The sequence below is a fragment of the Pedobacter namyangjuensis genome (assembly GCF_003313325.1).
GTDB lineage: Bacteria > Bacteroidota > Bacteroidia > Sphingobacteriales > Sphingobacteriaceae > Pedobacter > Pedobacter namyangjuensis.
Genome location: NZ_QMHQ01000001.1, coordinates 1,384,118 through 1,499,460, shown reverse-complemented (window position 1 = coordinate 1,499,460; position 115,343 = coordinate 1,384,118). Strand labels below are relative to the sequence as shown.

The 115,343-nt window shown below is 36.5% G+C and carries 107 protein-coding genes and 5 tRNA genes (2 of these 112 running past the window's edge); 65 read left to right on the top strand and 47 right to left on the bottom strand.

Annotated features, from left to right (window positions below; translation table 11 throughout):
* Together porT and ubiE are read right to left on the bottom strand one after the other, a co-directional pair.
* A protein-coding gene (gene porT / locus DUT69_RS06840) for a type IX secretion/gliding motility protein PorT/SprT (RefSeq protein ID WP_113652340.1) crosses the window boundary here: on the bottom strand, nucleotides 1–379 show its 5' portion. The gene continues 377 nt to the left of window position 1, outside the view; only the first 379 of its 756 coding nucleotides appear in the window; it begins with the start codon at nucleotides 377–379; its stop codon lies off the left edge, out of view.
* Entirely contained in the window at nucleotides 376–1,104 is a 729-nt protein-coding gene (gene ubiE / locus DUT69_RS06835; RefSeq protein ID WP_113652339.1) for a bifunctional demethylmenaquinone methyltransferase/2-methoxy-6-polyprenyl-1,4-benzoquinol methylase UbiE, read from the bottom strand. Before ubiE ends, porT begins: the two co-directional genes overlap by 4 nt.
* A gap of 152 nt (nucleotides 1,105–1,256) precedes the next feature.
* Between ubiE and yihA the strand changes: the two genes are divergently transcribed.
* The 10 genes from yihA to DUT69_RS06785 all read left to right on the top strand — a co-directional run bounded on the left by yihA (nucleotide 1,257) and on the right by DUT69_RS06785 (nucleotide 12,531).
* The gene (yihA, locus tag DUT69_RS06830; protein WP_113652338.1) at nucleotides 1,257–1,907 is read left to right on the top strand and encodes a ribosome biogenesis GTP-binding protein YihA/YsxC; all 651 of its coding nucleotides are present in this window, start codon (nucleotides 1,257–1,259) and stop codon (nucleotides 1,905–1,907) included.
* 106 nt (nucleotides 1,908–2,013) lie between these two features.
* Nucleotides 2,014–2,883 (top strand): UbiA-like polyprenyltransferase, encoded by an 870-nt coding sequence (locus DUT69_RS06825; RefSeq protein ID WP_113652337.1) that lies wholly within the window; start codon nucleotides 2,014–2,016, stop codon nucleotides 2,881–2,883.
* Between the two features lie 57 nt (nucleotides 2,884–2,940).
* Nucleotides 2,941–4,656: a M3 family oligoendopeptidase gene (locus tag DUT69_RS06820; protein WP_113652336.1), complete on the top strand. Its 1,716-nt coding sequence runs from the start codon at nucleotides 2,941–2,943 to the stop codon at nucleotides 4,654–4,656.
* A 223-nt stretch (nucleotides 4,657–4,879) separates the two neighbouring features.
* Entirely contained in the window at nucleotides 4,880–6,829 is a 1,950-nt protein-coding gene (locus tag DUT69_RS06815) for an amino acid permease (RefSeq protein ID WP_113652335.1), read from the top strand.
* 17 nt (nucleotides 6,830–6,846) lie between these two features.
* On the top strand, nucleotides 6,847–7,878 hold the full coding sequence (locus DUT69_RS06810) for an acyltransferase (protein WP_113652334.1): 1,032 nt from the start codon (nucleotides 6,847–6,849) through the stop codon (nucleotides 7,876–7,878).
* A 165-nt stretch (nucleotides 7,879–8,043) separates the two neighbouring features.
* Nucleotides 8,044–8,562: an RNA polymerase sigma factor gene (locus DUT69_RS06805; RefSeq protein ID WP_162796207.1), complete on the top strand. Its 519-nt coding sequence runs from the start codon at nucleotides 8,044–8,046 to the stop codon at nucleotides 8,560–8,562.
* Nucleotides 8,555–9,349, top strand: coding sequence for a HEAT repeat domain-containing protein (locus DUT69_RS06800; RefSeq protein ID WP_113652332.1), 795 nt, complete (start codon nucleotides 8,555–8,557; stop codon nucleotides 9,347–9,349). Before DUT69_RS06805 ends, DUT69_RS06800 begins: the two co-directional genes overlap by 8 nt.
* A 28-nt stretch (nucleotides 9,350–9,377) precedes the next feature.
* Nucleotides 9,378–10,292: a DUF4097 family beta strand repeat-containing protein gene (locus tag DUT69_RS06795; RefSeq protein WP_162796206.1), complete on the top strand. Its 915-nt coding sequence runs from the start codon at nucleotides 9,378–9,380 to the stop codon at nucleotides 10,290–10,292.
* A gap of 81 nt (nucleotides 10,293–10,373) precedes the next feature.
* Nucleotides 10,374–11,090 carry a TlpA family protein disulfide reductase gene (locus tag DUT69_RS06790; RefSeq protein WP_113652330.1) on the top strand — a complete coding sequence of 239 codons (717 nt, stop codon included), beginning with the start codon at nucleotides 10,374–10,376 and terminating at the stop codon, nucleotides 11,088–11,090.
* A gap of 28 nt (nucleotides 11,091–11,118) precedes the next feature.
* A complete protein-coding gene (locus tag DUT69_RS06785; protein ID WP_113652329.1) occupies nucleotides 11,119–12,531 on the top strand; it encodes a serine hydrolase domain-containing protein in 1,413 nt (470 codons plus the stop codon).
* Nucleotides 12,532–12,638: 107 nt separating this feature from the next.
* On the opposite strand, the gene DUT69_RS06780 is transcribed toward DUT69_RS06785, so the two are convergent.
* Nucleotides 12,639–14,600 carry a KUP/HAK/KT family potassium transporter gene (locus DUT69_RS06780; RefSeq protein WP_113652328.1) on the bottom strand — a complete coding sequence of 654 codons (1,962 nt, stop codon included), beginning with the start codon at nucleotides 14,598–14,600 and terminating at the stop codon, nucleotides 12,639–12,641.
* 196 nt (nucleotides 14,601–14,796) lie between these two features.
* Between DUT69_RS06780 and DUT69_RS06775 the strand changes: the two genes are divergently transcribed.
* The 11 genes from DUT69_RS06775 (at nucleotide 14,797) to DUT69_RS06725 (ending at nucleotide 23,990) form a co-directional block, all read left to right on the top strand.
* On the top strand, nucleotides 14,797–15,306 hold the full coding sequence (locus DUT69_RS06775; RefSeq protein WP_240186672.1) for a T9SS type A sorting domain-containing protein: 510 nt from the start codon (nucleotides 14,797–14,799) through the stop codon (nucleotides 15,304–15,306).
* A gap of 30 nt (nucleotides 15,307–15,336) precedes the next feature.
* A complete protein-coding gene (locus DUT69_RS06770) occupies nucleotides 15,337–15,948 on the top strand; it encodes a fumarylacetoacetate hydrolase family protein (protein WP_113652326.1) in 612 nt (203 codons plus the stop codon).
* Between the two features lie 5 nt (nucleotides 15,949–15,953).
* Nucleotides 15,954–17,711, top strand: a complete 1,758-nt coding sequence (locus DUT69_RS06765; protein ID WP_113652325.1) for a M23 family metallopeptidase — start codon at nucleotides 15,954–15,956, stop codon at nucleotides 17,709–17,711.
* 73 nt (nucleotides 17,712–17,784) lie between these two features.
* Nucleotides 17,785–18,246, top strand: a complete 462-nt coding sequence (bcp, locus tag DUT69_RS06760) for a thioredoxin-dependent thiol peroxidase (RefSeq protein WP_113652324.1) — start codon at nucleotides 17,785–17,787, stop codon at nucleotides 18,244–18,246.
* Nucleotides 18,247–18,676: 430 nt separating this feature from the next.
* A complete protein-coding gene (locus DUT69_RS06755; RefSeq protein ID WP_262511033.1) occupies nucleotides 18,677–19,543 on the top strand; it encodes a transketolase in 867 nt (288 codons plus the stop codon).
* 156 nt (nucleotides 19,544–19,699) lie between these two features.
* Nucleotides 19,700–20,656, top strand: coding sequence for a transketolase family protein (locus DUT69_RS06750; RefSeq protein WP_113652322.1), 957 nt, complete (start codon nucleotides 19,700–19,702; stop codon nucleotides 20,654–20,656).
* 86 nt (nucleotides 20,657–20,742) lie between these two features.
* On the top strand, nucleotides 20,743–21,294 hold the full coding sequence (locus tag DUT69_RS06745; RefSeq protein ID WP_113652321.1) for an RNA polymerase sigma factor: 552 nt from the start codon (nucleotides 20,743–20,745) through the stop codon (nucleotides 21,292–21,294).
* Between the two features lie 40 nt (nucleotides 21,295–21,334).
* The gene (locus DUT69_RS06740) at nucleotides 21,335–21,949 is read left to right on the top strand and encodes a hypothetical protein (protein WP_113652320.1); all 615 of its coding nucleotides are present in this window, start codon (nucleotides 21,335–21,337) and stop codon (nucleotides 21,947–21,949) included.
* 1 nt (nucleotide 21,950) lies between these two features.
* Complete coding sequence (locus DUT69_RS06735) at nucleotides 21,951–22,397, top strand: hypothetical protein (RefSeq protein WP_113652319.1); 447 nt, start codon at nucleotides 21,951–21,953, stop codon at nucleotides 22,395–22,397.
* A 107-nt stretch (nucleotides 22,398–22,504) separates the two neighbouring features.
* Nucleotides 22,505–23,698 carry an aspartate aminotransferase family protein gene (locus DUT69_RS06730; RefSeq protein ID WP_113652318.1) on the top strand — a complete coding sequence of 398 codons (1,194 nt, stop codon included), beginning with the start codon at nucleotides 22,505–22,507 and terminating at the stop codon, nucleotides 23,696–23,698.
* Between the two features lie 10 nt (nucleotides 23,699–23,708).
* The gene (locus tag DUT69_RS06725; protein ID WP_113652317.1) at nucleotides 23,709–23,990 is read left to right on the top strand and encodes a GNAT family N-acetyltransferase; all 282 of its coding nucleotides are present in this window, start codon (nucleotides 23,709–23,711) and stop codon (nucleotides 23,988–23,990) included.
* Here the strand turns inward: DUT69_RS06725 and DUT69_RS06720 are convergent.
* Entirely contained in the window at nucleotides 23,987–24,907 is a 921-nt protein-coding gene (locus DUT69_RS06720; protein ID WP_113652316.1) for a DUF58 domain-containing protein, read from the bottom strand. The two genes, DUT69_RS06725 and DUT69_RS06720, sit on opposite strands and share 4 nt — an antisense overlap.
* Before the next feature lie 49 nt (nucleotides 24,908–24,956).
* Between DUT69_RS06720 and DUT69_RS06715 the strand changes: the two genes are divergently transcribed.
* The gene (locus DUT69_RS06715; protein ID WP_113652315.1) at nucleotides 24,957–25,892 is read left to right on the top strand and encodes a DUF3078 domain-containing protein; all 936 of its coding nucleotides are present in this window, start codon (nucleotides 24,957–24,959) and stop codon (nucleotides 25,890–25,892) included.
* A gap of 230 nt (nucleotides 25,893–26,122) precedes the next feature.
* Nucleotides 26,123–26,917: a DUF3667 domain-containing protein gene (locus DUT69_RS06710; protein ID WP_113652314.1), complete on the top strand. Its 795-nt coding sequence runs from the start codon at nucleotides 26,123–26,125 to the stop codon at nucleotides 26,915–26,917.
* 906 nt (nucleotides 26,918–27,823) lie between these two features.
* Here the strand turns inward: DUT69_RS06710 and DUT69_RS06705 are convergent.
* The 3 genes from DUT69_RS06705 to dnaE all read right to left on the bottom strand — a co-directional run bounded on the left by DUT69_RS06705 (nucleotide 27,824) and on the right by dnaE (nucleotide 34,073).
* On the bottom strand, nucleotides 27,824–29,026 hold the full coding sequence (locus DUT69_RS06705; protein ID WP_113652313.1) for a PQQ-dependent sugar dehydrogenase: 1,203 nt from the start codon (nucleotides 29,024–29,026) through the stop codon (nucleotides 27,824–27,826).
* A gap of 155 nt (nucleotides 29,027–29,181) precedes the next feature.
* On the bottom strand, nucleotides 29,182–29,499 hold the full coding sequence (trxA, locus tag DUT69_RS06700) for a thioredoxin (RefSeq protein WP_113652312.1): 318 nt from the start codon (nucleotides 29,497–29,499) through the stop codon (nucleotides 29,182–29,184).
* A gap of 140 nt (nucleotides 29,500–29,639) precedes the next feature.
* Nucleotides 29,640–34,073, bottom strand: a complete 4,434-nt coding sequence (dnaE, locus tag DUT69_RS06695; protein ID WP_113652311.1) for a DNA polymerase III subunit alpha — start codon at nucleotides 34,071–34,073, stop codon at nucleotides 29,640–29,642.
* Between the two features lie 294 nt (nucleotides 34,074–34,367).
* Between dnaE and DUT69_RS06690 the strand changes: the two genes are divergently transcribed.
* The 9 genes from DUT69_RS06690 (at nucleotide 34,368) to DUT69_RS06650 (ending at nucleotide 41,783) form a co-directional block, all read left to right on the top strand.
* On the top strand, nucleotides 34,368–34,835 hold the full coding sequence (locus DUT69_RS06690; RefSeq protein ID WP_113652310.1) for a GyrI-like domain-containing protein: 468 nt from the start codon (nucleotides 34,368–34,370) through the stop codon (nucleotides 34,833–34,835).
* 147 nt (nucleotides 34,836–34,982) lie between these two features.
* On the top strand, nucleotides 34,983–35,921 hold the full coding sequence (mdh, locus tag DUT69_RS06685; protein ID WP_113652309.1) for a malate dehydrogenase: 939 nt from the start codon (nucleotides 34,983–34,985) through the stop codon (nucleotides 35,919–35,921).
* A 74-nt stretch (nucleotides 35,922–35,995) separates the two neighbouring features.
* Nucleotides 35,996–36,418, top strand: a complete 423-nt coding sequence (locus DUT69_RS06680) for an aspartyl protease family protein (RefSeq protein ID WP_113652308.1) — start codon at nucleotides 35,996–35,998, stop codon at nucleotides 36,416–36,418.
* 5 nt (nucleotides 36,419–36,423) lie between these two features.
* A complete protein-coding gene (locus DUT69_RS06675; protein ID WP_113652307.1) occupies nucleotides 36,424–37,086 on the top strand; it encodes a peptidoglycan recognition protein family protein in 663 nt (220 codons plus the stop codon).
* Nucleotides 37,087–37,268: 182 nt separating this feature from the next.
* Nucleotides 37,269–37,805: an SRPBCC family protein gene (locus tag DUT69_RS06670; RefSeq protein WP_113652306.1), complete on the top strand. Its 537-nt coding sequence runs from the start codon at nucleotides 37,269–37,271 to the stop codon at nucleotides 37,803–37,805.
* A gap of 153 nt (nucleotides 37,806–37,958) precedes the next feature.
* On the top strand, nucleotides 37,959–38,636 hold the full coding sequence (locus DUT69_RS06665; protein WP_113652305.1) for a response regulator transcription factor: 678 nt from the start codon (nucleotides 37,959–37,961) through the stop codon (nucleotides 38,634–38,636).
* Nucleotides 38,636–39,985 carry a sensor histidine kinase gene (locus DUT69_RS06660; protein ID WP_113652304.1) on the top strand — a complete coding sequence of 450 codons (1,350 nt, stop codon included), beginning with the start codon at nucleotides 38,636–38,638 and terminating at the stop codon, nucleotides 39,983–39,985. Before DUT69_RS06665 ends, DUT69_RS06660 begins: the two co-directional genes overlap by 1 nt.
* A gap of 344 nt (nucleotides 39,986–40,329) precedes the next feature.
* Complete coding sequence (locus DUT69_RS06655; protein WP_113652303.1) at nucleotides 40,330–40,827, top strand: hypothetical protein; 498 nt, start codon at nucleotides 40,330–40,332, stop codon at nucleotides 40,825–40,827.
* 29 nt (nucleotides 40,828–40,856) lie between these two features.
* Nucleotides 40,857–41,783: a bestrophin family protein gene (locus tag DUT69_RS06650; RefSeq protein ID WP_113652302.1), complete on the top strand. Its 927-nt coding sequence runs from the start codon at nucleotides 40,857–40,859 to the stop codon at nucleotides 41,781–41,783.
* A gap of 393 nt (nucleotides 41,784–42,176) precedes the next feature.
* Here DUT69_RS06650 and gyrB read toward each other — a convergent pair whose 3' ends face one another.
* Complete coding sequence (gene gyrB / locus DUT69_RS06645) at nucleotides 42,177–44,135, bottom strand: DNA topoisomerase (ATP-hydrolyzing) subunit B (RefSeq protein ID WP_113652301.1); 1,959 nt, start codon at nucleotides 44,133–44,135, stop codon at nucleotides 42,177–42,179.
* A 155-nt stretch (nucleotides 44,136–44,290) separates the two neighbouring features.
* On the opposite strand from gyrB, the gene DUT69_RS06640 reads away from it, so the two are divergent.
* Entirely contained in the window at nucleotides 44,291–44,893 is a 603-nt protein-coding gene (locus DUT69_RS06640; protein ID WP_113652300.1) for an OmpH family outer membrane protein, read from the top strand.
* Nucleotides 44,894–44,956: 63 nt separating this feature from the next.
* Nucleotides 44,957–45,427, top strand: a complete 471-nt coding sequence (locus DUT69_RS06635) for a nucleoside deaminase (protein WP_113652299.1) — start codon at nucleotides 44,957–44,959, stop codon at nucleotides 45,425–45,427.
* A gap of 52 nt (nucleotides 45,428–45,479) precedes the next feature.
* On the opposite strand, the gene DUT69_RS06630 is transcribed toward DUT69_RS06635, so the two are convergent.
* The gene (locus tag DUT69_RS06630) at nucleotides 45,480–47,393 is read right to left on the bottom strand and encodes a TlpA family protein disulfide reductase (protein ID WP_113652298.1); all 1,914 of its coding nucleotides are present in this window, start codon (nucleotides 47,391–47,393) and stop codon (nucleotides 45,480–45,482) included.
* Nucleotides 47,394–47,533: 140 nt separating this feature from the next.
* Between DUT69_RS06630 and DUT69_RS06625 the strand changes: the two genes are divergently transcribed.
* Entirely contained in the window at nucleotides 47,534–48,268 is a 735-nt protein-coding gene (locus DUT69_RS06625; protein WP_113652297.1) for an EcsC family protein, read from the top strand.
* A 44-nt stretch (nucleotides 48,269–48,312) separates the two neighbouring features.
* Here the strand turns inward: DUT69_RS06625 and DUT69_RS06620 are convergent, their stop codons facing one another.
* Nucleotides 48,313–48,714, bottom strand: coding sequence for an RNA-binding S4 domain-containing protein (locus DUT69_RS06620; RefSeq protein WP_113652550.1), 402 nt, complete (start codon nucleotides 48,712–48,714; stop codon nucleotides 48,313–48,315).
* A 63-nt stretch (nucleotides 48,715–48,777) separates the two neighbouring features.
* On the opposite strand from DUT69_RS06620, the gene DUT69_RS06615 reads away from it, so the two are divergent.
* Nucleotides 48,778–49,596: a 2,3,4,5-tetrahydropyridine-2,6-dicarboxylate N-succinyltransferase gene (locus DUT69_RS06615; RefSeq protein WP_113652296.1), complete on the top strand. Its 819-nt coding sequence runs from the start codon at nucleotides 48,778–48,780 to the stop codon at nucleotides 49,594–49,596.
* Between the two features lie 71 nt (nucleotides 49,597–49,667).
* On the opposite strand, the gene DUT69_RS06610 is transcribed toward DUT69_RS06615, so the two are convergent.
* Nucleotides 49,668–50,225: a DUF4136 domain-containing protein gene (locus tag DUT69_RS06610; RefSeq protein ID WP_113652295.1), complete on the bottom strand. Its 558-nt coding sequence runs from the start codon at nucleotides 50,223–50,225 to the stop codon at nucleotides 49,668–49,670.
* 262 nt (nucleotides 50,226–50,487) lie between these two features.
* Here DUT69_RS06610 and DUT69_RS06605 point away from each other — a divergent pair, with 262 nt between their 5' ends.
* From DUT69_RS06605 to miaA, 4 genes are all read left to right on the top strand, one after another.
* Nucleotides 50,488–51,054, top strand: coding sequence for an L-threonylcarbamoyladenylate synthase (locus DUT69_RS06605; RefSeq protein WP_205314232.1), 567 nt, complete (start codon nucleotides 50,488–50,490; stop codon nucleotides 51,052–51,054).
* 90 nt (nucleotides 51,055–51,144) lie between these two features.
* A complete protein-coding gene (locus DUT69_RS06600; RefSeq protein ID WP_113652293.1) occupies nucleotides 51,145–52,599 on the top strand; it encodes a CCA tRNA nucleotidyltransferase in 1,455 nt (484 codons plus the stop codon).
* Between the two features lie 60 nt (nucleotides 52,600–52,659).
* Nucleotides 52,660–53,307 (top strand): IS1096 element passenger TnpR family protein, encoded by a 648-nt coding sequence (locus DUT69_RS06595; RefSeq protein ID WP_113652292.1) that lies wholly within the window; start codon nucleotides 52,660–52,662, stop codon nucleotides 53,305–53,307.
* 45 nt (nucleotides 53,308–53,352) lie between these two features.
* Nucleotides 53,353–54,267, top strand: a complete 915-nt coding sequence (gene miaA / locus DUT69_RS06590) for a tRNA (adenosine(37)-N6)-dimethylallyltransferase MiaA (protein ID WP_113652291.1) — start codon at nucleotides 53,353–53,355, stop codon at nucleotides 54,265–54,267.
* 40 nt (nucleotides 54,268–54,307) lie between these two features.
* On the opposite strand, the gene DUT69_RS06585 is transcribed toward miaA, so the two are convergent.
* Complete coding sequence (locus DUT69_RS06585; RefSeq protein ID WP_113652290.1) at nucleotides 54,308–54,622, bottom strand: DUF3467 domain-containing protein; 315 nt, start codon at nucleotides 54,620–54,622, stop codon at nucleotides 54,308–54,310.
* Nucleotides 54,623–54,771: 149 nt separating this feature from the next.
* Between DUT69_RS06585 and DUT69_RS06580 the strand changes: the two genes are divergently transcribed.
* Nucleotides 54,772–55,833: a PEGA domain-containing protein gene (locus tag DUT69_RS06580; protein ID WP_113652289.1), complete on the top strand. Its 1,062-nt coding sequence runs from the start codon at nucleotides 54,772–54,774 to the stop codon at nucleotides 55,831–55,833.
* A gap of 53 nt (nucleotides 55,834–55,886) precedes the next feature.
* On the opposite strand, the gene rpoC is transcribed toward DUT69_RS06580, so the two are convergent.
* From rpoC to rpsU, 17 genes are all read right to left on the bottom strand, one after another.
* Entirely contained in the window at nucleotides 55,887–60,173 is a 4,287-nt protein-coding gene (gene rpoC, locus DUT69_RS06575; protein WP_113652288.1) for a DNA-directed RNA polymerase subunit beta', read from the bottom strand.
* 93 nt (nucleotides 60,174–60,266) lie between these two features.
* Nucleotides 60,267–64,073, bottom strand: a complete 3,807-nt coding sequence (gene rpoB, locus DUT69_RS06570) for a DNA-directed RNA polymerase subunit beta (protein WP_113652287.1) — start codon at nucleotides 64,071–64,073, stop codon at nucleotides 60,267–60,269.
* A 156-nt stretch (nucleotides 64,074–64,229) separates the two neighbouring features.
* Nucleotides 64,230–64,607 (bottom strand): 50S ribosomal protein L7/L12, encoded by a 378-nt coding sequence (rplL, locus tag DUT69_RS06565; RefSeq protein ID WP_113652286.1) that lies wholly within the window; start codon nucleotides 64,605–64,607, stop codon nucleotides 64,230–64,232.
* Nucleotides 64,608–64,671: 64 nt separating this feature from the next.
* On the bottom strand, nucleotides 64,672–65,193 hold the full coding sequence (gene rplJ, locus DUT69_RS06560) for a 50S ribosomal protein L10 (protein ID WP_113652285.1): 522 nt from the start codon (nucleotides 65,191–65,193) through the stop codon (nucleotides 64,672–64,674).
* Between the two features lie 2 nt (nucleotides 65,194–65,195).
* Nucleotides 65,196–65,894 carry a 50S ribosomal protein L1 gene (gene rplA / locus DUT69_RS06555; RefSeq protein ID WP_113652549.1) on the bottom strand — a complete coding sequence of 233 codons (699 nt, stop codon included), beginning with the start codon at nucleotides 65,892–65,894 and terminating at the stop codon, nucleotides 65,196–65,198.
* Between the two features lie 23 nt (nucleotides 65,895–65,917).
* Nucleotides 65,918–66,361 carry a 50S ribosomal protein L11 gene (gene rplK, locus DUT69_RS06550; protein WP_113652284.1) on the bottom strand — a complete coding sequence of 148 codons (444 nt, stop codon included), beginning with the start codon at nucleotides 66,359–66,361 and terminating at the stop codon, nucleotides 65,918–65,920.
* Between the two features lie 197 nt (nucleotides 66,362–66,558).
* A complete protein-coding gene (gene nusG, locus DUT69_RS06545) occupies nucleotides 66,559–67,098 on the bottom strand; it encodes a transcription termination/antitermination protein NusG (protein WP_113652283.1) in 540 nt (179 codons plus the stop codon).
* Between the two features lie 9 nt (nucleotides 67,099–67,107).
* Nucleotides 67,108–67,302, bottom strand: coding sequence for a preprotein translocase subunit SecE (gene secE, locus DUT69_RS06540; protein WP_113652282.1), 195 nt, complete (start codon nucleotides 67,300–67,302; stop codon nucleotides 67,108–67,110).
* A 91-nt stretch (nucleotides 67,303–67,393) separates the two neighbouring features.
* A tRNA-Trp gene (locus DUT69_RS06535) sits at nucleotides 67,394–67,464 on the bottom strand.
* 52 nt (nucleotides 67,465–67,516) lie between these two features.
* Nucleotides 67,517–68,704, bottom strand: coding sequence for an elongation factor Tu (gene tuf, locus DUT69_RS06530; RefSeq protein ID WP_113652281.1), 1,188 nt, complete (start codon nucleotides 68,702–68,704; stop codon nucleotides 67,517–67,519).
* Nucleotides 68,705–68,826: 122 nt separating this feature from the next.
* Nucleotides 68,827–68,898 (bottom strand) — tRNA-Thr (locus tag DUT69_RS06525).
* A 75-nt stretch (nucleotides 68,899–68,973) separates the two neighbouring features.
* Nucleotides 68,974–69,046, bottom strand: a tRNA-Gly gene (locus DUT69_RS06520).
* 81 nt (nucleotides 69,047–69,127) lie between these two features.
* A tRNA-Tyr gene (locus tag DUT69_RS06515) sits at nucleotides 69,128–69,210 on the bottom strand.
* Nucleotides 69,211–69,248: 38 nt separating this feature from the next.
* Nucleotides 69,249–69,321, bottom strand: a tRNA-Thr gene (locus DUT69_RS06510).
* 232 nt (nucleotides 69,322–69,553) lie between these two features.
* Nucleotides 69,554–69,901: a ribosome hibernation-promoting factor, HPF/YfiA family gene (gene hpf, locus DUT69_RS06505; RefSeq protein WP_113652280.1), complete on the bottom strand. Its 348-nt coding sequence runs from the start codon at nucleotides 69,899–69,901 to the stop codon at nucleotides 69,554–69,556.
* 13 nt (nucleotides 69,902–69,914) lie between these two features.
* Nucleotides 69,915–70,799, bottom strand: a complete 885-nt coding sequence (locus DUT69_RS06500) for a tyrosine-type recombinase/integrase (RefSeq protein WP_113652279.1) — start codon at nucleotides 70,797–70,799, stop codon at nucleotides 69,915–69,917.
* A 117-nt stretch (nucleotides 70,800–70,916) separates the two neighbouring features.
* Complete coding sequence (gene rpsU, locus DUT69_RS06495) at nucleotides 70,917–71,111, bottom strand: 30S ribosomal protein S21 (protein ID WP_113652278.1); 195 nt, start codon at nucleotides 71,109–71,111, stop codon at nucleotides 70,917–70,919.
* 221 nt (nucleotides 71,112–71,332) lie between these two features.
* Here rpsU and DUT69_RS06490 point away from each other — a divergent pair, with 221 nt between their 5' ends.
* Nucleotides 71,333–71,719 (top strand): hypothetical protein, encoded by a 387-nt coding sequence (locus DUT69_RS06490; protein WP_113652277.1) that lies wholly within the window; start codon nucleotides 71,333–71,335, stop codon nucleotides 71,717–71,719.
* An 81-nt stretch (nucleotides 71,720–71,800) separates the two neighbouring features.
* The gene (locus DUT69_RS06485; protein ID WP_113652276.1) at nucleotides 71,801–74,443 is read left to right on the top strand and encodes a zinc-dependent metalloprotease; all 2,643 of its coding nucleotides are present in this window, start codon (nucleotides 71,801–71,803) and stop codon (nucleotides 74,441–74,443) included.
* A gap of 75 nt (nucleotides 74,444–74,518) precedes the next feature.
* On the opposite strand, the gene DUT69_RS06480 is transcribed toward DUT69_RS06485, so the two are convergent.
* The 3 genes from DUT69_RS06480 to DUT69_RS06470 all read right to left on the bottom strand — a co-directional run bounded on the left by DUT69_RS06480 (nucleotide 74,519) and on the right by DUT69_RS06470 (nucleotide 77,538).
* A complete protein-coding gene (locus tag DUT69_RS06480; protein ID WP_113652548.1) occupies nucleotides 74,519–75,670 on the bottom strand; it encodes an acyl-CoA dehydrogenase family protein in 1,152 nt (383 codons plus the stop codon).
* 430 nt (nucleotides 75,671–76,100) lie between these two features.
* On the bottom strand, nucleotides 76,101–76,628 hold the full coding sequence (locus DUT69_RS06475; RefSeq protein ID WP_113652275.1) for an adenine phosphoribosyltransferase: 528 nt from the start codon (nucleotides 76,626–76,628) through the stop codon (nucleotides 76,101–76,103).
* A 1-nt stretch (nucleotide 76,629) separates the two neighbouring features.
* Entirely contained in the window at nucleotides 76,630–77,538 is a 909-nt protein-coding gene (locus tag DUT69_RS06470; RefSeq protein WP_113652274.1) for a ComEA family DNA-binding protein, read from the bottom strand.
* 69 nt (nucleotides 77,539–77,607) lie between these two features.
* On the opposite strand from DUT69_RS06470, the gene DUT69_RS06465 reads away from it, so the two are divergent.
* Nucleotides 77,608–79,359, top strand: a complete 1,752-nt coding sequence (locus DUT69_RS06465) for a lysophospholipid acyltransferase family protein (RefSeq protein ID WP_113652273.1) — start codon at nucleotides 77,608–77,610, stop codon at nucleotides 79,357–79,359.
* 249 nt (nucleotides 79,360–79,608) lie between these two features.
* Nucleotides 79,609–80,841, top strand: a complete 1,233-nt coding sequence (locus tag DUT69_RS06460; RefSeq protein ID WP_240186671.1) for a hypothetical protein — start codon at nucleotides 79,609–79,611, stop codon at nucleotides 80,839–80,841.
* A gap of 54 nt (nucleotides 80,842–80,895) precedes the next feature.
* On the opposite strand, the gene DUT69_RS06455 is transcribed toward DUT69_RS06460, so the two are convergent.
* Both DUT69_RS06455 and DUT69_RS06450 read right to left on the bottom strand, forming a co-directional pair.
* Nucleotides 80,896–82,257 (bottom strand): T9SS C-terminal target domain-containing protein, encoded by a 1,362-nt coding sequence (locus DUT69_RS06455; protein ID WP_113652272.1) that lies wholly within the window; start codon nucleotides 82,255–82,257, stop codon nucleotides 80,896–80,898.
* Nucleotides 82,258–82,346: 89 nt separating this feature from the next.
* Nucleotides 82,347–85,154, bottom strand: coding sequence for a TonB-dependent receptor (locus DUT69_RS06450; protein ID WP_162796205.1), 2,808 nt, complete (start codon nucleotides 85,152–85,154; stop codon nucleotides 82,347–82,349).
* A gap of 987 nt (nucleotides 85,155–86,141) precedes the next feature.
* Here DUT69_RS06450 and DUT69_RS06445 point away from each other — a divergent pair.
* Nucleotides 86,142–86,519 (top strand): GxxExxY protein, encoded by a 378-nt coding sequence (locus DUT69_RS06445; protein WP_113652546.1) that lies wholly within the window; start codon nucleotides 86,142–86,144, stop codon nucleotides 86,517–86,519.
* 314 nt (nucleotides 86,520–86,833) lie between these two features.
* Here the strand turns inward: DUT69_RS06445 and DUT69_RS06440 are convergent, their stop codons facing one another.
* The 5 genes from DUT69_RS06440 to pheT form a co-directional block, all read right to left on the bottom strand.
* Nucleotides 86,834–87,334 (bottom strand): Mpo1 family 2-hydroxy fatty acid dioxygenase, encoded by a 501-nt coding sequence (locus DUT69_RS06440; protein ID WP_113652270.1) that lies wholly within the window; start codon nucleotides 87,332–87,334, stop codon nucleotides 86,834–86,836.
* A 181-nt stretch (nucleotides 87,335–87,515) separates the two neighbouring features.
* On the bottom strand, nucleotides 87,516–89,078 hold the full coding sequence (rny, locus tag DUT69_RS06435) for a ribonuclease Y (protein WP_113652269.1): 1,563 nt from the start codon (nucleotides 89,076–89,078) through the stop codon (nucleotides 87,516–87,518).
* A gap of 174 nt (nucleotides 89,079–89,252) precedes the next feature.
* Nucleotides 89,253–89,543, bottom strand: coding sequence for a cell division protein ZapA (locus DUT69_RS06430; RefSeq protein ID WP_113652268.1), 291 nt, complete (start codon nucleotides 89,541–89,543; stop codon nucleotides 89,253–89,255).
* Between the two features lie 31 nt (nucleotides 89,544–89,574).
* Nucleotides 89,575–89,865 carry a hypothetical protein gene (locus DUT69_RS06425; RefSeq protein ID WP_113652267.1) on the bottom strand — a complete coding sequence of 97 codons (291 nt, stop codon included), beginning with the start codon at nucleotides 89,863–89,865 and terminating at the stop codon, nucleotides 89,575–89,577.
* A 53-nt stretch (nucleotides 89,866–89,918) separates the two neighbouring features.
* Nucleotides 89,919–92,315, bottom strand: a complete 2,397-nt coding sequence (gene pheT, locus DUT69_RS06420; RefSeq protein WP_113652266.1) for a phenylalanine--tRNA ligase subunit beta — start codon at nucleotides 92,313–92,315, stop codon at nucleotides 89,919–89,921.
* 177 nt (nucleotides 92,316–92,492) lie between these two features.
* Here pheT and DUT69_RS06415 point away from each other — a divergent pair, with 177 nt between their 5' ends.
* Entirely contained in the window at nucleotides 92,493–92,918 is a 426-nt protein-coding gene (locus DUT69_RS06415; RefSeq protein ID WP_162796204.1) for a hypothetical protein, read from the top strand.
* 6 nt (nucleotides 92,919–92,924) lie between these two features.
* Here the strand turns inward: DUT69_RS06415 and DUT69_RS06410 are convergent, their stop codons facing one another.
* From DUT69_RS06410 to rpsT, 5 genes are all read right to left on the bottom strand, one after another.
* Nucleotides 92,925–93,404, bottom strand: a complete 480-nt coding sequence (locus DUT69_RS06410) for a hypothetical protein (protein ID WP_113652264.1) — start codon at nucleotides 93,402–93,404, stop codon at nucleotides 92,925–92,927.
* 5 nt (nucleotides 93,405–93,409) lie between these two features.
* Complete coding sequence (locus DUT69_RS06405) at nucleotides 93,410–94,246, bottom strand: endonuclease/exonuclease/phosphatase family protein (protein ID WP_113652263.1); 837 nt, start codon at nucleotides 94,244–94,246, stop codon at nucleotides 93,410–93,412.
* A gap of 89 nt (nucleotides 94,247–94,335) precedes the next feature.
* Nucleotides 94,336–95,034, bottom strand: a complete 699-nt coding sequence (radC, locus tag DUT69_RS06400) for a RadC family protein (protein ID WP_113652262.1) — start codon at nucleotides 95,032–95,034, stop codon at nucleotides 94,336–94,338.
* Between the two features lie 48 nt (nucleotides 95,035–95,082).
* Nucleotides 95,083–96,126 carry a TlpA disulfide reductase family protein gene (locus DUT69_RS06395; protein WP_113652261.1) on the bottom strand — a complete coding sequence of 348 codons (1,044 nt, stop codon included), beginning with the start codon at nucleotides 96,124–96,126 and terminating at the stop codon, nucleotides 95,083–95,085.
* 56 nt (nucleotides 96,127–96,182) lie between these two features.
* Nucleotides 96,183–96,437 (bottom strand): 30S ribosomal protein S20, encoded by a 255-nt coding sequence (gene rpsT, locus DUT69_RS06390; RefSeq protein ID WP_055132277.1) that lies wholly within the window; start codon nucleotides 96,435–96,437, stop codon nucleotides 96,183–96,185.
* A 245-nt stretch (nucleotides 96,438–96,682) separates the two neighbouring features.
* Between rpsT and purN the strand changes: the two genes are divergently transcribed.
* From purN to rodA, 7 genes are all read left to right on the top strand, one after another.
* The gene (gene purN / locus DUT69_RS06385; protein ID WP_113652260.1) at nucleotides 96,683–97,261 is read left to right on the top strand and encodes a phosphoribosylglycinamide formyltransferase; all 579 of its coding nucleotides are present in this window, start codon (nucleotides 96,683–96,685) and stop codon (nucleotides 97,259–97,261) included.
* 154 nt (nucleotides 97,262–97,415) lie between these two features.
* Complete coding sequence (purH, locus tag DUT69_RS06380; RefSeq protein WP_113652259.1) at nucleotides 97,416–98,942, top strand: bifunctional phosphoribosylaminoimidazolecarboxamide formyltransferase/IMP cyclohydrolase; 1,527 nt, start codon at nucleotides 97,416–97,418, stop codon at nucleotides 98,940–98,942.
* A gap of 332 nt (nucleotides 98,943–99,274) precedes the next feature.
* Nucleotides 99,275–100,297, top strand: a complete 1,023-nt coding sequence (locus DUT69_RS06375) for a rod shape-determining protein (RefSeq protein ID WP_113652258.1) — start codon at nucleotides 99,275–99,277, stop codon at nucleotides 100,295–100,297.
* 75 nt (nucleotides 100,298–100,372) lie between these two features.
* The gene (gene mreC / locus DUT69_RS06370) at nucleotides 100,373–101,212 is read left to right on the top strand and encodes a rod shape-determining protein MreC (protein ID WP_113652257.1); all 840 of its coding nucleotides are present in this window, start codon (nucleotides 100,373–100,375) and stop codon (nucleotides 101,210–101,212) included.
* Nucleotides 101,202–101,717, top strand: a complete 516-nt coding sequence (locus DUT69_RS06365; protein WP_113652256.1) for a rod shape-determining protein MreD — start codon at nucleotides 101,202–101,204, stop codon at nucleotides 101,715–101,717. The genes mreC and DUT69_RS06365 overlap by 11 nt, the downstream gene beginning before the upstream one ends.
* On the top strand, nucleotides 101,717–103,720 hold the full coding sequence (gene mrdA / locus DUT69_RS06360) for a penicillin-binding protein 2 (protein ID WP_113652255.1): 2,004 nt from the start codon (nucleotides 101,717–101,719) through the stop codon (nucleotides 103,718–103,720). Before DUT69_RS06365 ends, mrdA begins: the two co-directional genes overlap by 1 nt.
* Nucleotides 103,704–104,966: a rod shape-determining protein RodA gene (gene rodA, locus DUT69_RS06355; RefSeq protein ID WP_113652254.1), complete on the top strand. Its 1,263-nt coding sequence runs from the start codon at nucleotides 103,704–103,706 to the stop codon at nucleotides 104,964–104,966. Before mrdA ends, rodA begins: the two co-directional genes overlap by 17 nt.
* A 94-nt stretch (nucleotides 104,967–105,060) precedes the next feature.
* Here rodA and DUT69_RS06350 read toward each other — a convergent pair whose 3' ends face one another.
* Nucleotides 105,061–106,134 (bottom strand): hypothetical protein, encoded by a 1,074-nt coding sequence (locus DUT69_RS06350; RefSeq protein ID WP_162796203.1) that lies wholly within the window; start codon nucleotides 106,132–106,134, stop codon nucleotides 105,061–105,063.
* Between the two features lie 94 nt (nucleotides 106,135–106,228).
* Here DUT69_RS06350 and DUT69_RS06345 point away from each other — a divergent pair, with 94 nt between their 5' ends.
* From DUT69_RS06345 to DUT69_RS06330, 4 genes are all read left to right on the top strand, one after another.
* Nucleotides 106,229–106,804, top strand: a complete 576-nt coding sequence (locus tag DUT69_RS06345) for a thymidine kinase (protein WP_113652252.1) — start codon at nucleotides 106,229–106,231, stop codon at nucleotides 106,802–106,804.
* A gap of 74 nt (nucleotides 106,805–106,878) precedes the next feature.
* The gene (locus DUT69_RS06340) at nucleotides 106,879–107,076 is read left to right on the top strand and encodes a hypothetical protein (protein ID WP_113652251.1); all 198 of its coding nucleotides are present in this window, start codon (nucleotides 106,879–106,881) and stop codon (nucleotides 107,074–107,076) included.
* A 152-nt stretch (nucleotides 107,077–107,228) separates the two neighbouring features.
* Nucleotides 107,229–107,645 (top strand): VOC family protein, encoded by a 417-nt coding sequence (locus DUT69_RS06335; RefSeq protein WP_113652250.1) that lies wholly within the window; start codon nucleotides 107,229–107,231, stop codon nucleotides 107,643–107,645.
* A 70-nt stretch (nucleotides 107,646–107,715) separates the two neighbouring features.
* On the top strand, nucleotides 107,716–108,156 hold the full coding sequence (locus DUT69_RS06330) for an SRPBCC domain-containing protein (protein ID WP_113652249.1): 441 nt from the start codon (nucleotides 107,716–107,718) through the stop codon (nucleotides 108,154–108,156).
* 25 nt (nucleotides 108,157–108,181) lie between these two features.
* On the opposite strand, the gene DUT69_RS06325 is transcribed toward DUT69_RS06330, so the two are convergent.
* Together DUT69_RS06325 and DUT69_RS06320 are read right to left on the bottom strand one after the other, a co-directional pair.
* Nucleotides 108,182–108,466: a hypothetical protein gene (locus tag DUT69_RS06325; protein ID WP_113652248.1), complete on the bottom strand. Its 285-nt coding sequence runs from the start codon at nucleotides 108,464–108,466 to the stop codon at nucleotides 108,182–108,184.
* A 56-nt stretch (nucleotides 108,467–108,522) separates the two neighbouring features.
* Nucleotides 108,523–109,668 (bottom strand): hypothetical protein, encoded by a 1,146-nt coding sequence (locus DUT69_RS06320; RefSeq protein ID WP_162796202.1) that lies wholly within the window; start codon nucleotides 109,666–109,668, stop codon nucleotides 108,523–108,525.
* 237 nt (nucleotides 109,669–109,905) lie between these two features.
* On the opposite strand from DUT69_RS06320, the gene DUT69_RS06315 reads away from it, so the two are divergent.
* The 7 genes from DUT69_RS06315 to DUT69_RS06280 form a co-directional block, all read left to right on the top strand.
* Nucleotides 109,906–110,274 (top strand): hypothetical protein, encoded by a 369-nt coding sequence (locus DUT69_RS06315; RefSeq protein ID WP_113652246.1) that lies wholly within the window; start codon nucleotides 109,906–109,908, stop codon nucleotides 110,272–110,274.
* Nucleotides 110,275–110,369: 95 nt separating this feature from the next.
* Nucleotides 110,370–110,900, top strand: a complete 531-nt coding sequence (locus tag DUT69_RS06310) for a ferritin (protein WP_113652245.1) — start codon at nucleotides 110,370–110,372, stop codon at nucleotides 110,898–110,900.
* A gap of 318 nt (nucleotides 110,901–111,218) precedes the next feature.
* Complete coding sequence (locus DUT69_RS06305; protein ID WP_205314218.1) at nucleotides 111,219–112,082, top strand: glycoside hydrolase; 864 nt, start codon at nucleotides 111,219–111,221, stop codon at nucleotides 112,080–112,082.
* Between the two features lie 109 nt (nucleotides 112,083–112,191).
* Nucleotides 112,192–112,344, top strand: coding sequence for an AraC family transcriptional regulator (locus tag DUT69_RS06300; RefSeq protein WP_113652544.1), 153 nt, complete (start codon nucleotides 112,192–112,194; stop codon nucleotides 112,342–112,344).
* A gap of 125 nt (nucleotides 112,345–112,469) precedes the next feature.
* Nucleotides 112,470–113,726: a tyrosine-type recombinase/integrase gene (locus DUT69_RS06290; RefSeq protein ID WP_162796201.1), complete on the top strand. Its 1,257-nt coding sequence runs from the start codon at nucleotides 112,470–112,472 to the stop codon at nucleotides 113,724–113,726.
* Nucleotides 113,727–114,110: 384 nt separating this feature from the next.
* Nucleotides 114,111–115,094, top strand: a complete 984-nt coding sequence (locus DUT69_RS06285; protein WP_113652243.1) for a hypothetical protein — start codon at nucleotides 114,111–114,113, stop codon at nucleotides 115,092–115,094.
* A 206-nt stretch (nucleotides 115,095–115,300) separates the two neighbouring features.
* Nucleotides 115,301–115,343, top strand: the beginning of a protein-coding gene (locus DUT69_RS06280) for a hypothetical protein (RefSeq protein WP_162796200.1). 359 nt of this gene lie beyond the right edge of the window; only the first 43 of its 402 coding nucleotides appear in the window; it begins with the start codon at nucleotides 115,301–115,303; the stop codon falls past the right edge of the window.

The following is a 115,343-nucleotide window of genomic DNA, read 5'->3' as shown; positions in this document are numbered from 1 at the left end:
CATGCGTAAACATTGGATCGCTTGCTGTAGGTATGTAATCATACCTCACCAACCTGTCGTTAAAAACCAAAGATGGCGTAAAACGCATATCTATATTTTTATGAAGATTGGTATTAAGTACGAAACCAATGCCAAAACCCGGTGATGTTGGAGACGAAATAGCATTCAGCTCGTCGGTTACATACTGACCTGTTTCAGGATCCAAAAACGGCTGTCGCCAATTTTGCTTTTTTGTAAGTTTATACTCAGAAACAATGTACTGAAATTGAAAGCCCCAGTTAAACCAATCATCGTCTATACCACCGCCCCAATTCTGTGCTTGAGAAACATTGGTAAAACCTATAAACGATATTAGTAAAAACGTTAGCTTTTTTCTCATTTTGTACCGGTGTAAATTGCACTTATACCAAACGTAAGCGAACGGTGTTTGGTATTTTTGTAACCAACTTTTTCCATCAGTTGCGTAAAACGCTCGCCGTCTGGAAATGCTACCACAGATTCGTTTAAATAAGTATAAGCTTTTTTATCCTTTGAAAACAGTTTGCCAAAAAATGGCGTAGCATACTTGAAATAAACATGATACAACTGCTTAACAGGAAATACGCGAGGTTTAGAAAACTCTAAAATCACTATTTTACCTTCTGGCTTTAAAACCCTAAGCATATCTGCCAATCCTTTTTCTAAATTTTCGTAATTACGAACCCCAAAAGCAACAGTAATGGCATCAAAAGTATTATCTTCAAACTGCAAACCTTCAGAATCTCCTAACTGAACAGAAAAAACGTGATCGAGATTTCTCTCGTGGATTTTTTTCTTCGCCACGGCCAACATTCCCTCAGAAATATCAACTCCTATAATTTTATCAGGCTGAAGAATTTTGATCGATTCAAAAGCGAAATCCCCTGTTCCCGTAGCTACATCTAATATTTTGCTTGGTTTAATAGATTTCAATTCCTTTATCGCTTTTTTACGCCAGATGATATCAATACCTAAAGACAAAAAGTGATTTAGAAAATCGTAGGTTCCAGAAATGTTGTTAAACATACTGGCTACTTGTTCCTTTTTTGTTGCGGTTCCAGAATAGGGAGTTATTTCTTGATTCATAATTATTGCGTCAAAGATAGCTTAATGTTACAAAGATTTAAAGCGATTTAGTTGGCAAAGCTTAAATGTTGTAAAAATTAAGGTTATGCATACAGAACATTGCAATTTTTAAACCTTAAAACATTACAACCTTAATTTCTTACCTTTGCAACATGATTATAAAATCGGCAACATTTGTTGTAAGTAACACCAAAGTATCGGCTCTGCCCATTCCTAATATGCCCGAGTATGCCTTTATTGGTCGCTCAAATGTAGGCAAGTCGTCTTTGATTAACATGTTGGTTAACCAACAAGGTTTGGCAAAAACCTCTCAACGACCAGGAAAAACGCAATTAATTAACCACTTTTTAGTTAATGAAAAATGGTTTATAGTAGATTTACCTGGATACGGTTATGCAAAAGTTTCTAAAAGCAGTAGAGAGAAATGGGAGAAATTTATTAGAAACTACCTTACAAAAAGAGAAAACCTGCAATGTGTTTTCGTTCTGATTGACAGCAGGTTAGAACCACAGAAAATAGATCTTGAATTTTGCTCTTGGTTAGGAGAATGCCAAATTCCTTTCGCCTTAGTATATACAAAGGCCGATAAACAATCCGCACCAAAAACAGATCAGAATGTTGCCAAGTTTAATAAAGCTTTATTAGGTTGGTTTGAAGAAGTTCCGCCGTTTTTTGTCACATCATCAGAAAAAGGACAAGGTAGAGATGAACTTTTAAGTTTTGTGCACGATGTAAATCAAGACTTTGTTATGCCTGAGTTCGACGCAGCATTTTACGCCAAAAGCGCTACGCCAAACTTGTAATTTCGCTTTAATTAATTGTTTCGAAATTATAGAAGTAAACCAATAACACATCCAATTATAGATTGCTTGGTAATTCTACTTCTTAATGGCGATATTAAAATAGATAATGAAGAAATACTTTTCGCTTGTATTATTTGCGCACTCGGTTTTTGCGTTGCCATTTGCGCTAATTGGTTTTTTTTTAGGTGTAACCAGTACAAATACGCCATTTAATTGGCTACTATTTGTTTTAGTGCTTTTATGCATGGTTTTCGCCAGAAATGCGGCCATGGCTTTTAACAGATATTTGGATAGAAACATCGACGCAAAAAATCCGCGTACCGTTACGCGTGATATCCCTGCAGGAAAAGTTTCTGCAACCGAAGCTTTAACGTTTGTAATCGTGAACTGTGTTTTATTTGTGGTAACCACAGCTTTTATTAACCAAATGTGTCTGTTCCTGTCGCCAATTGCACTATTTGTAGTGCTATTCTACAGCTACACAAAAAGATTTACGGCCTTATGCCACTTGGTTTTAGGACTAGGCTTGGCGTTAGCTCCAATAGGCGCTTACATTGCGGTAACGGGTGTATTTCATATCGTGCCATTATTTTACTCTTTTGCGGTACTATTTTGGGTAAGCGGTTTTGATATTATCTATGCTTTGCAGGATGAAGATTTTGACCGCGAACAAAAACTACACTCTATACCGGCCGCTTTAGGAATCAAGAATGCGCTAAGGCTGTCTGTAGTTTTACACATCCTTTCTGCGCTTTGCGTTATATTGCCACTATTCTTCGCAACATTTAGCTGGGTGTATTATATTGGTATTGCATTTTTCTGTTCTATGTTAATTTATCAGCATTTACTAGTTAAACCAAACGATATAAGTAAAGTTGACAGAGCATTTGCTACCACAAACGGATATGCATCCGTAATTTTTGCAGCTTGCTTTTTAATAGATACCTTTTTAAGAACAGGATTTAACGCATTTTAGTGCTATTTATAATAGCGCAGAACTTTACAACGTTTCTACATTACAAATTATAATATCATGAACGACTTAACTATAAATAAAAAACCAAGAACATATATTCCTAAAGATTTAAAAATGGAATGGGATAACCTCTCTCCTATTTTAGATGAGCTTTTAAAAAGAGAAATCAACAATGTTGAAGAACTTGAAAAGTGGCTAAAAGATAAAAGCGAGTTAGAAGCTGCGCTTGAAGAAGATTTTGCTTGGCGTTACATCAAAATGAGTTGCGATACCGCGAACGAAGGTTTGGTTAAGGACTTTCAATATTTCGCTACTGAGATTGAACCAAAAATATCGCCTTTGGCAAACGAACTTAACAAAAAATTTAGCGAAAGCCCTTTTATCGATGAGTTAGACCAAGCAAAATATTTTGTTTACATCAGAGCGATTAAAAAAGCGTTAGAACTTTACCGCGAAGAAAACATTGAACTTTTTACCCAACTACAGGTTACGCAACAAAAGTATCAAGGTATTACTGGTTCTATGAGCGTGGAAATTAATGGCCAAGAATACACTTTGGAACAGGCTTCTAATTTCTTGAAAGATACAGATAGAAGTGTTAGGCAAAATGCATGGGAAACCATTCAGAAACGTAGGTTAGTAGCTAAGGATGAGTTAAACATTTTGTTTGACGAACTGATTGTATTGCGCCATAAAGTTGCTCAGAATGCTGGTTTTGAGAACTATCGCGATTATATGTTCCAAGCTTTGGGCAGGTTTGACTACACGCCGAAAGACTGTTACGATTTTGCTACTGCTATAGAAAAAGAAGTTGTTCCTTTGCTTAAGGAACAAGCCGAAAAACGCAAAGAGGCTTTAGGTTTAGATGCGTTAAAACCTTGGGACATGGAAGTTAGCACTTCTGGAAAGGCAGCTTTAAAACCGTTTAATAACGGGCAAGAGTTGGTGGATAAAAGCATCGTTTGTTTTAATGCAATTGATCCAAGCTTGGGTAAAAAACTGGAGATTATGAAAGCTAATAATCTTTTTGATGTGGAGAGCAGAATGGGCAAAGCACCCGGTGGTTATAACTATCCGTTAGCAGAAACTGGGGCGCCGTTTATTTTCATGAATTCGGCCAACTCATTAAGAGATTTAACAACAATGGTGCACGAAGGTGGCCATGCCATACATACTTTTTTAACCGCAAACTTAGAATTAAACGACTTTAAACATTGCCCTAGTGAAGTTGCCGAGTTGGCTTCTATGAGCATGGAGTTAATCTCTATGGATAATTGGGATGTTTATTTCGATAATGAAGAGGATTTAATTAGGGCTAAAAAAGAACAATTGGCTGACGTTTTAAAAACTTTACCATGGGTTGCGGTAATAGACCAATTTCAGCATTGGATTTACACCAACCCAGAGCATAATGCGGCCGACCGCGAACTTGCCTTTAAACAAATTTACGAAAGGTTTGGCGCTGGCTTTGCAGATTGGAATGGATTAGAGCAGCGGTTTGGCAATGTTTGGCAAAAGCAATTACACTTGTTTGAAGTTCCATTTTATTACATCGAATACGCGATTGCACAATTAGGCGCAATTGCCGTTTGGAAAAACTACAAGGAAAATCCAGAAAAAGCATTACAACAATACTTGGATGCGCTTGCCTTAGGCTATACCAAACCAATGAATGAGATTTACGAAACCGCAGGTATAAAATTTGATTTCAGCGCTAGCTACATTAAGGAGTTAGCTGATTTTGTTAAAGACGAATTAAACAAGTTAGGGTAATTATTAACAAGAACTTTGCTTAAAAACCGTTTCTGTCTTGAAACGGTTTTTTTATGCAAGCAAAAAACTAAGGTTAAAAATCGTCAGCAGATTACAATTCTCACGCTTTTTTAGTTAAACAAAAACCAATAATTAAACTTAATTTTTTAAGTTTGAGCAAACTAACCATATGGTGTTCTCTAATTCTTTTTTAAGAGGCTAAAGAACATTAAAAAACTAATTTATGCTAGACAAACTATTTAGAAAAAAATCTATTAGCAAAATTTTAGAAGATGTAAATAAAGGCCACGGAGAACATGGCGCATCGTTACACAAAACTTTGGGCGTTAGAGATTTAACCGCTTTTGGTATTGCAGCTATTATTGGCGCTGGTATTTTTAGCACCATTGGTAAAGCAAGTGCTGATGGTGGACCAGCAGTAATTTTTCTATTTATTTTTACAGCAGTAGCCTGTAGCTTCGCTGCTTTTGCTTATGCAGAATTTGCATCAATGGTTCCAGTTTCTGGGAGTGCTTACACTTATTCTTACGTTGCATTTGGCGAATTAGTGGCTTGGATTATTGGTTGGTCGCTAATTATGGAATATGCTATTGGCAATATAACGGTAGCTATCTCTTGGTCTGACTACTTTACAGGATTGCTCTCCTCCATAAAAATACCTGCTTTAGGCATTAATGGGATAAACATCCCAGATTGGGCCACAATGGATTACCTGTCTGCTTACAACGGACATAAACACGCAGAGGCATTAGTAAATGCTGGAAAAAGCTTGGCAGACTTAGACAGTGCAACCAGTTTGGCAAACAATGCTTGGCTAACCGCACCTAAAATTGGTAACTTTCATATCGTAGCAGATTTACCGGCTTTGGGAATTATCATTTTTATTACTTGGCTAGTATACAGAGGGATGAAAGAATCTCGTAACGCTAGTAATGCAATGGTTGTAGTAAAACTTGCCGTAATATTACTGGTACTTTCGGTAGGTATATTTTACGTCGATACAAAAAACTGGAATCCGTTTGCACCAAATGGCATTTCTGGTGTTCTAAAAGGCGTTTCGGCAGTGTTTTTTGCTTATATAGGTTTCGATGCTATTTCTACAACTGCCGAAGAATGTAAAGACCCGCAAAGAGATTTACCGCGTGGCATGATGTGGGCAATTATTATCTGTACCATTTTATATGTGGCAATTGCGTTGGTTTTAACCGGTATTGTTAAGTACGATACCTTGGCAGTTGGCGATCCTTTAGCTTTTGTTTTTGACGCAATTGACCTTAAACTAATGAGTGGCATTATTGCCGTTAGTGCGGTTTTTGCAATGGCTAGCGTACTTCTTGTATTCCAAATGGGTCAGCCTCGTATCTGGATGAGCATGAGCCGTGATGGATTGTTACCTAAGTCGTTTTCTAAAATCCACCCTGTGTACAAAACACCATCTTTTGCAACTATTGTTGTAGGTTTTGTTGTAGCTGTTCCTTCCTTATTTATGAACTTAACCATCGTTACAGATTTATGTTCTATCGGAACGTTATTCGCCTTTGTGTTGGTTTGCGCAGGCGTATTGGTACTACAAAACAGACCTGGCGTGCAACGTGGCAAATTTAAAATCCCTTATGTAAATTCTAAATTTATTATTCCAATTTTATTTGTTGGCGCAATTGCTTTGGCTTTTACAGAGTTTAAAAAAGAAACAACTGCTTTTATTACCAACCAAACGCAAGTTAACAGCCCGGTAAATTTTATTACAACATTAACGAGCGAAGAGTTAGAAACGGTTAAAAAGGAAATTAGCGCTAGTCCGGTAGTTTTACAGGGCAAACAAATTGATGCTGAGGCTTATCTAAATAATTTAACCGATGCGCAATACAACGACTTTATGAGTAAATCGAGCATTAGCTTCGAGAAAAAGTATGAAAGTGGTTGGTCTCTTTTCAAACACAAAATCCCGATGTGGATTTTCCTATTAATTTGTATTACAGTAAGCTATTATTGCGTTACCAAAAATCTTTCGTTAATACCGGTTTTAGGTTTATTAAGCTGTTTGTATATGATGTGCGAATTAGGCATTAGCAACTGGATCGGCTTCGGCATTTGGCTAGTTGTAGGTTTAATTGTGTATTTCGCCTATGGTTACAAACACAGTAAACTAGGCCAGGAAACATTGGAAGCTTAATATTTAGGTGGCAAGCTATGCAAACGCTCGAAGAAAAAAACGACACTGCTTGGCTTGATAATTTAAGGGTAGTTGCAACTATCGCTGTTGTATTATTGCATGTTGTAGCACCCCTCGCTTTAAAATTCGGTAAAATTAGCAACGCCGATTGGTGGATAGCGAATAGCATAGATAGTTTAGTTAGATTTTGCGTACCAGTTTTTGTAATGCTCACTGGCGCACTTCTACTTCCTCGTGTACATACGCTAGAAAGTTATTTAAAAAAGCGAGTGGCAAGAATTATCTTGCCATTTCTATTTTGGTCGATTATTTATATTCTACATTTTCTAACCCGCCTGCCAAGTAATTTTGAATTTTCTTTGCAAACTGTTTCTAAAATTGCCGGCAATAAATTACTAACAGGTGCATCTTATCACCTTTGGTATATTTACATGATCATTGGCATTTACCTAATTCTACCAATTATTGGCACTTGGGTAAAAAAAGCAAGCGAAAAAGAAATTATCTATTTTTTAGGACTTTGGCTGCTATCTGTCATTGTATCGAATTCGTCTATAAAAGATTATATCCCAGATTTTAACCTCAAATATTTTTCAGGTTTTATTGGCTATTTAGTACTTGGGTATTACCTATCGCTAAGAACTTTAAACGTTAAAATTGCTACCGCGATGTTTTGTTTTGGAATAATTGTTTGCGCTTTTGGCACCTATTATTTATCCATTCAAAAAGGAAGTTTGTCAGTAGAGCTTTATCAATATTTCTCTTTGCCAGTTATTATTTCATCCATAGGCATTTTCTCTTTATTCAAAAACTTAGAACTGAAAAAAAGCTATTTAGTTAGGATTAGAAACCTGATTAACAAAAATAGTTTCGGTGTTTACTTTATACACATTTTGGTATTGTTTTATTTAAATAAGTTTGGACTAAATATCGCCGATTTCGGATTCGTCATTGGAATTCCACTCTTAACGTTTCTTTGTTTTAGCATTTCTCTGGTAATCATATTTTTACTCAAAAAGATTCCATTTTTATGTGTATTGGTTGGTTAATGATGGAATTACAGCCAGCTTTTCAACTTTTTAGTTTTTTTCTATAAATACGTGCAACAAATAATTGCAACTTGCGACTACCTTATAGAAACATAATTTACTCATCCGATTTAAGATTTTTTTTTGACGCCGCCAGAATATAAAAACGATAATGAATTGATTGCTATGTGCAAAGCAAGCAATGATTTAGGCTATGCTGGCTTATATAAAAAGTATGCTCGGCGAACGTACAATTCTATACATAGAATCGTTTCGCATACGGCAGAGGCCGAAGACTTATTACAAGAAACATTTGTAGAAGTTTTTAAAGAAGTCGATCGTTTGAGTAATGTTTTAAATTTTGAAGCTTGGGTAAAAAGGATTGCCATAAACAAATCCATCTCCCATCTAAGAAAAAGAAAAATCGAGTTTGCTGATTTAGGATTTACCGAAGCGCAAGCTGAGGAAGATTATGATATAGCAGAAAATGAAATATTTGAAAGTAAGGTTGAAGATGTAAAGAGGTGTATTGCCGAACTACCTGATGGCTACAGAACTATTGTTACGCTTTATTTATTTGAACAAATGCCCCAAGAAGATATTAGTAAGCTTTTAGGGATTTCGCACAATACAGTAAGGACACAATACCATAGAGCTAAAAAGAAAATTTTAACCTCGTTAAAAGACAAATCATATTATGAATGATCAGTTAAAAAAATTCATAGATAACAACAGAGATGAATTCGATGATTTAGAACCATCTCCAGAGATTTTTTTTAGGGTAAAGGAAGAATTAAAAGAAAAAAATCCTGAGCAAAAACAGACTGGTTCAAAAATAGTTTTTAGCCAAAAGTGGCTGGTTGCCGCTTCTGTTATCATTCTATTATTTACTGGTTATTTAGTATTTAAAGGCGATAAGAATATTAAAATAATCAGCGAACCGCAAACAGTTTCTAATAAAAAACCTGAAAACAATGTTGAGCGGAACAACCAAAGCGAAACAGCAGATCAAACAATCGATCAATTGGCTGTTAGCAAAAAAACGGTCGAAAAATACAAAGCAAAAGCGTTTGTTAACAACGAAAAAAAGCTTGATGATATGTCGGCGATTTATGAACAGCTAACTGACAGTAGCTCTTCTAGCACAAGATTAGCGGCGATTCTTAAAATCCAGCAAACTGGAAAAATTAGCTACGATATAATAGATAAGCTGGCGAAAACATTAGATGCCGACAATAATAATAACGTAAGATTAGCAGCCCTCAGTTTAATGGGAACTTATAGCGAAGACAGTTATATCACTAGTAAATTAATAAATGCCATACACACCCAAAAAGATCCCATCGTGCAACTGGGATTAATAGAGTTGTTGCGTAAAGCAGATAATCCAAAATTAGACGATAGACTTTACGCTTTAGCGAACGATCCAAATACTTTTACGGCTGTAAAAGACCAGGCTTACATCGTATTACTTAATCAAAACAAACTTTAAATATTTAGAATACTTAACCAAAAAAAATATGAAAAAACGAATTATAATCCTATTTGCGCTAATTATAAGCAGCCTAATGGTAAATGCTCAAAAAGAGTATAGAATGAATAAGTCTACTGGTCATTTAAAATTAAATTTGAACGGAATAGTTGTTGAAGGCTATGACGGAAAAGAAATCATTTTTTCAAGTAAAAATACTCCTGCCGAGGAGGTAGATCAAAGAGCAAAAGGTTTAGTAGCCATTGCCGGTTCTGGATTTACAGACAACACAGGAATTGGAATCAACGTTAAAGAAAATGGTCAGGATATAATTGTAAATAACATTTATAGCAATAATTCAGATAGGCTTACCATCAAAGTTCCGAAAGGCATGAAAGTATCCTTTAACAATAACAGCATGCAATATTACGATGATGTTACCATTAAAAATATCAACGGCGAAATTGAAGTTTCTACCCGCTACAATAAAATTAGGTTAGAAAACAACTTGGGTCCAATGAACATTAATTCAATAAATGGATCTGTAGACGCCGTTTTTACGAGTGAGATAAAGGGTCCGATTTCAATCATTTCTATATACGATTATGTGGATGTTAAACTGTTAACAACTACCAAAGGAGATATTGAGCTGGCAACTAACTATGGCAAACTTTACGCCGCAAAAGAATTTGCAATAGCGGTAGAAAAAACCGAAGCAGAAAAAACTATCAACAAACCAATCGCAACCACTACAACCACCACAACCACAATTACCGGTTCGACGGGTGGAACTACAAACATTAACAAAAGTATTGGCAATCAGATAAATAACAATCTTAGTCAAACTTTAACTTTCGGCTATTCTTATAATGAGGGCGAAAAGATTAAAGGCAAATTAAATGGCGGAGGGATTAATATGATTTTCAAATCAATTAACAATAACGTATATCTGAGACATCAATAATCTTAAAGTCATCAATTGCTTATCTGCAAAAAAAAGCCTAAAAATAATACATATGATGAACAATTTTAACGACAAATAAGCATGGGCATAAAAAAAATTCTGGTAGCAGGCTTATTGCTTTTATCATCCAATGGTTTCGCACAAACTAAGGTTTACATAGCCCCTAACGGCAAAATTCTTAGCGAAGAGGTGTATGAGAAAGGTAAAATTACATCGCTAGCCAATGCCAGAACAAACTATGGTGCAGGTTACCAACTTTACGAGAAATTGGAGCTTGTAGCAGAAACAAATGATAGCATTAAGTACAAATTCAAGTGGGATTTTTTAACCAAAGACATGCTTGCTGAAAAATTGTTGCTGGATAAATTAGTAGGTTCAGCATTTAAATTTAAGGATTTGAACTTCATGAACAAGAGTACGGCTGAAAAGATCAATCTAGAAAAACCTACGTTTATCAATTTTTGGTTTACCAACTGCATCCCTTGTATTGAAGAGCTAACGGCACTAAACGAGCTTAAGGAGAAATACCGAGATAGTGTTAATTTCGTTTCCATTACGTTTGATGATGATAAAAAAGTCTCATATTTTCTAACTAAGCATAACTTCAATTTTATTCACATTGTGGATGAGAAAAAGCTGATCGACTCCCTCGGAATAAGTGGCTTCCCCAAGTCTTTCTTATTGGATAGGAACCAAAAAATACAATTTATAGAAGGTGCATTACCTTCTGCAGAAAACAAACAATCTTACGAAACACAGATGATCTCTTTAGCTGAAAAATTAAACAAGCTAATCTAAATCCTTAAAAAAAGACAACCATACTTTCATGAAAAAATTACTTTTTGTCGCTTACATGATAGCGATAACGGCAGAGCTATGTCCTGCCCAAAGCATAAAACAAACTAAAAAATTAGATAGTGTATTTACAGTTTTAACCAGTCAAAATCAATTTAACGGAAGCGTAATTATTGCAGACAAGGGAAAAATTATTTTGAAAAAAGGTTATGGGTTTAGCAATGAGCAAAGCAAAGAGCTAAATAACCCAAGTACTATATTTGAACTTGCATCGTGTTCCAAACAATTTACGGCAACAGCAATCGTATTGCTTAAAAGACAAGGAAAACTTAATTACGATGATAAAATATCCAAATATTTACCGGAACTGAATTTTTGGGATAAGGTTACTATCCAGGATCTTTTAAGGCACACCAGTGGTTTGCCAAGTTTTATGTTTGACATGCAAAAAGATTGGGACCAAACAAAAATCGCTACAAATGCAGATGTTATTAATTTCTACGCAAAACGAAAAGATACTTTAATGTTTGAACCCAAAAGCCGGCACCAGTACAGCAACACTAACTACGCAGTTTTGGCAAGTATTATAGAAAGGGTTTCCGGTAAAACTTATGCCGAGTTTTTATCGCAACATATATTCAAGCCATTAAATATGCAATCTACTTTTGTTTATAACAGAAGAGAAACGCCAAAAAAAATAAAAAACTATGCCACTGGCTATGTTTGGGCTAACAATAGTTTTAACAAAGTGGTATCAGAAGACCCGGCTTACGATGATAAATTGGTTTATAACATGGACGGAGTAGTTGGCCATGCTAAAGTTAATTCGAGTGTTGAAGATCTTTTTAAATGGATTATTTCGCTTAGAACAAATTCTTTATTAACCCAAAAAGAATTCGATGAGATGACTGAAGTTACGCAAACTTCTAAAGGTAAAAGCATTGCCTATGGATACGGTTTTGATGTATCAAAAAAACAGGATAAATTTTCTTTCGGTCATACCGGAAGTTGGGATGGTTATACTTCGTTTATTTATCAAAATGTGATTAAGGACAGGTCCATCATTATTTTAGAGAACTTTAACTTGGGCACCTACCCGTTTAAAAACATCAATGAAATTTTAGATAATCAGCCAATTACCTTAGAGTTTAAACCAAAAGTTTTACAAGCCGAAAACGAGATGACAAAGTTTGCAGGAACTTACGCTGATGAACAAGATAGTAAAGAGAAACATATCATTACTTACAAAGAAGGTCATTTATTTTATAACACCAGTAGTGCAAAATGGGACATGAGGTTCTTCCCTATCTCTGGTAATGAGTACAAAGGTATTCGACAAGGTGGTGCAGATGGCATTTTAAAGTTCACAAAGTTAGACAACGGCAAAATGAAAATGGAAATGCTAGAGAATGGTCAAGTAATTGGATCTGGAACGAGTATCTAACTCGAAACTTACAAACTCTACGCCTAACGGTCGGCCTCGCCTACCTAAAACGATTACTTATACTTTCAATAAAAGAAAAAATCCAGCTTACGGCTGGATTTTTCGCGTTATACCGACAAGCGGTTTAGTTCAATTTCGTCTGGTGTTACAAATATTAACGGAACCTTTTCTACATCAACATAACTAGAATCAAGACCAAAACTGCTTACCTCTGATAAACTTAGACGTTTTAGCACAAAGTAATAATCCATAATAGTTCGTTCGTAGAAGCTTAAGTTCGTAAACTTCGAAAGATGTTTTTCTAGCAATACAAATCTAAAATCGCCGGCAATTTTATGTTTGTTTAGCGAGGTATACTGACTAGTGATATCAACTTCGCCATTTTTAACCAATTCTTCTACCACTTTACGATACAATAAATTAACGCGTTGCTCTACTCTAAAACCTAGCTTAAAATCGATACGAATCAACTTTCCAGGAATTAGAAACTCAACTTTGTAATCCATGGTATAAGGCTCATCCATAACATCTACGTGAACCAGCCAATATACATCTGCACGTTTTGGTTCCTTTTGTATAATAGAATAAATGATTTTAGATTCGATCTCAGTTTTAAAGTTTGCGCTGGTTAAATAAACTAGCTGAGAAGAAAATTTAGGCACACTTATATCATTACTCAACTCGTTTAAAATGGTGTAGTAATCTTCAATTTCTACATATTTTACAAATCGATTTTTGATTTTTCGAGCATTGTACCAACTCCACATTACACTTAGCAGGACACAACTGATTAACAAGGTAACCCAACCGCCATGTACAAATTTGGCCATGTTACCAATTAAAAACGATAGCTCTATAACTGTATATACAGATACAAAAATTATAATTAGGTACTTTGGAAATTTCTTACGCAACATGTAAACGGCAACTAAAACCGTTGTCATTAAAAACGTTAGGTTGATTGCCAGTCCGTAAGCGCCCTCCATTTTTCCAGATTCCTGGAATATCAAAACGATAATAATACAGCCCACACATAGCAGCCAATTGATAGAGGGCACATAAAGTTGTCCTTTTTGTACACTTGGATAATGAATGCGCACTTTAGGCCAAAGGTTTAAACGAACTGCTTCTGAGATTAGGGTGAAAGACCCAGAAATCATAGCTTGCGATGCTATAACCGCAGCAGTTGTAGCCAAAATAACAAGGTAAAGCACCATATCTTCTGGCACTAGTTGAAAGAATGGATTCAACAACTCATTGTGCGGATCGTAATTGGTGTGTTTTAATACCCAAACACCCTGACCTAAATAGTTCAAGATCAACATCAGTTTTACAAAAATCCAGCTGATTCTGATGTTGTTTCTACCACAGTGTCCTAAGTCACTGTAAAGCGCCTCGGCTCCAGTAGTACATAGAAAAACGCCACCTAGAATTATTAATGCTCCAGGGTTTGTTATCAATAAATGTACTGCGTAATATGGGTTTAGCGCCTTAAAAATAGATGGATCGTGTAAAATTTGCACAAAGCCAGTTATGCCTAATACAGCAAACCAAATAAACATAATAGGTCCAAAAAGTTTCCCTACCAAATTGGTTCCAAACTGTTGGATGATAAATAACAGCGCAATAATGCTAATTACAATAGGCAAAACCTGTACGTCGGGAAATTTAAGTTTCAGACCCTCTATGGCAGATGTTACCGTTATGCTTGGTGTTATCATACCATCGGCAAGTAATGCAGCTCCCCCAATTATTGCGGGTATAACCAACCATTTTGCCTTTTTCCTTACTAACGAGTACAAAGAAAAAATCCCTCCTTCACCTTTGTTATCGGCTCTTAGGGTTATAATTACGTACTTAATTGTAGTTTGTAAGGTAAGCGTCCAAATTATACACGAAAGTGCACCCAATACTAAATCGGGGTTTATCGTTTGCTTTGCGTCTACAACAGCCTTAAAAATTGCCTTTAAAGTGTATAACGGAGAAGTACCAATATCTCCAAAAACTATACCTAAACTAACTAGAACGCCGCCCGCGGTTAGGGCATTTACATTTTTATGTTGTGACACTGCTATAAAATTATGTGGCGCAAAATTAACTAATTATTTACGATTATGCCGATTAATATTTTTACAAAAAAAATACAATGCAAATCTGCATAAAATGAACAAAAATTAAGGGTGTTAAATTGTGTTAAAAAATAGTTTAATGCAGAAATAGTTTGATTTCTTTATTTAATTATTTATATTTTTGCCACACCTAAAGATGAATTTGAAGTCGAAAATAGCGTTCTCATGGAGTTTACTATGCACATTATGCATGGTTGCTTTGCTGAGCAATTCTGTTTTTGCACAAAAGATTGACACGAGCAAGATAACCTACAAGCCGAAACCTAAGGTTGTAAGTAGGGTTCCGCAAATAAATGCCAATATCACACCCTATAAGCCATCTATTAGATACGGAACTTTAAGCAACACTCCCGCTGGCACAACCATAACCAATAAAACGGGTAAAATATTATCTGTTTTAAAAGTATATCCAAATCCGGTTAACGAGCAAGTAAATATAAGTTTACGCTTAGATAAGGAAACTTCTTTTTCTGTAAAAATCACCGACTTGCTTGGTAACGACGTGGCTGTTTTGGCAAACGAGCGTTCGCCAGCTGGAGAGCAAACAAAAACGTACACAATCCCTAACAAGCTTAATACCGGAATTTATTTTCTCCGAATTTCGGCTGGCGGAGAATTGATTGTTAAACGTATCTCGGTATTATAATTTACCCTTTAGATTGTTATTTTTGCTTCTATGAAGATAATTGCCATCGGTCGCAACTATGCTGCGCATGCTAAAGAACTTAATAACGAGGTTCCATCTAAACCTATTATATTTTTAAAACCAGATACAGCTGTTTTAAAAGACAACAAACCTTTTTATATTCCAGATTTTTCTTCGGATATACATTACGAGCTGGAAGTTGTACTAAAAGTTTGCAAAGAAGGCAAGCACATCGCCGAAAAATTTGCGCACAATTATTACGATGAAATTGGTTTAGGCATAGATTTTACTGCCAGGGATATACAAAGCGAACACAAAGAAAAAGGTTTACCTTGGGAACTTGCAAAAGCATTTGACAACTCGGCGGTTGTAAGCAACTTTTTGCCAAAGGCAGATTTTGCAGACATGTATCAATTGCAGTTCGAGTTGCAGATTAACAAAGAAACCCGCCAAAACGGACATACTTCGAACCTCCTATTTTCGTTTGAAAAGATAATTGCTTTCGTATCTCAGTACATTACGCTAAAAAAAGGCGACTTAATTTTTACCGGCACACCAGAAGGTGTTGGAAAGGTAAATACCGGCGACCATTTAGAAGCATGGCTAGAAGGCAAACAATTATTAAACTTCAACGTTAAATAAGCTCAATGTTTAGTAAAGAAAATACTTATGGCCAATTAAGGCCTAAATTCCGCTATCTTTTATTTTTTGCTCTAATTTTCGCCATCGAGGCGGATGCTCAGCAAATTTTTAGTTCCAACAACTATCCCTTAACGGATTTTATACAACCTTTGGATATCAAACCACCTGCTTTGGCTGGTTCTTTTGGCGAGTTAAGATCTAACCACTTTCATTCTGGTGTGGATTTTAGAACTAACCAACGTACTGGTTTTCCGGTCTACGCAACAGCTGATGGTTATATTTCAAGGTTGCGTGTGCAAAATAGTGGTTTCGGTTTGGCTTTGTATATCAATCATCCAAACGGTTATACTTCTGTTTATGGTCACTTAGCTAGGTTCAACCCTAAAATTGCGCAAGAGGTAAAAAAAATCCAATATCAAAAAAAATCTTACGAAATTGACGAATTCCCTAACGCAGATTTCATTCCCGTAAGAAAAGGCGATGTCATTGCATATTCTGGCAACACAGGAAGTTCTGGTGGCCCACATTTACATTTCGAACTTAGAGATACTAAAACAGAGGCAACTATTAACCCACAATTGTTAGGAATCCAAATTCCAGACAATATTCCACCTGTTATTTCGTCTATGTATGTTTATAGACTAAATAGCAAACCATTTAACGAATTTACACCAAAGCAATATTTTCAGGTAATTGGCTCAAATGGCAATTATAGTTTAAATAAAGTTACTACCATTAATTTAAGTGGCGAAGTTGGTTTTGGGATTGTGGCTACCGATAGACATAGTGGACAATCTGGATTAAATGGTGTTTATTCTATAGAGCTAAAGCTAGACGGTAAAATCGTTTATACTTCGGCCTTAGAGCGATTTAGTTTCGCCAATAGCAAGGCAATTAATTCTCATGTAGATTATCCGGCTTTGTTAAATTTAAAGCGGAGCATTCAGAAAAGTTTTGTAGACCCCGGAAACCCATTGCAGATTTACAGTAACTTGGTTAACAATGGTCGCATAACTTTTGACGATGGGAAACTGCACGATGTTAACTACATTATAACCGATGCATCTGGCAATAAAAGTACGATTGCATTTAAAGTACAGGCAGACAGCAAAGCTGTAATTAACACGCCGAGTGCGCCAAGTGGCGTAACCTTCGCTTACAACAAACTAAATGAACTGGTTAATGATGAGGTTAAAATAGTTTTACCAAAAGGAACTTTGTATAACGATTTGAATTTTATCTACAAACGGTTGCCAAAACCGCAAGGAAATGCTTACTCGGCCATGCATCAAATTCATAATAATTTAACGCCGTTACACGTAGGTTTTGAAATTTCTATAAAAGCAGATAGTACACTTTTGGCCAAACATCAGTCAAAAGCGCTAATTGTTAATGCAAATCGCTCCTCGCAAGGCGGAAGTTTTGAAAACGGTTATGTTAAGGCAAACCCAAGAAATTTTGGCAGTTTCTTTATCGCGATAGATACAATTGCACCGAACATTGTCCCGGTTAACATTGCCAATGGCAAAAACATGGCTGGTTTAAGTAAAATGAGTTTTAGAATTAGCGATAACCTATCGGGAATAAAAAGCTTTAATGGTTATATTGATGGCAAATGGATATTAATGGAATTTGACACAAAAACCGCTAGCCTTTGGCACAACTTTGACGAAAGGACTACACCTGGAAACCATAAATTTGAGTTGGTAGTTACGGATATGAAAGACAATGTAAAACGTTATTCAATAGACTTTTCTAGATAAAGCTACCATTGTAGGATCAATCGCTAGATTGTTAGCAATTAATCCACCATAAAACAATTTTAAAATAAACAATATGAATATACCTAAAGCCGGCGATAAAGCCCCAGCGTTTACATCAAAAGACCAAAATGGAAATGAAGTTTCTTTAGCACAGTTTAAAGGAAAGAAGGTAGTATTATACTTTTACCCAAAAGACAGTACACCAGGTTGCACGGCCGAGGCATGCGATTTTAGGGATAATTACCAAGGTTTAAAAAAAGAAGGCATCGAGGTTTTAGGTGTTAGTGTAGACGATGAAAAATCTCATCAGAAGTTTATAACAAAATACGATTTACCTTTTACCTTATTGGCTGATACGGATAAAAATATTGTAGAAGCTTATGGCGTGTGGGGAGAAAAAAACATGTACGGTAAAAAATACATGGGTACCAATCGTACTACTTTTATTATTGATGAAGAGGGAAACATTGCCCATGTTATTTCTAAAGTAGATACCAAAGCACCAACAGCGCAGGTTTTAGAATTATTAAAATAATTTTTTATCATTAAAATAGCCCGCAGATAGCGCAGAAAAGGCTCGCAGATCAACTAAGATTAAAATTGCGGTTTAAAATAACAGAAAGGTCTGCGAAAATCAGCGTGAAATAAATGGGTCGCAGTTTAACAAAGGATAAGTAGGCGAAGACAGGAACGAAAAAAGCGCTATTGGTTTATTGCATTATCTTTTGTGCATAAACCCGATAGCGCTAAATAGCCCCGCATCCGCCCTGGCGGAAAGGGCTATGAGCAATAGCGGGACTGTATTTGCCGACAGAGCAACCACGATAATTTTCTAACAAAGTTAACACTAAAAACATGTAAAATTTTAGCCTCGTTTGTTAGTTAGCTTAATTTTTATAATTACCTTGCCTTTAAATTAAAATCTAATTTAAGGGTGATTTTAAACTTATTTGTCGTTAGCGACTATAAACAACAATATTAATAAAATGAAACATACAATTAGCGAATTAGAAGATATTGCTTCGCAGGTAAGAAGAGATTGTTTGAGGATGGTACACGCTGTTCAGTCTGGACACCCAGGGGCATCTTTAGGATGTGCAGATTTTTTTACCGCACTTTACTTTGAAGTATTAAATCACAATCCAGAATTTACGATGAAAGGCGAAGGCGAAGATTTATTCTTCCTTTCTAATGGCCATATTTCACCAGTTTGGTACAGCGTTTTGGCCAGATCTGGTTATTTCGACGTAAGTGAATTAGCAACTTTCAGAAAATTAGACTCAAGATTGCAAGGCCACCCAACAACGCACGAAGGTTTACCGGGCGTACGTATCGCATCTGGTTCTTTGGGGCAGGGTTTATCTGTGGCAATTGGTGCTGCATTGGCTAAAAAAATTGATGGCGATAAAGGTTTAATTTACACATTAATGGGCGATGGCGAACTACAGGAAGGTCAGAACTGGGAAGCTTTAATGTTTGCGCCTTTTCACAAAGTGGATAATTTAATTGCGAGCGTAGATTACAACGGTCAACAAATTGATGGTCCTACAGAAAAAGTGTTATCGTTAGAAAATCTTCAAGCTAAATTTGAAGCTTTCGGATGGCATGTAATTACTTCGGATGGGAATGATATGGGCGAAATTACCAAAGCTTTGCATTATGCTAAATCGTTAACCGGTAAGGGCAAACCGATTTTAAACTTAATGAGCACACAAATGGGCTACGGAGTAGATTTTATGGTTGGCACGCACAAATGGCATGGTTCTGCACCGAGCGATGAGCAATTGAAAACTGCTTTAGACCAAATTAAGGAAACTGCCGGCGATTACTAATCAGATTGGAGAAAATAGATATGAGGTTTGGGCTTTACAACACTCAATATCTCAGCGCAAACATTAATAACAAAAAGATTTGAGGAAATAGATAACGAATGGACGTAAGATACTCCAGCTCCAATCTCAATTCTCCTATCTCACATCTCAAAAAAAATGAAGAAATACACGTATACAGAAAAAAAAGATACACGTTCTGGTTTTGGAGCTGGATTACATGAAGCAGGCAAACGCAACGAGAATGTTGTAGCACTTTGTGCCGATTTGGTTGGCTCTTTAAAAATGGATGCTTTTATTAAAGATTTTCCTGAGCGTTTTGTACAAGTTGGTATTGCCGAAGCAAATATGATGGGTATTGCTGCTGGTTTAACTATTGGCGGTAAAATTCCATTTACAGGTACTTTTGCAAACTTCTCTACAGGAAGAGTTTACGATCAAATTCGCCAATCTATAGCTTATTCTGGCAAAAACGTTAAAATTTGTGCATCTCACGCTGGCTTAACTTTGGGCGAAGATGGTGCAACACACCAAATTTTAGAAGATATCGGTTTAATGAAAATGTTGCCAGGAATGGTAGTTATTAATCCTTGCGATTATAACCAGACTAAGGCAGCAACATTGGCAATTATGGATTACGAGGGTCCAGTTTACTTACGTTTCGGTCGCCCAGTAATTCCAGTGTTTACACCAGAAGATCAAAAATTTGAAATAGGTAAAGCCTGGATGGTAAACGAGGGAACGGATGTTACAATTTTAGCTACAGGCCACATGGTTTGGAGAGCGATTGAAGCTGGTGAAAAATTAGCAGAGTTAGGTATCGATGCAGAAATTATAAATATACATACCATTAAACCTTTAGATGACGAAGCTATCTTAAAGTCTGTTAAGAAAACAGGTTGCGTGGTAACTTGCGAAGAGCACAATAAATTTGGTGGTTTAGGCGAAAGCGTTGCTCGTTTACTTACAACAGAATATCTTGCACCACAAGAATTTGTTGCGGTAAATGATAGCTTCGGCGAAAGTGCTACACCAGATCAGTTAATGACTAAATACAAATTAGATCCAGCTGATATTGTTGCCGCAGCTCAAAAGGTTATTGCGAGAAAAAAATAAAATAGATATGAGAAAATAGATGTGAGATTTGAGACAATAGGTCTAATCTCACATCTCAAATCTCGTATCTCCTATCTAAAAAAAGAATGAAACAAGTTGAAGACGCAGAAATATTGCAGAAGTTTGGTATCGAGAAAACTCGAAACGAAGCGTTCAACTTACTTATAACTAAATATCAGCAGAAAATATATTGGCATGTACGCAGATTGGTGATAGACCATGATGATGCCGATGACCTGGTTCAGGAAACTTTTGTTAAAGTTTGGAAAAACCTGGCTAACTTCCGTAGCGACTCTCAGCTATACACTTGGATTTATCGCATAGCGACTAACGAATCCATCACTTTCCTAAACAAGAAAAAACTAAAAAACAACATTTCTTTGGATGATGTAAGCTCCGAGCTGGCAGATAGTTTGGCGTCTTCTTCTTACTTTGATGGCGATAAAGCACAACGCAAATTACAGGAGGCAATTCTAACCTTGCCAGAAAAACAGCGCATCATCTTTAACATGAAATATTTTGATGATATGAAATATGATGAAATATCTGAAGTTTTGGGCACATCTGTAGGCGCATTAAAAGCTTCGTTTCATATCGCAGTTAAAAAAATTGAAAGTATTTTAATAAATAACGATTAGCTATTAAACCTTTTGCATTAAAATACATCAATAATACGTGATGAATAAGAGAGAAGAAAATATGGAGTGGGAATTGGAAGCACCTTACCTGGCCAGCTTACCTAGAACCACGCCTTTTAGTGTGCCAGATGATTATTTTAAGCATTTTCCATCGCAGGTCGAATCCGTTATTTTTTTAAATGGTTTAGCCGAAAAAGAAGATTTAGGTTTTAGTGTACCTACCGGATATTTCGAAGATTTAACCTCAGCTATACAAAGTAGAATTACTGTTGATAGTTTCGCCAATAGAGAAACAGCTTTTACAACACCCGACAATTATTTTGAGAAATTAAATGCTGCTATTTTAAGTAAAACCATATCAGACAAGCCTAAAACTAAAGTTCGCCGTCTTTGGGGTTCAGATTTTATGAAGTATGCGTCTGCTGCTTGTTTTATTATTTTAGCTGCAACCGGTTTGTATTTAAATCAGCAGAATAACTTAAAACTAGAACGCAGCGCAGAGTTGGTAAGCGAGCAAATGCTGTATGACATTGACGAAAACGTAATTATCGAGCATTTAAACGAAACTCAAACAGCTTCTAACTTATCTAACGCCGAGATGGAAAGCTACATATTAGAGAATTACACATCCAACGATATATCTACCAATTTATAAAATGAAACAATTAATTATTGCACTATTTATGTTAATGCCGGCACTTAGCTTTGCACAAGGGCCACGCGGAGGAGATGAAAAAATAGAGGCAGCAAAAGTTGCATTCTTTACCCAAAAACTAGATTTGTCGGCCGACGAGGCTAAGGTCTTTTGGCCTTTGTACAACGCTTATCAAAAAGAACAAAATGCATTAAGGGCTTCGCGAAGGGAGCAGATGATTAGTTTTAGAAAAGTAACCGAAATTGATGATTTGAGCGATACCGAAATACAATCGCTTATTTTAAATGATTTCGATTTCAGACAGAAGGACTTAAACATAGAAAAAAAGTACTACGCTAAATTTAAATCTAGCTTACCTATTAAAGTGGTTGGCAAATTTTACAGAGCACAGGAAGCGTTTAAAAAAGAATTGTTATCTCGTTTTAGAGGTGGACCAAACAAACAATAATTAAATAATAATTAATTTTTAAATCCCGTGTGTAATGTTTGCATACGGGATTTTTTTATTTACAAAATCTAGAAATTTATACTTGCGAAAACCCGTATTTTTGTACCATGCTAACACAACGTCAACTATTTTTAAAACATAATGCCCAAACCTCTCCCACACCACTTTTATTAGAATTTGTAAAAGCTCAAGGCATTTACATGTACAACACCGAGGGTAAAAAGTACATCGATTTAATTGCAGGTATTGGCGTCAGTAATATTGGGCATTGTCATCCTACAGTTGTAGAAGCGGTAAAAAAACAGGCCGAAACTTATATGCACCTAATGGTTTACGGCGAGTTTGTACAAACTCCACAGGTAAATTTTGCCGAAGCGCTAGCATCGGTTTTACCAGAAAGTTTAAACTGTACTTATTTTGTAAATTCTGGTACAGAAGCGGTAGAAGGCGCTATGAAATTAGCAAAGCGATATACTGGCAGAAAAGGCTTTATCGCCTGCAAGAATGCTTATCACGGCAGTACACAAGGTGCAGAGAGTTTAATGGAAAGCGATTTTTATTCGGCTGGTTATGGTCCATTTTTACCAAACGTATCTTTCATCAACCATAACAGCATAGCTGAGTTAAGCAAAATAACGTTAGATACCGCGGCAGTTTTTATAGAACCTATACAAGGCGAAGCAGGAATAAGAGTAGCCGATCAAAATTATATGGTAGCTTTAAGAGCTAGATGTAAAAAGACAGGAACTTTACTCATATTCGATGAAATCCAATCTGGCTTTGGCAGAAGCGGAAAAATGTTTGCTTTTGAGCATTACAACATCATACCAGATGTTTTGTTACTGGCCAAGGGCATTGGAGGTGGCATGCCAATTGGCGCATTCATCAGCTCTGCAGAAATCATGTCGGTATTATCACACAGCCCTATTTTGGGTCACATGACTACTTTTGGCGGTCACCCGGTTTGCTGTGCTGCAGGTTTAGCAACTTTAAATACATTATTAAACGAAAACATAGTTGATGATGTTGAAGCCAAAGGCGATTTATTTAGATCGTTGTTAATTCATCCGGCAATTAAAGAAATTAGAGGCAAAGGCTTAATGCTTGCAATAGAATTTGAAGATTTTGAAACCAACAAAGCAATAATAGACGCTTGTATTGAAGATGGTTTAATTAGCGATTGGTTTTTGCATTGCAGCAATTCTATGCGTATTGCACCGCCATTAATTATTACTAAAGATGAAATTAAAACTTCTTGCGAAATCATTCTAAAAAACATCAGCCTAATAACCAATTCTTAAACCAATCATCATGGAAATCACCCAACAAAACGAAGACAAAAGAGGAACTTTCAAAGCTACAGAAAACGGAGCAGAGGCCGGACACATTACTTACACTTGGGCTGGCGCCGATAAATTTATTATCGACCATACCGACGTTGATCCCGCTTTTAAAGGAAAAAACGTGGGTAAGCAACTTGTTTTAAAAGCGGTAGAATATGCGAGAGAAAATAAACTAAAGATTATGCCGCTATGCCCGTTTGCAAAATCTGTTTTTGATAGAAATGCAGAACTGCAAGACGTGCTATTTTAAGCATTCATTTTTTGACGCTTAATTAAGTAGGCTTGTAACACTGTTTCGAAACCGGCGTTAATATCCGCATCTATCATGTCTATTTTATATTGTGCGCATTTTAATGCCAATTGCTCGCGATAAGAATTAATTTGTTGTAGATAAGCATCTTTAACACGCGAAGTGTGTGCTTTTAGCACCGCACCAGTTTCCATATCCACAAACTCATACGGCCTATTTTCGAAATTAAAGTCTACTTCTTTCTGTTTATCAGTCACATTAAAAAGTACAACTTCGTGTTTATTAAATTTAAGGTGCTGTAATGATGCAAATAAAGCCGCAATGCGATTTTCATCATGCACTGTTTGAAGCATATCACTAAACACGATAACTAAGCTACGTTTGTGTATTAACTCCGAAACCTGGTGTAAGGCGCTTGGCAAATCTGTTTGCAAATTCAGCTTAGGGCTTTTTAAAACCTGATCAAGTTGCGCAAATATAAACTTCTGATGCGTACCGGTAGATTTTGCCGAAGTATTCAAGTTCAATTTATCGGTAAATAAACTTAAGCCAAAAGCGTCTCTTTGCTTTTTTAACAAATGCACCAAACAGGCTGTACTTTGCACGGCAAACGTTAATTTATTGTAATCATCTTTCGGAAAATACATGGAAGATGAGGTATCGATCAGAAACTGGCAACGCAAGTTGGTTTCCTCTTCGTAACGTTTGCTAAACAACTTATCTGTCTTCGCAAAAAGCTTCCAATCTATATTTTTAACGCTATCACCGGTATTGTATAGGCGATGCTCAGCAAACTCTACCGAAAACCCGTGAAACGGACTTTTGTGCAAACCGGTAATAAAACCCTCAACTACCTGCTTGGCCAGCAACTCTAAATTGCCAAAACTGCCTTGATGCTGATAGTTGATTTCTTGCATACGTAAAGCTAATAAAGTTTCATTAAATTTGCCGAAATTTCAAAAAATCATGAAAAAACACTATTTATTAGCTATATCATCCCTGATAAGTTTTTACAGTGTTGCACAAACAGTTAAAGGCGGCAAAGTTGATACCGAAAGCAATAAAATGCTGAGCAAGTTAGACACCGCCAAAAAACAAGAAGGCTGGACCGTGCGAGGAACAAATTCAGTTCTACTTAATCAAGCTGCGTTTTCTAATTGGGTTGCCGGTGGCATTAACTCAGTTGCATTAACTGCCAGAACAGATTACGAGTTTAACCTTAAAAGAGGCAAAAACCTTTGGGAGAACAGAGTTTTAATGGGTTACGGTTTAAGGTCAGAACAAAATAGCCAAACCACCAAAGTAGAAGATTTAATAGATTTAACCTCAAAGTATGGCTACCAAATTAATAGTAGCAATTGGTTTGCAGCTGCTGCTTTAAATCTAAAAACGCAGTTTGCCAAAGGCTACAATTACAGCAAACCAGACCAGGGTTATTTGTCTAATTTCTTTGCTCCGGGTTATGTTACGGCTGGTTTGGGAGTAGATTATATTCCTAACGACAATTTCCAGCTGAGTATTCATCCGCTAACATCACGCTTTACTTTTGTAGCTGACCAAGCGGTTTTTGATCCAGACAACGATGGCATTTTGACTGACGCTTTTGGGGTAAAACCAGGCGAGAGTTTTGTTTATCAACTTGGTGCTTATGTAGGCGGACGCTACAAAACAAAGTTGATGGAAAATATAATGCTGGATAATCGTTTTGGCGTTTTCAGCAATTATTTAAAAGATCCTCAAAACTTGGTACTTGCTTACGCTGCAATATTAGACATGAAAGTGAACAAGTTTATCACCACCCAAATAACGGCAGATTTATTTTATGACGATAACCAAATCGGAAAACTGCAGTTAAAAGAAACTTTGGGCGTTGGTTTAACCTACAAGTTTGGCAAGTATTAATTTTATTTGAAAAGGTAAAGCTGTACTCTTCGGCAATTTCAGCCCCGCTATCCGTCTTATCCCGATTCGATAAATATCGAATCGGGATGCTCACTCCTATCGGGTTTAAAATTTAAAGGCTTGTGCGTTTAGCAAAATGCACAAGCCTTTCTTTTGCAAAAAAATTGTTTTCCTACCAATGATAATTCTAATTTAGTGCACAAATATTTTAAAAACATCTTTCATTAAAAATGGATAATATCTGCTCTAACTGCTCCAATCCAATTACGGCTAATTTCTGCAGTAACTGCGGACAAAAAAAATATAAAAGGATAGACAGAAAATATGTGCTTGATGAAGTGCAATACACATTGCTACATACTAACAAAGGTTTTCTATATTCGGTTAAAAACCTCATTAAAAACCCTGGAAAAACTGCCAAAGATTATATTGATGGAAATCGCGTTAACCATTACAAACCACTATTATTGGTTTTTGTGCTTTCGAGTATCTCTACATTTTTAGCATACAAGGGCCTGAAAATGGAACGTATTATGATAGAATCGATGGCACAACAGCCGAATAGCTTACCATTAATGAATAATATTATGCCATTCGTATCAAGCTATACAACGTTTTTATATTTGTTAATGCTCCCAATAATTGCGCTGAGCAGTAAAATAGCTTTTTCTAACTGGGGGCAAAATTACTATGAACACATTGTAATAAATTCTTACATACTTTCACTTTACAATATTTTCTGTATAGTTTTACTTTATCCGATTCTATACTTGTTTAAAAATGACACATCAACTTTTATTCTTATAAGTGGTTTATCCATATTAATAATACCGGTTGTTTCAGTATGGTTTTTCAGAGAATTTTATAAACAGCAAGATTTTACAAGTGTTTTAGGCAGGGCTGTATTAACGTTAATGTTAAATTGTGTGATTTTTATAGGTTTCATAATAATGCTCACCTTTTTCTATTTTGCCTATTTAATGATCTTCAATCCGGGAATTTTAGATCAACTAAAAACAAAATAGTTTTAAGGCCAGCAATAACTACACAGATTGCTTAATTTAATTAGCAATAACGAGATGTTAAAACAAAAAAGGTTCGCAAAATGCGAACCTTTTTTGTTATGAATACTGATTTTAACAATAAGCTTTGACACAATCCTAGCAAACTGCATAGAATTTTGTCAAAGCTTAAGTAAGGTTTTGCTCATTACACTAGCTCTTGTTCTTTAAACCTGATATTCGCAAGCACGCAATACCATTAAGTTAAACGTTGGCGGGGACGCCAACGTAGGAGTGTTCATATGTTGGCGTCCCCGCCAACATCATAAATAAAAAAAAGTTCGCAAAATGCGAACCTTTTTTTTTTATGAATACTGATTTTAACAATAAACTTTGACACAATCCTAGCAAACTGTATAGCTTTTTGTCAAAGCTTAAGCAAGAATTTGCTCATTACACTATCTCTTGTTCTTTAAATCTGATATTAGCGAGCACGCAATACCATTAAGTTAAACCTTGGCGGGGACGCCAACGTAGGAGTGTTCATATGTTGGCGTCCCGCCAACATCATAAATAAAAAAAAAGGTTCGCAAAATGCGAACCTTTTTTTTTATGAATACTGATTTTAACAATAAGCTTTGACACAGTCCTAGCAAACTGCATAGAATTTTGTCAGAGCTTAAGTAAGGTTTTGCTCATCGCACTATCTCTTGTTCTTTAAACCTGATATTAGCGAGCACGGAATGAAATGGAGTAAAGCGGTTAGCAGGGCTTTCGAAACCGACGAGCACTACAATTGCTTTTCAAATAAAAAAATCCATTGATAAGTTACCAACCGATATTGAAATAAATGTTGGTCAGTCTAAGCTTGTCGAAGACTCTAATAATCCTTCGACAGGCTCAGGATGACATCTTTTTTAGCATACAGAATTACTTCTTAGCGATTTTGTACAAATTGCCTCCGTCGGTAACCGCGTAAAGTGCACCGTCTTTTCCCTGCGCTAAATCTCTAAAACGCTCGTTTTTATCGGCCAACAATCTTTCTTCGCCAGTAATTTTATTATTGCTAATAGTTAAACGGCTAATATGCGAACCGCCTAGTGCGCCAATAAATAAATTGCCTTTCCACTCTGCAATAACACTACTGTTGTAAAATGCCATTGTACCCGGAGAGATGCTAGGATTCCAATAATAAATTGGCTGTGTCATTCCGTCTTTTTGCGTTATGCCATCGCCTACTTTTTTACCACTATACTCTACACCATAGGTGATAATTGGCCAACCATAATTTTTACCTGGTTTAATGATGTTAATTTCATCGCCACCCTTCGGACCAAATTCTGCCTCCCATAATTCTCCCGTGGTTGGATTAATTGCCAATCCGTCTGGATTACGCAAACCGTAGGCATAAACTTCTGGTCGTGCATTAGCAGTTTTAGCAAAGGGACCGTTTGCAACCGGTTTACCAGCAGGAGTTAAATGTAAAATTTTACCCAAAGCCGAGTTTAACTGTTGCGCTTGCATTCTAATCTCTTTGTCAGAACGTTCTCCAGTGCTTACAAATAGATTTCCGCTTTTATCAAAAATGATTCGAGAACCGTACTGCAATTTACCCGTGTGTGCTGGCGTTGCTCTATAAATAATAGTTTGGTTTTCTATAGCTGTTTTATTTGCCGACAACTTTCCTTTGGCTATGGCCAAAACAGAGCCATTATTTGTTGGCTCAGAATACGCCCAATAGATTAAATTGCTTTTAGCAAAATCTGGCGATAGTGTTACATCTAACAAACCGCCCTGGCCTGCAGGATCTACTTTTGGCAAACCTTTAATGGTAGTTTCTAATGTGCCTTTGGCCGAAAGCGTTACCATAGTGCCGTATTTTTGTGTAATTAAAAATCCGCCGTTAGGCAAAACAGATATTGCCCAAGGGTTTTCTAACTTGCTATTAATAACCGTAACATTCAACGGTGTTTTCGTTTTAATCGCCTTAATTCTGGTTTGGCCAGCAAAAGCCGGACTAAAATCTGCGCTTGGCTGGCGAGTTTCTACTGATTGCGCTAAAACGCTAGCAATGCTTAGCGAGCTTATGCAAAAACCAGCAACTAACGTTTTTAAATTTTTATGATTTGACATTTTTTGAGGAATAATTTTCTTCCTTAAAAAAACGAAAAATTGTTGGCTAAAAAAAATCCGAACTCAAATGAGTTCGGATTTAAATATATTAGTGATGAAAAGTTATTAGACTTGAGTTTAACTAAACCTTCTGCCTTAAAACCCTCAACCTTATTTTACAATTGTGCATCTAATTTACCAGCTAAGATAGACTTTGGTACTGCACCAACTTGTTTATCTACAACCTCGCCATTTTTGAAGTACAATAAAGCAGGAATGTTACGGATACCAAACTGCGTAGAAATCTGCGGGTTGTTATCAACATTTACTTTACCAACTAATGCTTTTCCTTCGTATTCTTTAGATATTTCGTCTACTACTGGACCAACCATACGGCATGGACCACACCATTCTGCCCAAAAATCTACCAATACCGGTTTATCTGATTTTAACACAAGCTCCTCGAAGTTTGCGTCTGTTATTTCTAAAGCCATAATTTTATTTTTTAATTTTATTTACAAATATATAATCAATAGTAATGCCACCAAACAAGCGCTGTCAATTTGACAATTTAATGCTAAAAGACTAGTGCCGAAAGCGCAAAGTTTGAAGCATTATCCGTTTAGTTCTGAGCTTAGTTAAGCTTATAATTTACAACATTCAACTTTGTTAATTGTTCTAGAAATTGATTGTTAGGATTAATGCGAAGTGATTTTGAAGGCATCTCTAACATAATATTCTGAGCCTTATCGTAAACTGCAAAGTTAAGTTTACAATTATGGCGTTCGCTATTCTCTTTATTCTCTTGCAGAATCATATCTATTTTTTGCATAAACTCTGTGTTTACCTCTTCAATAGGAACTTGTATGGTAATACATTTCGTCAGCTTATCACGCAATTCTGACAGCAAATCTATAGATGTAACCTTAAACTCCCAATCGCCTTCTTTTCTAAAACGCTCGCCTACCCTACCTCTAATTTGCAGAAAATAGCCTTCGGTTAAAAACTGTTTAAACTTTAAGAAGTCGTCACCAAATAAAGCTATCTCACAACTGTCGTCGTAATCTTCAAAAACAAACGTACCAAAAGGCTTACCTGTTTTTGTGATGCGTTGCGATGCCAAGACTACTAAGCCCCCAACTACCAGATCTCTATTTTTAAGGGATTCGAAATCGGCCAATACCTCTTCATTAGTATCGCCACTGCGAATTTTATTTACAATAGAAAGGTGTTTAACAGAATGCTGGCAGAAGTTGGTTAACTCAAACCTGTAATCATCTAAAGGGTGACCCGACAAGAAAATACCAATGGCATCTTTTTCGTATTTTAAACGGTCAATCAATCCCCATTCTGGAGATACTGGAAAGCTTGGTTCTAAAATTAAATCGGCCTTGGAACCGCCAAATAGCGACTCTTGTGCAGAATTCTGGTTATTCTGAAAATCGTTGGCATATTTAATTAGCTTTTCTATACCGTTCATTTTATCATTAGGGCCAATATAAAAATATTGCGCTCTGTGAAAGCCATAAGCATCAAAAGCACCGCTATAAACAAAACTTTCGTAAGCTTTTTTGTTTACAATCCTGGTATTAGACCGCTTAGCAAACTCGAAAACAGAAGGATATGGGCCATTTAATTTTCGCTCTTCTATAATACTTTCTACTGCTTTTTCTCCCACACCCTTAACCGCCGACATACCGAAACGAACTTCGCCTTTGGCATTTACAGAGAACTTTAAATCAGATTCGTTTACGTCTGGGCCAAGTACGGTAACGCCCATTTGTCGGCATTCTTCCATAAAGAAAGCCACCTGTTTAATATCACTCATGTTATTGGAAAGCACGGCAGCCATATATTCTGCCGGATAGTTTGCCTTTAAATAAGCAGTTTGATAGGCAATCCATGCATAACAGGTAGAGTGAGACTTGTTAAATGCGTATTCCGCAAAAGCTTCCCAATCCTTCCAAATTTTCTCTAAAACTTTCTCATCATGACCTTTTTCTGCAGCCTGTTTTATAAACTTTGGCTTCATTTTGTCTAGTACATCACGCTGTTTTTTACCCATTGCCTTACGCAAAACATCGGCCTCACCTTTGGTAAAATCTGCCAGTTTCTGCGACAAAAGCATTACCTGTTCTTGGTAAACGGTAATTCCGTACGTTTCTTTCAGTAAATCTTCGCAAGCCTCCAAATCGTAAGTAATCTCCTCTTCGCCATTTTTCCTTTTTACGAAACTCGGAATATAAGCGATTGGACCTGGGCGATAAAGTGCATTCATGGCAATTAAATCTCCAAAAACCGTAGGTTTAAGCTCCTTCATGTACTTTTGCATACCCGGACTCTCGTATTGGAAAATACCCACTGTTTCGCCACGTTGAAAAAGCTCGTAGGTTTTTAAATCATCAATCGGGAAGCTGTCTGGATCTAAATCTATACCGTGTCTTTTCTTAACCAGTTTAACGGTATCCTTAATTAAGGTTAAGGTTTTCAAACCTAAAAAGTCCATCTTCAACAAACCTGCACTTTCAACTACCGAGTTATCAAACTGGGTAACGTAAAGGTCTGAATCTTTAGCAACCGATACCGGAACGAAATTGGTTATATCATCTGGCGTTATAATTACACCACAAGCATGAATACCGGTATTACGTAATGAGCCTTCTAAAATGATAGCCTGCTCAATGGTTTCAGCGCTCAGGTTTTTTGCGGTTGATAGATTCTTCAATTCTACCACACGCTCATACTCATCTGGACGCATGCCAGCTTTTAAAGCCTTTTCATCCAGGTTGAATATTTTCGCCAACTTCATGTTTGGAATCAGCTTAGCAATTTTATCAGCTTCAAAAAGCGGCAAATCTAAAACTCTGGCCGTATCTCTAATTGAAGATTTAGCTGCCATGGTACCATAGGTGATAATTTGCGCCACCTGACTGGAACCGTATTTATCAATTACATATTCCATTACACGGCCACGGCCCTCGTCATCAAAATCGATATCGATATCGGGCATTGAAACACGGTCTGGATTAAGGAAACGCTCAAATAGCAAATCGTACTTCATTGGATCGATGTTCGTAATCCACAAGCAGTACGCCACTACAGAACCCGCAGCAGAACCACGACCCGGACCCACAGAAACATCTCTTCTTCTGGCTTCGGCAATAAAATCCTGCACAATCAAAAAATAACCGGGATAACCTGTTTTCTCTATGGTAGCCAACTCAAAATCCAAACGCTCAATTACGTCTTCGGTTAATTCTCCGTATCGCTTTTTAGCGCCTTCGTAAGTTAAATGACGTAAAAACTTATTCTCTCCGCGTTTACCCCCGTCGGCGTTATCTTCTTCTACTAAAAATTCATCCGGAATACCAAATTTAGGTAGCAAAACTTCGCGAGCAAGCTCGTAAGCCTCTATTTTATCGGCAATTTCCTCTGTATTTAAAATCGCTTCTGGCAAATCGGCAAAAAGGCTTTTCATTTCCTCTGCCGACTTAAAATAATACTCTTGGTTTGGCAAACCATAACGGTAACCACGACCACGACCTATAGGCGTCGCCTGCTTTTCAGCATCCTTAACGCAAAGCAAGATATCGTGCGCATTAGCATCCTTTTTGTTAATATAATAGGTGTTATTGCTGGCTACTAACTTAACCTCGTGCTTGTTAGCTAATGCAATTAAGTCTTTATTTACGCGGTCTTCGTTTTCCTGCCCGTGGCGCATTACTTCAATATAAAAGTCTTCGCCAAACTGCTCTTTCCAATATAGCAAAGCCTCTTCAGCTTGCTTCTCGCCCAAGTTTAAGAGCTTACTCGGTATCTCGCCATAAAGGTTCCCAGATAAAACTATAATATCGCTTTTGTATTGCTCAATTACATTTTTATCTATACGTGGCACGTAATAAAAACCTTTTGTATAAGCGATAGATGACATTTTAGCCAAATTATGATAGCCTCTTTTGTTTTTGGCCAATAATACAACCTGGTATCCGTCGTCTTTTCTGGTTTTATCTAAATGGTTCTCACATACAAAAAACTCTACACCAACTATAGGCTTTACAATTTGAGCTTTCGGCTCCTCACCCGCAGCAATAGAAGCTTCGTTTTTAGCTTTAGCATCTTTGTTATGCTTTATTGCATTGCTCACAAAGTGAAAAGCACCCATCATATTTGCATGATCTGTCATTGCAACTGCCGGCATTTTTTGTGCAGCGGCTGCTTTAACCAAATCGGGTACACTAATGGTGCTTTGTAAAACAGAAAACTGTGTATGGTTATGCAAATGAATAAAATTCGCATTAGCCAACTCGGCTTTATTGCCAGCAAGCGTTTGTTTAGAAATACCACTTCCGCTCGTACTGGCATCGCGTTTTCTAATCTCGTCAGATGCCGACTTTAAATTAACGTGTTCTATACCAAATGGGCCGAAACCACTGGTATTAAATTCTTTAAAGCGAAGGAAATAATCGGTATCAACTAAAAGTTCTTCTTTTTTAAAAACTTCTCGTTTAATCAATTCTAAAAAACATTTAGTAGTGGCCTCCACATCGGCTGTTGCATTGTGCGCTTCGGCAAATGGAACACCAAAAAGGTATTGATGCAATTCGGTAAGATTCGGCAATTTGAAACGTCCACCTCTACCACCCGGAATCTTTACCAAATCGGCAGTTACTTCGGTACAAGTATCTAAAATTGGCATGCTTGCCATCGGACTTTCAACACCTAATCTATGAAATTCGCATCCCATAATGTTAAGGTCGAAACCAATATTTTGCCCAACTACAAACTTGGCTTTGCTTAAAGCATTATTAAATTTCTCAACTACATTAGCCAAAGCCTCCCCTTTTTCCATGGCCAACTCTGTAGATATTCCGTGAATTCGCTCTGCATCATAAGGAATATTAAATCCCTCTGGCTTAACCAGATAATCCTGATGTTCAATCAAGTTACCCATCTCGTCATGCAGTTGCCAAGCAATTTGTATACAACGCGGCCAGTTATCGGTATCGGTAATCGGCGCATTAAAATTACGTGGTAAACCAGTGGTCTCGGTATCAAAAATTAAATACATAGTTGGGGAAATGTTGGAAATCAAAAATAAAGAAATTTTGATGTGGATTTGTCTGTGAATTATCAACATCTGCCCTATCGCATCATTGCGAGCTAGGCGAAGCAATTTCCTACGAAATCTCTTGCCTAAAATATTCAGCAAGGCAAATACAAAAGCTTTTCGGTTTATTATGTCCTGCTTTTCGGTGCAAGTCCCGATGAAAAATCGGGAGCTTTTCCCTGCAATCAGGCTTATTTTACTTAAACCTTTGCAACAATTTTAGCTTGCAGTTTATATCTTCGAAAAAAATTAAAAATGTTCCTTCGTATACAAAATATTTCTTCTAAAAAATTAATTGGTCTGCGTTTAGAAATGTCTCTAGCAGAAGATAGAACCATGGAATTGTGGCGTAGTTTTATGCCTAGAAGAAAGGAAATTAATGCGTTAAATACTATGTTATTTTCCCTGCAGGTTTATCTGCAAAATCATGATCATAGCAATTTAAGTTCGCATTTTACAAAATGGGCTTTAGCAGAAGTGGAAGATTTTGATAATATCCCGAAAGAAATGCAAACTTTTTTATTACCAGAGGGTAAGTACGCAGTATTTCTACACAAAGGTTCGCCCAGCGAAGGCTATAAAACTTTTCAATTCATTTTCGGTTCGTGGCTACCAAATTCAGGTTATGAAATAGACAACCGCCCACATTTTGAAATTTTAGGAGAAAAATACAAGAACAATTCTCCTGATTCGGAAGAAGAAATATGGGTGCCGATAAAGTGAGGTTCAATATGGTGGGCACCGTTCAATGCTTTGTAAATAAATTATCATAAGCCCTAATTAATTTGCGCATCATTTGGGTAAACTAATGCAATTCTATATCTTGGGCATGAAAACAATTTCTTGAACCAAATTTAAATTGTCTATAATATGAAAATAACTGTAGTAGGTGCTGGCGCTGTTGGCGCAACTTGTGCCGATAACATTGCTAGAAAAGAATTAGCCGAAGAATTAGTGTTGCTAGATATTAAGGAAGGTTTTGCCGAAGGTAAAGCCATAGATATGATGCAAACTGCTACCTTGTTAGGTTTCGATACAAAAATTAAAGGCGTAACAAACGATTATAGTCAAACCGCTGGTTCTGCAGTTGCTGTAATTACTTCTGGTTTGCCACGTAAACCGGGGATGACTCGTGAAGAGTTAATTGGAATTAATGCAGGAATTGTAAAAGGTGTAGCAGAAAATATTCTTAAGTATTCTCCAGATGCAATTATTATTGTAATTAGCAATCCTATGGATACCATGACCTATTTGGCATTGAAATCTTTAGGCTTACCAAAAAATAGAATTATTGGAATGGGCGGCACCTTAGACAGTGCTCGTTTTAAATATTATTTGAGTGTTGCTTTAGGTTGCAACTCAAACGATTTGCAAGGTTTTGTAATTGGCGGTCATGGTGATACTACCATGATTCCGTTGACGCGTTATGCTACTTACCAAAGTTTGCCGGTTAGCGAACTTTTGGATGAAGCTACTTTAGCAAAAGTTGCAGCCGACACCATGGTTGGCGGCGCCACTTTAACCGGATTATTAGGCACATCTGCCTGGTATGCTCCAGGTGCTGCAGGTGCAGCATTGGTAGAATCTATTGTTCGTGATGAGAAAAAACTCTTTACTTGCTGTGTAGCCTTAGATGGCGAATACGGCCAGAATGATATTTGTTTGGGCGTTCCGGTAATTGTTGGAAAAGATGGTTGGGAAAAAATTATCGACTATAAACTAAACGAGGAAGAACAAGCTGCGTTTAACAAAAGTGCCGATGCTGTACGCAACATGAATAGTGTATTGGCCGAAATGAAATTGGTATAAACATAATTTGTCATCAAAAAAACGAGGAATCTACTTTTAGATTTTTTACTTTGCTCTGGTGGCCAGAATACTATATGCGAACAATAACAGTTCCTTTGGAACTTATTAATTTACAAGATGACGGTTTCCACCTTTTGGTGGAAATTGTTGTTTTTGGCGAAACCCATTTTGCGGTTTTAGACACTGGCGCTTCTCGTTCTGTATTTGACAAAGGACTTATGGAAAAGCACATTAGCGACATAACCGTTAGCGAAGAAGCGCAAGCTGCCACCATTTTTAGTACTTCTACAACTTTACAAGGTGTAATACCAAAGCTAAATGTAGGCAAATTAAAACTAAAGGATTATCCGGCAGTTGCACTTGATTTGCAAAGTGTAACCGATACGTATTTAATGCTTGGTCATCCGCCTATTGCAGCTATTATTGGTGGCGATATTTTAATGAAGTACAAAGCAAAAATTGATTACGAGAAGAGGATATTACGTTTATACAAATAAGTATTATGAAAGCTTTTTTTAATATTACAGTTTTAGTTTTGCTCACTTCTATTTCTTTTGCGCAAGAATTAAAAATTGTGCAGAAACCTATTTTGTTTGATGATACCAGAAAAAAACTTTCTTTAGAATACTTAAAAAACAGACACGGACTTATACAAAAAGAAGCCACCATTAAACCTCAAATGGTTGTACTGCATTGGACAGCCTCAAAGAGTTTTATGAGCACATTTCATACATTTAACAAATCTACGTTAGATGGGCGACAAAACCTCGCAAACGCTAGTAACCTAAACGTATCGGCACATTACCTAATTGATAGAGATGGAACAGTTTACCAATTATTGCCCGATACCGTTTTTGCCCGCCACGTTATTGGCTTAAACTATTGTGCAATTGGTGTAGAGAATGTAGGTAGTGCAGATTATCCCTTAACTAAAGCACAGCTGAAAGCAAACGAATTACTTGTTAGACATTTGGCTAAGAAATTTCCAATCACCCATTTAATTGGCCATTACGAGCACAACCTTTTCAAAAAAGATCTGCTTTGGAAGGAAACAAATCCAAACTACAAGACACAAAAAACAGATCCTGGTGTTGGTTTTATGCGTGATGTTAGAATTGCGTTGAAAGACCTAAACCTTAAAGGCGCACCTGCTAAACCAAATTAGCAACAGCAGACAAAACATAGTTGCACCGGTATTTGTAAGCTAAACCCGATTGCATGAAAGCCACATTTTTCTTGTGGCTGTAAGTAAAGCGGGACGAACGCTGACTATTGCATTAACTTGCTTTTCGAAAATTTTAGTTTTAAAACGTTTATGTTTAAATTTAATAAACCAAACAAACTATTATGAAATTTTTAAAAGTATTCGGATTTACAATCGTGGCTTTAGCGGTTATAATTTTAGTAGGTGGCATGTTTTTGCCAAAAACCTATTCGGCTAGCCGTTCTGTAACCATTAATGCGCCAGATAGCGTCGTTTACAACAATATTGCGAACCTAAATGAGTTTTACAAATGGAATCCGTGGTCTAAAATGGAACCAACTGCCAAAACAACTATTACCGGGTCGGTTGGCAAGCCCGGGCATACCTACACTTGGAAAGGTAAAGAAACCGGAAGCGGGCAAATGAAAATAAGAAGTGTAGAAGCCAACAAATTAGTTGATATAGAAATGAAATTTTTAGAGCCTTGGGAAAGCATAGCGGATACAAAATTTGAAATTTCACCAACTGGAGACGGAAATAAAGTTACCTGGACAATTTCTGGAGAAAATAATATCATTAGCAAATGGATGGGCGTTTTTGTGAGTATGGACAGTATGATTGGAAAAGATTTTGAAGATGGCCTAAAATTTCTAAAAGAAAAATCTGAAGCTGGAAAATAATCTGGTATATAGAAACAAAACCCTGCCTAACAAGGCGGGGTTTTGTTTTTTATGCTTGTGATATGTTTAATTTGTGTTAAAATAGCGCAGAAATTCTAACATTTTGCTAATTAAGCTGTTAATCTTTATCAAATTTTAAGAATATTTGCATCAATGAATTTATTGCTAGTTGAAGATGAGCCAAATGTGGTATCGGTAATTTCGAGGGGTTTAAGTGAAGAAGGTTTTAACGTAAGCGTTGCACCCGATGGTTTAATCGGCGAAAAAATGGCAAAAGAAAACCAGTTCGACTTGATTATTTTAGACATCATGCTACCCGGAATAAATGGATTGGAACTTTGCAAAATAATTAAAAAAGAAAAGCCGACTACGCCAATTATTATGCTTACAGCTTTAGGCACTACAGAAAATGTGGTTAACGGGCTAGATAATGGAGCAGACGACTATTTAATTAAACCATTTAAATTTGCTGAGCTTTTTGCACGCATAAGAATGCTCTTAAGGCGCTACAATGGCATTATCTTAAACGACCAAGTAATTAGCATAGCCGATTTGTATATAAATTTAACTGCAAAAACCGTAAAACGTGGCAAACGCGAAATTACGTTAACGGCAACCGAATATCGTTTGTTAGAGTTCATGGCAAAGAATAAAGCTAAAATTTTATCGAGAATTGATATTTTAGAGAATGTTTGGGATATAGACTTTAATCTAGGCACAAACGTAGTTGATGTTTATGTAAACTACTTGCGAAAAAAGATTGACAGGCCCGGCTCGTCTAAACTTATACATACAGCCATTGGTTTAGGCTACGTTTTAAAAGATGCTTAATGAACATTGCTAAAAAAATCACCTTACTTTTTGCCATTTTATCAGCGGTTATTATCTCGTTGTTAAGCGGATTTGTGTGGTATTTTAGCAATGAATTTGCTTTTGAAGATTTTTACAAACGTTTGGAGGCGAGAGTTAACCTTGCTGCAGAAATTAGACTGTCTGACGATAAAAGCGATAACGTTTATGCAAAGGTTCGTAACCAATACTTGGAACGGCTGCCAGATGAAAAAGAGTATGTAATAGCAAAAAAAGACAACAAAAAACCTGTCTTAGACGTACATCTGCCCGATGATTTTTTTGAACGCATTAATAGTGGCAAAATCGCTAGGTACAGAAAAGAAAATCATTTTTATGCTGGAAAATTTGTGCGTGCCAACAATCAAGACTATTTCATTATCGTTTCTGCCAATGATCCCTTTGGTTTTAGAGAACTAAAAGATTTACAGAAAATTTTGATTGCCGGCTTTGTATTCTCTATCGTTTTGTCTTTTATAGTAGGATGGAAATTTTCTAACTATATGTTAGAGCCTTTGCGAAATATCATTAAAAGCGTAAAAAAGATTAAGGCAGAAAATTTACACTTACGATTGGAAGTTCCGGGAAGCGATGAAATGTCTCAACTTTCACAAACTTTTAACAACATGCTTAATCGATTGGAGACCGCATTCGAAACGCAGAATAATTTTATCAGCAACGCCTCTCACGAGTTGCGAACGCCATTGACCATTATAAGTGGCGAGGTAGAATTAGCCATAAAAGCATCTGCAAACCCAGAAATGCAAAAAAGAGCTTTAAGTAAAATTAAAGACGAATCTGACAGACTGGAGCATATTTTAACCAGCTTACTTGGGTTGGCACAGTCTGGTTTTAATGGCAAAAACCAACCTTGGGAGCAAGTTCGTATCGACGAGTTAATTTGGGAAATCCAGGGAACGGTAAACCAAGTTCACCCAGAAAGTAAAATTGAAATTGATTTTAGCCAGCTACCCGAAGATGAAGATCAAATTACCTTAAAGGCAAACAAAAACTTACTAAAGCTTGCTATAACCAATATTGTAAGCAATGCCTGCAAATACTCTAATAACAAGCCGGTAAAGGTAACTTTAGAGAGCAAACAAAATATGCTTTCCATTGCCGTTAAAGATCAAGGTATTGGTATTCCGCAAAGCGATGTACAACATATTTTCGAACCTTTTTACCGTGCATCTAATACTGCAGACTTTAAAGGCTATGGCGTCGGACTTCCCTTATCCTTAAATATTATCCGCTTACATCGCGGTAGCATTGGCATAAGTTCTAAAGAGTTAATTGGAACCGAAATAAAAGTAATACTCCCGGTAAAATAGCAACCATTTAGATTAAGGGCAAAAAGCTTGTAGTTAAAACCTGCGATAGTAGCAAAATACAAAGTTTTTAAACCTGATTGCGCCAAATAGCCCGATTGAGGAACGAACGAGGACTATAGGCAAAAGCAGGACTGAAGAAACTATAAAATGCCGACTTTCATTTTCAAAAAACTTTTTTAAATTTGATTTTCATTCCAGTTAAGCTATTCTCAGCTCTATTTTTGCCAACAAAATTCTATTTATCTGAAATTCTAATGCGGTTCTAATCTCGCTCTTATTTCGCTATAATATCTCGCTCGTAAACTTGTATAAATAATTTAATCATTAATTAAACAAGAAGAGCTATGAAAACCGTATTAGTGCCAACAGACTTTAATGTAGAAAGCCTTAAAATTATCGATTCATTAGTAGTTACAAATAAGCCTCAGGATATAGGTATTATTTTTATGCACGCCTTCAAATTATCTGATTCTATTACAGATATGTTAATGTTAAGTCGCCGTAGTAAAGATTACGAAAACATAAGTGATGAGTTTTACGCACAAGCGGAAGCTTACAAAAAGAAATATCCAAACCACATAAAATTTATTGGTGTAGAATACTTTTACGGAAGTACTGTAGCGGCTTTTAAAAATTTTATAGACGGATGTAATGCCACCTGTATAGCTTACCCAAAAGAGTATAATTTTAAAGCAATTAACAAATACAGTATAAACCCGAACACTTTAACCAAACGTTGCGGTTGCGAAGTGTTTGAAGTTGACATTAACGAGTTCTCTAGCGAAGAGAAATTGTTTGAAACCAAAATGCCTGTTGAGGGAGAAAAAGTTTTAAGCGCCTAGTTTAGTTATTAACCATTTACCTAATTTTTATGCTGTTACGAAATAATATTCCGCTCACCTATATTTTTGGAAAGATTAAAACCGAATTGCTATTTGTAGTAGCCTACTCGGTCGGTATCGTTATACTTTACCAAAACTTTCATGTTACCAGAATTTCTATTCCAATCGCCGTTCCCGCATTGTTGGGTACAGTAATCTCGCTTTTATTAGCGTTTAGATCTAACCAAGCTTATGATAGGTGGTGGGAAGCAAGAATTATTTGGGGCGCCATTGTAAACGATTCGAGAACATTGGGCCGACAAATCATATCTTTTGTAGAGAATCCGTACCAATTACAAGAGGTAGAACGATTTAAAAGTAAATTTATTAAAAGACAAATTGCATGGTGCAATGCGCTCAGTCAAGGACTAAGAGGTTTTTCTTCTTATAAAGGGCTAGAGAGGTATTTGGATAAAGACGAGTTGGATTTTGTTAAAAATCAGCGTAATGTTACCGTAGCTTTGTTAGAGTTGCATGCAATGGATCTTAAGAAAGCATTGCATGAAGGCTGGATAAATCAATATCAACAGGTAGAGCTTAACAAAACCCTAACGGCATTATGTAACCACATGGGCGGATGCGAGCGTATCAAAAACACCGTTTTTCCGGTTACTTACAGCAAATACATCAGTATGTCTATCCATTTATTTATTGTTTTGTTGCCATTTGGTTTAATAGAGTTTTTCGGTTATATGGAAATTCCGCTGGTTGTTGCCATTGCCGCATTTTTCCTATTAGTAGAGAAAATGGCTGTTCACTTGCAAGATCCTTTCGAAAACAAACCTACAGATACACCAACAACTACTATCTGCAGAACAATTGAGAGAGATTTATGCCAAATGTTAGATGACAATAAATTATACGAAGATATGCCTCAAGTAGAAAAAGAGGGCATTGGCTCTTACTACATCTTGTAATTAATAACGCTAACCAAATATAGGCCTCTTTCAAACATAGCTGAAAGGGGCTTTTTTATGCTTCAATTTTATTATTCGAAGCGCAAAATACTGTTATAATTGATGTTACTCCCGCCATTCACTTTAGTCGCTTCGCTCCTGCTCGTTGCTGTCGGGGCTATTGCACAAAATTCAGTGCTACTATCCTGCAAAAACTATGCTATCCAAACCTGGTTTAAATGAACCCTGTTTGTGGTATCTATCTAGTGCCGAATATATATGTTGTATACTGCGATTAACAAAAGCATTACGACGCCCTTCAGTTTGAGCATGACGGCCTACAGTAAAAGCAAACAAAAAGCCCTCCAAGAATAACTTGAAGGGCTTATATTATCTTATTAAAAGATTCAGGGGTTAAGCATCAATCTTTGCATATTTTGCATTGCGCTCAATAAACTCTCTACGTGGTGCAACCTCGTCGCCCATTAACATAGAGAAAGTATGATCACATTCCGCAGCATTTTCAATTGTCGCTTTTAATAAAGTACGTCTGGCCGGGTCTAAGGTAGTTTCCCAAAGTTGTTCCGCATTCATCTCTCCCAAACCTTTGTAACGTTGTACGTGTACGCTATCTTCTTTACCGGCACCTTTTAAACGCTGTATAGCTTGATCACGTTGAACGTCGTTCCAGCAATACTCAAATTCTTTACCTTTTTTAACTTGGTAAAGTGGTGGCGCTGCAATATAAACGTAACCAGCTTCAATAAGCGCTCTCATGTAACGATAGAAGAAAGTTAAAATCAACGTGGTAATGTGCGACCCGTCGATATCAGCATCCGTCATGATTACAATCTTGTGATAACGCAGTTTTTGCAAATTTAATGCTTTATCATCTTCTGGCGTACCAATGCTTACACCCAAAGCTGTAAACATGTTTTTAATCTCGTCGTTTTCGTAGATTTTATGCTCCATAGCTTTCTCTACGTTAAGGATTTTACCTTTTAACGGAAGAATAGCCTGGTAATTACGATCGCGACCTTGTTTAGCAGTTCCACCCGCCGAGTCACCCTCCACTAGGTAAAGTTCACATTTAACTGGATCGCTATCAGAGCAATCGGCAAGTTTACCTGGCAATCCAGAACCGCCCATAACACTCTTACGTTGCACCATTTCGCGAGCTTTACGAGCCGCTGCCCTAGCTGTTGCTGCTAAAATAACTTTGTTAACAATCATTTTAGCTTCTTTCGGATTCTCCTCCAAATAGTATCCTAAAGCTTCACCAACAGCAATATCAACCGCACCCATAACCTCAGAGTTACCTAATTTGGTTTTGGTTTGGCCTTCAAACTGAGGTTCTTGTACTTTAACAGAAACTACAGCAGTTAAACCTTCTCTAAAGTCATCACCGGTAATTTCCATTTTTAGGTTTTTTAACAAACCAGATTTATCAGCGTAACTTTTTAATGTACGTGTTAAACCTCTACGGAAACCAGCAATGTGCGTACCGCCTTCGTGTGTATTAATATTGTTTACATAAGAGTGAACATTTTCAGAGTAACTTTCGTTGTACTGAAATGCAAGTTCAACTGGCACACCATTTTTTATACCATCGATATAAATCGGCTCTGGCAAGAAAGATGCACGTGTACCATCTAAAAACTTAACAAACTCTTTTAAACCGCCATCAGAGTGGAAAACTTCAGAAAGAAAAGATCCATCTTCTAATTCTTCACGCTCATCTGTTAGCGTTAAAGTAATGCCTTTATTTAAAAATGCAAGTTCGCGTAAACGAGATGCCAAAGTATCATATTTGTACTCTGTTGTTTGTGTAAAAATTGTACCATCTGGCGTAAATGTTACAATTGTACCCCTTTTATCCGTATCGCCAACTTCTTTTACATCGTATTGCGGTACACCAATTTTATACTCCTGCATCCAGATTTTTCCTTCGCGGTGTACTTCTGCTTTTAAATCTGTAGATAATGCGTTAACACAACTTACACCCACACCGTGCAAACCTCCAGAAACCTTATAGGTATCCTTATCGAATTTACCACCGGCATGCAAAACTGTCATTACAATTTCTAATGCTGATTTATTTTCTTTCTTATTTATACCGGTTGGGATACCACGTCCATTATCCTCAACTCTAATAGAATTTCCTTTTAAAATATTTACGTAGATAGTATCTGCGTGACCGGCCAAAGCCTCGTCGATAGAGTTATCTACAACCTCATAAACCAAATGGTGCAAACCTTTAACGCCAGTATCGCCGATATACATAGAAGGACGCTTACGAACAGCCTCTAAACCTTCTAAAACCTGTATATTATCCGCGTTATAATTTGACTTTGGATCTTTTTCTTCACTCATAATTTTACTGAATAGATAAAGTATCAAAAATAACCAATTTTTGGCTAATTAAGGTAGATGTGGATAACTATTTGAGTGTTAAAATCATTAAAAAAACTCGTTTTTTAGGATAGTCCGTTTTGATTTTTATATTTGCTAAAATTTAATAATTAAGCATGAATATTTCAACCAAAAAACTAAGCAGCATTGCAACTGCTGTAGCTATAGCAACTGCATTAACTGCTTGTGGTGGCAAGGATGCAAAAACCGAAACAAACACAACAAAAAGCGAAACCGCTGCGGTAACTGCAACAGATAAAATTGTTTACGTTAACTCTGATTCGTTACTAACTAAATACGAGTACTTTAAAGACCTTAAAGTTAAAATGGAAACTAAAGGCAAAGCTGCCGAAGGCGATCTAGTTTCTAAACAACAGGCTTTTCAGCGTGAGGTGCAACAATACCAACAACAACAAGGAACTTTAGCAGCCGACCAAAGAGCAGCTACAGAGCAACGTTTAGCTCGTAAACAACAAGAATTACAAGCTTACCAACAAAACGCTGGCGCTGCTTTACAAAACGAGCAAGCAAAAGAGCAAGAAGCACTTTACAACAAAGTTGCCGATTACCTAAAAGGATACGCTAAAACAAAAGGGTATAAAATGGTTCTAACCTATGCTAAAGGTAATAGCGCTATATTATTTGCAGACGAAAGCTTAGATGTTACAAGTGAAGTTTTAAAAGGCTTAAACGAAGCTTATACAAAAGATAAAAAGTAATCGATTATTACTACAAAAAATGCCTCGAAAATTCGAGGCATTTTTTTTGTGCTTAAATTTTTTATGGATAAACAACACGAAACGTTCATGCGCATGGCGATTGATTTATCGCTAAAAAACGTTGCCATAAATCACGGTACGCCTTTTGGCGCAGTTGTAGTATTAAATGGCAAGGTAATTGCAAAAAGCGCCAACAAAGTACACGCCACTAACGACCCAACTGCACACGCAGAGGTTGCAGCCATTAGAATGGCTTGCAAAAAACTTAAGACATTCGACCTAACCGGTGCAGTAATTTATACCAGTTGCGAGCCTTGCCCCATGTGCCTAGCAGCGTTATATTGGAGCAACATCAGCACGGTATATTATGCCAACACCAAAGATGACGCGGCAAACGCGGCTTTCGATGACTCTTTTATTTACGAGGAAATTGCCAAACCTATTAAAGAAAGAAAAATAATTTTTAAACAACTGCTTAGAGATGAGGCTCAAAAAGCTTTTAAGCTTTGGCAACAGCAAGCAATCAAACCATAAAAAAAGGCCGATCGCATAATCGCGACCGGCCTTTATATTCATTTGTGCTTTTTTATTTGCTTGCTTCCTGTCCGTCTTTCGCCAAGGCAATCATCATATCAAGTTCCTTAACAGTTCCATCTGCACTACCGCCAAATCCAACTTTTTTGAATCTGATATTACCTTTTCCATCTAAAATAAACTTAGTTGGAATACCTTCTACTTTATACTGCTCAATAACATCAAATTTACTTGGGTCCTGTTTGTTTGGAGTATCAAAAAGGACATTAAAAGTGTATGGTGTTGTAGCTAAATAATCTCTAACAACTTTATCCCTATTAGCTTCTGTTTGCCAAGTATTAACAAAAAGAAAAACTACGTTTGGATCAGTTTTGTATTTATCTACCGCTTTTTGCATCCCCGGAAAAGATGCGATACATGGTCCGCACCATGTAGCCCAGTAATCAACAATAACTACTTTACCTTTCAAACTTTCTAAAGAAACATTCTCGCCTTGCAAATTTGCCAAAGTGAACTTAGGCGCTGGCGTATTAATCATTTCTTTTAAAAATTTAGCTCTTTCTTTAGCTAAAGCTTCTTTCTCTAATTCTGCATAATAAGCATCAAAAGGTTGTGTTCCTTTATAAGCTAACTTTAAATCGGCTTTCATCTGGTCGGTACCTTGACCGTCTTTTACAAAACGTTCGCCAAAGCTTACCACTTTATCAAATTGCTTGTTTAACGCTAAAAAATTAACATATTTTGCGTTCATGCTAGCGTCAGCATATTCGTTTTTTACAACCGCATCTTCTTGTAATTTCAAGGCTTCCTCGTTTTTCCCTAAATGACCAAGTAAAGTTGCATAAGTATCAATATACATCGCCGAAGACCTATTTAATCCTTTTATATAATCTTCTTGCGACGCATAGTATTCCGGTGCTTTTTCGCTTTTAGCTTCTTCTAACAAACCCAAAGATTTTTTAGAAATATTAGCGGCAAATTCTAAATTTTCCTTTTTCTCTGCAGCTGCCCAAGCAAAAGTATTATATAAGCTTGCTCTTGTCATTTTACTTTCAACCTTGTTAGTATACTCTTCAAACTTAGCATTGTTTTTAGCTGCGCCAAACGCCGTAGCAACATTACCATAAATGTTCGAAACTTTTGCTAAATCAGCTGGTTTGCTTAAATCAAGTTTAAAATTAGTAATTAAAGCATTTAGCTTTGCTTCTTTCTGCACTGCATCTTTCTCCGAATAAATCTCGTTAGCAGCCTGTCCGTAAGCGTAAGTTCCTGTCGGGAAAGTTTTTTTAACTACTGCATAAACCGAATCTGCTTTAGCTCTTCTTTTAGAAACGCTGTATAAACCAGCCATTTTAGTTAAGTCTGTTTCTTTTGGAGCTTTGATTTTTTCGATAGATGCAATTTCTTTATCTATCATCGGCTCTCCTGCTTGCGGATCTACACCGAAATGTAAGCCTAAATAATTTACTAAATACTTAGATTTTAAAGCCGGATCTGTTTTAAAAGCCTTATCGTAAGACAAAATAGCCTTAGGTTTATCTGCTTTTATTCCCGCAAAAGCTGTACCCATCCCATTGTAGTACATTGCCTCCCAATAATAAGCCATTGCAGTAGGCTTGCCTTTTTCATAGAACAACGTATAATACCCGTTCGGGTTTTCATCCTTCGTACCATCGGCACTAAGTACAATTACCGCAATTGCTGTACTGTCTACAGGTGTAAAAGTACCTTTGTATACAGTTCCGTTTTTTTCTAAAGGAATATTAATAGTCTTTTGCTTGTTGTTGACAAAGGTTTGTGCAACGCATTTTACATCCGACAATTTTTCAAGCTTGCCACCTGCTGCATTATATTCGAAAGACAGTGGTTTACCTGCCTCTGGTGTTGGGTTAGAAAATTTTAGAGTTTGCGCATAAGACGTACCGAGGCCTAAACTTAAGGCAATGGCGAGGGTGAGTTTTTTCATTAAAGGGAAGTTTAAGTGTTAGATGAACTAAATATATAGTTTAATTATCTGTATTTCAAATTTTTATTAACAAATTTAATAAATTGAATGCTAAGTTGCAACGGAATGATTTTTGAAGATTACAAAGCTTAAAACAACCTATGGATAACTACGAAAAACAAATAGCATACGAATTTGAATTCTGGCAGATGGAGTTAATGAAAAATCCGTCTATGATGGATAATTTCACTACCAAAATTCAGAATAAAATTAACAGTTATATCCCAACAAAAGTACATAAGGCTATTACTGCTACCATAAAGCAAATGGTAAAAGCGGTGTTATTTGGCTCTACTTATACTACATCGGCCATGCCGGATGATTCTTTTAGCTTTATGCACAGAGAGGCCTTAGTAAAGGCCAAAATAGAAAGTTACAGTAAAACTGGCGCTGCCGAAGGTGGTATTACTGGAGCCGGTGGATTTTTAATGAGCATGGCTGATTTTCCCATCCTTATTGGCATAAAAATAAAAATGCTTTTTGATATAGCTTCTCTTTACGGATTTGATGTAAGAGATTACCGTGAAAGACTATACATTTTACATATTTTTCAGCTAGCTTTTTCGAGTAAGGTTGGCACGCAGAGAACATTTAAGCAAATGCAAAATTGGGATCAGAAACTAATTGTATTACCTGGAACTGCAGAACAATTTGATTGGCAAACTTTTCAGCAAGAGTATAGGGATTATATAGATATAGCAAAGATGGCGCAATTACTTCCCGTAATTGGCGCTGCCGTTGGCGCCGTAGCTAATTATCAACTAATAAAAAAGCTAGGTAAAACGGCTATGATGGCATATAGAATGAGAAACATCAGCTTAAAGTCCGAGGCTTAAAGCTGATTTGCACGAAATACGAGTTATATTTTCTGTTTTGAGCTTTATACCTCCTCTTCAAACATTCCATCCAAAAGATCATCGGTTTCTCGCCGGTCTTTTTTGGTTGGTCTGCCGGCACCTCTATCACGTTTCAAGGTTGGTGCATGAAAAACAGATTTAAAAGCATGTGTATCTTCAACAGGAGTTAAATCTTTGTATTTGGTAACTGCAATTTTAGCTTCGGTTCTGTTATAGGAAAAATCAACAACCTCAATAATTTTCTTCTCAATTCCTTTAGATACCTGATACACGTCGCCTATTTTTACAATTGCAGATGGTTTTAAGTTTTGTCCGTTTAATTTTACCCTGCCAGCTTTGCAAGCATCGGTAGCTAGACTCCTGGTTTTAAAAAGTCTAATTGCCCAAAGGTATTTATCAATCCTTAATTTCTCGTTTTCCATTATAAAAATCAAAAATACAACGCCTAATACATAAAATTGATTTATTTTGTAAAAAATTAATAAGACATGATATCAGATTTAAAGAAACTTGTAGAAGCCGCTTGGGAAGATAGATCTCTATTGGCATATACTAACTATTGCGAAGCTATTGAAGCTGTAATTTTAAGATTAGATAAAGGCGAGTTACGCGTAGCAGAACCAGTTTTAAATTCTTGGGGAATTAACGAATGGATTAAGAAAGCCGTGATTTTATATTTCCCGATTAAACAGATGAAGGAAATTAAAGTTGGCCCGTTTGTATATCATGATAAAATGGAATTAAAAACTGATTACCACGAAACTGGCGTACGCGTTGTACCAATGGCTAGTGCTCGTTACGGTGCCTACCTTGCAAAAGGCGTAATCATGATGCCATCATACGTTAACATTGGTGCTTACGTAGACGAAGGTACAATGGTGGATACTTGGGCTACGGTTGGTTCTTGTGCGCAAATTGGCAAGAGAGTACACTTAAGTGGTGGCGTAGGTATTGGTGGTGTTTTAGAACCAATACAAGCATCTCCGGTGATTATAGAAGATGATTGCTTTTTAGGTTCGAGAGCCATTGTGGTAGAAGGTGTTAAAGTAGAAAAAGAAGCTGTGCTAGGTGCAAATGTTGTTCTAACAGCGTCTACAAAAATTATCGATGTAACCGGTGAAACCCCTGTTGAATACAAAGGTATTGTTCCGGCTCGTTCTGTTGTAATTCCTGGTTCTTATACTAAATCATTCCCTGCTGGAGATTTCCAAGTACCTTGTGCCCTAATTATTGGCAAGAGAAAAGAATCAACAGACAAAAAAACCTCTTTAAACGATGCGCTTAGAGAAAATAATGTTGCTGTTTAATCAGCACAAATAGCATAAAAACGCCGGAAGCTCATATTTGAACTTCCGGCTTTTTAATTATTAATTATTTTCTACTTGGTAGCAGCAGTTACTCCAATCGACGGATATTGGGCTAAAATTTCTTTTACACCCTCTTGCATTCTTTCTTCTCGTTTGCTAAAGCTGTCTAAATTGAAACCAGCTCCTCTACCATGCCAAAACAAAATTTTCTTAGCAGGATCTAAGAAATCAATAATAAATGTTCCTTCGCTGTATTGGTTAATGTAGTTCGGACCACCCCAAAATGGGTTGCCCCAGCCTCCCCAGCCCCAGCCCCAACCGCCGTACATTCCACCGCCATAAATATCTTGTCTTTCTCTGGCTACGACAACCAAATTAACTAGCATGTCTGGTTTGTCTACCTTTGTAAACCCTTTAGCGTTCATTTCACTTTCTACAGCAGCCATTAATCTCCGTTTGTCCAGATTGTTTAATCTCAATTTTTCTAAACCTTTGTCGTAAAAATTATACGTTTTAAAAGCGCTTAAATCGACATTTTTGTCGTAGTCTGATGATGTTCTTAAAGTAGAACAACCCATTAATGCTATCCCTATCGTAAACAGCAATAAAATTTTTTTAAATGTTTTCATATCGTGTGTAAATTATATTTGGCTAACCAGTTTAAATATAGTCAATTTGATCCTTAAAATACAGCTAAGCTGTATTTTTTACAGTTGTGTTATTAATAAAGAAACGAATTTAATGCATTATGGTTTTTAGATAGAGCGCTTAGTGCTAACATATTACGAAAAAACAACATTATACAAATTATTGTAACGAAAAAATATTCGCAATTGCCACAGCAAAAAATCTTTGTTCTTTAAGTATCAACAACAAAACATTAAATTTGGAATAATGAGAGAAGAAATAAACAAAGCGTTAGAAGTACTTAAAAATGGTGGTGTAATTCTTTATCCTACCGATACGGTTTGGGGATTGGGTTGCGATGCCACCAATGAAGTTGCGGTTGCGAAAGTAAATGAGATAAAAGGCAGGGGTGCCGATAAAAGTCTAATTATCCTTTTAGATACCGACAACAAGTTGCAAAGTTATGTTAATGAGATACCTGAGGTTGCCTACCAACTAATTGAATATGCAGAAAAGCCAATGACAATTGTTTTTTCTGGCGCTAAAAATTTAGCCAAAAATGTAATCAATAGCGATGGAAGTGTTGGAATTAGAATTGTAAAGCACGATTTTTGTCAGCAACTTTTGCAACGCTTCCGTAAGCCTATTGTATCAACATCAGCTAATATAAGTGGACAGCCAACTCCGCAGTTTTTTGACGACATAGACCCTGAAATAATTTCATCAGTTGATTATGTGGTAAATTGGGAACAAGAAATTAACACCCCAAAAACGCCATCAACTATTGTAAAACTAGGCCCATCTGGCCAATTCGAATTTATTAGAAAGTAATCCGCAACTTCTAAAGGGGCATTATTCATCACAACTTCAAAGAAGCCTCAATAGTTTTTATTAATTTCGCGACACAAAAAATACCTCTTTATGCAATCAGACTTAAACAATGAAAGTAAAAAGTTCCCCTTTGGGGATCTAGGGGTATATCTACAAAATCCGATATTTAAAGTCTTAGCAGAAATCGCTAGTCAGACTAAAACAGAAGCTTATGTTATTGGTGGATTTGTTCGCGATATTTTTTTACAGAGACCATCTAAAGATATTGATGTTGTAGTTTTAGGTAATGGCATCGGCTTTGCCGAAAAAGTGGGAGAAAAATTAAGGACAAAGGTTGCCATATTTAAAAGTTTTGGCACCGCGATGCTTAAATACAACGATTTGGAAATTGAGTTTGTTGGTGCAAGAAAAGAATCTTATCGGTCAAATTCACGCAAACCAATTGTAGAAAATGGCACCTTGGCTGATGATCAGCAACGTAGGGATTTTACGATTAATGCTTTCGCAATTTCTTTAAATCCGTCGAATTACGGCGAGTTGTTAGATCCTTTCAACGGCATTGCCGATTTAGAAAAACAACTAATTCGTACACCGCTAGATCCGTTAATAACTTTTTCTGATGACCCTCTGAGAATGATGAGGGCCATACGCTTTGCTACGCAATTGAATTTTAGCATAGATGAAGAAGCACTTAACGCGATCAAAAGCCAGAAAGAGCGAATCAGCATCGTCTCAAAAGAACGTATCACAGACGAGCTGAACAAAATTATCTTATCGAAAAAACCTTCTATAGGTTTTAATTATCTTTTCGATACGGGATTGCTGCATTTGATATTTCCGCAAATGGCTAATTTATTTGGGGTTGATATTATAAAAGGAAGAGCGCACAAAGATAACTTTTACCACACTTTACAGGTTCTAGATAACATTTGCGAAACTACAGAAGATTTATGGCTACGTTGGGCGGCCATTTTGCATGATATTGCAAAACCTGCAACCAAACGTTTTGAAGAAGGCCATGGCTGGACCTTTCACGGGCACGAAGATCGTGGTGCGAGAATGGTACCTCAAATTTTTTCTTATTTAAAACTTCCTTTAAACGAGAAAATGAAATTTGTACAAAAGTTAGTCCAGTTGCATTTGAGGCCAATCGTTTTAGCTCAAGAACAAGTTACAGATTCAGCCGTGCGACGATTACTCTTTGAAGCAGGTGAAGAAATTGAAGCATTGATGCTACTTTGCAATGCAGATATTACTACCAAAAATGAGTACAAAGTAAAAAAATACCGCAACAACTTCGAGCTTGTAAAACAAAAATTAAAAGATGTTGAAGAACGCGATCAGTTACGTAATTGGCAACCACCTATTGGTGGAAATGATATTATGGAGGCATTTGGCCTAACTGCAGGCAAAGAAGTTGGCATTTTAAAAAATGCTATTCGCGAAGCGATATTGGAAGGCGAAATACCTAACAATTATGAGAGTGCTTTTAATTTTATGTTGGAGAAAGCCAAACAATTAGGCTTAAATCAAGTTTCAAAATAGACCCTATCACAAAAATTTATATTTATTTCTTAATTTTACAGCTAGAAACAGAACAGCGAAATGGCAATTTATAGATTTAGAATTTCTTTTGAAGATTTCGATGACATCGTTAGAGAAATCGACATAAAGACTAACCAAACGTTTGAAGATTTGCACAGAGCAATACACCGCTCTACCGGATACAATGCCGAAAAACCATCATCATTTTATGTTAGCACAGATAATTGGATTAAAGGCGATGAGATTGCCATTTTACCAAATCAACGTAAAATAGATAATGGCGTTACTTTAATGGAAAATGCAAAATTGAGTAGTTTTATCGAAGATCCGCATCAGAAATTCTACTACATATATAATTTCGAGCGTCCTTTTGATTTCCACGTAGAGCTTATTAAAATTATTTTAGAGAACGATCCGAATATTGAATATCCATTCTTGGTAAAAAGTACGGGAGAAGCTCCAAAAATAATCGACCAAAATAACATTGGTGCCTTTGCTGCAGCTGCAACAGTTGCATCGAGTGAATTTGATTTTTTAAATGAAATGGATTTTGTACCTGAGGATACCGACGAGCTTGAAGCAATGGGCGGCAGTGGAATTAATCCTGAAGAAAATAGCGAAGAGGAAGAAGACGAAGAGAATGAATTTGGCGACGGAGATGATGATTACGCCGATGACTACGGAAGTGAAAAAGAGGAAGATTATTAGTCGTTGCCCGTTTAACCAAAAATTCTAATTCCTATTTAAAATACGATGGCACTACCACAAAAAACACTTATAGTAGTAGTTGGCCCTACAGCAATTGGCAAAACCGCGTTAGCTATACAGTTGGCGCAGTTTTACCAAACTGAAATAATATCTGCAGATTCTAGACAATTCTTCAAAGAGATGCATATCGGAACTGCCAAACCATCTGCAGAAGAACTCGCTTCCGCCCCTCACCATTTTATTAATTCCCATAGCGTTGAAACGCTCTTGAGTACTGGCGATTTTGAAGTTCAATCGCTGAAGTTAATGGAAAGCTTGTTCACCATACACGATCAATTAATTATGGTTGGTGGCTCTGGACTTTATATTGATGCCGTTTGCAAGGGCTTAGATGATTTACCAGAGATCGACCTAAACATACGGGAGCAGCTTAATCAGAAGCTCGCAAACGATGGCATAGGGGCTATAAAATCTCAGCTTCTGGAGTTAGACCCAGAATATTACGAAAAGGTCGATCAGTCGAATCCGCAAAGAATGATAAGAGGGCTTGAAGTTGTGCTTTCAACTGGAAAAAAGCTAAGCTCTTTTTTAACGGCGAAAAAAAAAGAACGCCCTTTCAAAATTGTTAAAATCGGCCTTAATACCGATCGAGCAATATTATACGATAGGATAAATCACCGCGTAGATTTGATGATGGAAGCGGGTTTATTAGATGAAGTTAAATCGCTAATGCCCTACCGTAAATACAACGCACTAAATACAGTGGGCTACGCTGAAATTTTCGATTATCTAGACGGAAAAACAGAGCTAGCAGACGCAGTTGCGATGATTAAACAAAATACTCGCAGATTCGCCAAAAGGCAACTAACTTGGTTTAGAAGAGATCCGGAGACGGTTTGGTTTGAGCCAAATGAACTTGAAGAAATCGTCAATTTAATTGACAATAAGTTAAAAGTTTAGCACCCAGACTTATAACTTTTAACTTACGACTTTTAACTCACTAGGCTTGAGCAGTTGGTCCACCAAAATTTAATGGGAAACCAGAATTTTCATTTTGGGTTTTTATCTTACCGTTTATTGCCTCAAATTTTTCTACATTATCTTGCATAGCTAGCAATAAACGTTTTGCATGCTCTGGTGTTAAAATAATTCTAGATTTAACCTTAGCTTTCGGTACGCCCGGCATTACTCTAATAAAATCTAATACGAACTCTGTATTTGAATGGGTAATAATAGCTAAGTTAGAAAAAATTCCCTCGGCTATTTCTTCGGATAGTTCTATGTTTATTTGATTTTCGTTTTGTTCGTTTTCCATGAGGACTAGGATGTTTTTTTACCGATTAATATATGACGCTATTGAAATATACTTCTTGATGAATTTAAATTTAACAGCTAAAAATACTCAATTATAGCTATTAACCAATTTTAAATTTATGATTATCTTCGTTAAAAACCCTAACTATCATGAAATCAGTTTTTACCTTATTTCTATTTTTCGTATCATTTACTGCAGCATTTACCCAAAATGCTTATATCCAAGTAAATGGAGAACCAAATTTATTCGTTTACTTAGATAACAATTTTAAAGGCAAAACAACCATCGAGTTAAAAGGGCTCATTATTGAAAAAGTAACCGCTGGAAAACATCTTATCACGATTGTGAAGGAAGGTTATCTGCCTTTCGAAGAACATATTCAAGTAAAAGGTGGAGAGGTATTATCTTATGACGTTAAACCTTTTAAAAAACAGGTGGTGTCTATTAGTGAGGAAGGTAATGTTGCTGAAACTGGGAAAACAGTAAGTATAAAAACTGGTAAACTTATCATTCAATCGCTCCCAATACAAATCAAGATTACAATACCCAAAGTGGATGGCGTAAAGGATATGAGCAAAAGCAAAGACCAATGGACAGCGAATGATTTACCGGAGGGTAAATATCAAATCTCATTTAAATTTAACGATAAAATCATTACCAAGAATATTGAAATTATTGGAGATAACACCACTAGTCTTTTTATTAATATGTTAAGTGGTGAATTTACTGAGAGAAACACCTTGGCGGATAGAGTTGCTGAAGAAAACTTATTAAAAAGCCAAATTGCCTTTGTTAAAGATTTTTGCAACACATACCATTTTATACCAGGAATTAGCGAAGGCGACTTTGCAAAGCGAAGTGATGCTATCGCAAAACTGATGTCTAAACAGTATAGAAAAGACCGAAATTTTTATATTGACTTAGGAATAAGAGATCTTAAAACAGGTGCTAGCGTCGCATCATTTAAAAACGGCAAATTAATATATCTTGTCACTCGCCCACTAACATCTAAAGTTGAAGCAGACATTGATCAAGAATTAGCTACGATAATAAACACATTTAAACAAAAAATTGACCCAAAACATTTTACGCTTCATAAAAGCGGTGTCACAATAAAAGTTCCTGGAGCGCCGAGTGTTGTAATAATAAAAACCGGCGGTTATAAGGCTAATCAACTAGAAATGACATTTTCCGCCAATAATACGCTTTAAACAAAAAGTCCCTCAACTTTCGTCGAGGGACTTTTTGAGTAGAAAAGCTTAGCTTAAGCTTCAACTTCGTCTTCTTTAGAAGCTAATAATTTATCGTATTCTTCTTGAGAACCTACAATGATACGCTCGTAGCCACGTACACCGGTACCTGATGGAATCAAGTGACCAACGATAACGTTTTCTTTCAAGCCTAACATATGGTCACGTTTACCTGCAATTGCTGCCTCATTCAATACTTTTGTAGTTTCTTGGAATGACGCTGCAGAGATAAATGACTTAGTACCCAATGAAGCTCTGGTAATACCTTGTAGAATTGAACTCGCTGTTGCTGGTTGAGCATCACGAACTTCAATTTGTTTCAAGTCTTTACGTTTCAATTGAGAATTTTCGTCCCTTAATTTACGTAAAGAAAGAATCATACCTGGTTTTACAGTTTCCGAATCACCGCTATCAACAACAACTTTCTTGTCGTAGATCTCGTCGTTCTCTACCATAAAGTCCCATCTATCTACAGAGTTGTTTTCTAAGAAACTGGTATCTCCTGGATCTTCGATGTGTACTTTCTGCATCATTTGGTGTACAATAACTTCGAAGTGTTTATCGTTGATTTTCACCCCTTGTAAACGATAAACCTCTTGGATACCATTTACTAAGTATTCTTGTACCGCCGCAGGACCTTTAATTGCTAAAATATCGGCTGGAGAAATAGATCCATCAGATAATGGCATACCCGCTTTCACGAAGTCATTATCTTGTACCAAAATGTGTTTAGACAATGGCACTAGGTATTTCTTAACTTCTCCATCTTTAGATTCGATCGTCATTTCGCGGTTACCACGTTTAACGCCACCTAAAGTTACCACACCATCAATCTCTGTTACAACAGCAGGGTTAGATGGGTTACGTGCTTCGAATAACTCGGTTACACGTGGTAAACCACCCGTAATATCTCGAGTTTTTCCTGTTGCACGAGGAATTTTAACTAAGATTTGACCAGTTTGAATTGCATCACCCTCATCAATTGCAATGTGCGCTCCTACCGGGATGTTGTAAGCTCTAATCAATTCTCCTTTTTTATCTAAAACCCTAATTGATGGGTTTTTAGTTTTATCACGAGTATCGATAATTACTTTTTCACGGTGACCAGTTTGCTCATCAGACTCTTCGCGGTATGTTACACCTTCAACAATTGCATCAAATTCGATTTTACCTGCGAATTCTGAGATGATAACTGCGTTGTATGGATCCCATGAACAAATTTTATCGCCTTTAGATACTTTATCTCCTTCTTTTACGAATAAGAATGCACCATAAGGGATGTTATTGGTTACAATAACTTTTCCGGTTCCTGGCTCAGTAATTTTAAACTCACCTGAACGACCCAAAACGATATCGGTTTTACCTTCCTCAGTTTGAGTTTCTACCGTACGTAAGTTCTCAAATTCGATAACACCATCGAATTTTGCATTAATTTGCGATTCGTTGGCAATGTTAGATGCGGTACCACCCACGTGGAACGTACGTAACGTTAACTGTGTACCCGGCTCACCGATTGACTGCGCAGCAATTACTCCAACAGCCTCACCTTTTTGAACACGTTTACCAGAAGCTAAGTTACGACCATAACATAATGCACATACACCACGTTTGTTCTCGCAAGTTAATACCGAACGAATTTCTACACCTTCAATTGGAGATTCTTCAATAGCTTTTGCAATATCTTCGTCGATATCCTGACCTGCAGAAACTAATAATTTTCCATCTAAAGGATTGAAAACATCGTGAAGTGAAATACGCCCTAAAATACGTTCGTATAATGGTTCAACAATATCTTCTTGATCTTTTAATGCAGTTGTATACATACCTCTTAAGGTACCACAATCAACAGCATTAACAATCATATCTTGTGCTACGTCATGCAAACGACGAGTTAAGTAACCCGCATCCGCCGTTTTTAACGCCGTATCCGCCAAACCTTTACGAGCACCGTGAGTAGAGATAAAGTACTCTAATACCGATAATCCTTCTTTAAAGTTAGATAGAATCGGGTTTTCGATAATCTCACCACCAGAACCAGATTTTTGAGGCTTAGCCATCAAACCACGCATACCTGCTAACTGACGAATCTGCTCCTTAGAACCACGGGCTCCAGAATCAAGCATCATGTAAACAGAGTTAAAACCTTGATTATCTGACGATAATTGGTTCATTACAAACGTTGTTAAACGGTTGTTAATACGTGTCCAGATATCGATAATTTGGTTGTAACGTTCGTTGTTGGTAATGAAACCCATGTTATAGTTGTTTCTTACCTCATCAACTTCGTTAGCTGCCTGCTCAAGTAAAGTATGTTTCTCAACTGGAATATTAACGTCCTGTAGGTTAAACGACAATCCACCTTGGAAAGCCATTTTAAAGCCTAATTCCTTGATATCATCTAAGAATCTAGCAGAACGAGCCATACCAGTCATTTTAACAACTTCACCAATAATATCTCTTAAAGATTTTTTAGTTAATAGCTCGTTGATATAACCAACTTCTTCTGGAACCATTTGGTTGAATAATACTCTACCAACAGTAGTTTCAGTTAATTTATTTACGATTGTACCATCTTCTTGTTTTACATTTACTTTTACCTTAATAAAAGCGTGTAAATCAATTTTCTTCTCGTTGTAAGCAATAATTACCTCTTCTGGAGAATAGAATGATTGATCTTGACCTTTTACAACACGACTATCATCAGTTCTACGGCCTTTAGTAATATAGTAAAGACCCAAAACCATATCCTGAGAAGGTACAGTAATTGGCGTACCGTTAGCAGGGTTTAAGATATTGTGTGCAGCAAGCATTAAAACTTGGGCTTCCAAAATTGCAGCATGTCCCAAAGGTAAATGCACCGCCATCTGGTCACCATCAAAATCCGCGTTAAATGCGGTACAAACTAATGGGTGTAATTGTATAGCTTTTCCTTCTACTAATTTAGGTTGGAAAGACTGAATACCCAATCTGTGCAACGTTGGTGCACGGTTAAGTAACACTGGGTGTCCTTTCAATACGTTTTCAAGAATGTCCCAAACTAACGGATCTTTTCTATCAACAATTTTCTTAGCAGATTTTACCGTCTTTACCACACCTCTTTCAATCATCTTACGAATAATGAACGGTTTGAAAAGCTCGGCGGCCATATCTTTTGGTAAACCGCACTCATGCAATTTAAGGTTTGGTCCTACAACAATTACCGAACGAGCAGAATAATCTACACGTTTACCTAGTAAGTTTTGACGGAAACGACCTTGTTTACCTTTTAAAATATCTGATAAAGATTTTAATGCTCTGTTACCTTCAGTTTTAACAGCATTTACTTTACGTGAGTTATCGAACAACGAATCTACAGCTTCCTGCAACATACGTTTTTCGTTACGTAAAATAACTTCTGGTGCTTTAATCTCGATCAAACGTTTTAAACGGTTGTTACGGATAATTACACGACGATATAAATCGTTCAAATCTGAAGTTGCAAAACGACCACCCTCTAGAGGCACTAATGGACGTAATTCTGGTGGAATAACCGGAACGATCTTAATAATCATCCATTCTGGGTTATTCTCAATACGTGTTTTAGCACCACGGAAAGCTTCTACAACCTGAAGACGTTTTAACGCTTCATTTTTACGTTGCTGAGAAGTTTCGTTAGCAGCTTGGTGACGTAAATTGTAAGATAAAGTATCTAAATCAATACGTTTTAATAAGTCTTCCAACGCCTCTGCTCCCATTTTGGCAACAAATTTATTAGGGTCCTTATCGTCTAAATATTGGTTTTCTTTAGGTAACTTATCTAAAATATCTAAATACTCTTCTTCGGTCAAGAAATCCATATAATTGATTCCTTGTTCTTCCATTAAACCAGCTTGAATAACTACATAACGTTCGTAGTAGATAATCAAATCTAATTTTTTGGTAGGTAAACCTAAAAGGTATCCGATTTTGTTGGGTAAAGAACGGAAATACCAGATATGCGCTACAGGAACCACCAAGTTGATGTGTCCCATACGCTCTCTACGTACTTTTTTCTCAGTTACCTCAACACCACAACGATCACAAACAATACCTTTATAACGGATACGTTTGTATTTACCACAGTGGCATTCGTAATCTTTTACCGGACCAAAAATACGCTCGCAAAACAAACCGTCACGTTCAGGTTTGTATGTACGATAATTGATAGTCTCAGGTTTTAACACCTCACCGCTAGAGCGTTCCAAAATAGTTTCTGGAGACGATAAACTAATGGTTATCGAGGTGAAATTGCTTTTTAATTTATTATCCTTTTTGTAAGACATATGCTTTTATAAGGTTAAAGGCTGAGGGTGAAAAGGTGGAAGGTTTGGGTTTCTAAAACCCTCAACCTTCTACCTTTATACCTTCTACCCTAGTTAATCTAACGTAATATCTAAACCTAAGCCGCGTAACTCATGTACCAATACGTTAAACGATTCTGGTACACCTGGAGTTGGTAGGTTTTCACCTTTAACAATGGCTTCGTAGGTTTTAGCTCTTCCAATAACATCATCAGATTTAACTGTTAAGATTTCTTGAAGGATATTAGCTGCACCGAATGCCTCTAAAGCCCAAACCTCCATCTCACCAAAACGCTGACCACCGAATTGAGCTTTACCACCCAATGGTTGTTGTGTAATTAATGAGTATGGTCCGATAGAACGAGCGTGCATCTTATCATCAACCATGTGACCCAGTTTAAGCATATAAATAATACCTACTGTTGTCGGCTGATCAAATTTCTCACCCGTTAAACCATTGTGTAAGTAAGTTCTACCAGAAGCTGGTACACCTGCTTTAGCAATCCACTCTTCAACCTCATCAGATTTAGCACCGTCAAAAATTGGAGTTGCAAATTTAACGCCTAATTCCTTACCAGCCCAAGCCAATACAGTTTCGTAGATCTGGCCCAAGTTCATACGTGATGGTACACCCAGAGGGTTCAACACGATATCAACAGGTGTTCCGTCTTCTAAGAACGGCATATCTTCATCACGTACAATACGAGCAACAATACCCTTATTACCGTGACGACCCGCCATCTTATCACCTACTTTTAATTTACGTTTTTTAGCTACATAAACTTTCGCCATTTGAACAATTCCTGATGGCAACTCGTCACCAACACTAATCGCAAACTTATCGCGTTTGTAAGCACCTAATTCTTCGTTTACACGAATGCCATAGTTGTGTAACAACAATTTGATTTGATCATTTTTATCATCGTCAGTTGTCCATTTGTACGGATTGATATGCGCATACTCTAGGTCTGCCAATATCTTTTGTGTAAACTTAGCTCCTTTAGCAATTAACATTTCCTTGTATACGTTAAACACACCTTGTGATGTTTTACCGTTAACAATTTGGAATAGTTTATCAACTAATTCGTTTTTAAGGTTCTCTGTAGCTAAATTATATCTCTTATCTAATTTCTCAATAGCCGATTTTTCTTCTGCTTTAGTAGTTTTCTTAGCTCTAGAGAATAATTTAGTATCAATTACCACACCTTTAATTGAAGGTGGAGTTTTTAACGATGCATCTTTAACATCACCAGCTTTATCGCCGAAAATTGCACGAAGTAATTTCTCTTCCGGAGAAGGATCAGACTCGCCTTTTGGTGTAATTTTACCAATAAGGATATCGCCTTCTTTAACTTCAGCACCAACGCGGATAATACCGTTTTCATCTAAATCTTTAGTAGCTTCTTCAGAAACGTTAGGGATATCTGGAGTTAACTCCTCTTCGCCACGTTTTGTATCACGTACTTCTAATTCAAATTCTTCAATGTGTAAAGAGGTAAAAATATCATCTCTAACAATACGCTCGTTAATAACAATCGCATCCTCAAAGTTATATCCTTGCCAAGGCATGAAAGCAACTTTCAAGTTTCTTCCTAATGCCAATTCACCATTTTCAGTTGCGTAACCTTCACATAAAACTTGTCCTTTAGTAACTTTTTCGCCTTTTTTAACAATTGGCTTTAAGTTGATACAAGTGTTCTGGTTGGTTTTTTTGAACTTAGTTAATCTATAAGTTTTGCTATCACCTTCAAACGATACTAAACGATCTCCATCGTTACGTACGTATTTAATAGTGATTTCGTTAGCATCTACGTATTCTACTACACCATCGCCTTCTGCATTGATCAACGTTCTCGAGTCACGTGCAACGCGACCTTCTAAACCTGTACCAACAATTGGAGCTTCAGGACGTAGCAATGGCACTGCTTGACGTTGCATGTTCGATCCCATCAAAGCCCTGTTCGCATCATCATGTTCCAAGAAAGGAATCAATGAAGCCGCGATTGAGGTAATTTGGTTAGGAGCAATATCCATCAAGTCTAATTTCTCAGGCTCAATAATCGGGAAGTCACCCTCGTAACGTGCTTTAACACGAGCAGTAGTAAAGTTACCTTTATCATCGTACTCAGCATTAGCTTGAGCTATGGTTTTACCATCCTCATCTTCTGCCGATAAATAAATTACATCTTTATCCATGGCAACCACACCATTTTCAACAATTTTATAAGGAGTTTCGATGAAACCTAAATTGTTAATTTTAGCGTGTACACATAGTGATGAAATCAAACCGATGTTTGGTCCCTCTGGTGTTTCAATGGTACATAAACGACCATAGTGAGTATAGTGAACGTCACGAACCTCGAAACCAGCACGCTCACGTGATAAACCACCTGGGCCTAATGCTGACAAACGACGTTTGTGTGTAATCTCTGCTAATGGATTGGTTTGATCCATAAACTGCGATAACTGGTTAGTACCAAAGAATGAGTTAATAACCGACGATAAAGTACGGGCATTAATCAAATCTGTTGGTGTAAACACCTCGTTATCGCGAATGTTCATACGCTCGCGGATTGTTCTAGCCATACGAGCTAAACCTACACCAAACTGCGCATACAATTGCTCACCTACGGTACGAACACGACGGTTCGACAAGTGATCAATATCATCCACCTCTTCTTTAGAGTTGATTAATTTGATCAAATATTTAACGATCGCGATGATATCTGCTTTAGTTAAAACTTTAACATCATCAGGCGTATCCATTTTTAACTTACGGTTGATACGGTATCTACCAACATCACCTAAGTCATAACGTTTGTCTGAGAAGAATAAACGTTCGATGATACCTCTTGCAGTTTCCTCATCAGGTGGTTCTGCATTACGCAAAGCACGATAGATGTTTTCCACAGCCTCTTTTTCAGAGTTTGAAGTATCTTTTTGTAAAGTGTTGTATATAATAGTATAATCAGCTTGAGATGCACCATCATCTTTAGATAAGATAATAGTTTTAACACCTGCATCGATGATCATATCAATATGGTCGTCTTCAAGAACGGTATCCCTATCTAAGATAACTTCGTTACGATCTATAGAAACTACTTCACCTGTATCCTCGTCTACAAAATCTTCAACCCATTTTCTTAAAACTCTTGCAGCCAGCTTACGTCCGATGTATTTCTTTAAACCAGATTTGCTAACTTTTACTTCATCAGCAAGATCAAACAATTCAAGAATGTCTTTATCAGAATCGTAACCAATTGCACGTAAAAGTGTGGTTACCGGGAATTTTTTCTTACGGTCGATGTAAGCATACATTACGTTATTAACGTCTGTAGCAAACTCAATCCAAGAACCTTTGAAAGGAATAACACGAGCAGAATACAATTTTGTACCATTAGTGTGGCGGCTTTGGCCGAAGAACACACCCGGAGATCTATGTAACTGAGAAACAATTACACGCTCTGCACCGTTTATCACAAACGTACCTTTAGGAGTCATATATGGAATGGTTCCTAAGTATACATCTTGAATAATCGTTTCAAAATCCTCGTGTTCCGCATCATTACAAGAAAGCTTAAGCTTTGCTTTTAACGGAACGCTGTAAGTTAACCCACGGTCTATACATTCTGGAATGTCATAACGTGGTGGGTCAATAAAATAATCTAAAAATTCTAAAACGAATATGTTTCTAGAATCAGTGATTGGAAAGTTTTCAGCAAATACTTTAAACAAACCTTCTGTATGACGGTTATCTGAAGTGGTTTCTATCTGAAAAAATTCTCTAAATGATTGCAACTGCACATCCAAAAAATCTGGATAATCTATGATGTGCTTACTACGTGCAAAATTTACTCTTTGGTCTACGACTTTATTTGCCAAGGGACTAAATTTAATTTAGTTTAAGAATAAACTATTTGCTTGGTTTGCCTCGATTCATTTCATCAACCAAACAAGATGAAATGTTTATAAACAGGTAAAGACACCAACATTTTCAGTCGGTGTCTAATACATTTTTAGCTTAGCTAAATTAAGTGATTACTTAATCTCAACTACTGCTCCAGCTTCTTCTAATTGTTTTTTCAAAGCCTCTGCTTCGTCTTTAGCAACACCAGCTTTTAATTCTTTTGGTGCACCATCAACTAAGTCTTTAGCTTCTTTCAAACCTAAACCAGTTAAGTCTTTAACAAGTTTTACAACTGCTAATTTCTGACCACCAGCTTCTTTCAAGATTACATCGAAAGTAGATTTTTCTTCAGCTACAGGAGCGTCGCCACCAGCAGCAGGACCTGCAACAGCAACTGCAGCAGCAGCTGGCTCGATACCATACTCATCTTTTAAGATTTGAGCTAATTCGTTAACTTCTTTAACTGTTAAGTTTACTAATTGCTCAGCAAACGATTTTAAATCTGCCATTTTATTAAGATTTTAAAAATTTACGTAAAAATATTTTTGTTTAATTGCGAACTTAAGGTGTTCGTTAACCTCTTTCTTGTAGTGTTTTAACAATACCTGCGATTTTGTTACCGCCAGACTGTAATGCCGAAACAACGTTTTTCGCTGGAGATTGTAATAGACCAATAATTTCGCCAATAAGTTCTTCTCTTGATTTAAGACTTACTAATGAATCTAAGTGGTTATCACCAACAAATATTGCTGAATCGATATAAGCTGCTTTAAGCTGTGGTTTCTCTTCTTTACCTTTTCTTAAGGCTTTGATCAGCTTAGCTGGACCATTACCTACTTTAGAAAATAATAAAGCCGATTGACCTTTTAATGCTGGGAATATCTCTGATGAATCGCCTTCCAAGCCATCAATCGCAATTTTGATTAATGTATTTTTAGCAACTTTCATTTCGATACCGCTCTCGAAACATTTGCGACGGATGTTATTTACTTTCTCAACAGATAAGCCTGAGGTATCAGCAATATAAAAATTGCCATACTCTTGCATTTTCTCTTGTAGAGCTAAAACTACTTCTTGTTTTTCTTCTCTGTTCATAATTAGATCCCCGCTACTGATTTAGTTTCGATTGCAATTCCAGGACTCATAGTAGAAGACACGTGAATGCTTTTAAAATAAGTTCCTTTTGCAGCAGAAGGTTTTAATTTTGAAATCGTTTGAAGTACTTCCAACGCGTTTTCATATATTTTCTCTGCTGAGAATGATACTTTTCCTATTGAAGCATGGATGATACCAGTTTTGTCAACTTTAAAATCAATCTTTCCGCCTTTTACGTCAGTTACAGCTTTACCAACTTCGTTAGTTACTGTACCTGATTTTGGGTTTGGCATAAGGTTACGTGGACCTAAAACGCGGCCCAGTTTACCTACTTTTGCCATACAAGCAGGAGTAGTGATAATAATGTCAACATCTGTCCAACCACCTTCAATCTTAGACACATACTCGTCTAAACCTACAAAGTCAGCTCCTGCTGCTTTAGCCTCTTCTTCCTTATCAGGAGTACAAAGAACTAAAACACGTACAGTTTTACCTGTTCCGTGAGGTAAAGTAGCTATACCACGTACCATTTGATTGGCTTTACGTGGATCTACGCCTAAACTTACATCGATATCAACCGATGCATCAAATTTAGTTGTAGTAATCTCTTTTACCAAAGCAGCCGCATCCTTTAAAGAATACGATTTGCCGAATTCTAGTTTAGCGTGTGCCAGTTTTTGATTTTTTGTTAATTTCGCCACTGTTGTAAACTGTTTTTTGTTAATTAATTTGTCCAAGGTGCATCACCGCTAACAGTGATACCCATACTACGTGCTGTACCTGCTACCATTTTCATAGCAGATTCGATAGTGAATGCATTTAAATCAGTCATCTTATCTTCAGCAATTGACTTAACTTGATCCCAAGTCACCGAACCAACTTTCTTACGGTTGGGCTCAGCAGAACCACTCTGCAATTTAGTAGCTTCCAATAATTGGATAGCAACCGGAGGGGTTTTGATGATGAATTCGAAAGACTTGTCCACATATACAGTAATCACAACTGGTAATACTTTACCTGGCTTATCTTGGGTACGAGCATTGAATTGTTTACAAAACTCCATGATGTTAACACCTTTAGCACCTAATGCAGGTCCTACTGGTGGTGATGGGTTTGCAGCTCCGCCTTTGATCTGTAACTTAACAAGTGCACCGACTTCTTTTGCCATTTTCTGATTTGTTAATTGTAATACTCAATGTTAAATATTGGAAGCATGTAACATTTTGTTTTCCTTTAAGATAGGAGAATGGAATGCATAAATTGAAACTAGGTCTCTTTTAACACATTACGCATACGCATAAACCAAAAGGACTGCAAAGATATGAATAATCTTGCAGTCCTCAAATATATTTTGTAAAATAAATTCTATTCTTTTTCTACTTGCATGTAGTTAAGCTCAAGTGGTGTTTTTCTACCGAAAATCTTAACCATAACTTTAAGCTTTTTCTTTTCTTCGTTAACCTCTTCAATTACGCCGGTAAAACCATTAAATGGACCGTCCATAACTTTGATGTTTTCGCCAACATAGTAAGCAATGTTCATTGTTTCTGCTTGTTGGCTCATCTCGTCAACCTTGCCCAAGATACGGTTAACCTCTGCTTGGCGCATCGGTATTGGATTTCCAGCTTTATCACCTAAGAAACCAATTACACTGTTTATACCTTTAATAATATGCTCTAACTCGCCGTCTAAAGTTGCCTCGATTAACACATAACCAGGGTAATAGTTACGCTCTTTAGCAATTTTCTTTCCGTCTTTCATTTGGTAATATTTTTCCATCGGTATTAAAACCTGAGGTACCAAATGCGAAAAACCTAAACGGCTAATTTCTGCATCAATATACTGTTTTACTTTTTTCTCTTTACCGCTTACAGCTCTAACAACATACCACTTTAATTCGCTCATTATAGTATACTAGTTAATAGATTTGTAAAAAGTATCAAGGATATAGTTAGAGCCTTTATCCATTCCCAACACCACTAAAGAAATAATTGCAGATGCTACTAAAACCAATATTGCAGAGTTCTGTAACTCGCCCCAAGTAGGCCAAGTAACCTTCTGAGTCATTTCTTCGTATGATTCCTTAATAAATTGAACTACGCTAGCCATATTTATAAAAATTTGAATGGTTAAATCATGAATGATGAACGAGTTTAATCACCCATTTAAACATCCAGTCATCCTATCATTAGAGTTTAAGCACGGGAACAAGGATTCGAACCCTGATCAAAGGTTTTGGAGACCTCTATTCTACCATTGAACTATTCCCGTGTATAAAAAAGAGCTAGCCTAAACTAGCTCTTTTAATATTTGAAGCTTAAAATTAAGCTACGATTTCAGTTACCTGACCAGCACCTACTGTTCTACCACCTTCACGGATAGCGAAACGTAGACCTTTTTCCATTGCGATTGCGTTGATCAATTTCACAGAAATTGTAACGTTATCACCTGGCATTACCATCTCAGTACCTTCAGCTAGTGAAATTTCACCAGTTACGTCTGTAGTACGGAAATAGAATTGAGGACGGTATTTGTTAAAGAATGGAGTGTGACGTCCACCTTCTGCTTTTGATAATACATAGATCTCAGCTTTGAAATCTGTGTGAGGAGTTACCGAACCTGGTTTACAGATTACCATACCACGACGGATATCAGTTTTCTCAATACCACGTAACAATAAACCTACGTTATCACCAGCTTCACCATAATCAAGGATCTTACGGAACATCTCAACACCAGTTACTGTAGATTTTAAGTTCTCAGCACCCATACCTAGGATCTCAACTGGATCTCCAGAGTTGATTTGACCACGCTCGATACGACCAGTTGCTACAGTACCACGACCAGTGATCGAGAATACATCTTCAACAGGCATTAAGAATGGAAGATCAGTTAAACGTGGAGGGATTGGAATGTAGTTATCTACAGCTTCCATTAATTCCATGATTTTACCAACCCATTTCGGATCGCCGTTTAATCCACCTAATGCAGAACCTTGGATTACAGGAATATCATCACCTGGGAATTCGTAGAAAGATAATAATTCACGAACTTCCATTTCAACTAATTCTAATAATTCTGGATCATCAACCATATCCACTTTGTTCATGAATACAACTAATGAAGGTACACCTACCTGACGAGCCAATAGAATGTGCTCACGAGTTTGTGGCATTGGACCATCTGTAGCAGCAACAACAATGATTGCACCGTCCATTTGAGCCGCACCAGTAACCATGTTTTTCACGTAATCCGCGTGACCTGGACAGTCAACGTGTGCATAGTGACGGTTAGCTGTTGAATACTCAACGTGAGCCGTGTTAATTGTGATACCTCTTTCTTTTTCCTCTGGAGCAGAGTCAATTGATTCGAATGAACGTGCCTCAGATAAACCAGCATCAGCTAAACATTTTGTAATTGCTGCTGTTAAGGTTGTTTTACCGTGGTCAACGTGACCGATTGTGCCGATGTTTAAGTGCGGCTTGCTGCGGTCAAACTTTTCTTTTGCCATGTTTTTATACTTATTAGTAGGTTAACTTTTTTTATTTATTTATTGTTTTGATACAATTTTCAATACAAAAAACCTTGCTCTTTCTGTTTAAAACAGATTTAACAAAGTTTGTTTTCTTTTTGAGCCAACTATGGGAATTGAACCCATGACCTCTTCCTTACCAAGGAAGTGCTCTACCGCTGAGCTAAGTCGGCTTATTCATTTAGCTCATTAGTTCATCTGTTCTTTTGGGCTTTCTAAGCGAACCAAATTACTAATGAACTTCCAAGAGCGGAAGACGAGGTTCGAACTCGCGACCTATAGCTTGGAAGGCTATCGCTCTACCAACTGAGCTACTTCCGCTTTTTGATTTGCCACTTTTAAACTTACGAGTTTAGCTTAAACTTCAACCTAAAACCTGCATTTAAAATCTAAAATCATTTGTGGGGAGAGAAGGATTCGAACCTTCGAAATCTTGCGATAACAGAGTTACAGTCTGTCCCATTTGGCCGCTCTGGAATCTCCCCGCTTTTATTCTAAAACTTAGTAGCCATAAAATAAAAAGAGCCTCCTATCGGAATCGAACCAATGACCTACTGATTACAAGTCAGTTGCTCTACCAGCTGAGCTAAGGAGGCTTTTTATGTTTTGTTAAATGTGGCGCAAATATATAAAAAATTGTGCTTTTATATAATTTAATTTAACTTTTTTCTCTTTTCACAGAACTTTCCTTTTCTTAAGAACTAACGCCCTTTCCGAAATGGAATGCAAATCTACACAAATAAATCTTTGTGCAAAATATATTTTAAAAAAAAAGTTTGGCAATTTAATTTTTGCCAAACTTTTTAAAATAATTACGTAATTACTAGCTTAATAATCAGCTACTTCATCTGCATTTAAAATTGCCTTGTGTTCGCTTAATTTTGCACGTGTTTTATCTTTGTGTTTTGTAATTTGCTTCCTTAAAGACTCAATTGCTAAATCCGTGGCCTCTTCAAAAGATTTACATTGCTCTTTTGCAAACAATGTCATGCCCGGAACCATTAACTTTATTTCAGATATTTTATTCTCTTCGTCTTCTACATTCTCTAACTTCAAGTAAACCTCCCCACCTATTATCTGATCAAAAAACTGATCTAACTTATCTACTTTCTTCTGAATGAAATCTAATAACTTTTTGTCTGCATTGAAATGGATTGACTGTACTCTAATTTTCATTTTTCCTCCTTTTTTATGCCTTTGGATGGGCTTGTTTATATATAGATTTTAGACGTTCTATTGAATTATGCGTATAAACCTGCGTGGCAGCTAAACTAGCATGACCCAATAGTTCTTTAATTGCATTTAAATCGGCTCCCCTATTGAGCAAACTGGTAGCAAAAGAATGCCGTAAAACGTGCGGACTTTTTTTGCTTTGGGTAGAAACATGCGTTAAATAGCTATTTACAACCCTATAAATTAGTTTACTATAAGCAGGAGTTCCTGTATTGGTAACGATTAAGGTAGCGTTTTTGTTATCAAAATCCTGCGATAATTTTAAATTTATGTAATTTTTTATTTGCGTAACAAGTTCGGCATGCAGTGGTATAATACGTTCTTTGTTGCGCTTGCCCAAAACCTTAATCGTTCCCTGATAAAAATCGATATCGTTTTCTTTCAAGCCCATCAGCTCTGCTAAACGTACACCCGTTCCAAATAAAATTTCTATAATTAATTTATCTCTTCTACCAGAAAAATCTAACGAGAAATAATCATCGTTATCTAACAGGAAATCCATTTTTGCATCTTCTACAAATACAGGGAGTTTTTTAGGAATTTTGGGAGATTTGATAAGTGCCATTGGACTATCTGCCCTTAGTTCTGTTGTGATGGCATGTTTATAAAAACTACGCAAGGCGGATATTTTCCTGCCCACAGTACTTTCCGAAAGATTTTCTTCAATTAACGAAGCCAGGAAGCTCCGTACATGCACAGCCTTAGCATCTAACAAACCTAATTCAAAATTTTCATTCAAAAATACTTCGAACCTTTGCAAATCTTGCTCGTAAGAAACCACAGTATGATTAGAGTATCGTTTTTCGTGCTGAAGAAAAATTAAGAAACTATTTATTGACATAGACAAGGTGTATCACGTTAAGTGAATATACAAAAAATAATACGAGCAAATATTTTTTTCAAAAAAAAACGTCCCGACCAAAAGATCGAGACGTTTTTATATGTTAGCCAATTAGAACTAAAGCGTTCCTTCTTGGTGCATGTTCTGAATGTATACAGCGTGTTTAATTTCTGTACGACGAGCAACAGATTTTTTCTCGTATGCCTGACGACTACGTAGTTCTCTCAATACACCAGTTTTTTCAAACTTTTTCTTGAAACGTTTTAACGCTTTATCTAATGATTCGCCGTCTTTAATGTTAATTATAATCATAACGTAGAAATACCTCCTCTCAATGTTTTTTAATTCCCTAGTATTCGGGGTTGCAAATGTAGATAATTAATTGATAATTAGAAAGCTTTAACAAAATATTTTTTTCTCATATTTAAAATCAGCTATTCAAACATTATACACGCAATTTCAGTTTAGTTAAAACTATTTATTTTCGGAATTAAATTTTCTTTCCCTACATTTAAATACCTTAAAAACATACTATGACAACTGGAAAAAAAGTTACCACAATTATTGCGATCATATTATTTATTATAGTTGGCATATTCGTTTATTACCGTTACTATTTTGTTTTTGGGGAGGGCGTTAAAGCCGGCGAACTAAATTACATCGTTAAAAAAGGATACCTTTTTAAAACGTATGAGGGCAAGCTTATTCAAACTGGGGTAAGATCAAGACAAACTGGGACATTACAATCAAATGAATTTGAATTTTCGGTTTCTAATGAGGCAGTTGCACAAAAAATGATGGCTAACAGCGGAAAGACCTTCGAATTGCATTATAAAGAATACAAAAACACGTTACCTTGGCGTGGCTTTAGCGTTTACGTGGTAGATAGCATCGTTATGATGAAGGAACCAATGCCATAAAATAACTGTTAGATTTTCAATAGTTTTATTCGCAACTAGTTATGATTAAATTTTTCTATTTTTAGTAAAATTTAATCAATCATGACCAAACGACTCGTTCTATTCTCCCTTTCGCTAGTGTTAGCAACGGGAGCACTGGCTCAAGAAAAGAAAAAGCCGGTTTCTGTAGTTGATTCTGTTAAAAAAGCAGTAATCGATTCTATTAAAAAAGCAACGCCTGCTAAAACTACCTTAGCCGATAAGATTAAGGCTAGTAAGCAAATCGATGGTTTATTTAAGCTATATCGAGATACCACAACAGGCAGCTTACAGATGTACATAAGTAAGAACCAACTTGGCAAAGACTATATTTACCAAAGCTTTTCTATGGGTGGGCCAACAACTTTGTTTCTTAACCAGAACATGATTAGGTCTACCATGCTTTTTCACATAAAGAAAGTTGACGATAAAATAGAGTTTTTAGAGAAGAACACAAATTTCTATTATGATAAAAATAATGCTGTTAGCAAATCGGCCAATGTAGACGTATCTGATGCGGTAGTATTTAGCGAAAAATTTACTGTAGAAGATAAAGACGGCTATCTTATTAATGTAGATGGTCTTTTTCTAAGCGACAAGTTAGACCCCGTTAAACCTGCAACTCCGCCGGGAATGCCACCAGGAGCAATGTTTGTTTTAGGAAGTCTTAATGCTGGCAAATCTAGATATGAGACGGTAAGATCATTTCCAAAAAACACCGATGTTGTTGTTAACTTAGCCTATGATAACCCAATGCCAATGAATGGTGGCGGAAAAGATATTACAGACGCACGCTACGTAAGAGTTAAAATACAGCACTCGTTTTTAGAAGTACCTACAAATAATTTCCGTGCACGTAGAGATGATCCGAGAGTAGGATATTTCGGTGCCGAAGTAGATGACCTTACCTCAACCTCGGCCACTCCGTATAAAGATTTTATAAGTCGTTGGAACCTCGAAAAGAAAAACCCATCTGCAAAACTTAGCGAACCAGTAGAGCCAATTACTTTTTGGATCGAGAATACAACTCCGCTAGAATACCGCAGTATCATAAAAGAATCTGGAGAGAAATGGAATGAAGCTTTTGAAAAAGCTGGTTTTAAAAATGCTGTTGTTATGAAACAGATGCCTGATGATGCAAAATGGGATCCGGCAGATGTATCTTATAATGTAATTAGATGGGTGTCTTCAGCATATCCATCTTACGGCGCAATCGGTCCAAGTTTCTTCAATCCTTTAACAGGTCAGATTCTTGGCGCCGACATTACAGTTGAATGGAAATCTGGTGCGGGGGTTGCAGTTTTAGACGAGCTTTACAATGGTGGTAATGCAACTAGCTTGGCTCTTCCTTGGGAAAACCCAATAGTAGCAACTACACCACAAATGCACAACCATAGTAAAAACCACGCCGCTACTTGTATGTTAGCGCAAGAGTTAAGCATGCAATATCAAGCCGGACTTACAGCAATTGAAGCTTTAGATGCAGATGCTCCCGAAAAAGAAAGAGCAGCTTCAGTTAAAGAAATGCACAAACAGTTCTTGTATTATTTAATTATGCACGAAATGGGACATACACTTGGCCTAAACCACAATATGAAGGCTAGTCAAATGTTAAGTCCGAAAGAAATGAATGACACTAAAATCACGCGTAAAATTGGTTTGCAAGGTTCTGTGATGGATTATCCTGCTATAAATATAAGCAACGATAGAAGCAAACAAGGTGATTACTATACAACCAAAGCTGGTCCGTACGATTGGTGGGCTATAGAATACGGCTACACGCCATTTAGCGAAGCTGACGAGGAAGCTGGATTAAATAAAATCTTAAGCAGAAGTACAGACCCACAACTTGCTTTTGGTAATGATGCTGACGATATGCGTAGTCCAGGTGGCGGTATAGACCCGAGAGTTAACATAAACGACCATAGTAATGATATGGTGACTTATGGAGAAGATCGTTTCAAATTGATTAACACCATGATGCCGAAATTAAAGGCAAGATTTAGCAAGCCAAACCAAAGCTACCAAGAGTTACGCATGCGCTACCAACAACTAAATGGCCAAAGATCTAGTATGGCCGCTGCTTTAAGCAGATATGTTGGCGGTGTTTACGTAGACAGAAGTTTTGTTGGACAAAAAACTAATGTTGCACCTTTTACACCAGTTCCAATAGATTATCAGAAAAAATCTTTAGCGTTGTTAAGCAAGTACATATTTGCTCCTGATGCTTTTGATGCGGACAAAGATCTCTTCCCATATCTTCAAATACAACGAAGAGGTTTTGGTTTCTTTGGCAACAACGAAGATATTAAACCTTTAAGTAGCTTTATGTCTTTACAATTAAGCACACTTGCGCAGTTATTACACCCGAATACGCTAACCAGAATTAACAATAGCAGTTTATACGGCAATACTTATTCTGTTGCGGCCGTAATGAATGATTTGACGGCAGATATTTTTGATGCTGATTTAGGTAAAAACGTAAATCCTTTCCGCCAGAATTTGCAAACCGAGTTTGTAAAAGCATCTGCAAGCATTGCTAATGCTCCTGGAGGTTATGATAATGCAAGCAAGGCTGCTGCTTTTACAACGCTATCGAATATAAAAACCAAATTAGCTGGTTCTCTAAGCGGAAGTGATGAGCAAACTATTGCCCACCGCAAAAACCTAATGTTCTTAATTGAAAAAGCTATATTAGTTAAATAATAAAATAATAGAACAAAAAAGGGTGGATAGTTTTAGACTATCCACCCTTTTTTTTATACAACAAATTTGCTAATGTTATTTCAAAATCTCTCTTGAGATTACCAATTTCTGTATTTCAGAAGTTCCCTCCCCTATGGTACAAAGTTTGCTATCGCGATAAAATTTTTCTACGGGAAAATCTTTAGTGTAGCCATAACCGCCAAATATTTGTACCGCTTCTGTTGCACATCTCACGGCAACTTCAGAAGCAAAATATTTAGCCATTGCCGATTCTTTGGTCATTGGCAAGTGACGGTTTTTTAAATCTGCGGCTTGTCTGATTAACAATTCTGCTGCTTCAATTTCTGTAGCCATATCGGCAAGTTTAAAACTAATGCCTTGGAAGCTAGAAATTGGAACACCAAACTGATGACGTTCTTTAGCATAACCTACCGCAGCCAAATATGCTCCTTTTGCAATACCCAAAGATAAAGCTGCAATAGAAATTCGGCCACCGTCTAAAACCTTCATTGCCTGTTTAAAACCATCGCCCTCTACACCTAACAAGTTTTCTTTTGGTACGCGGCAATTATCAAAAATCATTTCTGTAGTTTCTGATGCACGCATGCCTAATTTATTCTCTTTTTTTCCGGCACTAAAACCTGGCGTACCACGCTCTACCACAATTGCCGAAATACCTTTAGCGCTACCAGCCTCTCCGGTACGTACCATAACTACTGCTACGTCGCCAGATTTACCATGGGTAATCCAGTTTTTAGCTCCATTTATAACGTACTCATCGCCATCTAAAACAGCAGTGGTTGTCATACGTAAAGCATCAGACCCGGTATTAGCCTCGGTTAAACCCCAAGCACCAATCCACTCGGCTGTAGCTAATTTTGGCAACCATTTTCTTTTCTGCTCTTCGTTACCAAAAGCCAAAATATGACCAGTGCATAAAGAATTGTGCGCAGCTAAAGACAAACCGATAGAGCCACATACTTTTGATACCTCTACGATTACATCAACATATTCTTGATAGCCAAAGCCTGACCCACCGTATTCTTCGGGTACTAAAACACCCATTAGACCAAGCTCGCCTAACTGTTTAAAAATTTCTACAGGGAAATGTTGCGATTCATCCCATTCCATTACGTTTTGACGAATATTTCTTTCGGCAAAATCGCTAACCATTTTTCTAATGATCTCTTGGTTTTCCGCTACTTCAAAACTAAAGCCGTTTTGCATATATAAGGTTGGTTTAAAAAAAGAAAAGCTTAAATCAACGCCTTTAATATGCGCTGGATTTAAACTTTTCTTAAGATTTATATTTGGTTTACGACAATGATAAACAAATAAAATAATTACCACAAGCGATTTTTATTCGCTAAAAAGTAGAATGTTTTGGTATTTGGTTCATTTACTTTATTGAGCTTGTTTTAAAATTAGTTTAACCAATAACTTTAGGCTCGAAAAAAAATTAAATTATTTTTAAAAAAGTTTAAATTAAGAAGTTTTAAGCGGTTTTTGAACCGAGAACAATTATTTTATGCTTAATAATTTAATGTACCTACGTTGTTAAATAAACCCGATGGAAACGAGCATTCCGATTTATCGGAATAAAGTGCACAGCGGGACTATAGTACCAAAACGCCACCTGCAATCGTTTTCAAAAACATCAATAGGTTACTAACGAAAAGGTATGATCGGCGAACTGGTTTAATCGCTGTTTACCGTTTAAAAAATCTAAGCTGATAAGAAAAGAATAACCTACTACGTTAGCATTTAGTTGCTGTACTAGTTGAGACGCCGCTACAACAGTTCCGCCTGTTGCCAATAAATCATCATGTATCAACACATTTTGCCCCTCTGTAAACGCATCTTCGTGAACCTCTAACGTTGCACTTCCGTACTCTAGATCGTAAGATTGTTTGATGGTTTTGTAGGGTAGTTTCCCTGCTTTACGAATAGGTACAAAAGGTACTTTTAATACTTGTGCTAAGGCCAAGCCGAATAAAAAACCTCTGCTTTCTATACCTGCAACAACATCTATTTTTAAATCTTTAAGTTGTTCAGCTAACGCTATCGTAATTTCACGGCATAAATCGGCATCTTTTAAAACTGGCGTAATGTCTTTAAAAATAATGCCAGGCTTCGGGAAATCGGGAACGTCTCTTAATGTTTGCTTAATTTTATCTTGTAGCATTTTAGAAAGTTAAATAGGGTGCTATGTTCTGAATATTTTCGGGGCTCAAGATAGCTACTTTCTTCAAATCATCAACATTGTTAAAATTGCCATGTTGTTTACGGTACTGGATAATGGCATTAATTTGCTTAAACTTTAAATACGGATGCGTTTTCAAGTCGTCGAAAGTTGCCGTGTTAATATTTATCTTTTTGATATTTCCGGGTTCTATCTTTACCTGCGTTTTAATTTCTGCATATTTAATGCTATCTAAACCGTAAACTTCTAGTAGCTGTTCTTTTTTATAAAAACCACCTAGTCGCTCTCGGTATTTTACAATTCTACGGGCAAAAGCTGCACCCACTCCTTTAATTTCATCTAACGCTACAGTATCTGCAGTGTTTATATCTACAATTACGGCTGTTTTCTTAACGTAAGCTGGCTTTTCTGGGTATTCGGTTTTGTAGTATTTTGCTCCAGTAGCTTCTATTTGTATATAAGGTAGCAAAGCCTGATATTTTTGCGGTGAAATAGTATACATCTTTTGCAAATCTTCGGGTTTATAAAATTTGCCACCTTTGTTTCGATAATTAATAATTGACTGTGCCTGTTTTACAGAAAGACCCAACTTTTGCCAATCTGTTACGCCAATTTTATTAGGATCGAAAGTGAAGAAAGTTTTGTTTTTAACAGTTTCTGAATCCTCTATATCGTTACGTATATTGGCATAGTAAGTCGGTTTCTGCTGATTGACGATTACCAATTCTTGCAGGGCTTTTTGCATTGCCTGGTCGGTTTGCGCTTGATTTTTAACTAATAAAGGTCTTAAGTACGGGAATGCACTTACCAGCAACAAGATAGCCATTAAAGCTAGCATAGCGTTGTACTCTCGCTTTGTAAAGCCAAAGTAGTTATTTAACTGATTTTTCATAGTTTGGACAGGTACTATAAATATAATCGTTATTTTTGATATTGCTTTATGATTTATACCTGCTTTTAAATGAAGATTATTACCAAACAAGAACTTGCCAAAGCAACCAAAATAGACAAATTAGGTGTTCCGGGTTTAGCAGCCTTACTTATGGAAGTAATGAAGCTGAACGATATTAACGAAGTGTTTTCTAAAAACCAACATTTTGCCGGACTAGAATTTGTAGACAAGATTTTAGAAACCATTGGAGTTAGTATTGATTTTGACGAGGATGATTTAAAAAACATTCCGAAAACAGGAGGCTTTATTGCTATTGCAAACCACCCTTACGGCGGTGTAGAAGGCCTGGCATTGGTTAAATTACTATGTACGGTTAGGCCAGAAGCCAAGGTAATGGTAAACTTTATTCTTAAAAAAATCCCTAACCTAAGCGAGTTCTTTGTTGCCGTAAATCCGTTCGAAAATGTACAGCACTCATCAAGCATTAGCGGTTTAAAAGCCACATTTGATTTATTGCAGAATGGTACACCGATAGGAATTTTCCCGGCAGGTGAAGTAAGCACATTTAGCTTGGAGAGCCAAGAAGTAACCGATAGGCTTTGGCATCCGGTCGTAGGTAAGCTTATTTCTAGGTCGAAGGTTCCGGTGGTTCCAATTTACTTTCATGGAAATAATGGTGTTCTTTTTAATATTCTAAGTTTCATTCATCCTACTTTACGTACGGCTAAACTTCCATCTGAATTTTTAAATAAACAAGGCTTAAAAATTAAAGTTAGAATTGGCAAGCCTATTAAAATTGAAGATATTTCTTATAAAAAGGATACCAATAAACTATTAGACTTTTTAAGGGCAAGAACTTACGCATTAGGTACCAGTTTAGAGGAAGAGAAAAAATTGTTTAACCCCATTAGTCTTTTTAAACGTAAAAAAACACCTGAGGCTATAGTTCCAGAAACTGATAGAGGGCTAATTGTTAAAGAGGTTGAAAAACTGGAAAACTACAAAGTTTGGGAAGAAAAAAACTACGAAGTTTATATTGTACCAACGGCAAGTATCCCGAACATTTTAAGAGAAATTGGCAGACTACGCGAAATTACCTTTAGAGAGGTTGGCGAGGGAACCAATAAAAAGATTGATTTAGATAACTACGACATTTATTATAACCACCTTTTTATTTGGGATAAGGATGGGCAGAATATTGTTGGCGCTTATAGAATTGGTAAAGGCGATGAAATTTTGAACACCATGGGCAGAAGAGGTTTTTACCTTTCCGAATTATTCAAAATTAAAGAACCTTTTTATCCAGTGTTAAGACAAGGAATTGAGTTAGGCAGATCGTGGATTAGGAAAGAATATCAACTGAAGCCTCTACCATTATTTTTGCTGTGGAAGGGGATTTTGAAATACCTGTTGGATAATCCGCAATACAGATATATGTTTGGTCCGGTTAGCATTAGTAACAGTTTTTCTAAACTTTCGAAATCGATTATTGTAGATTACATCACTAAAAACCATTTCGATTACGAGATGGCACATTATGTAAAACCTAAGAATAAATTTAAAGCCGATTTAACCCAAATCGATAGAAGTTTATTGGTTGAAAGTAGCGACTCGCTTAAAGATTTGGACGGCTTAATTGGCGATATTGAAAACTCTCATATTAAAATCCCTGTTCTTTTAAGACAATATATGAACCTGAATGCAAAGATTATTTGCTTTAACATAGACCCTAAATTCTCTGATTGTTTAGACGGATTTTTAGTTGTAGACACACAGAAAATTCCGGCGGAGATGTTGGAAAAGATCGGTAAGAATTTCTAAATCCAAATCCTGAATTGGAATTTGCTGTTTATTATCCCCCTAGGTAATAACGAGTAAAAACAAAAGCCACGACATCCATCGTGGCTTTTTGTTATCAACTAACCTAAACTTAAACGTTATATATTAACCAAATATTTAACACTGCAAATGTAATTTAGCCATGTTAAGCTGATGTTAAATACTAGTTATTAAAAGGGAAAACTTAATATTGTGCCTGTGTTAATTTTACGTACATTTAATGTAAAGTAAATGTTAACGAATTTGAAAAGCATTATTCAACTTACTGTAATTAAAGCGCTTGTGTTTACCCTATTTTGTTTAGTAGGCTTAAGCACAAAGGCGCAACGCTACAGTTTTGAGTTTTACAATGATACTTTTAATATCGCATTAGATTCGTCTATCATCATTCCGAAAAAGCCAGAGCTTAGCAGTAAATACATTAATACAGTTTATCAAAAGCTAAATACGGGAAAATATCAGCCTCTGATAGATACCTTGGTTGCTTACCAAAATAAAAAGCAACTTAACGATTGGTTGTTCTATCAATTGGTTAGAAAAACGGCTGAAGCTATCAGTCCGAAAAAAGAAAACTACGAGCGTTATACATTGTACAAATGGTTTTTGATGGTAAAATCTGGCTACGATGCAAAAATCGCCATTGGCAATAACCAGATTATATTTTATGTTAGAAACGATGAGGATATTGCTGACATTCCATTTTTTATGGTGGACGGAAAAAAATACAGTTGCTTAAATTATCATGATTATGGGAAGCTTTTTCAAAAAGAAAATACCTACATACCGGTTAACATAAAGGTTGACGATGCCAAACTCGCTTTTAGCTATAAAGTTACGCGAATGCCAGATTTTAGGCCAGAAAGCTACCGCGAAAAACAAATCGGCTTTAATTACAAACACAAGGCTTATCATTTTAACCTAAAAGTGAACAATGAGGTGTCGAATATTTTCGCTAATTATCCTGTAGTTGATTTTGAAACCTATTTCAACATTCCGCTAAGTAAAGATACTTACGAATCTCTGATTCCGATGTTAAAGGAAAATGTTAAAAAAATGCCCACGAAAAAAGGCGTAGATTATTTGATGCAATTTACTAGGTATGCGTTTTTGTATGAGGACGACGAGAAGTTATTAGGCAAGGAAAAACGTTTCGCTCCGGAGCAAACTTTACTGAATGATGAAAGCGATTGCGATGATCGAGTGGCCCTGTTTTTTTATTTAGTAAAGGAAATATACAATCTGCCTATGATTGCCTTATTATACCCTACTCACATAACCATGGCAGTTCAATTCGACAAACCCATTGGAGACCCAATTTACTATAACGGAAAATTATATTCGATTTGCGAGCCCACGCCACAAAAACAAAAACTTAAAATTGGCGAATTGGCTGATAATTTAAAAAAACAGAAGTATGACGTTGTTTATGCTTATCAGCCGAAGGAATCGCTGAAAAGCAAATAACAATAAAAGCCTCAACGCATTGCATTGAGGCTTTTATTATTATCATTTTTTTTATTAATAAACGTTAGTCTTTGGAGTCCAGCTAGCCCAGCCAGTAGTCCAATTAACAGCACCAAAAGCTCCTTTGTATGCAACTTTTTCGAAGAAAGAGTCTGTTTGATCACCTGTGAAAGATGCACCAGTTAATGCTACCGATCCTACTGCTGGCAAGAAGTTAGGGCTTGTTAAGCTAAATGCATTTGTTAGTCCTGCTCCTGCAGATGAAGTTAACTTCACAGTACCTGCAGCTGTCGCTTTAGCTTCAATTGCTGCTGCAGATGCACCAGCAACCGTTACATCGCTACCCATTTTAAAAGGTGCTGCAAGCGCATAAAGAATGTTATTTTTAAATTCTGAAGTACCATCAATAAACGCATTGTATGTACCATTCGACTCTAGTGACAAGCCACCATCTGGGTGACCTAACAGAATAGAGTTATTTAATACAAAAGCTGTATTTCTTCTAAATCTATTTGCGAAATTATGATTAGCAGCTGTATTAGCAGCACCATTAGGACCTAAAATCGTAAAGTTTGAAAGATTTGGTCTAGTTCTGGGTGCTGCGTCCGATCCGCTTGCATTATTATCGCACTCAATTCCGTTACCTGCATCGCCACCATCAACAAATTCCGGATCTCTTAATGAAACTGCGAATTGAATTTTACCTTTATATCCGTTGTCAAAATCGAAATCGTCATCAGCTGTTGCATAAGCAACTAAATATTTTGCATTTACTGTACCTCCAAAGAATTCAAAAGCATCATCGTTTCCATAAGCAACCATGATGTGCTCTAATGTTGTTCCAGAACCAACGCCACCTAAAGTTAATCCATTGATTTCTGAGTTAAGTTCTGCAGCTATACCTGCAAATTCTATTCTAATATATTTTAGGCTACCTGAATTATCATTATCAACATTACCACCATACTGTCTACCAACACCACCTTCAATAGTTGGGTTAGTAGCATTTACAGTTGCTTTTCCTAAAAGGATAATTCCTCCCCAGTCACCCGGAGTTCTTTCGCCTACAGGACGACCAGAAGTAAATACAATCGGAGCTTGCGCAGTACCTTCAGCCATAATTTTAGAACCTCTTTCCATAATTAGGGCACCTTTATTGCTAGTACTTGATTTTATAACTGTGCCTGGTTCAATAGTTAAACTAGCACCTTCTTCAAAATACGTGTAACCCGTTAATGTAATTGTTCCTCTTCTAACAACCACATGCTGATCTTTCTTAAAAGTTCCGGTTAAGTTGCCACCGTTAGTAATTTCAATAGTACCTGATGATTCTCCACCAGTATTTTTATCCTTCTTACACGCTGTAAAAGCAACCGCAGTCATTAATACTGCTACAATAGAATGTTTTAATTTCATATTTATTTTTTTTGTAAAATTATATTAGTGATGTTATTTGTAGATTAACGATAGATTAAGTTTAGCTTAACAATTATTTATCTTGAATTTTATTTAGACAATGAGAAGTTATAACTAAAGCCGAGCGTAAAATTGGTTCCAAAACTTGTTGAGATGTATTGCTTATCTATATTAGAGTTATAAGAATTTTTATCATCCATATTTAAATAAAAAATGCTATTTTGATTTAGCACGTCTCCAACATTAAGCTTTAACTCTGCTCTGTTTTTAAGAAGCTTTTTACTAACCTGAAAGTCTATTACATTTCTTGAATTTTCCCAAATATTTGGTATCAATGAGTTTCCTACTAAAGCTATACGCTCTCCAATTCTGTTGTACAAAGCAGTTACAGAAACACCGCTTTTCTCATTTGAGTATTGTAGGCCTGCATTAATTAAATATGGCGACTGTCCTTGCAACGGTCTCGAATTTAAGCCTAAAGAATTTAGTTCTACATCCGATTTTATATAACTTGCATTTGCGAAAGCTGTTAAATCTCTAAAAAATACTCCACCTAAAGCATCCAGCTTTTTTCTAAAATCAACTTCAACCCCATACGAAGTGGCTTTACCGATATTGGTAAAATTAATTTGTCTACGTTCTGGAGTTCCGCCCTCGTCTAAAGCCTGCTCGATAGCATTGTTAAAATCCTTATAAAAAACAGAGAATGTTAAGGTCTCACCAGCTTTTGGATATATTTCATATCTTAAATCTGCATTATTAATAGTTCCACGTTGCAAGGCAGGATTTCCTAAAGTAGAAGTTTGCGCAACAAAATCGTAAAACGCGAACGGCGCTAGTTCTCTTAGCTCTGGTCTGGATACCGTTCTTGAAACAGAAGCACGTAAATTTGTTTTATCCGTTAAAGAATAAGTATAATTTACTGACGGCAGTATATCTGTAAATGTTTGATCAAAACTTCTGTAAGTTCCACTCAAATCTAAATAATCGATATTTTGATAATAATTTTCAATTCTTGCTCCCCAAACCAATCTAGACTTAGCTCCAAATTTGTTGTCGACCATTAAATATCCAGCATTTAAAAGAGTTTGTGCTTGGTAAGAATCAGTATTGCTAGTAAAATCGCTCAAAATAAAACCACCATTCGAATTGATATTTTCTTGGGCAAAAATTGATTCTTTAGGAAGACTCAACAAATAATTATCCATACTTGCTGATCCGGAAGAATTAAATAGGTAATTAAAGATTCGGGCACTAAAGTCTCTGCTTTTATACATGCTCAGCAAACCAGTTTTAAACGTGCTCTTTTTAGAGAAAAAATTAAAAGGGAGTGTATAATTTACTTGTCCTGAAAAATTGTTTTCCTTAAGCGATGAGAAAAACCTACGGCTATTTCTATCTACAACATTGTAAACTTCTGAGTCCGAATCACCTATTTGGCGGTAATATATCGATCTAAGATCGGGTTGATCTCTATTTATCAAAGAATAACTCAAATTCCAGTTAATCTTTTGATCAGCTTTACCAAACTGGTGGTCTCCTTCTAACTGCGTATTATAGATTGTTTTTTTGGTCAAGTCAGAGTTATTGAATCGAAGATTAGCATCAATATTTGTGTTAAATCCAGTTCTGTCTGTATAAACTTCATCCAATACACTATTAAATAAATTTTTGAAACTATATTTACTTTTACCTTTTTTGTACGTTATATTCGCCAAAACGCCTACACTAGTATTGAAAGCATATTGTGAATCGTTATAATCATAATAAATATCTCTAAAATCATTCTGATAATCATTACGCTGAACTGGACTTATATTTTGGCTATTTCTGTACGATAGCGAAACAACGCTACCTAAAGAACTACCATCCTTAAAATCTGTCCTTTTACCATAATTTATTTGATGATTTTGCGATGGTAATGCCGTATAAACTTGCTCCGCATAAGGATTTGAAAGTTGCTTACTCAATTGCGCCTTTTGCGATACATTAAGGGGGTTATAGTCTTGAAAAGATTTCGGAAAAGTAGAAGGAAGATCTCTACTACCATCTGCAAAACTAAAATAATCGTATTTACCTCTATCGTTGCCTAAAAAATCCTTAAAAGTAGATTGAGTATTATATCCGAAACTTGTTGTAAAATTTAGGAAGTCTTGATCGGGAACATCCTTTGTAATAACCTGTACAATCCCCCCGGCAAAATCACCTGGTAAATCCGGCGATGCGGTTTTATGGATAATCAAATTGTCAATTAAATTTGCCGGGATAATATCAAAAGAAAATGCTTTTTTGTCGGGTTCTGTACTTGGCAGTAAAGAATTATTTAACATGGATGAATTATAACGATCCGCTAAACCTCTTATAACAACGAATTTATTATTCTGTATACTTGCGCCACTAACACGCTTTAAAACTTCCGAAGTATTCCTATCGGGAGATCTTTTGATCACTTCTGCTGAAATACCGCTAGAAATTCTTGGACTATTTTTCTGTTGAAGCAGTAATGAATTTACCGATTCTTGCTTATAGCTACCAGTGATTACAACCTGGTTAAGTGTTTGAGAAGAAGATTCGTCCAAAGTGACATTCAAAGTTGTTACCACTCCAGTTTTTACGTCTACATCAGTAATTTTCTTTGTAGCATAACTTACGTAAGAAACTTCGATTGTATATTTTCCAGTAGCAAGTCCGCTTAAGATATATTTTCCGTCTACATCTGTACCTACACCTTTTGTTGTACCCGAAATTTTAACAGAAACACCAATTAGTGTCTCGCCAGTTTTGGCGTCTGATACAGTTCCTGCAATTTTACCTATTCCCTGAGCGAAAACAGTTGCGCCTAACATTATAAATAGTAATGTAAATAATGCTTTTCTAAGAGTTAATTGTGATTTCAATTTGCCTATTTTTTGTTTAGGCAAAACTATTACCGTAATGTTAGCTGTATGTTAGCCGAAAATTACCATTCGTTTACTTAAAGGTTAACTAATTGTTAAATGGCATTTGTATCAATGTTTTAGGGGTTTTCATTTACAAAACATCCTAATTTTAACAAATAGGACGTTTAACACAAAGTTAACTTCTTTTAAACTAGAGAGAATTAATGTCTCGCACACATTTGCAGAAAAGATTCGCGGATTAAAAAGGATTTAGGTCCTGCGAAAATCAGCGGTTTAGAATATAGAAAAATCAGCGCAGTCTGCGTGATATAAAAGCCACGCACATTTTCTCGCAGATATCCGCAGAAAAGATTCGCAGATTAAAAAAGGATTTAGGGTTTTCGAAAGTCTGCTGTTTAGATTTCAGAAAAATCAGCGCTATCTGCGTGAAGGAAAAGCGGAACACTTTTTCTCGCAGATATTCGCAGAAAGGATTCGCGGATTAAAAAGGATTTAGGTTCTGCGAAAATCAGCGGTTTAGAATATAGAAAAATCAGCGCAGTTTGCGTGATATAAAAGCCATACACATTTTCTCGCAGATATCCGCAGAAAAGATTCGCAGATTAAAAAAGGATTTAGGGTTTTCGAAAGTCTGCTGTTTAGATTTCAGAAAAATCAGCGCTATCTGCGTGAAGGAAAAGCGGAACACATTTTCTCGCAGATATTCGCAGAAAAGATTCGCAGATTATGAAAATCAAGACTCAGCGAAAATCAGCGGTTTAAAATCAGCGGAATTTGCGTGAAAGAAACAGCAAATATAAGTTCTCCCATATGAACGCAGAAAGGGATCGCAGATTACAGAGACCAAGGCTCTGCGAAAATCAGCGAAATCTGCGTGAGAGAAAAGTCAAACATATTTTCTCGCAGACAACAGATAACTTTTGTAGAATTTTTATTAATTTCAATCATATCCCTTATCGAACCATCATCTTAATATTAGAAGTTATGATAGAAAATGAAATTTCTTACGTCATTAAGGGTTGCATTTACAACTTTTATAATCAAACTGGACCGGGATTACTAGAATCCGCTTATGAGTATGCTCTATGTTATGAGTTGGAGAGAGCAGGATTAACTACCGATTGTCAGGTGGGTTTACCTTTTGTATATGAAAACACAAAATTAGATTTGGGATATCGCGTAGACATTATTGTCTCAAACAGGGTTATAATTGAAGTTAAATCTGTAGAAAACTTAAAGGATGTGCATTATAAACAATTGTTAACTTACTTAAAGCTCTCCAATAAAAAACTTGGAATCTTGGTTAATTTTAACACAAGCGACATAAACACTTCTATTAAAAGAATTGTAAACAATCTATAATGACCAGCTCTCCATTGAAGACAGATTGACTTTTTCAAACCAGCGTTTAGACTATAGAAAAGTCAGCCACATTTTCTCGCAGATATCCGCAGAAAAGAGCGCAGATTAAAAGATGAAGGCTCAGCGAAAATCAGCGGTTTAGACTATAGAAAAGTCAGCGAAATCTGCGTGCTAAAAAGCTACACTCATTTTCTCGCAGATAAACGCAGAAAAGATTTGCAGATTAAAGAAGATTTAGGTTCTGCGACACTCTACGGCTTAGACTATAGAAATATCTTCTAAATCTGCGTGGAAAACACTGATTTTCTGCCAGATTAATACCTAATCCCAACTTTCTTGCAAACGAAATGTAATAACCAAATTGGTCCAATCAACAGAAACTTGATGTCGTCTAAAAAAGATGGTTTTTTACCCTCTATTTTATGTCCAATAAATTGTCCGATCCACGCCAATACAAAAATAATTAAGCAAACTAGCCATACTGCCGGACCACCTGCAGCTTCCCAATACTCTAGTTGTACAATTCCGAAACTCATTAATCCAATTACCCAAATCATCATAAAAAATAACACGGGCGATAAGGTATAATAGTAGTACATTGCAAACGCGATTAAAAATGAGGCCCAGTTAAAGAAGGTTTTATATTGCCCCAAAAATTCTAGTTGTGGAAACGGAATCATCCACACTAAGCCTAATAGGCTGAAAACAATTAGTGGCACGCAAACCCAATGAATTAATTCATTCGTTGAGTTTTGGTGACTTTCTGCGTATTTGTCAAAAAGTAGATCTACCGGTCGCTTTTCAGTTTTTTCCATGTTGGGTAAGTTTGAATTTCCTAGACATAAATATCGAAATAGATCTTTTTGAATATGCTCAGGATAACAAAGTTTAACGTTTGAAATATAAAGATAAAAAAAGCGTCCCGAAAATTCGGAACGCTTTTGCATATTATTTAAGATCTAAATTAGATTTTTCGCTTTGTTAAAAATTATTAGATTACTTAGCAAATGCTACAGATCTTGTTTCTCTAATTACTGTAACCTTAATCTGACCTGGGTAAGTCATTTCGGTTTGAATACGATTAGAAATATCTGCTGCTAATAATTCTGCTTGCGCATCAGTAATTCTTTCACTCTCTACAATTACACGTAGCTCTCTACCTGCTTGTATTGCGAATGTTTTTTCAACACCTGGATAAGACAATGCTAATTCTTCCAGTTCTTTTAAACGCTTGATATAGCTTTCAACTACTTCACGTCTGGCTCCTGGTCTCGCTCCAGAAATAGAATCGCATGCTTGTATAATCGGCGAAATCATTGAGGTCATTTCAATCTCGTCGTGGTGGGCACCAATTGCATTACAAACTTCTGGATGCTCTTTATATTTCTCGGCCAATTGCATACCTAAAATTGCATGTGGCAATTCTGGGTTATCATCTGGCACTTTACCTATATCGTGTAATAAACCTGCACGTTTTGCCATTTTAGCGTTTAAGCCAAGTTCTGCAGCCATTGTTGCGCAGAAGTTTGCTACCTCACGAGAGTGATGTAATAGATTTTGTCCGTAAGAAGAACGGTAACGCATACGACCAACCATTCTAATTAACTCTGGGTGTAATCCGTGAATGCCTAAGTCGATTACTGTACGCTCGCCAATTTCTACAATTTCGTCTTCAATTTGCTTTTTGGTTTTAGCAACTACCTCTTCAATACGAGCAGGGTGAATACGGCCGTCGGTTACCAAACGGTGCAAAGCCAAACGGGCAATCTCTCTCCTAACCGGATCAAAACCTGACAAAATAATTGCTTCTGGAGTATCGTCTACGATAATCTCGATTCCGGTTGCTGCCTCTAAGGCACGGATATTTCTTCCTTCCCTACCGATAACACGACCTTTAATTTCATCGCTATCAATATGAAAAATGGAAACCGAATTTTCAATTGCTGCTTCTGCAGCCGTACGCTGTATGGTTTGGATTACAACTTTTTTAGCTTCTTTGCTTGCCGTTAGTTTGGCTTCGTCAACAATGTCTTTAACTTGCATCATAGCTTGAGAACGAGCTTCGCTCTTCATATTCTCTACCAATTGGTTTTTAGCTTCCTCTGCACTTAAACCTGCAATGGTTTCTAACTGCTGTACATGTTGGTTTTTCAACACATCAACCTCTTCTTGTTTTTTAACAGCCAATGCAGTCTGTTTCTCCAAGTTATCTTTGTGTTTATCTAGCTCTTGTTCCTTGCGGTTCAAATTTTCCAACTTTTGGTTAAGCGATTGTTCTTTCTGCTTAATACCGTTTTCGCGTTGGTTAACTTCGTTATTTCTAGTATTTACCTGTTGTTCGTGCTCTGCCTTTAACTGCAAAAATTTCTCTTTTGCTTCAAGTAGTCTATCTTTCTTTAAAATTTCGGCGTTGCTTTCCGCATCCTTTAAAATCTTCTTCGCCTTGCTTTGCGCAGCAATTTCTTGTTGTTTAAACAAGCTACGCAGTAGGTATCTGCCAATAACTACACCAACAATTAAGCTGGCTAGTATGCAACCTACTATTCCTAGTATTTCCATTTTGTTTTGTATAAAAAAACCGTAACTAAATAATTATGCTCGGTGCGTTGGCCTCTATTTGTAAATAGAGAACTACAAACATTGAAACATAAAAATTTAGCCACGGCCAAATTTTGTTAGCTGTTTAAGATTAAATGCTTTAAAATACACTCAACCCAATAAAGAACGTTTTTTTTATTTAGCGAAAAATCCGTTTAACAAACTATCCAATTCCTCAACTTTGTCGGCCACTTCTGTATCTTGGTTTTGCGCTTTATGCTCGGTTCTTAAAACCGCCGTAGCATAGTGCAGCACCGCCATAGATAGCAAATCCTGTTTATCTCTAACCGCATAATTTTCTTGGTAGTCTTTTATACGTTCATTAATAATCTTGGCCGCTCGTCTCACAATTTCTTCCTCTTCTACATTTACCTTTAACGGATAAATACGGTCGGAAATAGTTATTTTAATCGAGATTTCTCCCATTTTTAGCTTTGTTTCAATTTTTTGATGTTACTTATTTCTTAAGCAACACAACACACTTATCAATTTCACGCACAAAATCGTTAATTTTTTGCTTTATATCAAGTGTCTTTTCACTTGTTCCCTCAATACTCTTCGCTAATTTTAATACTCTTAGCTTTTCATCGAGTTCTTTTTCTTTATTTTTTGCCGTTTCTAAAGATTGTTTCGTATGCTGATTTTCTAACTTTAACAAGTCGTTTTCTTCTTGTAGGGCATTACAAAGCTCAATTAATTGAGATGTTTTGTGTAATACTTTATTTAATTGATCGGCAACGGACGACATTTTTCTAGAAACTTAATATTTTTTGAGCTTGGTTAATTAAATTTATTTTTTTCTTATCTAATCTCAGCTTTCGCTTGTTGCGCCAAGTTAGTTATAATCTTTTGCATAATCGCATCAATTTGCTTGTCGGTTAAAGTTTGCTCTTCATCCTGCAAAGTAAAGCTTAGTGCGTAAGATTTTTTTCCCTCTGGTAATTTATCACCTTGGTAAACATCAAAAACTTGCACATCTTTTAAAAGTTTTTTCTCTGTTTTAAATGCAATACCTTTTAAAACGTCGAACGTAAGTTGCTCATCAATTAATAAAGATAAATCTCTTCTTACTGCCGGATATTTTGGAACATCTTTGTTAACGATTTTATTTTTTCGGATAGCATCTAAAAGCACGGCCCAATCAAAATCAGCATAAAATACATCTTTATCTATGCCTACTTGCTTTTTATCTGTGCTGGTTACTGCTCCGAAAGAAACCAGAGTTTGGGCTCCTCTAAAGTATTTTAGGCCGTAGGCAAAGTTTTCATCTTTAATTTCATCCGTTTGGAAGTTAGCTAGGCCTAATCTTCCGATGATGGCATCAACCGTTGCCTTTAAGTTATAAAAACTGTTGCTTGCTTTAGCATGATTCCATTGTTCGGATTGTTTTGCGCCACTTAATAAAACCAACAGCCTTGGGCGTTCTACATATTGATCGCCGATTAAATGATACGTTTTACCGAATTCGTAAAGTTTTAAATCAGCATTTTTACGGTTCTGATTATAAGCAACACTTTCTAAAGCCGGTTGCAAAAGTTGCTGGCGCATTACGTTTAAGTCAGAACTTAAGGGATTTAAAATATGTACTGCTTCTGCTGGATTTTTTGAATAAGCTAAACGCGTTAAAGAGTTGCACCAAATTTCCAAAAAGCCATTAGCTGTTAGCATATCTGCCACCAGATTTTGTACGTTTTCTTTATTCGGCTTTGCCGTGTACGCTAAACTTGCATTTACTTTTGTAGGAATTTGAATATTGTTATAGCCATAGATACGTAATACTTCTTCCGTTACATCGCACTCTCTGGTTACGTCCACTTTATAAGCTGGAACTTTTAAATTCAACACACCTTCATTTTCTGAAGCAACTTCAATTCCTAATGCTAAAATAATCGATTTAATTTCTTCGCTAGGAATATCCTGGCCGATTAATTTTACAATATTTGAGTAGCTAACTTCTACATCGAAAGGCTTAGTTGGCACTGGATAAATATCAGATACTGATGACGAAACTTCGCCGCCGGCAACTTCCTTAATTAATAATGCAGCTCTTTTTAACGCTACAATCGTCATTTCTGGATCGGTACCACGCTCGAACCTAAAAGATGCATCTGTTTTTAAGGCGTGTCTTTTTGAAGTTTTACGAACACTAACAGCATTGAAGTAAGCGCTTTCTAAAAAAATATTTGTGGTTTGTTCACTTACTCCCGAATTTTTTCCACCGAACACGCCGGCAATACACATTGGGCCTTCCGCATCGCAAATCATTAAATCATCTGCAGAAAGTTTTCTTTCAATGCCATCTAACGTAACGAAAGGTGTTCCTTCATCGCATTTTTTAACAATTACCTGTTTGCCTTTAATTTGATCGGCATCAAAGGCATGTAAAGGTTGCCCTAGCTCATGCAACACATAATTAGTAGCATCAACTATGTTATTTATTGGGCGAATGCCAATAACCTTTAATTTATCTTTTAGCCAATCTGGCGATGATTTTACAGTTACGCCACTAATACTTACGCTGCTATAACGGGGGCAAGCTTCGGTGTCTTCAACCTTAACGGCAATTGGTAAGTTTTCATTAGCTACCGCAAAAGCAGTAACATCTGGCATTTGATATGATGTACGCAAATAAGCAGCTAAATCTCTAGCCACGCCTAAATGTGATGCTGCATCTGCCCTATTAGGTGTTAGCCCAATTTCGAACATAAAGTCATCATCCATTTTAAAATAGGTTTTAGCAGCCATACCAATTTGGGTATCTTCTGGCAAAACCATAATACCAGCGTGCGAAGCGCCTAAACCAATTTCATCTTCGGCACAAATCATCCCTTCAGATGCTTCTCCTCTAATTTTGGATTTATTGATTTTGAAAGGTTCGCCTTCATTTGGGTAAACCGTTGTACCAACAGTTGCTACTACCACTTTTTGTCCGGCAGCCACGTTTGGTGCCCCACATACAATTTGCAAAAGCTCATCGTCACCTACATTAACTTTGGTTACGCGTAAACGATCGGCATTTGGATGTTGTGCACATTCTACAACATGGCCGATTACCAAACCTTCCAAACCGCCAACTATTGGTTGAACTTTCTCTAAACTTTCAACCTCTAAACCTATGTCTGTTAAAATAAGAGAAATTTCCTGTGGAGTTTTATCAGTTTGTATAAATTGCTTAAGCCAGCTGTATGATATTTTCATTTTTGGAGTATTGCGTTTGGCACAAAGCGTTTGGCGCTGTAAATACGCCCAGCGCTTTCCGCTTGTCTATTCTTTCGCAAAGATATTATTTAAAGCCGAAAGGAGAAAGATACAGTGCAAACAAATTAGCCTTTGCTTTGTATATAATTTAGTTATAAACCAACCAACATTTGCGACATGAGATTCTTAGGCATACTATTCGTAATTTGCATTTGTTCACACTTGTCAAATGCTCAAGAAACCAGGCTTGACTCTATTAAAGGAACATGGAATTACGAGAGCCCGAAAGCCAAAACAAAACTGAGTTACAAGTTCGATATCGACAATAAATTTACTGGCATAACAGAACATAAGGAAACGGAAATACAAGTTAAGGGCACTTACGAATTTGATAAATTAGGAGACCTGGATAGATTAATACTAACTACGCCAAATAAAGAAGATGCTACTCGAACACTCATTTCTTATCACTTTATTAAGTTTTTAGGCGCCGACACAATTAAGCTGCAACCTGTTAGCGATAGGCAAGCGGATTGGCTTAAGGAGAATAAAATCAACACGATGATTTTTGTAAGAAAAACAGACAAAAAGAAGAAAGATTGATTTAGTTTATTTTACAATGACAATTGGACTTTGCGCTGAACTTATAGTTCTTTCAGTCCCATTAATCCAAATTTGCTGTAGGATTTTATTGTTTTTTTTATTTGAATTGAATTCTCCAACAACTTCAATTTCGGAACCATCTTTAAATCTGATGTATTGAGTTATTCTGTCATCCTTAAAATTTTCGTTTGTTATATCAAAGAACATCCTAAACACATTTTTCCCATTTTGAGATATGATTTTAAGAAACTTTGGCGCATCTAAATTACCTTGATAAAGACGAACTTTCGTGCCATTCTTCAACAAAAACACTTCGGTATTTTCTTCTGTAATTGCCCCTATTACACTAGGGTTTAACAAATCATTGCCATTGGAGTTTACAATTGAAAAGTTAACCACTGCACTAATATCGGGGCCGATAATTTCCTTTTCGCAGGAAATGAAAGCCAAGCCAATTAAAAGTATTGAGAAGGTTTTTTTCAGCATATAGTTTAAAATAAAAGCTTCACAAATACGGGTAAATGATCTGAATAATACCTTTGGTCTTTACTGTCTGATAACACACCATATTTCTGAACTTTAAAACCTTCGTTCACAAAAACGTAGTCAATCCTATCTTTTAATGCACTGTTAAAATTAAAGGCATTAAATGTGCCGTTTGGTCCGTAAGGTTTTTCTAAAGAAACCTCTTTACTATCCATTAAAAAAGATTTGATGGTAGCTATAGCTTCGGTTTCTGGAGTTACATTTAAATCACCTGTAAATACCACTGGCAACTTCGGTGCAATCTCCTGTATTTTTTGTTTAATCAATTTTGCCGACTCGATTCTTGCTTGTACACCAACATGATCATAATGCGTATTGAAAACCAAAAATTCCTTTTTATTATTTTTGTCGTATAACCTAACCCAAGAACATACACGATTTAACGCCGCATCCCAACCTTTGCTTGGTACATTTGGTGTTGTAGAAAGCCAAAAAATACCTCCATCCTTCTTGGTAAACCTATTTTTATTAAAGTATATGGCAGCAAATTCGCCTTTTCGCTTACCATCATCTCGCCCTGCGCCAACAACATCAAATTCTGTATTTTCCAGAATGGCATCAAACTGCTCAGGCAAAGCTTCCTGCACACACAAAATATCTGTATCATAAAATTTAACCAAAGCCTTAACATTGTCCTTTCTGTTTGGCCAAGCATTTACGCCATCAGAAGCTACATTTAGCCTGATATTATAAGACATAATGTTGATAGGCGAATTCTTTTGCGCATTAACAACCGAGAAGAACGATAGAAAAACTAAGAAGGTGATAAGTATCTTTTTCATAATGCCGCTAAAATACAAATCGCTTATTAATTAATTGTAAAGAGAAATTCAGTGTGCATAAAACTTTTAACTTAAAACTTACTGCTTAATCACATCAACTCTTCATCCGCAAAACTTAAAAAGCTATGGTCGTTAACAATCAAATGATCATAAATTGGCAATTCTAACAAAAGGCCTGCTTCTTTTAATTGTTTGGTTACCTTAATATCTGCGGCACTAGGCTTTAAATTACCAGAGGGATGGTTGTGCGCTAGAATGATGTATGCTGCTTGATTTTCTATGGCGACCTTAAAAACAATTTTAGGATCTATGATCGTTCCGGACTGACCACCTTTGCTTAAAAAGTGTTTACTCATAAAAAAATTAGCTCGATTTAAGAGTATAACCCAAAACTCCTCATGCGGCAAGTCTGTGAAATCTGCTTTAATCAAATCATAAGCATCTTTTGAACTAAAAACTTTAACTGGCCCATCGGTTTCAGTCTCCTTTCTACGCCTGCCCAATTCCAAAGCAGCAACAATAGAAATTGCTTTAGCCTCGCCTATTCCCTTAAATTTAGAGAGTTCTTTAACGCTCAGCTTTGCTACCTTAGCTAAATCGTTCTGGTAAAAATTCAGAATTCTTTTACTCAAATCCACGGCAGTTTCGGTTCTACTGCCAGAACCTATTAAAATTGCAATCAGTTCAGCATCTGTTAGTTGACGACGTCCTTGCAACAAAAGTTTTTCTCTTGGTCTGTCTGCCTCTGCCCAAGCCTTGATACCAATTTTTTGGTCGTAATTATCCATTCTTTATAATTTATAAACATAAAATGATGGATGATTAGACTAAAGATACTATTTAGCTTCAAAAATTTCAGCAAGTTTTTTCGAGAGGTCTTCGCCACGTAAGTCTTTGGCAATAATTATCCCATTAGGATCTATTAAATAATTGCTTGGAATCAAAGTTACCTTAAATGTTTTAGCAAGCACATTTTGCCATCCTCCCAAATCAGACACGTGTGCCCAAGTCAAATTATCATCAGCAATTGCTTTAACCCAAGCATCTTTGTCATCATCAAAAGACACCGCCAATATATCGAAGCCGTTAGGTTTAAATTTACGATACGCCTTTACTACTTCTGGGTTCTCTTTACGACAAGGAATACACCAGGATGCCCAAAAATCAACTAAAACGTACTTACCTTTAAAATCGCTTAAAGATACCGGTTTGCCATATTGGTTTGCTTGTGTAAAGTTTGGCATTTCACCTCCTACTTTGGCTTCCAACACCTTAACATATTTGTTTTTTATAGCCAAACCATTAGATGTTTTTTGCAATGAGGGGCTAAAACCAGCATAGAGCTTTTCTAACTCATCTTGCTCATAATGCTTCATATTTGCACTCAAGGCATATAACGATAACACAGAATTTGGATTTTCAAGCAACATTCTATCTGATAACGCCTTCATCTGCTTACTTTTTTCAATGTCAGAAAAAGACGAACTCCAAATTTCATTGTTTCCGCGTGCAAAAGCATCCATAATGTGATGACTCTTGCCTGCTTTAATAATATTCGCCTTTAAATCTATGCCACTAAATCGATTATTTTTAAATGGTACTGTATCCAATTCTAAAACTGTTTCGCCCTCATCAATCCAAAACGGAGTTAGGCCAACCATTTGCTTAGACGGTATTGAAATGTGCGACTGATACGGCACCTCTGTAGTTCCTTCGAAAAAAAACTGGCCATCTTTTGTAAATGTAGAATCTTTCTTAACCGAATATAAATAAACCTTGCCTTCGTAGTTTTTAAAACTACCTTTAACAGTAAACTTCTTTTGTGCCTGTAAGTGGTTAGTAACAAGCACGGCGATGAGGAGAACGTAAAATTTTTTCATAAAAAAAACGGTATCGCACTATGCAATACCGTTCTAATATCGAGAAAAAAAACCGACTATTTTAAACCGTTAACGAATTTCGTTAATTTAGATTTGTTGTTAGCAGCTTTATTTTTGTGAATTACGTTTTTCTTAGCTAAACGATCTAACATAGAAATTACTTTAGGTAATAACTCAGCACCAGTTTTTTTATCTTCAGCAGCACGTAGTCTTTTGATAAAAGTACGTGTAGTTTTAGCCTGGTATCTGTTACGTAGACGTTTTGTAGCGTTTGCTCTAATTCTTTTTAAAGACGATTTATGATTTGCCATTGTTGTTTAGCCTTTTTATCTTCTGTGTTATATTATTTTCGGACTGCAAATATAGAGTTTAACTTTTAATTATGCAAAACGGATTTAAAAATATTTTAAGATTATTTATTTTTTTGTTAGAAACTGATGTTGAGCATAGTTAGAGCAAACTTTTGGCATTATGTTAATGCGGTTAATGAACATAAAATGATAAAAACTCTTTCATTAAATAGGCAAAATGCTATTTTTGAAAAAAACGAAAAATTTTGAAGAAACGTATCGCCATTTTCGCTTCAGGTTCTGGATCTAATGCCCAAAAACTGATGGAGCATTTTAAACGCAACACCGAAGTAGAGGTTGCATTGGTTCTAACCAATAATCCTGATGCTTATGTTTTACAACGTGCCGATAGTTTCGAAATTCCTTCGCACATTTTTGATAAGCAAGAATTTTACAAAACAGACAATATAATAGACCTGCTAAAAAACCTAGATATAGATTTAATTGTACTGGCTGGTTTTTTATGGTTAATCCCTAAAAATCTTATCCAAGAATATCCCGGCAGGATAGTAAATATACACCCGGCAATTTTACCAAAGTTTGGAGGCAAGGGCATGTATGGCGATTTTGTGCACAAAGCCGTTATGGAAGCCAACGAAACTGAAGGTGGCATTACCATACATTATGTTGACGAAAACTACGACGAAGGCGAATACATTTACCAGGCTAAGTATAAAATTGAAAAAGGCGACAACCTGGAAATGATCAAATTTAAAGGGCAACAACTAGAGCATTTGCATTACCCTAAAGTGGTAGAGACTATTATAAAGAAGATTAAGAAGTAGAAACAGCCAGAAAAGCTAACCAGTCGGCAAAGTCTGAAAGTGAGAATTGGAAACAATTGAACAATAAAGCAATTTAGCCTCTAAATTTTCTTAAAAAACATCCTCAAAAAACATTCGTTTTTTCTTACCTTTGCGGCTTAAAACAACCCCTTAAATGAGTCAGTCAGTAAAGATCAAAAACGCTTTAATTTCAGTTTATTACAAAGATGGTTTAGCGCCATTAGTAGAATATTTGGCCCAGCAGGGCGTAACGTTGTTTTCTACCGGTGGTACAGAGCAATTTATTAAGGACTTAAACCTTCCGGTTACTGCTGTTGAAGACTTGACTGGCTACCCTTCTATTTTAGGTGGCAGAGTAAAAACTTTACACCCTAAAGTTTTTGGTGGAATTTTAAATCGCAGAAGTTTAGCAGGCGATCAGGAGCAAATCTCTCAGTACGAGATTCCTGAAATTGATTTGGTAATTGTTGATCTTTATCCGTTTGAGGAAACCGTTAAAGCTGGCGGAACTGACGCCGAGATTATTGAAAAAATTGATATCGGTGGTATTTCTTTGATAAGAGCTGCAGCTAAAAATTTTAACGATGTGGTTATTATTGCATCAAAAGATGATTATAGCACTTTATTAGCAGAATTGCAGGCTCAGGATGGCGCCACTACGATAGCACAGCGTAAATCGTACGCTAAAAAAGCTTTCCATACTTCTTCGCATTACGATACAGCTATCTTCAACTACTTTAATAACGAAGAACCTTTAAACGTTTTTAAACAAAGTGTAAAACAAGCGCAAACTTTGCGCTATGGCGAAAACCCTCATCAACAAGGTACATTTTATGGTAACTTGGATGAAATGTTCACCAAACTTAATGGTAAAGAATTAAGCTATAACAATTTAGTTGATGTTGACGCAGCCGTTGCACTTATTGACGAATTTAGCGAGCCTACATTTGCTATTTTAAAACACACTAATGCATGTGGTGTAGCTTCTAGAGCTACTGTTTTAGATGCTTGGAAAACTGCTTTGGCATGCGACCCTGTTTCTGCATTTGGCGGTGTTTTAATTACCAACCAAGAAGTTGATTTAGCTACGGCACAAGAAATAAACAACCTTTTCTTTGAAGTATTAATTGCACCTTCTTACGCTCCGGAGGCTGTGGAATTATTTAAAACAAAGAAAAACAGAGTGATTTTGCAACGTAATGAAGTTGAATTGAGCAAAAAACAATTTAAAACTTTGTTAAATGGCGTAATTGAACAAGATAAAGATTTAAGCTTGGAAACCGAAGCTGACATGAAAACGGTTACCGAAAAAACACCTAGTGCTGCATCTATCGCTGATTTGGTTTTTGCTAACAAAATTGTAAAACATACCAAATCTAACACTATCGTTTTTGTTAAGGATAACGTTTTATTGGCAAGCGGTGTTGGTCAAACTTCTAGAGTTGACGCTTTAAAACAAGCTGTTGTAAAAGCAGATTCTTTCGGATTTAGCTTAAAAGATGCAGTTATGGCTTCTGATGCCTTCTTCCCTTTCCCGGATTGTGTTGAATTAGCAGCAGAAGCAGGAATTATTGCGGTATTGCAACCAGGTGGTTCTATTAAAGATCAGGATTCTATTGATATGTGTAATGCAAAAGGTATTGCGATGGTAACTACTGGAGTTAGACATTTTAAACACTAACTGAAAGTTCTAAGCTAAAAGCGTAAAGCTGAAAGACTAAAGCATTATGCTTTCCCCTATGAAGGATGCCCGAAGGCGGTGTAGTTTTTGAAACGTTGCAGATTTAATAGTAGCAAAAGCTGAAGTAAAATAAACCCGATTGCAGCGGATCCCGATTTTTCTTCGGGAGAAGCGAAAAGCGGGACTGAAAGACCGAAGCGCACAGGATATTGATTTTCAAACAATTTGAAGAAAATAAAAAGTGGCCTTTGGTCTTTTTTTGAAATTAAAATATAATAAAAACACTATTTTTACATTCTGAATAGTAGAGATATTAATAATATAAAATATAAATGGGATTATTTAACTGGTTTACGCAAGAGGTTGCCATTGATTTAGGCACTGCGAATACCCTGATTATACATAATGACAAAGTAGTTGTTGATGAACCTTCGATTGTTGCTTTTGATAGGCAAACGAATAAAATTATTGCTATTGGCCGCCAGGCGATGCAAATGGAAGGTAAAACACATGATAATATAAGAACCGTTAGACCTTTAAAAGATGGTGTAATTGCAGACTTTAATGCTGCTGAAGCCATGATTAAAGGGATGATTAGAATGCTTAACGGCGGTAAAGGCTGGATGTTTCCATCATTAAGAATGGTAATTTGTATACCTAGCGGGATTACCGAAGTTGAAAAACGTGCGGTTAGGGATAGTGCCGAGATTGCGGGTGCAAAAGAGGTTTATTTAATTCACGAGCCAATGGCTGCAGCGGTTGGTATTGGTATCGACGTTGAAGAACCAATGGGTAACATGATTATTGATATAGGCGGTGGTACCACAGAAATTGCGGTTATTGCTTTGTCTGGTATCGTTTGCGATCAATCTATCCGCGTTGCTGGAGACAATTTCGACTCTGATATCGTAAACTATATCCGCCGTCAGCATAACATTATGATTGGCGACCGTACCGCTGAAAAAATTAAAATTGAAGTTGGTGCTGCTTTGCCAGAACTTGCGGATCCACCTGCAGATTTTGCCGTACAAGGAAGAGATTTAATGACGGGTGTGCCTAAACAAATTACCGTATCTTACACTGAAATTGCACATTGTTTAGATAAATCTATCTCTAAAATTGAAGAAGCTATATTAAAGGCTTTAGAGATTACACCTCCAGAGCTTTCGGCAGACATTTACCAAACTGGTATTTATTTAACTGGTGGAGGTGCATTGTTACGTGGTTTAGATAAGCGTGTTGCGGCTAAAACAAAGTTGCCTGTACACGTTGCAGAAGATCCGTTAAGAGCAGTTGTTCGCGGTACTGGTATTGCTCTAAAAAACATTGGTGGCTATAAATTTTTAATGCAATAAATCAAGTTTTAAGTTGTAGGTTATAAGTTTTAAGTCTTGTAACTTACAACGTACTACTTAAAACCTAACACTTAAATGCGTAACCTTTGGATTTTTTTAAGTAGATACAACGCATTCTTTTTCTTTATTGTTTTTTTTGCTATTGGTATAATATTAACCGTTCGCAATAATGCCTACCAACGTAGTGTAACTTTAAATTCGACAAATGCGGTTGTAGGGAGCGCCTACGAGCGTTTAAACGTTTTAAAAAGATACCTAAACCTTGGTCAGGTTAACGACAGCTTAGCGCAAGAAAACGCAAAATTAAAGACTACCCTACTGCAATTACAAAATGTTGATACTACAAGTACGGTAGTGGTTAAAGACTCTTTAAACCAACAACAATACACGCTTTTTTCTGCCAAGGTTATAAAAAATTCAATTACGCTTCGTAATAACGTTATTACTATAAACAAAGGCAGTTTGCAAGGTGTAACGCAAGGCATGGCTGTAGTTTCACCTTCGGTTGGCGTAGTTGGTTTTGTAATGGATGTTTCTGAAAATTTAGCTACTGTACGTTCTTTGCTTAATTCTGGCACATCAATTAGTGTTAGCCCTAAAAAATATAACGCGTTTGGCTCTCTGGTTTGGGGCGATGGAAATTTCGATATAACCAAAGCTTATGTAAAAGAAATCCCTAATCATTATAAAGTTAACAAAGGAGATACCATTGTAACATCTGGCGCTGGCGGATTTCCGAAAGGGATTTTAGTAGGGAAAGTTAGCAGAACCGAATTGAGCACAGGCGATAGTTTTATGAGCTTAGAAATTAGCTTGTTTAATGATTTTAGTAATTTGCAATATGTTTATTTGGTTAAAAACCGCATGACACAAGAGCAAAATGCTTTAGAAACCCTAACAAAAGATGAACAGTAGAACCATTTTCATAAATATTTTTAGATGGATTATCCTGTTGTTTGTGCAGATTTTTCTCTTGCGTAACCTAGCCTATTACAATCTATCTACTCCTTTCGTTTATATCCTATTTTTAATGGTATTGCCTTTCGGGATACCAAACATTTTACTGTTTTTATTAGCCTTTGGCACTGGTTTAACTTTAGATGCATTTTACGACACTTTAGGCGTGCACACTAGTGCTTGCGTTGCTTTAGCTTTAGTAAGAGTGCTATTTATATCTGTAAGTTTTAATAGAGATGCAATAGATGAGCCAGAGCCTTCTTTAGGCAACATGGGCTTTAAATGGTTTAGCGTTTACGCAATACTGTGTATAATCGTTCACCATTTGGTTGTTTTCTTCTTAGAAGCTTTTAAGCTCGATGAAGCCGGTTATACTTTAGGCAGAGCGTTGCTAAGTGCCGTATTTTCGCTGTTTGTTATTTTATTAGTTGAATTTATTTTTCATAACAGAAAGGCGAATTAATGGATCAGTTGTTTAATAGAAAATATATTATTCAGGGTTTGTTTATTCTAATTGCCTTAATCCTTTTAGGCAAACTTTTTTATATACAAGTAGTTAGCGACAAGTACTTTTTAAGTGCCAACAACAATGCACTTCGTAAATTGTATATCTATCCAGCTAGAGGTGTTATTGTAGATAGAAAAAACAGGGTATTGGTCCAAAATCAACCGGTTTACGATTTAATGGTTACTCCTAACGAGGTAAAACCTTTCGATACTTTATCGCTTTGCGCAGCTGTTGGTATTGATATGCAAACTTTTAGAAAAAGCTTTAAAAAGGCCGTTACACAATCTAAATTTCAGCCTTCTATTTTTGTTAAATTCCTGTCGGTAGAAACCTATGCAACACTACAAGAGAAGATGGTTAACTACAAAGGTTTTTTTGTACAAAAACGAACAATAAGAACCTACCCTGATAGTATAGCTGCTCAATTTCTAGGTTACATAAAAGAAGCCACTCCTGCAGAAATAGAAAAGAATGAAGGTTACTATAGCTTGGGTGATTATATAGGCAGATCTGGAGTTGAACGCACTTACGAAAAGTTTTTACGTGGAGAAAAAGGCATTACGCACATGCTTTATGATGTGCATAATGTACCCAAAGGTCCTTATGCTGACGGAAAATTAGATATCCTTGCAAAATCAGGCCAAGAATTATATACTACCATTGATGCTAAACTGCAGAAATTAGGCGAAGAACTACTAAAAAACAAAGTTGGAAGTGTTGTTGCTATTGAGCCAAGCACAGGCGAAGTATTGGCCTTTGTGAGTAGCCCAGGTTACGACCCAAATATAATGGTTGGGAGAAATACAGGAAACAAATTGATGGAACTTTACGAACCGCAAAATAACCGTCCTTTATTTGTAAGACCTTTACAGGGAAAATATTCTCCCGGTTCGGCTTTTAAACCGTTAAGCGCTCTAATTGCTTTAAGCGAAGGCATTGTTGACCCCAATACTACCTTTAATTGTCCTGGCTATTATTGGGCTGGTAACAGGCAATTTAAATGCGAACACGTGGACGGTAACATTTCGCTAAGAAGGGGACTTGCTCGTTCTTGCAATACCTATTTCTATCAAATTTTTGCGAAAGCGATTACCAAAAATGGTATGAAAAAGCAACGACCTACTTACGACGATTGGCAAAAGAAAGTGCGTAAATTTGGTATTGGCGATACACTTGGCATAGATTTACCCAACGAGCGTGCTTACAAATTATTTACAGCAGAGGATTATAGCAAACGCCCAAACAAATATTGGGGTTACACCTCTATCCTATCTGTTGGTATCGGGCAGGGCGAGATTAGTACAACGCCTTTACAGATGGCAAATATCATGGCTATTATTGCTAATAGGGGTTATTATATTAAGCCACATGTGGTTAAGGGAATTGGAAAAGATAAGGAAATCGATTCAAAATATACAGTTAAACACTATGTAGACATAGATGCCAAACACTTCGAACCAGTTATTGATGGAATGCAGGATGCGGTAAATACTTCATGGGGAACGGCTATAGAATCTCGTTTACCAAACACAATTATGTGTGGCAAAACGGGTACGGTACAAAATAATCGTGGTAAAAATCACTCTGTGTTTATAGGTTTTGCTCCAAGGGATAACCCGAAAATTGCTATTGCGGTAATTATAGAAAATGGCGGTTATGGAGGCGCTTATGCTGCACCAATTGCTAGTTACATGACCGAAAAGTATTTAACAGATAGTTTAACCAACAGAAGAATTCATGGCAGTACCATTCAAATGTACAAAGATGCAAATCTGCTACCGCCGCCACCTAAAGGAACAAAGCCTGTTAAGCCAAAAAGCAAAGCTGATAGTTTAAAAACAGATAGTTTAAAAACCGATAGCCTTAAAAGAAATACAAATAAGCCTCTAAAAAACAGCACACTTAGTACTTTTAATAAGCAAGCAACAGAACCTAAAAAAAATGCAACAGCAAGGTAACAGATTCTTTTTTAATGTAGATTGGATTACCATACTGCTTTACATGGCTTTGTGCGCTATTGGCTTTATAAGTATTTATGCTACGGTTTACAATCCAGATAATGTTGGTGGTTTCAGTTTCAATGCAAATTATGGTCGCCAATTAATTTTCATCGGTACGGGTCTCATTTTAGGGTTTTCCATTTTATTATTCGACGCAAAATTTTTCAGTGTATTTGCGCCCGTAATTTACGGTATAACCATGCTACTATTGTTACTTGTATTGGTTGTAGGCAGAAATGTGGGTGGCAATCAGGCATGGATAGCCATTGGTAGTTTTAGGTTGCAACCATCAGAATTTGCAAAGTTTGGCACAGCCTTACTTGTTGCAAGATATATTAGCTCATTTAACGTTAAATTAAATACAACTAAGCCCATATTAATTTGCGCTGCGATTATAATCCTACCTATGTTCCTGATAATGTTGCAACCAGACGCAGGCTCTACGTTGGTATTTTTATCGTTTATGTTTCCGTTGTACCGAGAGGGTTTACCAGGTTATTTGCTAACTATTTTTTGGGGAGCGGTTGTACTTTTTATCTTGAATTTATTTTTAAGTCCAACGGTACTCATATTAGCGATTGCTATTGTAGGCGGGCTTTTCATTTATAACAACAGAAAAAGACAACAGCAGATTATTAGAATCTCTATCATCACCATTTTAGCAATAGGCTATCTATTCGTTGCCAAATTTATTTTCACTAACGTTTTACAAAAACATCAGCGAGACCGCATTGAAGTTATTTTAGGTTTAAAAACCGATAATAAAGGTACTGGCTATAATGTGATACAGTCTAAAATTGCAATTGGAGCCGGACAAGTTACAGGTCGTGGATTTTTGCAGGGAACACAGACGAAATTTGGCTATGTTCCGGCACAGAGCACCGATTTTATATTCTCTACCGTTGGTGAAGAATGGGGCTTTGTTGGATCTTTTGTAGTTATTGGTTTATACGCTTTTTTACTATTAAGAATTGTAAATCTCGCAGAGCGACAGCGATCTGCTTTTTCTAGGGTTTACGGTTATTGTATTGCTTGTATTCTATTTTTCCACGTATTTGTAAATATCGGAATGGCTATTGGGCTAATGCCCGTAATTGGCATTCCATTACCCTTTATCAGTTACGGGGGATCCTCTCTGTGGAGCTTTACCGTATTGCTATTCATCTTCCTAAAATTAGATTCGAATAGAATGGGTTTTATATAAGACAAAGGATAAAAGATCAAAGAATAAGGATAAAACTCTAGCACGCGAACCGAAGGCTTAACCTTCCTTTTTCTTTGGTCCTTATTCTTTGTTCCTATTTGAAACGTTGGTTCAACAACTGATAAAATTTATCAACCGTTGCCTGTTTTTCGCTCCAATTATATTGGTTAGCATAATTTTTCTGGAAAAAGTTATCCGCTGCTTCAAAATTGGGCTGTTTATTAGCTAAATCGATTGCTTCGGCGTAAGCTAGGTTATAGCCGTTAAACAAATCCTTAATGTAAAGCAATTTATCATTTAGGCTGATGGATTGTTTTAGGTCGCTGATGCTGGATGTGGCATTTGTATTTACACTGCTAATGCTTGTTTTGCCTGCCAAGATATCGTTCAAAGTGGGTTTGAACGTTGGATCTTCCACAGGTTCAACTTGGTTAACTTCGACCTTTTCAAGCGGTACTTCTTCCAAGGCTAAATCTTCAGCCATAATTTTTACCTCTTCCTCAACTGGAGCGTCCTCTTCCTCTTCGTGGTGCACTAAAAATGGCTCAGGACCAATTTCGTCGTCTTCATCTTCTTCAAAAAGTTCTTCTTCAACAACCGAGTCGTTTACTGGTTCAATAGGAGTTTCAGCAACTGCCCTTTTCTCAGCTAAAATTCGCTCTTCAGCTTCGCTTAATTGCCTATCAAATAACTCATGCGCACCTTTCTCCTCAAAATCAAACTTTTCGTGTTCCGAATGATCGTTTAAAATAAACTCAAAAGTAGATGGCTCGTCATCCAGCTTAAATATCTCCTTTTCAATTTCCCTTACAGAAACCTCTTCAACTCTATCTTCAACGGCTAAAGCTTGCTCCTCTTCCAAAAAGGTTACCGCTTCTAACTGCTCTTCTTGATGTACATCTTCTTCCTCCTCTTCGTAAATAGAAGGTTCTTCCTCAACACGGTCTTCAACTACTGGAGATGGTGTTGCCGAAGTTTGTTGTGCTTGATTAAGCGCTATCTTTTTTACAATCTGAATGTGATCTGTTAAAAAACTAGCATTCGCATGAAACAACTCTAGCTCTAACTCGTTGAGCTGTTGCGGATTTTGCGACAAAAACTGATATTGTTCGTTTAGTTCATTCAATATCGAACCTAATTTTCTAAAAAGATCTTCTTGCTTCATCATAATGCAGTAACGAAAAAACGGGTGATTTATGTTAATAAATGACAATCAAAAGTACTATAAAAATCTTTTATATTTGGCTAAAATACCTTTACTAATGTTATTTAGCGAGCAAAACTTTAAACGGGGAGAATTTTGTGGAAGCATTGAAGTGATTTGCGGCTCCATGTTTTCGGGCAAAACCGAAGAATTAATTAGGCGATTAAAAAGAGCACAAATTGCAAAGCTCAATGTTGAAATTTTTAAGCCAAAAACCGATACTCGTTATGATGAAAGTGCTGTCGTTTCGCACGATTTAAATTCCATCCAGTCTACTCCCGTAGAGAACTCTTCTGCAATTTTACTTCTAGGAAGCAGAACGCAAGTTGTTGGCATAGATGAAGCTCAATTTTTTGACGATAACCTGCCAGAGGTTTGCAATCAGCTCGCTCAACGAGGTATTAGGGTTATCATAGCTGGTTTAGATATGGACTTTTTAGGCAAACCATTTGGCCCTATGCCAAATCTACTAGCTATAGCAGAACACGTTACCAAGGTGAATGCGGTTTGTATGCAATGCGGAAGCCCGGCGGTTTATTCTTTCAGAAAAGTTGCAAACGAAAGTAAAATCCTTTTAGGAGAAAAAGACAGCTACGAACCACGTTGTAGAGCTTGTTATAATACACTCGGCTAACAGAATTTAGGAATGAATTTTGGTCTTGAGTAAGTTTTCAACTAAAAACTTCCAATTTTAAGCTTAACTCTACTATGAAAATATTAAATGACAATACCCCCACCGGCGAGCTAAATGATGTGAAAGTTGGTGATGAAATAAGCAATGGCATAGGCACTTTTGGTCAAGTTGAAGAAATTAAATTCGATAGTGGAGATGGTTATTGGCAATTTACATTTGTACTTTTTGGTGGTGGATTAATACAAGTAAAAAAGATCATCCCAACTTGTTAACGATTCGAACTCTTGTTACTATTCAGCTTGATTTCCGCCTCTTATTCAATTCATTTTATTCGTGTCTCATTTGTCCCCTAAATTTGTCGCGTAGCCCCTCTGTATTTATTGTGATAATTTCCGAAATTAGAATAATCTAAATATAGGAACCAATGACCAAGGAAATCTGGGCAAATCTGCCTGTAAAAAACATAGAAAAATCTGTAGCATTTTTTAAACAGCTAGGCTTTAAGCCTAACGAAAAATTCCCGTTTACAGATACCATGGCTTCATTTTTTATAGGCGAAAAGAACTTTGTAATGATGCTTTTTACCAATGATGTAATTGAGGGATTTTGCCTAAATCCTGTTTCAGATACTTCAAAAGGTACAGAAGTTTTATTTTCTATTGATGCAGAAAGCCGAGATGAAGTAGATGAAATGTTGCAGAAGGCCAAAGACGCAGGTGGTAAAATTTATGCCGAAGGCGGAGAAAAAGACGGCTGGATGTACGGAGGTGGCTTTGTAGACTTGGATGGGCACAGATGGAATTTGTTATACATGGATTTTAGTAAGCTACCTAATCGATAGTAGGAAATCTTGAGTATGGCAACCTTGAGTAATAATCTAATAGCTAAATACTAAACTAAAATACTTTAAAATGGATTATAACATTGAAATAAAAGCAAGCCGAGAAAAAGTATGGGATGTACTTTTTGGCGAAGAAACCTACCCATTATGGGCAGCCGCATTTAGCGAAGGATCTAAAGCGGTAACAGATTGGAAAAAGGGAAGCAAAGCATTATTTGTAGATGATAGCAACAGAGGAATGGTATCAAAAATTGCAGAAAGTGTACCCAACGAATTTTTGTCTATAGAACATTTAGGGATGTACGACAATGGAGTAGAAGATTACGAGAGCGCAGAAGTAAAAACCTGGGCTGGCGCAAAAGAAAACTACACCTTAAGCGAGGCTGGTGGCAATACGAATCTGCATATTTTTATGGACATGGAAGAGTCTGAAAAAAATAAGGATATGATAGCCATGTTTAGCGATATGTGGCCGAAAGCTTTAGCAAAAGTTAAAGAGCTGGCGGAATAAATAATTCCGCTAGCTTAGTTTTTAACTATTTTGCAGGTGGGGTAGCAATTTTTTCTGTTATTACAGGTTTTGTTACACCATTTCCTTCTGGTTTGTAAATTGCGCCTGTAGCAAAATCAACAATTAATCCCGGCCAAAACAATATAATGTCTGCAATAAGTGCAACTGCACGGATTGGCCTTGTAGGTTCGCCAGCTGCTGGAGGCGTACGTTGAGCAGTTGTTACTTTGCCACCAAAAACAGTTGCACAAGAACTAAGTGAGCAGGTAATAAGTAAAGCGATGAGTGCGTTAAATAGATTTTTTTTCATTTAATTTTTAATTAAGCTGCAAAACTAACATTAAAAACTAGCTGTCAAAAATCTATCTATTTATTATATGGTCTCTCATTAATCCAGTTCAATTGTCTATCTACCAACTCAAATTTCATTTTTGTTAAGCTTATTACTACAGTATCAACGTAAATCCTGCCTCTTAAAAATAGCTTATCTCCCTCCTTTTTGTAATTCAATTGATGCTTGTTATCGGGATCGTTGCTGAATGCTAAGCTTAATTTTTTCTGTAAAGTATCTGCATTTACTGTTACCCATTCCAAACCATCGGTATCTTTTATTGCGCCGTGTTCTGGTGTTTGCAGTAAAAGAAGTTCCCACTTTTTCACATCGCCTTTGGCAGTTGTATTAAATTCATCTACCTTATAGGCTCCATACAAAGGTGATTTTGGCGCACCTGCACCGTATCTTGAATAGCTATTAATTAAACCTGCAATTCCTCCGAGTAGCACAAAAGCGATCAGAAGATATTTAAATGTGTATTTTGCAATCCTCTTCCATCGCTTTGCAATTAATGGCGCATCCAATGTTCTTAAAACAGTGGGCAAGCCTTTAAAGAAAAGATTAAATAAACGATTGATATTTGGCACCAGCAAGAATAAGCACATTACCACTAAAGCTGTAGATACAATTTTAACCGGAACGTCGTAAAAATAATTCACTGCCATTACGTTTGCTGTGGTCATTAAAGTAATGATTGCACCAACGGTTACAGTTCTTCTAAAAAGTAACAGCCCTGCTAATAATTCTGCTATGCCCATAAAAAGGTTATAACCTTTAGAAAACCCTAGGAAAGTCCATGCTAATCCCATCGGAGATGACTCGCCATAAGTGGTAACCAATCTGTATAAACTAGGTGGCGAAAATTGTAATTGCACCACTTTTACCAAACCATAATTAATAAGCATTAGACCTACGTAAAAACGCACCCCAACGGTTAACCAATAATATAAACGGTTGTAATTTCCTCTTTTAGTATCTAAAGCCGACCAAATTAATGTTGCTAGAATACTTACTACAACCACACAACAAAGCACAACGTAATCGTACGTAGTGTCCCCACTCCCATTGGTAAACTCTGTTATTGGATAAGGTAAATGAAAAACTTTTTCGCCCAACCAAGGAATAAACTGATGCATCAACGCATTTTGTAATTTAGCAATAAGATAAAATAACGGCATTGTTCCATTGTTAAAAAAGAACATGAACAAAAACAACACACAAAAGGAAAATCTAAATGCTATTCGTTCTAACGAGCTCCATTGCAAAGGGATGGTATTCATAAATTTAGGGCATTTGAAACTTAAAGAAACGACATTCTATTCGTAAACCCAACTCAACTGCTTATTATTTTATATTTATTTGGAATAAGTCCAAATAATATTCATATTTGTAGCATAAAGATTTGTAGGCAAAAAATGCAAGAAACATTAACCTTACCAACCATCAATTTTACCGAAGTATTTAGCACCAAAAATGGAGCTATCTATCAATCAGACAGCGAAAACTGTTGGTATATTGATTTTGCTGGTAAACTTGCAAGATTTGATTATCGTAACTTACTGAAGCTTAAAAAAGCCGTTTATCAGATCGATATTGAAGATTTGTTATTAAACAGCGACAAGTCTGCCGATGTACAAATCATCTTTATCTGCGCTTGCGATCACTGTTATGTTTTGTCGCTTTTGCAAATCATCAAACTTAAAGATTTATTGCAAGGCACATTTACCATGTTAGAGCTTAACCACATCATTTACGATCGTTTACATCGCATTGTCAGTTTTTAAGTAGAACCATTCTAATTCCGAATTGCCTTTAAATTCTTTCGGTTATATTTATAGCACTATTTTTGATACATCAATTGTATTAAATCAATAGTAAAATGAAAGATATCATTCGAGTTAAGTGCTTACTATCATCAGATGTTGAGGCACTAATCAACCAACAAATAAAAAAAGAAGCACATTCATCGTCTATCTATCTATCAATGGCATCTTGGTGCAACCGTAATGGATACGATTTTTCTGCAGATTATTTCTTTAAACAAGCTGAAGAAGAAAGACAGCACCAACTAAAGTTTTATAAATACGTATTGGATATGGGTGGAACTGCAATTTCTCCAGAAATTACTAATATTAAAATAGAATTTAATTCTTTCCGCGAAGTTTTTGAAGAAGCTTTAGATCAGGAAATCAGCGTTACGCAGTCTATTAAAAACATTGCGGCTCGTTGCCATAAAGAGCAGGATTATGTTACTCTAGAATTCTTAAACTGGTTCTTTAGAGAACAAAGGGAAGAAGAATACAAAGCACGTAGAGCGCTAGAATTGTTCGAAGTAATTGGCGAAGAAGGTACTGGCAGATGGCAAATTGATAAACATGTTGGCCAAATTAGCTACGATAGCGAAGCATAGTCATTAGCTCGCCATGAGTTAAAATGGCCAGAGCTTTAAAATATTAAAGGCATCTATTTAAACAATAGGTGCCTTTTTTGGTTTATACACTCGCTAGCACAAATTATTTTACCTTTGTGATGGTTTTGTAAAACACTTTAAATCGGCATGTCGAAAAAAGACAAAAAGAAGAAGGACAAAGAGAAATCCAAATCCAAAAAGAAGAAAGAATGCTGTGAAAAGTATTTGAGGGGGAAAAGGTGTGGCAATTGCCCAAATGCTTAAAACGGGTTTGTTTAATGGGTTAAAATTTGTATTTTGAGTCCATAAAATGATATCATGTTTAAATACAAATCCCTATTAGTTGGTGGCTTTTTAGCCCTATCTTCATCCTATTCATTCGCACAAAATTCAATCTATAATAAACCGTCTGAAATTACTTCTGTTCCAGCATCCTTAAAAATAGACGGTTTTTACAAAAAATATATCAGTAGCAATGGCATCCCAATAGTTTCTTCCGCAAAAGTTCCGGATCAAGCCTTAATTGTTGCCAAAGATATCGTAAAACATATGCTATCAAAACGTACCGATATTCAAAAGGAATTGGTAGCGAGAGGATCAAGAGTTGCTATAATGGCGGCTACTGAATTTGAAACCGATTTACCAGAACGTAGCGATTGGAAGAAGCCTGCTTTTAACGATCAGCGATTAACGCCTAGTGAAAGAGAAAATTATTATAAACCTGGCGGGATAGACAGCATGAGTGACAAAGAGTATTGGAACAAACGTGCTCGTGGAATGGGCGGAACCTTGGTATCCTGTGCCGAAGAAAATCTTTTAGGTTATCCAAATACAAAATACTATGGCGAAAATATTCTAGTGCATGAGTTTAGTCATAATATGATGAATGCGATTTACAAAGTTGATCCATCATTATATGCTCAAATTGGAAAAGCCTATAACAGCGCCAAAGAGAAAGGAATGTATAAAAATCAATATGCTATAAATACCGTTGCCGAATATTGGGCTGAAGGTACGCAATGGTGGTTCAATAGTAATTTTCCTTTTTATGAGGATGGAAAGAAGATACTAGATTCTTCAGACGACCTTAAAAAATATGACCCTACGCTATATGGCATCTTAGAACAGGTTTATATTGATAATAAAATTCCCGCAGATATTTATAGTGATAAGAAAAAATAATCTGAAATTTCGCATAGCTTAAACGAGAGGGAGAGATCGTAATGGCTTGCAACAATCTTGGGAATCGCAGTAAAACTATGGATATTTTCACCAGTTTCATAGATGCAACATTCCAGATTTTCTTTTACAATGGCTACACGAGTTATTCGAAATAATCATCAGAGTTTCTTACGACTTAGGTTTCAAATATCCACAGCATTTTATCAGAGTTTTTAAACAACGTACCGGTACAACGCCTAATGAGTATAGGAGTTTGACTTAGACAACACAAAATTAAAATACAATTTAACTAACGCAACGATGGATATTGAATATCCAAAATACAGGCCTGAATCACTAAAAACGGTATAAATACAAAAAGCTCCAGATTTCTCTGAAGCTTTTCTAGTGGTGGTGCCTGCTGGGATCGAACCAGCGACACAAGGATTTTCAGAACTTCGTCCACAAGTGCCTAAAGTCACTTGTGGCCTATTTTTAGTGTTAAACTATACTTGGTGCGCCAGAATTGCGCCAATTATGTTCACAGAACCAAAAATTACATTAACAGATAATCTCGACATCCGAGGCTATATAACCTATTATTACAACGGTAAACGATATCGGGAGTATAATGCAAAAAGACTTAATTTGAGCATATCTCCGAATCTTTATAAATCCTATAAGGAACGTTACAAATACTTGAAAGTGCTTTCCGGCGAATACTACAAAGCGTTATTATCTGGTTGGTCTCCCGAACCGACTGAAAAAATTATCGAAGCGCCCAAGATTACAATAAAGACTGCTTTGGAGTCAATAAGAACTGAAAAGCTATCATCACCGCTAAGCCTAAGCTACAAACGTGACTTGAACAGCATTCTTGATAAATTCCTTTTATTCATAGGAACAGAGGCTGTAGAAAAACCCGTTTCACATCTTAAAGATATAAGTATTGACAAATTCCTAAACCAGTTTAGTTCTAGCGCTACTTATTACATGAATAAGCGGAAGACATTAGGTGTGTACTTCTCTGAAATGTTGAGAACCAAGCTAATCGAAAACAATCCTATTTCCGATACAAAAAGAATGAAAAAGGTAGCAACTCTACACAAAATCTATGAGCCACAACAATTAAGACAGATACTCAACTATTTGAGCGAATTCTATCCGAACTTGCATATATGTGGAATCTTAGCTTACGGTTGTTTTCTAAGGCCACATCAAGAAATCAGAATGTTAAAGCTGAGCCATTTTAATGAGGACTTTAGTAAAATAACGCTATCGGGTGCTGAAAATAAAAGTAAGAGGATACGCACCGTTAATGTTCCATTATATGTACAAGAGGTTTTAAAAAAACGATTAGTTGGAATTGAAGATAGTCAGATTAACATACTCAGCAAAAGTAAGCTGATATACAATGTTAGCTACTTAAATACACAATGGTCTAGAGCCAAGAAAAAAATGCTCCAACTTGGTTTGATTGAGAAAGACCAAACAATATACTCATTCAGACATACTGGGGCGATCAACGTATATAAGAAAACTAAGGATATTCATATTCTACAACAAATGCTACAACATTCTAATATGATTGTCACTCTCACATACTTACGCGGACTTGGAGAGCTTAGTAGTGAAAGCTTATTGTCTTACATGCCTGAGTTATAGCTTTTGTTTTGAGACGTTCAGCTTTTATAAAATGTAGTAGCTTTAAAAACTATTACATTTTATCGGCTCTACCGACTGAGCTACTGGCATCGGCTATATAATTTGCTAAGTAAATTCTATCAACAAAAAATTATTATATAATGCATATCTTCCCCTGTGAACATATTTATAATTTAAATAAAAATGATAATGAATGAATAAGCGTTATTAATTAACGCTAACCATGATCTCAAATAGCAGTTAATTAAATAGCCATTGATCAAAATAGAAAAGATGATTTTGAATTGCTAATTATACTAATATATTTGAACACGGTAAAGCATTTTCATACTTATCTATTATTTAATCTTACCCTTATAAACCTTTTTTCGTACCCTGTTTTGGATGGAACAAATAAAAGATACACCGATATTACTAATAATTCCAACTGCAAAGTTAAAAAATCACCTTATACATCGTACAATTCAAGAGAAAGGAACATTCTACCTCGATGATGCCATAATCGATGAATTAGCTCATAATGCAGATGCCGAACACTTTAAGTTTAAAGGTATCTATCCTAATTTATTTGAAGGTAGCGAAGATGCAAGCATATTTAAACACAATGTAGAGGAACTAATAAGCAAAAGCAATTCCCGCTCCAGTTATTTTAAAGTAAAATATATTGATGATATATTATTCATTACATACTTCTACACTAGTTATTTAGCGGAGGTGTCCGCTAAAAATCAAAATGATAAATACCTAGACGGTTTAATTGATGTTTTTATCGATTTGCTTGATAGCAAACATACTCCGACTGAAAGCAATCACGTTTGGATTCCCGATGGACTCACAGGAATGGAGGTTGAGGTTAGTAAACAAATATTTAATGAAGATGAATTAAAATTAAATGGTGGGTTTAAGATTTACTCTCGCATGGTACCGCCTAAAAATGTAATATACCATTTTGCAAATGATCGGCCTATACTGGTAGGTAAAAGACACGCAGGCGAGAGCGAAATTCAGCTCTCAGAGCGATTATCTCGAATGCTAAATGAAACTCTAATCAAACATATTATAGAAGAACACGAGCGAGCTAACACCCTCTTTCACAAGGAACTTACTACTGGCTATATTGATACTAGAAAGTGGAGACAACGCACAAAACCGAGAGCTTATGAAAGGAAAAATAAGATACTTGCTAAGCTAATCAACGAGATTAACGCCTATCTTTTAGCCCACAACAAATCATCGCTTTTGACAGACCGCAGAGAACTAATTTACGACCTACTTGCGCTTTTAAAGATGATGCCTAAACCGTTAAAAAGAGGGAGAGCGAATAAGGCCTCAGCCATCAGATACATTCTAAAAGATAACCCCTTATAGTGGGGAAATACAAATTACAAATTTAAAACACATTTTAAATTAAAGCCTCTTTGCACAACGCATTGAGGCTTTTTCAATTATTTTAAAATAGTTAAAATACTTGTAAATCCCCTCCCATTATTTGCCATATGTTCAGCATTGATGCTGAATTGAGGAAAGTGTCAACCTGTAAAATGATGCGGTAAATAATAATAATCATGTCAATTATGGCAAAAAAATTTAACGAGCTATTCAAAAGCTCACCAATCG

Excerpts from the sequence above, each read along its gene's own strand:
- ubiE (WP_113652339.1), bottom strand. The coding sequence starts at position 1,104 with ATGAATCAAGAAATAACTCCCTATTCTGGAACCGCAACAAAAAAGGAA.
- yihA (WP_113652338.1), top strand. The coding sequence starts at position 1,257 with ATGATTATAAAATCGGCAACATTTGTTGTAAGTAACACCAAAGTATCG.
- DUT69_RS06825 (WP_113652337.1), top strand. The coding sequence starts at position 2,014 with ATGAAGAAATACTTTTCGCTTGTATTATTTGCGCACTCGGTTTTTGCG.
- DUT69_RS06820 (WP_113652336.1), top strand. The coding sequence starts at position 2,941 with ATGAACGACTTAACTATAAATAAAAAACCAAGAACATATATTCCTAAA.
- DUT69_RS06815 (WP_113652335.1), top strand. The coding sequence starts at position 4,880 with ATGCTAGACAAACTATTTAGAAAAAAATCTATTAGCAAAATTTTAGAA.
- DUT69_RS06810 (WP_113652334.1), top strand. The coding sequence starts at position 6,847 with ATGCAAACGCTCGAAGAAAAAAACGACACTGCTTGGCTTGATAATTTA.
- DUT69_RS06805 (WP_162796207.1), top strand. The coding sequence starts at position 8,044 with ATGTGCAAAGCAAGCAATGATTTAGGCTATGCTGGCTTATATAAAAAG.
- DUT69_RS06800 (WP_113652332.1), top strand. The coding sequence starts at position 8,555 with ATGAATGATCAGTTAAAAAAATTCATAGATAACAACAGAGATGAATTC.
- DUT69_RS06795 (WP_162796206.1), top strand. The coding sequence starts at position 9,378 with ATGAAAAAACGAATTATAATCCTATTTGCGCTAATTATAAGCAGCCTA.
- DUT69_RS06790 (WP_113652330.1), top strand. The coding sequence starts at position 10,374 with ATGGGCATAAAAAAAATTCTGGTAGCAGGCTTATTGCTTTTATCATCC.
- DUT69_RS06785 (WP_113652329.1), top strand. The coding sequence starts at position 11,119 with ATGAAAAAATTACTTTTTGTCGCTTACATGATAGCGATAACGGCAGAG.
- DUT69_RS06775 (WP_240186672.1), top strand. The coding sequence starts at position 14,797 with ATGAATTTGAAGTCGAAAATAGCGTTCTCATGGAGTTTACTATGCACA.
- DUT69_RS06770 (WP_113652326.1), top strand. The coding sequence starts at position 15,337 with ATGAAGATAATTGCCATCGGTCGCAACTATGCTGCGCATGCTAAAGAA.
- DUT69_RS06765 (WP_113652325.1), top strand. The coding sequence starts at position 15,954 with ATGTTTAGTAAAGAAAATACTTATGGCCAATTAAGGCCTAAATTCCGC.
- bcp (WP_113652324.1), top strand. The coding sequence starts at position 17,785 with ATGAATATACCTAAAGCCGGCGATAAAGCCCCAGCGTTTACATCAAAA.
- DUT69_RS06750 (WP_113652322.1), top strand. The coding sequence starts at position 19,700 with ATGAAGAAATACACGTATACAGAAAAAAAAGATACACGTTCTGGTTTT.
- DUT69_RS06745 (WP_113652321.1), top strand. The coding sequence starts at position 20,743 with ATGAAACAAGTTGAAGACGCAGAAATATTGCAGAAGTTTGGTATCGAG.
- DUT69_RS06740 (WP_113652320.1), top strand. The coding sequence starts at position 21,335 with ATGAATAAGAGAGAAGAAAATATGGAGTGGGAATTGGAAGCACCTTAC.
- DUT69_RS06735 (WP_113652319.1), top strand. The coding sequence starts at position 21,951 with ATGAAACAATTAATTATTGCACTATTTATGTTAATGCCGGCACTTAGC.
- DUT69_RS06730 (WP_113652318.1), top strand. The coding sequence starts at position 22,505 with ATGCTAACACAACGTCAACTATTTTTAAAACATAATGCCCAAACCTCT.
- DUT69_RS06725 (WP_113652317.1), top strand. The coding sequence starts at position 23,709 with ATGGAAATCACCCAACAAAACGAAGACAAAAGAGGAACTTTCAAAGCT.
- DUT69_RS06720 (WP_113652316.1), bottom strand. The coding sequence starts at position 24,907 with ATGCAAGAAATCAACTATCAGCATCAAGGCAGTTTTGGCAATTTAGAG.
- DUT69_RS06715 (WP_113652315.1), top strand. The coding sequence starts at position 24,957 with ATGAAAAAACACTATTTATTAGCTATATCATCCCTGATAAGTTTTTAC.
- DUT69_RS06710 (WP_113652314.1), top strand. The coding sequence starts at position 26,123 with ATGGATAATATCTGCTCTAACTGCTCCAATCCAATTACGGCTAATTTC.
- DUT69_RS06705 (WP_113652313.1), bottom strand. The coding sequence starts at position 29,026 with ATGTCAAATCATAAAAATTTAAAAACGTTAGTTGCTGGTTTTTGCATA.
- trxA (WP_113652312.1), bottom strand. The coding sequence starts at position 29,499 with ATGGCTTTAGAAATAACAGACGCAAACTTCGAGGAGCTTGTGTTAAAA.
- dnaE (WP_113652311.1), bottom strand. The coding sequence starts at position 34,073 with ATGTATTTAATTTTTGATACCGAGACCACTGGTTTACCACGTAATTTT.
- DUT69_RS06690 (WP_113652310.1), top strand. The coding sequence starts at position 34,368 with ATGTTCCTTCGTATACAAAATATTTCTTCTAAAAAATTAATTGGTCTG.
- mdh (WP_113652309.1), top strand. The coding sequence starts at position 34,983 with ATGAAAATAACTGTAGTAGGTGCTGGCGCTGTTGGCGCAACTTGTGCC.
- DUT69_RS06680 (WP_113652308.1), top strand. The coding sequence starts at position 35,996 with ATGCGAACAATAACAGTTCCTTTGGAACTTATTAATTTACAAGATGAC.
- DUT69_RS06675 (WP_113652307.1), top strand. The coding sequence starts at position 36,424 with ATGAAAGCTTTTTTTAATATTACAGTTTTAGTTTTGCTCACTTCTATT.
- DUT69_RS06670 (WP_113652306.1), top strand. The coding sequence starts at position 37,269 with ATGAAATTTTTAAAAGTATTCGGATTTACAATCGTGGCTTTAGCGGTT.
- DUT69_RS06665 (WP_113652305.1), top strand. The coding sequence starts at position 37,959 with ATGAATTTATTGCTAGTTGAAGATGAGCCAAATGTGGTATCGGTAATT.
- DUT69_RS06660 (WP_113652304.1), top strand. The coding sequence starts at position 38,636 with ATGAACATTGCTAAAAAAATCACCTTACTTTTTGCCATTTTATCAGCG.
- DUT69_RS06655 (WP_113652303.1), top strand. The coding sequence starts at position 40,330 with ATGAAAACCGTATTAGTGCCAACAGACTTTAATGTAGAAAGCCTTAAA.
- DUT69_RS06650 (WP_113652302.1), top strand. The coding sequence starts at position 40,857 with ATGCTGTTACGAAATAATATTCCGCTCACCTATATTTTTGGAAAGATT.
- gyrB (WP_113652301.1), bottom strand. The coding sequence starts at position 44,135 with ATGAGTGAAGAAAAAGATCCAAAGTCAAATTATAACGCGGATAATATA.
- DUT69_RS06640 (WP_113652300.1), top strand. The coding sequence starts at position 44,291 with ATGAATATTTCAACCAAAAAACTAAGCAGCATTGCAACTGCTGTAGCT.
- DUT69_RS06635 (WP_113652299.1), top strand. The coding sequence starts at position 44,957 with ATGGATAAACAACACGAAACGTTCATGCGCATGGCGATTGATTTATCG.
- DUT69_RS06630 (WP_113652298.1), bottom strand. The coding sequence starts at position 47,393 with ATGAAAAAACTCACCCTCGCCATTGCCTTAAGTTTAGGCCTCGGTACG.
- DUT69_RS06625 (WP_113652297.1), top strand. The coding sequence starts at position 47,534 with ATGGATAACTACGAAAAACAAATAGCATACGAATTTGAATTCTGGCAG.
- DUT69_RS06615 (WP_113652296.1), top strand. The coding sequence starts at position 48,778 with ATGATATCAGATTTAAAGAAACTTGTAGAAGCCGCTTGGGAAGATAGA.
- DUT69_RS06610 (WP_113652295.1), bottom strand. The coding sequence starts at position 50,225 with ATGAAAACATTTAAAAAAATTTTATTGCTGTTTACGATAGGGATAGCA.
- DUT69_RS06600 (WP_113652293.1), top strand. The coding sequence starts at position 51,145 with ATGCAATCAGACTTAAACAATGAAAGTAAAAAGTTCCCCTTTGGGGAT.
- DUT69_RS06595 (WP_113652292.1), top strand. The coding sequence starts at position 52,660 with ATGGCAATTTATAGATTTAGAATTTCTTTTGAAGATTTCGATGACATC.
- miaA (WP_113652291.1), top strand. The coding sequence starts at position 53,353 with ATGGCACTACCACAAAAAACACTTATAGTAGTAGTTGGCCCTACAGCA.
- DUT69_RS06585 (WP_113652290.1), bottom strand. The coding sequence starts at position 54,622 with ATGGAAAACGAACAAAACGAAAATCAAATAAACATAGAACTATCCGAA.
- DUT69_RS06580 (WP_113652289.1), top strand. The coding sequence starts at position 54,772 with ATGAAATCAGTTTTTACCTTATTTCTATTTTTCGTATCATTTACTGCA.
- rpoC (WP_113652288.1), bottom strand. The coding sequence starts at position 60,173 with ATGTCTTACAAAAAGGATAATAAATTAAAAAGCAATTTCACCTCGATA.
- rplL (WP_113652286.1), bottom strand. The coding sequence starts at position 64,607 with ATGGCAGATTTAAAATCGTTTGCTGAGCAATTAGTAAACTTAACAGTT.
- rplJ (WP_113652285.1), bottom strand. The coding sequence starts at position 65,193 with ATGAACAGAGAAGAAAAACAAGAAGTAGTTTTAGCTCTACAAGAGAAA.
- rplK (WP_113652284.1), bottom strand. The coding sequence starts at position 66,361 with ATGGCAAAAGAAGTCGGTGCACTTGTTAAGTTACAGATCAAAGGCGGA.
- nusG (WP_113652283.1), bottom strand. The coding sequence starts at position 67,098 with ATGAGCGAATTAAAGTGGTATGTTGTTAGAGCTGTAAGCGGTAAAGAG.
- secE (WP_113652282.1), bottom strand. The coding sequence starts at position 67,302 with ATGGCTAGCGTAGTTCAATTTATTAAGGAATCATACGAAGAAATGACT.
- tuf (WP_113652281.1), bottom strand. The coding sequence starts at position 68,704 with ATGGCAAAAGAAAAGTTTGACCGCAGCAAGCCGCACTTAAACATCGGC.
- hpf (WP_113652280.1), bottom strand. The coding sequence starts at position 69,901 with ATGAAAATTAGAGTACAGTCAATCCATTTCAATGCAGACAAAAAGTTA.
- DUT69_RS06500 (WP_113652279.1), bottom strand. The coding sequence starts at position 70,799 with ATGTCAATAAATAGTTTCTTAATTTTTCTTCAGCACGAAAAACGATAC.
- rpsU (WP_113652278.1), bottom strand. The coding sequence starts at position 71,111 with ATGATTATAATTAACATTAAAGACGGCGAATCATTAGATAAAGCGTTA.
- DUT69_RS06490 (WP_113652277.1), top strand. The coding sequence starts at position 71,333 with ATGACAACTGGAAAAAAAGTTACCACAATTATTGCGATCATATTATTT.
- DUT69_RS06485 (WP_113652276.1), top strand. The coding sequence starts at position 71,801 with ATGACCAAACGACTCGTTCTATTCTCCCTTTCGCTAGTGTTAGCAACG.
- DUT69_RS06480 (WP_113652548.1), bottom strand. The coding sequence starts at position 75,670 with ATGCAAAACGGCTTTAGTTTTGAAGTAGCGGAAAACCAAGAGATCATT.
- DUT69_RS06475 (WP_113652275.1), bottom strand. The coding sequence starts at position 76,628 with ATGCTACAAGATAAAATTAAGCAAACATTAAGAGACGTTCCCGATTTC.
- DUT69_RS06470 (WP_113652274.1), bottom strand. The coding sequence starts at position 77,538 with ATGAAAAATCAGTTAAATAACTACTTTGGCTTTACAAAGCGAGAGTAC.
- DUT69_RS06465 (WP_113652273.1), top strand. The coding sequence starts at position 77,608 with ATGAAGATTATTACCAAACAAGAACTTGCCAAAGCAACCAAAATAGAC.
- DUT69_RS06460 (WP_240186671.1), top strand. The coding sequence starts at position 79,609 with ATGTTAACGAATTTGAAAAGCATTATTCAACTTACTGTAATTAAAGCG.
- DUT69_RS06455 (WP_113652272.1), bottom strand. The coding sequence starts at position 82,257 with ATGAAATTAAAACATTCTATTGTAGCAGTATTAATGACTGCGGTTGCT.
- DUT69_RS06445 (WP_113652546.1), top strand. The coding sequence starts at position 86,142 with ATGATAGAAAATGAAATTTCTTACGTCATTAAGGGTTGCATTTACAAC.
- DUT69_RS06440 (WP_113652270.1), bottom strand. The coding sequence starts at position 87,334 with ATGGAAAAAACTGAAAAGCGACCGGTAGATCTACTTTTTGACAAATAC.
- rny (WP_113652269.1), bottom strand. The coding sequence starts at position 89,078 with ATGGAAATACTAGGAATAGTAGGTTGCATACTAGCCAGCTTAATTGTT.
- DUT69_RS06430 (WP_113652268.1), bottom strand. The coding sequence starts at position 89,543 with ATGGGAGAAATCTCGATTAAAATAACTATTTCCGACCGTATTTATCCG.
- DUT69_RS06425 (WP_113652267.1), bottom strand. The coding sequence starts at position 89,865 with ATGTCGTCCGTTGCCGATCAATTAAATAAAGTATTACACAAAACATCT.
- pheT (WP_113652266.1), bottom strand. The coding sequence starts at position 92,315 with ATGAAAATATCATACAGCTGGCTTAAGCAATTTATACAAACTGATAAA.
- DUT69_RS06415 (WP_162796204.1), top strand. The coding sequence starts at position 92,493 with ATGAGATTCTTAGGCATACTATTCGTAATTTGCATTTGTTCACACTTG.
- DUT69_RS06410 (WP_113652264.1), bottom strand. The coding sequence starts at position 93,404 with ATGCTGAAAAAAACCTTCTCAATACTTTTAATTGGCTTGGCTTTCATT.
- DUT69_RS06405 (WP_113652263.1), bottom strand. The coding sequence starts at position 94,246 with ATGAAAAAGATACTTATCACCTTCTTAGTTTTTCTATCGTTCTTCTCG.
- radC (WP_113652262.1), bottom strand. The coding sequence starts at position 95,034 with ATGGATAATTACGACCAAAAAATTGGTATCAAGGCTTGGGCAGAGGCA.
- DUT69_RS06395 (WP_113652261.1), bottom strand. The coding sequence starts at position 96,126 with ATGAAAAAATTTTACGTTCTCCTCATCGCCGTGCTTGTTACTAACCAC.
- rpsT (WP_055132277.1), bottom strand. The coding sequence starts at position 96,437 with ATGGCAAATCATAAATCGTCTTTAAAAAGAATTAGAGCAAACGCTACA.
- purH (WP_113652259.1), top strand. The coding sequence starts at position 97,416 with ATGAGTCAGTCAGTAAAGATCAAAAACGCTTTAATTTCAGTTTATTAC.
- DUT69_RS06375 (WP_113652258.1), top strand. The coding sequence starts at position 99,275 with ATGGGATTATTTAACTGGTTTACGCAAGAGGTTGCCATTGATTTAGGC.
- mreC (WP_113652257.1), top strand. The coding sequence starts at position 100,373 with ATGCGTAACCTTTGGATTTTTTTAAGTAGATACAACGCATTCTTTTTC.
- DUT69_RS06365 (WP_113652256.1), top strand. The coding sequence starts at position 101,202 with ATGAACAGTAGAACCATTTTCATAAATATTTTTAGATGGATTATCCTG.
- mrdA (WP_113652255.1), top strand. The coding sequence starts at position 101,717 with ATGGATCAGTTGTTTAATAGAAAATATATTATTCAGGGTTTGTTTATT.
- rodA (WP_113652254.1), top strand. The coding sequence starts at position 103,704 with ATGCAACAGCAAGGTAACAGATTCTTTTTTAATGTAGATTGGATTACC.
- DUT69_RS06350 (WP_162796203.1), bottom strand. The coding sequence starts at position 106,134 with ATGATGAAGCAAGAAGATCTTTTTAGAAAATTAGGTTCGATATTGAAT.
- DUT69_RS06345 (WP_113652252.1), top strand. The coding sequence starts at position 106,229 with ATGTTATTTAGCGAGCAAAACTTTAAACGGGGAGAATTTTGTGGAAGC.
- DUT69_RS06340 (WP_113652251.1), top strand. The coding sequence starts at position 106,879 with ATGAAAATATTAAATGACAATACCCCCACCGGCGAGCTAAATGATGTG.
- DUT69_RS06335 (WP_113652250.1), top strand. The coding sequence starts at position 107,229 with ATGACCAAGGAAATCTGGGCAAATCTGCCTGTAAAAAACATAGAAAAA.
- DUT69_RS06330 (WP_113652249.1), top strand. The coding sequence starts at position 107,716 with ATGGATTATAACATTGAAATAAAAGCAAGCCGAGAAAAAGTATGGGAT.
- DUT69_RS06325 (WP_113652248.1), bottom strand. The coding sequence starts at position 108,466 with ATGAAAAAAAATCTATTTAACGCACTCATCGCTTTACTTATTACCTGC.
- DUT69_RS06320 (WP_162796202.1), bottom strand. The coding sequence starts at position 109,668 with ATGCCGTTATTTTATCTTATTGCTAAATTACAAAATGCGTTGATGCAT.
- DUT69_RS06315 (WP_113652246.1), top strand. The coding sequence starts at position 109,906 with ATGCAAGAAACATTAACCTTACCAACCATCAATTTTACCGAAGTATTT.
- DUT69_RS06310 (WP_113652245.1), top strand. The coding sequence starts at position 110,370 with ATGAAAGATATCATTCGAGTTAAGTGCTTACTATCATCAGATGTTGAG.
- DUT69_RS06305 (WP_205314218.1), top strand. The coding sequence starts at position 111,219 with ATGTTTAAATACAAATCCCTATTAGTTGGTGGCTTTTTAGCCCTATCT.
- DUT69_RS06285 (WP_113652243.1), top strand. The coding sequence starts at position 114,111 with ATGGAACAAATAAAAGATACACCGATATTACTAATAATTCCAACTGCA.